Annotated in this window: 101 protein-coding genes (2 of these 101 only partly in view); 59 read left to right on the top strand and 42 right to left on the bottom strand. The window is 35.3% G+C overall.

Features of this window, described 5'->3' with window-relative positions:
- From ACKX2A_RS12600 to ACKX2A_RS12550, 11 genes are all read left to right on the top strand, one after another.
- Positions 1-93: the 3' end of a M15 family metallopeptidase gene (locus tag ACKX2A_RS12600; protein WP_415325089.1), read on the top strand. Its footprint begins 408 nt before the window's first position; 93 of the gene's 501 nt are visible here — the last part of the coding sequence; its start codon lies off the left edge, out of view; its stop codon occupies positions 91-93.
- A gap of 188 nt (positions 94-281) precedes the next feature.
- Positions 282-1,319: a patatin-like phospholipase family protein gene (locus ACKX2A_RS12595; protein ID WP_415325087.1), complete on the top strand. Its 1,038-nt coding sequence runs from the start codon at positions 282-284 to the stop codon at positions 1,317-1,319.
- A gap of 221 nt (positions 1,320-1,540) precedes the next feature.
- Positions 1,541-1,786 (top strand): hypothetical protein, encoded by a 246-nt coding sequence (locus tag ACKX2A_RS12590; RefSeq protein WP_415325085.1) that lies wholly within the window; start codon positions 1,541-1,543, stop codon positions 1,784-1,786.
- 299 nt (positions 1,787-2,085) lie between these two features.
- A complete protein-coding gene (locus ACKX2A_RS12585; protein ID WP_415325084.1) occupies positions 2,086-4,614 on the top strand; it encodes a hypothetical protein in 2,529 nt (842 codons plus the stop codon).
- A gap of 28 nt (positions 4,615-4,642) precedes the next feature.
- Entirely contained in the window at positions 4,643-5,758 is a 1,116-nt protein-coding gene (locus ACKX2A_RS12580; protein ID WP_415325082.1) for a hypothetical protein, read from the top strand.
- Positions 5,759-5,840: 82 nt separating this feature from the next.
- Positions 5,841-7,415 (top strand): hypothetical protein, encoded by a 1,575-nt coding sequence (locus ACKX2A_RS12575; protein WP_415325081.1) that lies wholly within the window; start codon positions 5,841-5,843, stop codon positions 7,413-7,415.
- A gap of 104 nt (positions 7,416-7,519) precedes the next feature.
- Entirely contained in the window at positions 7,520-10,159 is a 2,640-nt protein-coding gene (locus ACKX2A_RS12570) for a hypothetical protein (RefSeq protein WP_415325079.1), read from the top strand.
- A 7-nt stretch (positions 10,160-10,166) separates the two neighbouring features.
- Complete coding sequence (locus tag ACKX2A_RS12565) at positions 10,167-10,460, top strand: hypothetical protein (RefSeq protein WP_415325078.1); 294 nt, start codon at positions 10,167-10,169, stop codon at positions 10,458-10,460.
- An 81-nt stretch (positions 10,461-10,541) separates the two neighbouring features.
- The gene (locus ACKX2A_RS12560) at positions 10,542-11,462 is read left to right on the top strand and encodes a helix-turn-helix transcriptional regulator (RefSeq protein ID WP_415325077.1); all 921 of its coding nucleotides are present in this window, start codon (positions 10,542-10,544) and stop codon (positions 11,460-11,462) included.
- Between the two features lie 52 nt (positions 11,463-11,514).
- Positions 11,515-12,138: an energy transducer TonB gene (locus tag ACKX2A_RS12555; RefSeq protein WP_415325075.1), complete on the top strand. Its 624-nt coding sequence runs from the start codon at positions 11,515-11,517 to the stop codon at positions 12,136-12,138.
- Positions 12,139-12,178: 40 nt separating this feature from the next.
- Positions 12,179-12,610: a nucleoside deaminase gene (locus tag ACKX2A_RS12550; protein WP_415325073.1), complete on the top strand. Its 432-nt coding sequence runs from the start codon at positions 12,179-12,181 to the stop codon at positions 12,608-12,610.
- A gap of 217 nt (positions 12,611-12,827) precedes the next feature.
- Here the strand turns inward: ACKX2A_RS12550 and ACKX2A_RS12545 are convergent, their stop codons facing one another.
- On the bottom strand, positions 12,828-13,586 hold the full coding sequence (locus tag ACKX2A_RS12545) for a type III pantothenate kinase (RefSeq protein ID WP_415325069.1): 759 nt from the start codon (positions 13,584-13,586) through the stop codon (positions 12,828-12,830).
- Between the two features lie 196 nt (positions 13,587-13,782).
- Between ACKX2A_RS12545 and ACKX2A_RS12540 the strand changes: the two genes are divergently transcribed.
- Positions 13,783-14,385, top strand: a complete 603-nt coding sequence (locus ACKX2A_RS12540) for a hypothetical protein (protein ID WP_415325067.1) — start codon at positions 13,783-13,785, stop codon at positions 14,383-14,385.
- A 189-nt stretch (positions 14,386-14,574) separates the two neighbouring features.
- Here the strand turns inward: ACKX2A_RS12540 and ACKX2A_RS12535 are convergent, their stop codons facing one another.
- The 3 genes from ACKX2A_RS12535 to ACKX2A_RS12525 all read right to left on the bottom strand — a co-directional run bounded on the left by ACKX2A_RS12535 (position 14,575) and on the right by ACKX2A_RS12525 (position 19,585).
- Complete coding sequence (locus ACKX2A_RS12535; RefSeq protein WP_415325066.1) at positions 14,575-16,410, bottom strand: M1 family metallopeptidase; 1,836 nt, start codon at positions 16,408-16,410, stop codon at positions 14,575-14,577.
- Positions 16,411-16,599: 189 nt separating this feature from the next.
- Positions 16,600-17,379: a GLPGLI family protein gene (locus tag ACKX2A_RS12530; protein WP_415325065.1), complete on the bottom strand. Its 780-nt coding sequence runs from the start codon at positions 17,377-17,379 to the stop codon at positions 16,600-16,602.
- A gap of 514 nt (positions 17,380-17,893) precedes the next feature.
- Positions 17,894-19,585 carry a DUF6909 family protein gene (locus ACKX2A_RS12525; RefSeq protein ID WP_415325064.1) on the bottom strand — a complete coding sequence of 564 codons (1,692 nt, stop codon included), beginning with the start codon at positions 19,583-19,585 and terminating at the stop codon, positions 17,894-17,896.
- Between the two features lie 680 nt (positions 19,586-20,265).
- Here ACKX2A_RS12525 and ACKX2A_RS12520 point away from each other — a divergent pair.
- From ACKX2A_RS12520 to ACKX2A_RS12490, 7 genes are all read left to right on the top strand, one after another.
- Complete coding sequence (locus ACKX2A_RS12520; protein WP_415325063.1) at positions 20,266-22,461, top strand: glutamine synthetase III; 2,196 nt, start codon at positions 20,266-20,268, stop codon at positions 22,459-22,461.
- 311 nt (positions 22,462-22,772) lie between these two features.
- Positions 22,773-23,465, top strand: coding sequence for a response regulator transcription factor (locus ACKX2A_RS12515; protein ID WP_415325061.1), 693 nt, complete (start codon positions 22,773-22,775; stop codon positions 23,463-23,465).
- A complete protein-coding gene (locus tag ACKX2A_RS12510; RefSeq protein ID WP_415325060.1) occupies positions 23,462-24,811 on the top strand; it encodes a sensor histidine kinase in 1,350 nt (449 codons plus the stop codon). Before ACKX2A_RS12515 ends, ACKX2A_RS12510 begins: the two co-directional genes overlap by 4 nt.
- Positions 24,812-24,891: 80 nt before the next feature.
- Positions 24,892-26,283 carry a TolC family protein gene (locus ACKX2A_RS12505; protein WP_415325058.1) on the top strand — a complete coding sequence of 464 codons (1,392 nt, stop codon included), beginning with the start codon at positions 24,892-24,894 and terminating at the stop codon, positions 26,281-26,283.
- Between the two features lie 32 nt (positions 26,284-26,315).
- On the top strand, positions 26,316-29,585 hold the full coding sequence (locus ACKX2A_RS12500; RefSeq protein ID WP_415325057.1) for an efflux RND transporter permease subunit: 3,270 nt from the start codon (positions 26,316-26,318) through the stop codon (positions 29,583-29,585).
- A gap of 134 nt (positions 29,586-29,719) precedes the next feature.
- Positions 29,720-30,826: an efflux RND transporter periplasmic adaptor subunit gene (locus ACKX2A_RS12495; RefSeq protein ID WP_415325055.1), complete on the top strand. Its 1,107-nt coding sequence runs from the start codon at positions 29,720-29,722 to the stop codon at positions 30,824-30,826.
- 306 nt (positions 30,827-31,132) lie between these two features.
- Entirely contained in the window at positions 31,133-31,846 is a 714-nt protein-coding gene (locus ACKX2A_RS12490; RefSeq protein WP_415325054.1) for a C40 family peptidase, read from the top strand.
- A 371-nt stretch (positions 31,847-32,217) separates the two neighbouring features.
- Here the strand turns inward: ACKX2A_RS12490 and ACKX2A_RS12485 are convergent, their stop codons facing one another.
- From ACKX2A_RS12485 to ACKX2A_RS12460, 6 genes are all read right to left on the bottom strand, one after another.
- Positions 32,218-32,793, bottom strand: a complete 576-nt coding sequence (locus ACKX2A_RS12485; protein WP_415325053.1) for a pentapeptide repeat-containing protein — start codon at positions 32,791-32,793, stop codon at positions 32,218-32,220.
- Positions 32,794-32,903: 110 nt separating this feature from the next.
- Positions 32,904-34,133 carry a rod shape-determining protein RodA gene (rodA, locus tag ACKX2A_RS12480; protein ID WP_415325051.1) on the bottom strand — a complete coding sequence of 410 codons (1,230 nt, stop codon included), beginning with the start codon at positions 34,131-34,133 and terminating at the stop codon, positions 32,904-32,906.
- Complete coding sequence (locus tag ACKX2A_RS12475; RefSeq protein ID WP_415325049.1) at positions 34,130-36,172, bottom strand: peptidoglycan D,D-transpeptidase FtsI family protein; 2,043 nt, start codon at positions 36,170-36,172, stop codon at positions 34,130-34,132. The genes rodA and ACKX2A_RS12475 overlap by 4 nt, the downstream gene beginning before the upstream one ends.
- Positions 36,169-36,675, bottom strand: coding sequence for a rod shape-determining protein MreD (locus tag ACKX2A_RS12470; protein ID WP_415325048.1), 507 nt, complete (start codon positions 36,673-36,675; stop codon positions 36,169-36,171). The genes ACKX2A_RS12475 and ACKX2A_RS12470 overlap by 4 nt, the downstream gene beginning before the upstream one ends.
- Entirely contained in the window at positions 36,668-37,522 is an 855-nt protein-coding gene (mreC, locus tag ACKX2A_RS12465) for a rod shape-determining protein MreC (RefSeq protein ID WP_415325046.1), read from the bottom strand. The genes ACKX2A_RS12470 and mreC overlap by 8 nt, the downstream gene beginning before the upstream one ends.
- 27 nt (positions 37,523-37,549) lie before the next feature.
- Complete coding sequence (locus ACKX2A_RS12460) at positions 37,550-38,575, bottom strand: rod shape-determining protein (protein WP_027381028.1); 1,026 nt, start codon at positions 38,573-38,575, stop codon at positions 37,550-37,552.
- Positions 38,576-38,970: 395 nt separating this feature from the next.
- Here ACKX2A_RS12460 and hemA point away from each other — a divergent pair, with 395 nt between their 5' ends.
- The 4 genes from hemA to hemE are packed head-to-tail and all read left to right on the top strand — an operon-like array spanning position 38,971 to position 42,948.
- The gene (gene hemA / locus ACKX2A_RS12455; protein ID WP_415325043.1) at positions 38,971-40,245 is read left to right on the top strand and encodes a glutamyl-tRNA reductase; all 1,275 of its coding nucleotides are present in this window, start codon (positions 38,971-38,973) and stop codon (positions 40,243-40,245) included.
- The gene (hemC, locus tag ACKX2A_RS12450) at positions 40,232-41,143 is read left to right on the top strand and encodes a hydroxymethylbilane synthase (RefSeq protein WP_415325041.1); all 912 of its coding nucleotides are present in this window, start codon (positions 40,232-40,234) and stop codon (positions 41,141-41,143) included. The genes hemA and hemC overlap by 14 nt, the downstream gene beginning before the upstream one ends.
- 39 nt (positions 41,144-41,182) lie before the next feature.
- The gene (locus ACKX2A_RS12445; RefSeq protein ID WP_415325039.1) at positions 41,183-41,866 is read left to right on the top strand and encodes a uroporphyrinogen-III synthase; all 684 of its coding nucleotides are present in this window, start codon (positions 41,183-41,185) and stop codon (positions 41,864-41,866) included.
- A gap of 44 nt (positions 41,867-41,910) precedes the next feature.
- Positions 41,911-42,948, top strand: a complete 1,038-nt coding sequence (hemE, locus tag ACKX2A_RS12440; protein ID WP_415325037.1) for a uroporphyrinogen decarboxylase — start codon at positions 41,911-41,913, stop codon at positions 42,946-42,948.
- A 105-nt stretch (positions 42,949-43,053) separates the two neighbouring features.
- Here the strand turns inward: hemE and ACKX2A_RS12435 are convergent, their stop codons facing one another.
- From ACKX2A_RS12435 to ACKX2A_RS12405, 7 genes are all read right to left on the bottom strand, one after another.
- On the bottom strand, positions 43,054-43,686 hold the full coding sequence (locus ACKX2A_RS12435) for an NAD(P)H-dependent oxidoreductase (RefSeq protein ID WP_415325035.1): 633 nt from the start codon (positions 43,684-43,686) through the stop codon (positions 43,054-43,056).
- 347 nt (positions 43,687-44,033) lie between these two features.
- A complete protein-coding gene (locus ACKX2A_RS12430; RefSeq protein ID WP_415325033.1) occupies positions 44,034-44,852 on the bottom strand; it encodes a T9SS type A sorting domain-containing protein in 819 nt (272 codons plus the stop codon).
- Positions 44,853-45,010: 158 nt separating this feature from the next.
- Positions 45,011-46,231, bottom strand: coding sequence for an aminotransferase class V-fold PLP-dependent enzyme (locus ACKX2A_RS12425; protein ID WP_415325031.1), 1,221 nt, complete (start codon positions 46,229-46,231; stop codon positions 45,011-45,013).
- A 411-nt stretch (positions 46,232-46,642) separates the two neighbouring features.
- On the bottom strand, positions 46,643-47,290 hold the full coding sequence (locus ACKX2A_RS12420) for a 50S ribosomal protein L25/general stress protein Ctc (RefSeq protein WP_415325029.1): 648 nt from the start codon (positions 47,288-47,290) through the stop codon (positions 46,643-46,645).
- Between the two features lie 56 nt (positions 47,291-47,346).
- On the bottom strand, positions 47,347-48,285 hold the full coding sequence (locus ACKX2A_RS12415; protein ID WP_415325028.1) for a ribose-phosphate pyrophosphokinase: 939 nt from the start codon (positions 48,283-48,285) through the stop codon (positions 47,347-47,349).
- Between the two features lie 84 nt (positions 48,286-48,369).
- The gene (locus tag ACKX2A_RS12410) at positions 48,370-49,932 is read right to left on the bottom strand and encodes a G-D-S-L family lipolytic protein (protein ID WP_415325026.1); all 1,563 of its coding nucleotides are present in this window, start codon (positions 49,930-49,932) and stop codon (positions 48,370-48,372) included.
- Between the two features lie 10 nt (positions 49,933-49,942).
- Positions 49,943-51,172, bottom strand: a complete 1,230-nt coding sequence (locus tag ACKX2A_RS12405; protein ID WP_415325024.1) for an OmpP1/FadL family transporter — start codon at positions 51,170-51,172, stop codon at positions 49,943-49,945.
- Positions 51,173-51,445: 273 nt separating this feature from the next.
- Here ACKX2A_RS12405 and ACKX2A_RS12400 point away from each other — a divergent pair, with 273 nt between their 5' ends.
- The 5 genes from ACKX2A_RS12400 to ACKX2A_RS12380 all read left to right on the top strand — a co-directional run bounded on the left by ACKX2A_RS12400 (position 51,446) and on the right by ACKX2A_RS12380 (position 58,695).
- Positions 51,446-52,876 carry a PSP1 domain-containing protein gene (locus ACKX2A_RS12400; RefSeq protein WP_415325022.1) on the top strand — a complete coding sequence of 477 codons (1,431 nt, stop codon included), beginning with the start codon at positions 51,446-51,448 and terminating at the stop codon, positions 52,874-52,876.
- Positions 52,869-53,333, top strand: a complete 465-nt coding sequence (locus tag ACKX2A_RS12395; protein ID WP_415325020.1) for a gliding motility lipoprotein GldH — start codon at positions 52,869-52,871, stop codon at positions 53,331-53,333. The genes ACKX2A_RS12400 and ACKX2A_RS12395 overlap by 8 nt, the downstream gene beginning before the upstream one ends.
- Before the next feature lie 6 nt (positions 53,334-53,339).
- The gene (locus tag ACKX2A_RS12390) at positions 53,340-55,721 is read left to right on the top strand and encodes a penicillin-binding protein 1A (protein ID WP_415325019.1); all 2,382 of its coding nucleotides are present in this window, start codon (positions 53,340-53,342) and stop codon (positions 55,719-55,721) included.
- 75 nt (positions 55,722-55,796) lie between these two features.
- Entirely contained in the window at positions 55,797-57,338 is a 1,542-nt protein-coding gene (locus tag ACKX2A_RS12385) for a protein adenylyltransferase SelO (protein WP_415325017.1), read from the top strand.
- A gap of 82 nt (positions 57,339-57,420) precedes the next feature.
- A complete protein-coding gene (locus tag ACKX2A_RS12380) occupies positions 57,421-58,695 on the top strand; it encodes a DUF6080 domain-containing protein (protein WP_415325016.1) in 1,275 nt (424 codons plus the stop codon).
- A 191-nt stretch (positions 58,696-58,886) separates the two neighbouring features.
- On the opposite strand, the gene ACKX2A_RS12375 is transcribed toward ACKX2A_RS12380, so the two are convergent.
- Complete coding sequence (locus ACKX2A_RS12375) at positions 58,887-59,426, bottom strand: SPOR domain-containing protein (RefSeq protein WP_415325015.1); 540 nt, start codon at positions 59,424-59,426, stop codon at positions 58,887-58,889.
- A gap of 185 nt (positions 59,427-59,611) precedes the next feature.
- On the opposite strand from ACKX2A_RS12375, the gene ACKX2A_RS12370 reads away from it, so the two are divergent.
- The 12 genes from ACKX2A_RS12370 to ribH all read left to right on the top strand — a co-directional run bounded on the left by ACKX2A_RS12370 (position 59,612) and on the right by ribH (position 73,110).
- Complete coding sequence (locus ACKX2A_RS12370; protein WP_415325013.1) at positions 59,612-60,973, top strand: c-type cytochrome; 1,362 nt, start codon at positions 59,612-59,614, stop codon at positions 60,971-60,973.
- A gap of 22 nt (positions 60,974-60,995) precedes the next feature.
- Complete coding sequence (locus tag ACKX2A_RS12365) at positions 60,996-64,061, top strand: TAT-variant-translocated molybdopterin oxidoreductase (protein WP_415325011.1); 3,066 nt, start codon at positions 60,996-60,998, stop codon at positions 64,059-64,061.
- A 25-nt stretch (positions 64,062-64,086) separates the two neighbouring features.
- Positions 64,087-65,484 carry an NrfD/PsrC family molybdoenzyme membrane anchor subunit gene (nrfD, locus tag ACKX2A_RS12360; RefSeq protein WP_002982402.1) on the top strand — a complete coding sequence of 466 codons (1,398 nt, stop codon included), beginning with the start codon at positions 64,087-64,089 and terminating at the stop codon, positions 65,482-65,484.
- A complete protein-coding gene (locus ACKX2A_RS12355; RefSeq protein ID WP_415325009.1) occupies positions 65,471-65,992 on the top strand; it encodes a DUF3341 domain-containing protein in 522 nt (173 codons plus the stop codon). The genes nrfD and ACKX2A_RS12355 overlap by 14 nt, the downstream gene beginning before the upstream one ends.
- Positions 65,985-66,683 (top strand): c-type cytochrome, encoded by a 699-nt coding sequence (locus ACKX2A_RS12350; RefSeq protein ID WP_415325007.1) that lies wholly within the window; start codon positions 65,985-65,987, stop codon positions 66,681-66,683. Before ACKX2A_RS12355 ends, ACKX2A_RS12350 begins: the two co-directional genes overlap by 8 nt.
- Positions 66,684-66,691: 8 nt before the next feature.
- Complete coding sequence (locus tag ACKX2A_RS12345; protein WP_415325006.1) at positions 66,692-68,023, top strand: quinol:cytochrome C oxidoreductase; 1,332 nt, start codon at positions 66,692-66,694, stop codon at positions 68,021-68,023.
- 156 nt (positions 68,024-68,179) lie between these two features.
- Positions 68,180-69,196 carry a hypothetical protein gene (locus ACKX2A_RS12340; protein WP_415325004.1) on the top strand — a complete coding sequence of 339 codons (1,017 nt, stop codon included), beginning with the start codon at positions 68,180-68,182 and terminating at the stop codon, positions 69,194-69,196.
- Positions 69,197-69,246: 50 nt separating this feature from the next.
- The gene (locus ACKX2A_RS12335; protein ID WP_415325002.1) at positions 69,247-70,458 is read left to right on the top strand and encodes a hypothetical protein; all 1,212 of its coding nucleotides are present in this window, start codon (positions 69,247-69,249) and stop codon (positions 70,456-70,458) included.
- 5 nt (positions 70,459-70,463) lie between these two features.
- The gene (locus ACKX2A_RS12330; protein WP_415325001.1) at positions 70,464-71,000 is read left to right on the top strand and encodes an adenine phosphoribosyltransferase; all 537 of its coding nucleotides are present in this window, start codon (positions 70,464-70,466) and stop codon (positions 70,998-71,000) included.
- Positions 71,001-71,113: 113 nt separating this feature from the next.
- On the top strand, positions 71,114-71,737 hold the full coding sequence (locus ACKX2A_RS12325; protein ID WP_415324999.1) for a hypothetical protein: 624 nt from the start codon (positions 71,114-71,116) through the stop codon (positions 71,735-71,737).
- A gap of 155 nt (positions 71,738-71,892) precedes the next feature.
- Positions 71,893-72,588 (top strand): tetratricopeptide repeat protein, encoded by a 696-nt coding sequence (locus ACKX2A_RS12320; protein WP_415324998.1) that lies wholly within the window; start codon positions 71,893-71,895, stop codon positions 72,586-72,588.
- Positions 72,589-72,591: 3 nt separating this feature from the next.
- Positions 72,592-73,110, top strand: a complete 519-nt coding sequence (ribH, locus tag ACKX2A_RS12315) for a 6,7-dimethyl-8-ribityllumazine synthase (protein ID WP_415324996.1) — start codon at positions 72,592-72,594, stop codon at positions 73,108-73,110.
- Positions 73,111-73,141: 31 nt separating this feature from the next.
- On the opposite strand, the gene ACKX2A_RS12310 is transcribed toward ribH, so the two are convergent.
- The 3 genes from ACKX2A_RS12310 to ACKX2A_RS12300 all read right to left on the bottom strand — a co-directional run bounded on the left by ACKX2A_RS12310 (position 73,142) and on the right by ACKX2A_RS12300 (position 74,963).
- Positions 73,142-74,302 (bottom strand): glutathionylspermidine synthase family protein, encoded by a 1,161-nt coding sequence (locus ACKX2A_RS12310; protein ID WP_415324994.1) that lies wholly within the window; start codon positions 74,300-74,302, stop codon positions 73,142-73,144.
- 3 nt (positions 74,303-74,305) lie between these two features.
- Positions 74,306-74,557, bottom strand: a complete 252-nt coding sequence (locus ACKX2A_RS12305; RefSeq protein ID WP_415324993.1) for a hypothetical protein — start codon at positions 74,555-74,557, stop codon at positions 74,306-74,308.
- Between the two features lie 79 nt (positions 74,558-74,636).
- Positions 74,637-74,963, bottom strand: coding sequence for a hypothetical protein (locus ACKX2A_RS12300; RefSeq protein WP_415324991.1), 327 nt, complete (start codon positions 74,961-74,963; stop codon positions 74,637-74,639).
- Positions 74,964-75,029: 66 nt separating this feature from the next.
- On the opposite strand from ACKX2A_RS12300, the gene ACKX2A_RS12295 reads away from it, so the two are divergent.
- Complete coding sequence (locus tag ACKX2A_RS12295; RefSeq protein WP_415324989.1) at positions 75,030-75,881, top strand: neutral zinc metallopeptidase; 852 nt, start codon at positions 75,030-75,032, stop codon at positions 75,879-75,881.
- A gap of 53 nt (positions 75,882-75,934) precedes the next feature.
- On the opposite strand, the gene ACKX2A_RS12290 is transcribed toward ACKX2A_RS12295, so the two are convergent.
- Together ACKX2A_RS12290 and ACKX2A_RS12285 are read right to left on the bottom strand one after the other, a co-directional pair.
- Positions 75,935-76,798 (bottom strand): GLPGLI family protein, encoded by an 864-nt coding sequence (locus ACKX2A_RS12290; RefSeq protein WP_415324987.1) that lies wholly within the window; start codon positions 76,796-76,798, stop codon positions 75,935-75,937.
- A gap of 13 nt (positions 76,799-76,811) precedes the next feature.
- Complete coding sequence (locus ACKX2A_RS12285) at positions 76,812-77,756, bottom strand: GLPGLI family protein (RefSeq protein WP_415324986.1); 945 nt, start codon at positions 77,754-77,756, stop codon at positions 76,812-76,814.
- A gap of 215 nt (positions 77,757-77,971) precedes the next feature.
- Between ACKX2A_RS12285 and ACKX2A_RS12280 the strand changes: the two genes are divergently transcribed.
- From ACKX2A_RS12280 to sufD, 5 genes are all read left to right on the top strand, one after another.
- A complete protein-coding gene (locus ACKX2A_RS12280) occupies positions 77,972-78,301 on the top strand; it encodes a HesB/IscA family protein (protein ID WP_415324984.1) in 330 nt (109 codons plus the stop codon).
- 73 nt (positions 78,302-78,374) lie between these two features.
- Entirely contained in the window at positions 78,375-79,823 is a 1,449-nt protein-coding gene (gene sufB, locus ACKX2A_RS12275; protein WP_312398257.1) for a Fe-S cluster assembly protein SufB, read from the top strand.
- Positions 79,824-79,971: 148 nt separating this feature from the next.
- On the top strand, positions 79,972-80,352 hold the full coding sequence (locus ACKX2A_RS12270) for a GxxExxY protein (protein ID WP_415324982.1): 381 nt from the start codon (positions 79,972-79,974) through the stop codon (positions 80,350-80,352).
- A 122-nt stretch (positions 80,353-80,474) separates the two neighbouring features.
- Positions 80,475-81,218 (top strand): Fe-S cluster assembly ATPase SufC, encoded by a 744-nt coding sequence (gene sufC, locus ACKX2A_RS12265; protein WP_415324980.1) that lies wholly within the window; start codon positions 80,475-80,477, stop codon positions 81,216-81,218.
- Positions 81,219-81,318: 100 nt separating this feature from the next.
- Positions 81,319-82,626: a Fe-S cluster assembly protein SufD gene (gene sufD / locus ACKX2A_RS12260; protein WP_415329465.1), complete on the top strand. Its 1,308-nt coding sequence runs from the start codon at positions 81,319-81,321 to the stop codon at positions 82,624-82,626.
- 391 nt (positions 82,627-83,017) lie between these two features.
- Here sufD and ACKX2A_RS12255 read toward each other — a convergent pair whose 3' ends face one another.
- Positions 83,018-83,965, bottom strand: coding sequence for a DUF3078 domain-containing protein (locus tag ACKX2A_RS12255; RefSeq protein WP_415324978.1), 948 nt, complete (start codon positions 83,963-83,965; stop codon positions 83,018-83,020).
- A 276-nt stretch (positions 83,966-84,241) separates the two neighbouring features.
- Between ACKX2A_RS12255 and ACKX2A_RS12250 the strand changes: the two genes are divergently transcribed.
- The 3 genes from ACKX2A_RS12250 (at position 84,242) to gdhA (ending at position 87,752) form a co-directional block, all read left to right on the top strand.
- Positions 84,242-85,012, top strand: coding sequence for a rhomboid family intramembrane serine protease (locus ACKX2A_RS12250; RefSeq protein WP_415324977.1), 771 nt, complete (start codon positions 84,242-84,244; stop codon positions 85,010-85,012).
- An 81-nt stretch (positions 85,013-85,093) separates the two neighbouring features.
- The gene (gene dprA / locus ACKX2A_RS12245) at positions 85,094-86,203 is read left to right on the top strand and encodes a DNA-processing protein DprA (protein WP_415324975.1); all 1,110 of its coding nucleotides are present in this window, start codon (positions 85,094-85,096) and stop codon (positions 86,201-86,203) included.
- A 190-nt stretch (positions 86,204-86,393) separates the two neighbouring features.
- A complete protein-coding gene (gene gdhA, locus ACKX2A_RS12240) occupies positions 86,394-87,752 on the top strand; it encodes an NADP-specific glutamate dehydrogenase (RefSeq protein ID WP_415324973.1) in 1,359 nt (452 codons plus the stop codon).
- A 203-nt stretch (positions 87,753-87,955) separates the two neighbouring features.
- Here the strand turns inward: gdhA and ACKX2A_RS12235 are convergent, their stop codons facing one another.
- The 5 genes from ACKX2A_RS12235 to ACKX2A_RS12215 all read right to left on the bottom strand — a co-directional run bounded on the left by ACKX2A_RS12235 (position 87,956) and on the right by ACKX2A_RS12215 (position 91,424).
- Complete coding sequence (locus tag ACKX2A_RS12235; RefSeq protein ID WP_415324972.1) at positions 87,956-88,744, bottom strand: SDR family oxidoreductase; 789 nt, start codon at positions 88,742-88,744, stop codon at positions 87,956-87,958.
- A gap of 68 nt (positions 88,745-88,812) precedes the next feature.
- Positions 88,813-89,391 (bottom strand): TetR/AcrR family transcriptional regulator, encoded by a 579-nt coding sequence (locus ACKX2A_RS12230; RefSeq protein WP_415324971.1) that lies wholly within the window; start codon positions 89,389-89,391, stop codon positions 88,813-88,815.
- Positions 89,392-89,511: 120 nt separating this feature from the next.
- Positions 89,512-89,847 carry a hypothetical protein gene (locus ACKX2A_RS12225; RefSeq protein WP_415324970.1) on the bottom strand — a complete coding sequence of 112 codons (336 nt, stop codon included), beginning with the start codon at positions 89,845-89,847 and terminating at the stop codon, positions 89,512-89,514.
- A gap of 116 nt (positions 89,848-89,963) precedes the next feature.
- Positions 89,964-90,452 (bottom strand): YkgJ family cysteine cluster protein, encoded by a 489-nt coding sequence (locus ACKX2A_RS12220; RefSeq protein WP_415324968.1) that lies wholly within the window; start codon positions 90,450-90,452, stop codon positions 89,964-89,966.
- A complete protein-coding gene (locus ACKX2A_RS12215; RefSeq protein ID WP_415324966.1) occupies positions 90,453-91,424 on the bottom strand; it encodes an ion channel in 972 nt (323 codons plus the stop codon).
- Between the two features lie 121 nt (positions 91,425-91,545).
- Between ACKX2A_RS12215 and ACKX2A_RS12210 the strand changes: the two genes are divergently transcribed.
- Complete coding sequence (locus ACKX2A_RS12210) at positions 91,546-91,926, top strand: group III truncated hemoglobin (RefSeq protein WP_415324964.1); 381 nt, start codon at positions 91,546-91,548, stop codon at positions 91,924-91,926.
- Between the two features lie 38 nt (positions 91,927-91,964).
- Here ACKX2A_RS12210 and ACKX2A_RS12205 read toward each other — a convergent pair whose 3' ends face one another.
- The 10 genes from ACKX2A_RS12205 to hflX form a co-directional block, all read right to left on the bottom strand.
- On the bottom strand, positions 91,965-93,035 hold the full coding sequence (locus tag ACKX2A_RS12205; protein WP_415324963.1) for a calcium:proton antiporter: 1,071 nt from the start codon (positions 93,033-93,035) through the stop codon (positions 91,965-91,967).
- 65 nt (positions 93,036-93,100) lie between these two features.
- Positions 93,101-93,439, bottom strand: coding sequence for a DUF6122 family protein (locus ACKX2A_RS12200; RefSeq protein ID WP_415324962.1), 339 nt, complete (start codon positions 93,437-93,439; stop codon positions 93,101-93,103).
- A 13-nt stretch (positions 93,440-93,452) separates the two neighbouring features.
- Entirely contained in the window at positions 93,453-94,691 is a 1,239-nt protein-coding gene (locus ACKX2A_RS12195; protein ID WP_415324961.1) for a hypothetical protein, read from the bottom strand.
- Positions 94,692-96,740: a hypothetical protein gene (locus ACKX2A_RS12190; protein ID WP_415324960.1), complete on the bottom strand. Its 2,049-nt coding sequence runs from the start codon at positions 96,738-96,740 to the stop codon at positions 94,692-94,694.
- 6 nt (positions 96,741-96,746) lie between these two features.
- Positions 96,747-97,415: a hypothetical protein gene (locus ACKX2A_RS12185; protein WP_415324959.1), complete on the bottom strand. Its 669-nt coding sequence runs from the start codon at positions 97,413-97,415 to the stop codon at positions 96,747-96,749.
- 37 nt (positions 97,416-97,452) lie between these two features.
- Positions 97,453-98,163, bottom strand: a complete 711-nt coding sequence (locus ACKX2A_RS12180) for a DNA alkylation repair protein (protein ID WP_415324958.1) — start codon at positions 98,161-98,163, stop codon at positions 97,453-97,455.
- A 4-nt stretch (positions 98,164-98,167) separates the two neighbouring features.
- A complete protein-coding gene (locus ACKX2A_RS12175) occupies positions 98,168-98,815 on the bottom strand; it encodes a DUF4919 domain-containing protein (protein WP_415324956.1) in 648 nt (215 codons plus the stop codon).
- A 130-nt stretch (positions 98,816-98,945) separates the two neighbouring features.
- Entirely contained in the window at positions 98,946-100,229 is a 1,284-nt protein-coding gene (locus tag ACKX2A_RS12170; protein WP_415324954.1) for a cation:proton antiporter, read from the bottom strand.
- Between the two features lie 23 nt (positions 100,230-100,252).
- Entirely contained in the window at positions 100,253-100,885 is a 633-nt protein-coding gene (locus ACKX2A_RS12165) for a DUF4919 domain-containing protein (RefSeq protein ID WP_415324952.1), read from the bottom strand.
- The gene (gene hflX, locus ACKX2A_RS12160) at positions 100,885-102,117 is read right to left on the bottom strand and encodes a GTPase HflX (RefSeq protein ID WP_415324950.1); all 1,233 of its coding nucleotides are present in this window, start codon (positions 102,115-102,117) and stop codon (positions 100,885-100,887) included. Before hflX ends, ACKX2A_RS12165 begins: the two co-directional genes overlap by 1 nt.
- Before the next feature lie 203 nt (positions 102,118-102,320).
- Here hflX and ACKX2A_RS12155 point away from each other — a divergent pair, with 203 nt between their 5' ends.
- From ACKX2A_RS12155 to ACKX2A_RS12140, 4 genes are all read left to right on the top strand, one after another.
- Complete coding sequence (locus ACKX2A_RS12155; protein WP_415324948.1) at positions 102,321-103,034, top strand: LytR/AlgR family response regulator transcription factor; 714 nt, start codon at positions 102,321-102,323, stop codon at positions 103,032-103,034.
- Between the two features lie 195 nt (positions 103,035-103,229).
- Positions 103,230-103,715: a T9SS type A sorting domain-containing protein gene (locus tag ACKX2A_RS12150; RefSeq protein WP_415324946.1), complete on the top strand. Its 486-nt coding sequence runs from the start codon at positions 103,230-103,232 to the stop codon at positions 103,713-103,715.
- 6 nt (positions 103,716-103,721) lie between these two features.
- Entirely contained in the window at positions 103,722-106,268 is a 2,547-nt protein-coding gene (locus ACKX2A_RS12145; protein WP_415324944.1) for a beta strand repeat-containing protein, read from the top strand.
- Positions 106,269-106,274: 6 nt separating this feature from the next.
- Positions 106,275-106,703, top strand: a complete 429-nt coding sequence (locus tag ACKX2A_RS12140) for a hypothetical protein (protein ID WP_415324942.1) — start codon at positions 106,275-106,277, stop codon at positions 106,701-106,703.
- A 211-nt stretch (positions 106,704-106,914) separates the two neighbouring features.
- On the opposite strand, the gene ACKX2A_RS12135 is transcribed toward ACKX2A_RS12140, so the two are convergent.
- The gene (locus tag ACKX2A_RS12135) at positions 106,915-107,370 is read right to left on the bottom strand and encodes an META domain-containing protein (protein WP_415324940.1); all 456 of its coding nucleotides are present in this window, start codon (positions 107,368-107,370) and stop codon (positions 106,915-106,917) included.
- Positions 107,371-107,457: 87 nt separating this feature from the next.
- On the opposite strand from ACKX2A_RS12135, the gene ACKX2A_RS12130 reads away from it, so the two are divergent.
- The 5 genes from ACKX2A_RS12130 to ACKX2A_RS12110 all read left to right on the top strand — a co-directional run bounded on the left by ACKX2A_RS12130 (position 107,458) and on the right by ACKX2A_RS12110 (position 113,138).
- Positions 107,458-109,662 (top strand): S46 family peptidase, encoded by a 2,205-nt coding sequence (locus tag ACKX2A_RS12130; RefSeq protein ID WP_415324938.1) that lies wholly within the window; start codon positions 107,458-107,460, stop codon positions 109,660-109,662.
- Between the two features lie 225 nt (positions 109,663-109,887).
- Entirely contained in the window at positions 109,888-110,364 is a 477-nt protein-coding gene (locus ACKX2A_RS12125) for a DUF1905 domain-containing protein (protein WP_415324936.1), read from the top strand.
- 2 nt (positions 110,365-110,366) lie between these two features.
- A complete protein-coding gene (locus ACKX2A_RS12120) occupies positions 110,367-111,332 on the top strand; it encodes a hypothetical protein (protein ID WP_415324935.1) in 966 nt (321 codons plus the stop codon).
- A gap of 145 nt (positions 111,333-111,477) precedes the next feature.
- Entirely contained in the window at positions 111,478-112,698 is a 1,221-nt protein-coding gene (locus ACKX2A_RS12115; RefSeq protein WP_415324934.1) for a spondin domain-containing protein, read from the top strand.
- 11 nt (positions 112,699-112,709) lie between these two features.
- A complete protein-coding gene (locus ACKX2A_RS12110) occupies positions 112,710-113,138 on the top strand; it encodes a thioredoxin family protein (RefSeq protein WP_415324932.1) in 429 nt (142 codons plus the stop codon).
- A gap of 86 nt (positions 113,139-113,224) precedes the next feature.
- Here the strand turns inward: ACKX2A_RS12110 and ACKX2A_RS12105 are convergent, their stop codons facing one another.
- Together ACKX2A_RS12105 and ACKX2A_RS12100 are read right to left on the bottom strand one after the other, a co-directional pair.
- A complete protein-coding gene (locus tag ACKX2A_RS12105; RefSeq protein ID WP_415324930.1) occupies positions 113,225-114,760 on the bottom strand; it encodes a YifB family Mg chelatase-like AAA ATPase in 1,536 nt (511 codons plus the stop codon).
- A gap of 344 nt (positions 114,761-115,104) precedes the next feature.
- Positions 115,105-115,343 carry the final stretch of a T9SS type A sorting domain-containing protein gene (locus tag ACKX2A_RS12100; RefSeq protein WP_415324928.1) on the bottom strand. The gene runs 736 nt beyond the window's last position, so the window shows 239 of its 975 coding nt (coding positions 737-975); the start codon falls outside the window, past its right edge; it ends in the stop codon at positions 115,105-115,107.

The following is a 115,343-nucleotide window of genomic DNA, read 5'->3' as shown; positions in this document are numbered from 1 at the left end:
AAGAGTATTTTAACGAAGAAAGGTGTGGTGAAAGCGAGTTGGAGAACGTTGGCTAAAATGCCTAGAGATGAGGACAATTACATTATAATTTAATTCTCTTTTATTTGAAAATTATTTTTAATACGACAAGTTCTGTCGCTTCCCCGTCCTATCTTTACATTAAAGAAAAACACCAAAAGCAATCATTATAAAAGCTAAAACCAATAGTCAATTCTTCGGAAATCTATTGGTTTTACTTGTCTAAAATTGTCACATATTTCTTAAAAAACAAGTATAAAAACATGAAAAAGACAACCATTCTTTCTTTGGACGGGGGCGGAATCAGAGGAATTATTACCTGCATCATTCTGCGCTACATAGAAGAGCAACTGCAGTTTTTTGATAAGCCGAGCGCAAAACTTGGCAATTATTTCGACTTTGTTGCAGGAAGCAGTACAGGAGGGCTGATTGCGTCTATTATTCTATGTCCCGATGAACACCGAAAAGCAAAATATTCGATCCAGAAAGGATTAGAATTATATGCTGAAAAAGGAGGTGACATATTTCAGGTTTCTTTTTGGGAACGTTTAGTAAATCCGTTCGGATTATTAAATGAAAAAATATCTCAAGATGAACTTGAAAAAAACTTGAATGACTTTTTTGGAAATTTAGAATTAAAAGAATTAATAAAACCATGTTTAATAACAAGTTATGACCTCGAAAACAGAAGAGCAAAGCTTTTCAATTCATGGAAAGCAAATTTAAGTGCAGACAATTTTTACGTAAAAGACGTCTGCAGAGCGACCTCAGCAGCTCCGACTTATTTTACCCCGGTTCAGATTAAGTCGATGTACGGACAGATTTTCAGCCTAATCGATGGCGGGATGTTTGCCAACAATCCGGCACTTTGCGCTTATGCCGAAGCAAGAAAAATTCCTTTTGCGGAAGTTTTAAAAAATCATCAGAAAGCCAATCATCCAAGTGTAAACGATATGATTGTCGTTTCGATCGGAACCGGAATTGAGTCGAAACCTTATCCTTTTAAAAAAATGGAAAAAGCAGGAAAAATAGGTTGGGTGAATCCGATTATTGATATTTTGATGTCGGCAAATGCAGAAACAGTTGATTATCAATTAGGACAAATGTTCCAAACATTAGGATTGAGAAATCAGAAAAATTATTATCGACTAAATCCTTCGTTGAAGAATGCTTCTCCCGCAATGGATAATGTAAAAAGATCTAATATTGAGAATTTAATCCAAGCCGGATTGAGCTATATCGATGATAATAGAGAAATTTTGAATCAGATTGTTCAGAAATTAATTAAAAATAAAATATAAGCTTTTAAACTTATAATGATCCAATATAAGTTATTTTGATTATATTTTAAAATCAAAATCTAATTATTTTACATTTCATTCTGATTAGGAAATACTTAAAAAATAAATGACAAATTTTTCTAAAATAAATTAAACACGTCAAGTTTTGTCGCTTACCGCTTCTATCTTTGGTTTATAAATAAAACACAAAATCAATCATTAAAAAACTTTAAAAATAACATTTGAACTCAACATTACTGAAGGCTGAACAGCCAAAATTCTGTTCGATTTTGAACCCAAGCATTAAAGCACAAAAGATGGAAACACCAAATCAAAACTCCGATACAATGTTCGATGAAGAACTCTACACCATAGAATGGAGCGACATCGAAAACGCAGAGATAGACTATGAAAACTATCTCAACGAAATTGAAAACTTCTTCCATGAAGATTTTGAAAACGATAACCTTGAAGAAAACATTTATTAAACTAAGTTTTTAAACACATCAAGTTCTGTCGCTCTCCAACATTATCTTTGAGATATAAATAAACACAGAAACAATCTTCTAAAATTTTTAAAAAACTCCTTTGAATTCACCATTCACAAAATGTTGGACAGCCAGAACTGTGTTTAAAAATCAACACTAAAAAAACATAACAAAATGAAAAAGAAAATTTAAGTCGGGAAGTGGAATTTTTGCAGAACCACTTGAAAAAATGAGCGAAATGAGGCGAATGAAAATGCTTCGAATATTAATTTAAAATTAAACCAAAAACAAATTACAAAATGGCAGAAAATCAAAATCCTGCAGAACCAGTTGCAGAAAACACACCAACACAAACACTTTTTAGATTCGTAAGCTTAAGAAGCCCTGAATTGTCTGATGAAAAAGATCAGAATAAAAGGTTTGTTCTTATGTCTGATGAAGTGAAAACAGACAGTCATTTTTATTACCCTGTGAAAGATGGGTCAGGAACAAAAAGACAGCTTCTTCTGGCTCAGGCATCAACATTTACAGACTTTATTTCTAAGGATAAACCAACAAACAACCTTGATACTTTTAAAGAAAGGTATAAAATTATTTATGATTTTTCAGTATGGTTAGCAAAAAATAAAGGTACTTGTACCTATCAGGAGTTTTTAAATAAAAGGGATGCTGTTTATGCTGAGCATAACGCTGAATATCCTGATCCAGTTACTTTATGGGATAATTTTATCTTTCAGGTTGTAACCCAAAAAGATTTCTATATTAAAGAGGTAATGATGCAGGCAATTTTGGCATTGCACGCTCTTCAAACCATTACAGACGGAGAAGAAGAGACAATGTTATTGCTAAATGCAAGAATCGTTCTTCCTAAAGAAATGATGATGGATAAGGAAACTTCAAACTCTCCTATGGTATCCAGAGCAGCAGGAAACGAGATAAAAGAAACATTCCCTTCTGAGGAAATGAAAAAACAGCAGGAAATTTCTCTAGCTAAAACAAAGCTTAGCAGAATTGAAAGCTTAAAGAAAAACCTTTCCTCGGTAGAAAAACAATACAACAAGGAATACCAAGCCGAATATAAAGTTCAGGACGAAGCATACCAGACCAGAATTGCACCGGATCTTGAGGCATACAATGAGGCTGTTGCCGCAGCAAAAGAAGAATATTGTGGAGTAAGACCTCCAGGAATTGAATATGACCCGAAGGATCCATGTCAGCAACCCAGAACAGTTCCATTTCCAAAGCTTCAGAAATTTGAATTTAATTTTAGAGACGAAGTTGTTGCAGAAAACCTTGTTGCATCTTTGAAACCTGAAAATGTAGAAACACTTCTTGATGTTTTAGGATATAAATTTGATCCTCAAAATGTAGAAGCACGTGCTGCCGAAGATGATGCAAGTGATTTAGAAGATTTATTGGATGGTAGAAATACCTTTCTAGAATTAACAGTGGCCATCAATGAAAATATAGAAAGATTAAATACAGCTATTGTTGAAAATACCCAAGGTAATGAGGAAACCTACACAAGTATCGGCGGTGTAATTATTCCGACAGCAAGAACTATTTCTGTTCCATTTACATATCAGATGTGCCCAAGATTCATTTACAAAGGATGCGTACAGGATTTGGCACTAAATGTACCTGACTCATCATGGGATGTAAATTATATTACTTACAGTCTGACACCAAATAATTCACAAACAAGTATTGATGGAAATTATTTTGTAAAAACAAGAAATGGAAATACAATTTTCCTAAATGATTTATATTCTCCTGAAATAGATTTTAGTATTATTCAGGATGCTACTTTAAGAGTTAAAATTTTCTTTTCTAATGGTAAAACAACAGAAATTGTTATTCCAAGAGTTCAGGCAAGATCATGTAGCTCTGGAAGCTTTGAGCTTGAGGTTGAAGAGGGAGAACCGCCAGTAGTAATTATTGAAGATGAGGATAATTTTATTCCTTCAGGATTTGGCTTTAAAAATATTGGTGTTGCTGATTATTTGAAAGTCGAGCAAAGCACTCATGCTTATGTAGAAGGTGAAGTTGCCCATATCGAAAACGTAATGGCAAGAGAGTATCGCGAAAAATCTACACGAAGACTGAGAAGAAGCGAAAATACAACAACCTCATCTACAGATACAGAAAGAGAGCAGCTTACGGATACAACGACAGCGAATCGTTTTGAAATGCAGAGTGAGATTTCGAAAATTTTACAAGAGTCAAAAGATATCAATTTACAAGCTCATTTTGATGCTACTTGGAAAACTGGAACAGGTCCTATGTCTGCAAATATAAATACAGGTGTAGCTGGTGGTTATTCTAGCCATTCATCCAAAGAAGAAAGTACAAGGCAGGCTGTAACTCAAGCTCAAGATATTACTTCAAGAGCAATGGACAGAATTGTAACTAAAGTTCACGAAGAAAGAATTGAAAAAATTATTGATGAATTTGAAGAAACAAATTCTCATGGTTTAGACAACAGAAAAGGAGACAAGCATGTTGTAGGAGTTTACAGATGGGTTGATAAGCTGATGAAAAATCAGATTTACAACTATGGTAAACGAATGATGTTTGAGTTTATGATCCCTGAGCCTGCTAAGCTGCATTTGCTTGGAATGACAAATATTAAAAGTGCTGATCAAACAGATCTAGTAAAACCTATTGATCCTAGGGCAAAAGGAGATATGCAAATACTCGATTATAGTAAATTTACAGATACTAATTTAAAATATTGGGTAGGAAAATATAATGTTGAATTAGACGAAAAGCAAGCCGATATTTATTATTTAAGCAAATCATTTAGCGATAGAGATCCTGCATTTTAGTGGAACCGATGGTGGCAATATTCAAATTGTGTCTGGTGCTGGTGAACTAGAAATTCCTCAAGGATATGAAGTTCAAGAAGTTGAATATACATTCAATACTTATCCTCATAGCTTTAATGGAAGCCACCAAGCATTTATGACAATTGCTGGAAGAAGTACAAGCTGGATTACTTCTACTCTTAGCACACAAATTGGAGGAACATTAAAAGGTTTTAGCGTTAGAGAAAAACTAGCTTATTCTTTCACAACTGGAGAAAGCCCAATTATAAATGGTAGCATTAATGCTAAGTGTGTCTTAACTCCTGAAGCTAAAGCGGCTTGGTTACAGAAGACTTTTAATGCTATTATTAACGCTTATGAAGAGGCTTTAGTAGAATACAATAATTCTATCTCTGAAGAAAACAACAAAGCTGTAGTCATCAAAGACTCAAATCCTAATTTCTACAGACAAATTGAAAACACGATTTTACGTAAAAACTGTATTTCCTATATGTCGAACAGAGCTGCCGGATCAACTCATGGATATGGCTTATCAGGATTAACACAAGGAAATTCATTTAATGATTACGAAACTGTTCTTTCTAGCAAATTAGATAAATATACAGCTTTCGTAAAATTCATGGAACAGGCATTCGAATGGGAAAACCTTTCTTACTATTTATATCCATACTACTGGGGAAACAAATTGAACTGGACAGATTTATATCAATCTGAAAATACAGATCCTGTATTTAGAGCTTTTTTACAAAGTGGAATGGCAAGAGTGATTGCAACAGTACGCCCAGGCTTTGAAGACGCAGTACAATTCTATTTAGCAACCGGAAAAATCTGGAACGGCGGCGAAGTTCCAGTAATTGGAGACGAGCTTTATTTATCTATTGTTGATGAAATGAAGCAACCAAAAGGTATTAAACAAGGAAAAGCTTGGTTAACAAGACTTCCGACAACATTAAATATTCTTCAGGCAGAAAGCATCGGATTAAAAGTAGCTCATGCATTGCCATTTACAACAGAAAATCCGGATGATTTTGAAGTTCCATCTGAAGTAATTACTGAAGAGAAATTCAATTTTGAGACAAATGAAAATCTTTTGGGAGGCGCAAATAATGGGGATGAGAAAATTATTTCAGGAGACTGGGTTTAATTATAAATAATGCCTAAACAACTGAAGGCAGAGTTCAGGCTCTGTCTTTATTAAAAATTTATTAACACTAAAAAAACAAAATATGTCCGAAATAGGAAAAATTATAAGAGTAAATGCGTTGCCTCCTGCCGGAGCAAGAGAAACGAATGTTATTTATCAAGTAGCTGCAGTTGGCGGAGCTACTTATACAGACTATGCCATTGATGCGAATGGAGATTTAAAGACCCACGCTGTTGTAGACGGATCAATCCCCGTTGAAATTTCAGATGATCATGTACATATTTCTGATCTTGATCTTATTGCAGAGGGAATTTCCACTCAATCAGATTACAATTCTATTACAAAAGAAAAAATAGAAGGAAAGCTAGACAAACCACTTACAGACGGAAACGTTCAGGATTACAACAAAATTATTGGTCTTAATAGCAATGGAGAGGTTGCAAAATTACCCGCAGGAGATTTAGGAAAAAATGTTGCTAATTCAAAATTAACATCAATTGACGGGGCTGGTCTTACATTGGGTGCGGATTGGGAAATGAAAACGTCTGGCAAAAATTATATTGTTTCAGGGTTATCAGATGTTTCAAACGATACTAATTTCAACACATTTATTGCCCAAAATTCAACAGGAAAAATTGGAAAGTCAACAGGAAAACAAGTTTTTTTAACTGTTCCAACATCTTTAACAGAAGCCGAACGGACAGCTTGGAAAACTGCGATGAATGGTGGATGGACCACAAATACCATGAACGTGGGGTTGATTTATCCTCTAATCGTACCCAAATCAACAAATCCCAACAACGTAACATTTATAACCCTAATTGGTTCTAATTTAAATTTAAACCCAAACAGCTTCACTGTTAAGATTATAAATTCATCAGGAACAGTTGTCGAAACTATTAATAATTCAAAAGTTACTTTACTTAATCCTAATATGATTAATTTTTCTCTTAATTCAAAATCTTATGCGTTAGGAGACTATAAAGTTAGATTATGGAATGGCGTAGCAGAATATACTACATCGATTGCATTTACTATTATTAACAGTGGCTCTGCAGCAGAAGTTGATATTAGCGGAAATGTTTGGTCAAGAATAACAGCAGGAAATCTTCCATTTGATAATGAATTGGTAAATACATCAAACGAATTAAATATTGGATATGATGTCGATTTGTATAATTATGCAGGGCAAAATGATAATGCTGTACTGGTAGCCTATTATATGCAGTCGTTTCTTACTGCTACAGATGATTTTGTAATAGAAGGAGCAGTGACAAAAGGTGGACAAAATTACAATCCTTTTGGTGGGTCTACAGGATTTGGAATCACTACTTCTTCAACAGATACTCTATCTGCAGAAAAAATTTCAGGAGCAATGGCGGTTGCAAATAATGGTCCTATTAATGCAACTTTTGTAACAGGAGGATCTGGTAGCGTAAACCTTGGAAATGGTGACAGTATGCGATTTATTATTTCTAAAAGAGCAAACTTTGTTACCACATCTATTTATAAAGATGATGGTTCTGTAAGTATTGTAACAAATGTTATTGATAATAATCAACCCACACCAATTAGATTTAAAGTTTTTGCGACGGCATTTTCATACACTCCACAAGCAACTTTTGGCGTCAAAATCTTAAGTATTAGAAAAATCTAAATCTAATGAATCTATAATGGCAGAGCCTAAAAAACTCTGCCTCTTATTAACACCAAAAAATCACAAAATGAGTTTAGAAACACCAAATCAAAAACATAATAACGATGGCTAATTTTCAAGATATAATCGAATTCCTTCGTATTAATCGAAGAAGCGATGAGGCAAATAAAAATATAAACTTACCAAATAATGTTTTACTAACTCCTTTAGAAGGTGGCGAAAGTTATCATGTGGATAGGAATATTTTTGAAAGTAATTTTATAATCTATAAAAGGCTTTTTTCAATATTAAGTGCTAATAATGTAGATACAATATATTTATGGGAAAATAATTCTGACAAAAAATATCTCTTTCAAAAGAGCAATTTAGAATATTCTAATTTACTAAATGGAGCAACAGAATTTCCAAATCTATCAGAATTAGTTGAGTATAGCATAGAAACAGATAACTACAATATTTATTTTTATGATGTAAGTGAAAATAATATCGTTATAAAATCCCAAGATTTACCCGAAATCATTCTATTTCCCGATTATATTAATTATAACCCAAATGATAGTCTTATTAAAGATATCAGCAATGGAGAATACATTTACTGGTTTAAAAACCATGTTTCTTTTTTTGCCAATGTTGTAAATACAATTTTTGATTTTCCTAGGAAAGTAATATTTGATTCTCAGAGAATGGTGAATATTACAAAATCTCAGAAATCAGGAAAAATGAATTTATTTCCTTTTATACAAACGAACGGCAATTCAAAAGTATTTACATTAAAGTATACTTACTATCAAAAAGAAAAACAATCCATTTTTACTCCTTCTGATGAAGATTGTGCATTAATACTAAACTTTAAAAGTGTCGGAGCTTTTTTATCTTTTTTAAATGACACTATTTTCAGTCAGGGAATCGACTTATCTTCAGGAGGAGGGGCAATGAAAGACTTTTTTAAGCAGCAATTTAAAAAAATCGTATTAGATACTTTAGCATTGAATTTAAAGAAGAATTCCGAACTCTATTATTATGATGCATTAGAAATTCTATACTATTTACCAGATTCTATTTCGGTAGAGATAGATACTGAAATTTTATGGTTACTGGTAAGGGAGGGAGTAAACAGAAATAATCTTACCAATAAATTAAATATTGCAGAAGAAGATATTTATATCAAACTTTTACAAATTCTTTTAGAAAGAAATGGACAGAATGAAATATTTCTGACCTACCTTAATACTGTTTTAGTAAAAAAGAAAATTACGATTCTGGAATTTCTTTATGATAGATTAAATGGCGATAATGGGCTAATTTTCGCAGGTTTAGTAAATAAAGCATGGCAAAAATCAAGATTTGTTGATTACAGTGTAAAAAATAATCCGGAATTTGCTTCAACAACTGGACCTAAACTTTTACCTTATCATTCAGAAAAGATATTTGGCTTTTTTACCAGCAATGCTTCTGCAGAGTTTGTTGAGAAGCCACTTAATAAATCTAATGCTGTAGACCGCGTATTACAAATTAATTTTGAGACGGGCAAAACTCAAACCGTAGTAGATCCTCATATAAAAGGAGGATTAAGAGAAGAGAAAATAGTTGAACATTATATTTATCATCCTTTTTATCCAGTTAAGTTAAAATTTACAGATAAAGATGATTCTCAACAAGAAACAGCGGTAAAATTAGATGCAATTATTCCCGCCTTTATGCTTAAAGTAAATGCCGATAAACAATTTTGGCATAATGTCATAAAATCAGGAGAATATGCACTGGATGTTGCTGCTATTGTAGGAAGCTATGGTACACTTTCTGAAATTGTTGCAGCGGAAGTAATTACTTCATTAGCAGTTGTACGAGGAATTGGAGCTGCAGCGGGAATTACAAGTTCAGTTGCCAATATTGTTTTAAAGCTAACCAATGCCGAGAACTCAGAATTAGGACAAACATTTTGTGAGTATTTGTTTTGGATAGAAATGTTATCTTTGAGTGGAGAACTTACTGTTGCTATAAAAAATGGACTGAGCCGTTCTGCAAGGAAACTTGTAGAAAAAGAAGATGATCTTTCTAAATTAGAAAGACAATTAAATGAAGCTTTAATTGAGGAAAATGGAAAAAAGAGAAAACTTACTAAAGAAGAGCAAGAAGAACTTCTTTCTGAACTTCATGGGAAGACCGGAATGGCAGATAATATTCCCTTGCTTACCACAGAAAAAGCAGTTAAAGAATTTAAAGAAAATTGGAAAAGACTATCTAAAATTAAGATCACACCTGACACTGCAATGGATTATTTTGATGAAGTTAGGGTTTATTTTAATCATATAATAATTACAAAGAATGGTGAGGAAATAATTCATCAAGTTGCAAACAATAATTGTACTGAAGTTGTGAAAGTAATTGATCATTATTTTAGAACAGGAGAAATTAAATTGGCTAAAAGTACAGGAACTCCTCATTATACAACTTTAGTTTCGTGGTTGAAACAAGAACATAAAATTGATAGTAAATTTGTAACTATAGAGAATGCAGCTGTTTTATGGACTGATATGGCTAATAATGAGATGGGAATATTACTTTGTTTATCCAAAACTGTTTATGAATCTCATCATGTAATATACGTTGTGAAAGATGCTAACGGAAAAGTACGATTTTTAGAAGGCCAAAATTTTAGCGGACTTGTAAACCTAAAAAAAGATGCCAAATTCAAAGAATTTAGATATATGAAAGTAACAGAGGTAACAAAAGAAATTAAATAATCAAGCTATGTTAACAGAACAAGAAATTACAAATATTGCCCAAAATCATATTGACAAATATGGTAAAGAATCAGGCATTAGATTATCACTTTTTAAAGAAGTTACTATTAGAAAAACTTACGGAATGATTTTTTTCTATGTAAGCAAGAAATTTTATGAAACAAGAGATGAAAAGTATAATACACTACTTGGTAATGTTCCTTTCTTAGTCAAAAATACGGATGGAGAAATAGTAGAATTCGGCTCCGGAAATACTATCGAATATTATATTCAAGAATATGAAGCTGGAAAATATTCTTAAATTTCAACATATCTTAAAAAAAACAAAACACGACACCTTTTGTCGCATTAAGCCCATATATTTGTTTCAGAAAAATAAATCATGAAAAAAGATTTTTACCTGACAAGATATGCCTTAATTATAAAAAGATTAGAAAGTTCTCCGGCTACCTATTCACAGCTGGAGGACTATCTACTCAACTCTTTCGAATTTCAGGATGCGGATATCAAGAGCTACTCGATCCGTACTTTGCAGAGGGATATTCGTGAGATTTCCGATCTTTTTAACCTTTCCATTCACAATAAAAAGAAGGGAGATAACCGTTATTATATCGAGAGCCGACCTATTATGGAAGTGGATGAATACAATCAAAAATTACTCGAATCTTTTCAGGTAAGCAATGCCATGAATACCCATCCGGATTTTGCAGATTTTATCTTTTTTGAATCCAGAAAACCAACGGGGGTCGAGAATTTTTATGACTTATTTTTCGCGATCCGCAACAGAAGAATCGTTGCTTTCGAGCATTACAATTACAAAAATAAATTGATGACTTCGCGAAAAGTTCATCCGTTAGCATTGAAAGAATCCAAAGACAGATGGTATCTTATCGCGATTGATACAAAAGATAAAATTTTAAAATCTTTCGGTTTAGACCGTATCAATTATCTTGATGTCAACGAAAAACAATTCAGAGAAAAGTATAAATACAACTTTAGAGAACATTTCAAAAATGCTTTCGGAGTGATGAACTTAACGGAGCAAAAACCACAACAGATCGTCCTGAAATGCAGCAGACATCAGGGAGAATACATCCGAAGTTTTCCGCTTCACATGTCACAAAAAGAGACGAAGGAAACGCCGGAAGAGATCTTTTTTGAATTCTTTTTGCACCCGACTTACGACTTTATGCAGGAAATTTTGTCTTACGGAAAAGAAGTTCAGGTCTTGGAACCTAAAAGTTTAGTTGATGATATTCGCAACCATCTTCAGGAGTCTTTGAACCGATATTTGGAAAGCTAAAAAAAGATTGGTTTTCAGATTTTTTGATTACATTTACATAAATATATCAAAAGTGAAAACACTATTTCTTTACCTGTTTTGCCTTATTTCTTCTCTCTGCTTTTCACAGCAGGTAGAGGAATTTAAAAATGTAAAGAACTTTTATAATCATCATCGTGTTTTGCTCAACAACGAGTTTAAAAAGAAATACGACATTGAAACCGATAAATTTACTAAAGCTTCCATCAAAGTAGATTATGTCATTTTCATGAAAAAAATGGACAGTGTAGAAAATGTTGCTTTAATCGGAGCTTTATTAAAAGTGAAAAATTTGGAAGATCTCGGAAAAATTCACACTAAAACAATAAAACCTGAGAACAATACAGAATTACTTCCTATCATCGACAAAGCCGCAGATTACCCGGGTGGAATTAATGCTTTGAGACAGGAAGTTGCCAATCTTTTTTACACAGACGGAGTCTACGCAGAACAGAAAACAGTAAAGGCTAATGTAGCATTTATTGTTGAAAAAGATGGCACCATTAGCAATGTTCAAGCACAGGGCGATAATTTCACTTTCAACAGACAGGCAGAAATTGCATTATATTCGGTTTCAGAAAAATTTTCTCCAGCGATTATTAAAGGTGATCCTGTGAGGTATCGTTTCAAATTACCTTTAACAATGAGTTTTGAATAATTAATTGAAATATTCTTTTTATAATTTAAATTTTAATTAAATGTTTACAGACGAATATTTCATGAAAATGGCGCTCAACGAAGCCGAAATTGCACTGGAAAAAGATGAGGTTCCGATTGGATGTGTTATCGTTTCCAATAATCGTGTCATTGCAAGAGCTCATAATCTTACCGAAACTTTAAACGACGTTACCGCCCATGCCGAAATGCAGGCAATCACTTCTGCTGCTAATTTTTTAGGCGGAAAATACCTGAAAGACTGTACACTCTACGTTACGCTTGAGCCTTGTGTCATGTGTTCCGGAGCACTTTTGTGGTCACAGATTTCAAAGGTTGTGATTGGAGCAAGAGACGCACAACGAGGTTTCATCAACAAAAATTTAACTCTTCATCCGAAAACGGAAATCGTGTCCGGAATTATGGAAAACGAATGTTCTTCGATCGTGAAAGAGTTTTTTAAATCAAAAAGGTAATTTTAATCTTTAGAATAATTTTCCTTTAAAACAGATTATCAAAATAATTCACACCTTTCTTGATGTTTTAATTCTGTTTAAAAGAGTAAAAAATTAAAGCAACCCAAAATTGTCATTCCGTAGGAATTTAGGTGTAGCATTAGTAAATTAATTAAAAAATTAATTGCCGAGATTGCTACAGAATGACAAACTTTGTGATTCTATTTTTAATGATAATTTAAAGATCTTTTCCTAAAAAATACAAACCTTTCAGCGTATGAAGTCTGTCCATCACATGAATTTTCTCCGTCAAAGGTTTGTAAACATGAGAAACTCCTCCCGTTGCAACAACGAAACAATCGTCGTTCACCTCATCGTTTATTCTGTCGATAAAACCTTCTACCATTCCTAAAAATCCGTACACCATTCCGCTTTGCATGCAGGTTACAGTATCTAAACCTAAGACTGTTTTTGGTTTTTTCAATTCAATTTCCGGAAGCTGTGCGGTTTGGCTGATCAAAGAATTTAAAGCCGTAACAATTCCCGGAGCGATAATTACGCCCAAAGTTTCGCCATTTTCGGCAACACAACTTGCGGTAAGCGCAGTTCCGAAATCCAGAACAATTTTCTTTCTGTCCGGATACATATTATGAGCAGCAACAAGATTGGCATAAATATCCGTTCCCATCTGCTTCGATTTTGCAACAACCTCGGAAGGCGTATTTCTATCAACAATTACGGGAAGAATTCCGTGGATTTTCTTGATCGCCGAGCTCATCACTTTGGTAAGCTGAGGTACAACCGAACCGATAATCACTTTGCTTATTTCCTTTGGTTCAACTTTATAAGTCTGATAAAGCATCAACATCTGAACATACAACTCGTCCGCCGTTCTGTAAGGTTTCGTATTAATAACCCACGAAATATCACAATTGTCATCATCAAAAAGCCCAAATCGGATATTGCTGTTTCCTATGTTTATTACGATTGAATTCATTTATTTGATTTTTAAGAAGAAATTTCCACTATTAATTAAATGAAATTTCTTATTAATTTAAAGCTTTAAAATTAATGATTTTAATAAAAAAAACACTTTCAAAACTAATCAAATTAAATTGTTCTTTTAAAATTATTCATTCTTTTAAAACAATTAATTATATTTAAAAACTCAAAAACATTTCAACCTCATCTCCATGAAAAAGCTATTCTTTTTATTTCTGTTATTTATTGGTTTAAATATCTCTGCACAAACAGCGGCAACGGCAAAAGAAGTATTTAAAAAACTAAAAACCGAAGCTAAAATCGATGGAAATGATAAAGAAGTTTACAATCTTCTGGATGAATTTTATAATAAAAGTCTACAAGCTGATAACGATGAAATGACTTCTGAAACAATAGAAAAAATCCAAAGGCTGGCTTCGGATCCTAATACGAAAAACCTTCATATCCTGATGCTTTTTTTGATGTATCAGCAGCATATTACGCAGACTGCAATGGTGGGAAAACCATCTAATCCGGAGCTCCAAATTGAGATCATGAGATTACTGGAAGACGAAACAAAAAATGTATACGGAAAAATTCCTGTTATCGTTTATATCTACAAATATGAAGCGCTGGATAGCGGAAAACAGGAAGATCTTGCGAGAGCAACTGTCGCTCAGGGCTTGAAAGAATATCCTGATTCCATCCCTTTAAAAGTCTACAGCTACCTGAATACAAAAGACGAAAAAATAAAAAATGATTTGATTAAAAACCATCCCAATCATTGGATGGTAAAGCAGTTTGGGATACTGTAAGCTATATTAAGCTATTTTTTAATAATTCATTTTTCAGATATCTCATATAATTTTATTTGTAATAAAACAATATCCACAGAGATTACAAACTGAGTTGTGTGATTAGTGAAAACATTGTGCAATTTGTATAAAAAAAAACAAAAAATCCCACAGAAAACCTGCAGGATTTTAAATTATATTTTAGAATAATCATTTCACTTCAACGAAATTATCATCCATATTCACATCAGCAATTCTTTGGCTGAAATCTATTCCTAAAACAGAAAGCTGATCTTTTGTATAAGGAACTGTAATCGTATATTCCTTCTGAGTCCACGGCCAATAAGGCATTGTTTTAAACTCTCCATATGCATCTTTTTCTTTCCAGGTATGTGTCATATTTAATGGAATTTGATAATTAATTACCTTTTTATCCTTCGTCATCACACTGAAATCAATAGGCATTGGCACTCCCCCATTATTCACCAATGTAATCGTTGTTGATTTTGCTTCGTATTTTACATCTTTAATTCCGTAATCGATCGTTTTTGTCGTGTTGATCCAATAATTCTGGAACCATTTTAAATCCATTCCCGAAACTTTTTGTGCGATGTGCAGAAAATCTCGGTCAGAAGGATGTTTCATCGACCATTGATTGTAATATTGCTTCAATGTTTCCGCTAAGTTCTGCTCTCCCATGATGTAACCCAGCTCCACCAGATACAACTCTCCTTTCACATAAGAAGCATATGTGTAAGAATTTCCGTTATCATGGTGATCTCCCAGCCAAACTGCTGGTTCTTCGATTCCTTTTTTAATGAAATTTCTGTAAGCGTTCAACGTATTTGCAAACGGATTCGGAAGTTCTTCCGGGAACAACTGATACATGACGTAACCTTCTGCATAGCTCGTAAAACCTTCATCCATCCACGGTCGCATCGATTCGTTGGTCGCCAACATTTGCTGATACCAAGAGTGCGCACCTTCGTGAGCCATTAATCCCATCAAACCTTTAATGTCTTTCGCTTCACCTAAAATCATGGTACACATTCCGTATTCCATTCCGCCGTCTCCACCTTGAATGAAAGCATATGTCGGATAAACATACTTTCCGAAGTGAGAATTCATCAATTGGAAATATTTCGTCACGTAAGGTTGAGCCTGTTCCCAAACCTTTGTTTTGTCATTATTTTGATATACTAAAAAAACTTTTGGTCCTTGTGGAACATCAAAACTTTTTACAACATAATCTTTATCTGCACTCCATGCAAAATCCAGCATATTTTTCGCTGTCCATCTCCATGTTGCTTTATTTTTTTCAGCCTTAATTTTTGCATTGGCATCATAACCTTTCACTTCTGTAGGGTTTTCAAGAATTCCTCCTGCTCCTACAACATAATCTTTGTTGATTTTAATGGTAACATCAAAATCCGAAAACGGTGCATGAAATTCTCTTCCTATATAATCAAATGTTGCCCAACCATCATAGTCGTACTCTGCTATTTTCGGATACCACTGCGTCATTGTCATATCGACACCTTCTCTGTTATTTCTACCGCTTCTTCTGATTTGTTGAGGAATTACCGCATCCCAGTCCAATGTAAAAGTTGTAGTTGAGTTTGGCTTAATCGGTTCAGCAAGATAAACCTTCATGATCGTTTCCTGAACTTCAAACTTCAACGTTTTCCCGTTTTGTTTGATCCAGTGAATATTTTGTGCTCCTTCCTGATCTTTCGGAATAGAAGCCAATCTTGAAACTCCATCTTTCTGCAATCTCGAATCACCATTTTTCCCTTGAGAAGCCACTCTTTGATCCATCATAGAGTTTGGCTTAAAAGCATTCCAGTATAAATGGAAATAAACCACATTAAGTTCGTCCGGCGAATTATTAGTGTATTCTAACGTTTGATTTCCCTGATACGTAAATTTTTCAGCGTTCACATCAATATCCATCTTATACTTCGCACTTTGCTGATAGTAAGCTCCCTGCTGAGCCTGAAATTGTGAAATGATAAACGCAAAAATGATTGCAACCGATTTTTTCATTTAAAATTTTTTATTTTTTCTAAAGGTAAGTAATTTTAGAAAGACTCTCAAAATCGGGCATTAGATAAGTTATTCTATCTCAATATTGAAACATTATAGTAAGTTTGAAACTATATTACTTTAAAATAATCCATGCAAATTATTACAAAAAGATGATAATTCAACGAAGAAAAATAAGAGTTGTAATTGTTACTTTAATTCAATAGGATTATTTCTCTTTTTTAGATTTGCTTTTACCAGTTCTACACTTTCGGGAGCTACACTTAAGCCACTTCTCGCAGCTTCGTTAATAATATTATCATTAATATTTTTTAGTGTTTTTAAATAATCTTCTCTAGAGATTTCCTTATGTTTTTTTAAATATACTTCCTGAAAAAGCTGATTATTTGGAAGATTACTTTTTTTTATACTAATGAGTTCATAATCAAAGTTATTTTCAGAATCTGAAACTTTTATGATAAGACCTGGCAGATTATTAAATTTATAAGGACCATCGTTCACAGGAATATCTTTAGTATACCACGCTACCCAAGTTCTACCAGCATATACTGTCTCAGCCTTCGAACAATTCAAATTTCCGATTTTCATCGTTTCATTACTTAATTTCCAATTAAATTCAGGACTTTCAGGATAGCTGAAATAATACTTAAGTATATTATCATATAATACAAGGTTCTTATCTTTTTTGCTTTTAAGCACTATATATTTAAATCTTGTTTTTGGAGCTTTTGTAAAATCTAGGCTTTGAGCTTTTGCAAGTGCTTTTATTGCCGAGTCTCGTTTTAAAAAATTATCACTTAAAAAATAAGATTTTTCATTATTAACAAATAAAGTAAAATCTTCACTTTTAGTATTAAAAATATCTGTAGAATCAGGTTTATAAGTTAACCTATAGCCGAAAGCATAATTATTTTCCTGAGAAAAAAGCATTGACGAAATTAAAATCAACACTAAAACTAATCTATTCATGTTCAAATTTTTCATATTAAAAAAGCACTATGTCGCCATAATGCTTTCTATATTTATTTTCGAAGAAATGCCATCACTTATTCTCCACAAAACAATTCCTCTCCGGCCAAAGCATTTTCTATCATTTCTAATGCGGTTTCTCCACAGGCATAACCTTTAACACCACAACTATATGAGACCGGAGCACACGCATATTTGCCGTTCTGCTTTCTTGTTTCGATTCAGTTTTTACTTCTTCTTCTGTTTCTTCTTTAGAAACAATTTTTGAATTAATTTATAGTATTTTTCAACTAAGCAATATTACAAAAAAATAATTATTCACAAAATATTGAATAATTATTTTTTGAATAATTTAAGGATTTCATAGTAAATTAATATAATATTTGTAGATATTTCCCTTTTTATATTGAGAATATATATATATCTGTCAAATTAGTACATCCGTAACAAAAACAAAAAATCCTTCAAGGTTTTGAAACCTTGAAGGATTAAATTATTAATTGAAATAATCAAATTATTTTTTAGCAGAAACTTCTTTTTTTCCGCTTTGTAAGATCTTTTCTAAGATTCTTAATGTGATAAGATATGTTGGTTTTACACCTGTTAATCCCAAACCACCTGAAGAAAGGGTACTTCCCGTTTCCAATGGATTATCCGAAGCGTAATACGCATACATTACAAACAAATCCGGTGAAATATGATGTCTGATTTTAGACGCCACCTGAATTGCTTTTTGATAATGCGCCCCTTCCATTTCAAGTCCGATTGCTTTCCATGAAGTATTCATAAAATAAGAAAGAATATCTCTATTTTGAAGGGAAGTTCCTAAAACTGTAATCATCGGACCTTCGAAAGCCTTCAATTCATCATCGTGGAAATCTTCCAGTTTTAAAGCATTTTCAAAAGGATAATTATCTGCCGTACCTTCAAAAATATGCGAAGTTGGGATCATGATATCTCCTTTTCCACCTTCAAGAATTCCCGCTTTACCCATGATAGAAACAGATTTTACTTTCATCATGTAGACTTCACCTTTTTGTTCAAAAGGTCTCAGCAATTCATCCATTACTTCAAAAGCCTGTTCGCCAAAAGCATAATCGAAAACCATAATTACATCATCTCCACCAAATTTAATATCGTGAAAAGGTGTATTTTTGAGATTTGTTTTGCTTAAATCTATAATCTGAACATCAATATTACTTCCGCTCTTATCGTTAATATAGATCATTCCTTCCTCCAAAGCATATTTTGAAACCTTGTCGCGAAGTTCTTTCTTATCGGAAATTTCTCCGTAAAGCTTGTAATCTACTTCCTTATGATCCTTTTTCTTTAAAGCATCATTGGCATACAGCATATTTTTCACTGAGTGCATGTTCGCAGAAATAATGTGCAACGGACGCATATGAAGATTGTTTTCAAATAAAACCTCTTTCACTTTGTCTGCCCATTTCTCACCGAAATAATGATGCCCCACTCTTTCCTTTAAAATAGCACTGAAATGAATTTCTCTCTCTCTCGTCTGTTTTGCATCCTCAAGACTTACTTTTCCTAAGTTGTAAATGATTTTAAATAAACGATCCGGATTATTATCATCACCGAAAGTATTGTAAGCGTTTAAGGTCTCTTCAAAAGTTCTTCCTATTAAAGAAGATAAATGAATAAGAGCAACCTCTTTTTCTTTTCTGCTGAATTTTTTTTCGCCTTTTACTACTTCTTCGATTATTTTAAAAGCACGTGTCGGTTTCCAGTTTTCATCCTGGATGAAAGCCAGATTTCTCACTTTATCTGCTTCTATAAATAAAAATGTAAGGTGGGTAAGAATATCATAAATCTCAGAACGCCCCAAAAGAACTTCGATATTCATCTGGTGCTCGTCGATTCTATAGCAATTTCTTCTTCTCTTTTTAGGAACAATAGGTTCGAAACTTCCTTTATCAAAACCCTCATCCGATGTCAGATGAATAAAAGCACATTCTTCAATTCCCTCCGGAAGCCTGTCCAAAACATACATCAAACCATCCAGCTCCAGTTTATTCGGAATATTCATACTTCCGTAAATCTCGGGGTTAATGGTTTTCAACAAACTTCTTATGCTCTCTCCTGAAACACCACCGGGTTTAAAAAAACCTCTGTAAAAGAGGTGTCTCATAGAAATATACAATCTTTCAATTGCTTCCGTCGTTTCTCTTGCTCTAGAATTTGTCATAAAATAAATTTCACACAAATATACAAAATCTCCGCCCAACTTATTTTAAGTATCTTTTAACAAACGATTTAACATAATATATAAATTCAATAAAGTCATTACGATGAGCGAAGCGAAGAAGTAGTTTCAATCCTAAAAAACTTCTAGCACACTTCTTCCAACTTCTTAACTTTTATAGGTAGCTTTATCCCGCTTTCTGCTATATCTTTTTTGCCTTACTTTCCCCCTCTGCAAAAAAGGATGCCGCGGCAATCGGGGCTATGGTTGCTGTGTTTCATTTCAAGATTTGAAAAATACCGACAGAGTTTGTCATGCTGAAAGCATCTAGGCATAGTATTAGAAAATTCTATAGGAAAAATTCGCCTCTAGATGCTTTCAGCATGACAAACTGTATGAAAATTATTTTAATAACAGATTTTTCACTCTGCTACACTTTATTCAGAATGACACCTAAAAAAAATTACACACAAATAATATAAATTCGTAAATTGTTTCTTATAATATATATTCATTATTAAGAAATATTAATAATGCAGACCTTAATCCAACCAACCCCCTCTCAAAATTCAAATCACCGTTTAAAATTTAGTTAAATTTTAAAACACCCCTCAAATTTTTAGGGTAAAAATTTTTTCGATTCATTTTTTTTGTAAATTTGCAGCGTAAAAATTAAATCTAATATGTCAACTTTAAGATTCAAAGCGTTAGAAACTTTACCATTCAAGGACTTTAGAAGAGATAATTCTGTAGAAGTTCCTGTAAAATTGTCAGAATTATTCTGTCAGAATGTTTTCTCAGAAGAAACAATGAGAGAATATTTAACGAAAGAAGCATTCCAATCGATCATGGATGCGGTAAGAAAAGGAACTAAAATCCAAAGACACATCGCAGACCAGGTTGCAGTTGCCATGAAAGACTGGGCAATGAGCAAAGGTGTTACTCACTATACTCACTGGTTTCAGCCATTAACAGGAAGCACTGCAGAAAAGCACGATTCATTCTTCACTCCGATCGAAGGAGGTAGAGCAATCGAAAGATTCAGCGGAAACTTATTGATTCAGCAAGAACCGGATGCATCTTCTTTCCCGAATGGAGGTATCAGAAACACTTTCGAAGCGAGAGGTTATACAGCTTGGGATCCTACATCTCCGGCATTTATCATGGGAACTACATTATGTATTCCTTCAATTTTCATCTCTTATACTGGAGAAACTTTAGATTATAAAGCACCTCTTTTAAGAGCACTGAACGCGGTAGACGAAGCTGCAACAAACGTAATGCAGTATTTCGACAAAAACGTAACAAAAGTAACTCCTACTTTAGGTTGGGAGCAAGAATATTTCTTGGTTGATTCAGCATTATACCAATCTCGTCCGGACCTTGTATTAACAGGAAAAACTTTGCTAGGACACTCTCCTGCAAAAGGGCAGCAATTGGATGATCACTATTTCGGTTCAATTCCTACAAGAGTAATGAACTTCATGAAAGAGTTGGAAATCGAGTGTATGAAATTGGGTATTCCTGTAACAACAAGACACAACGAGGTGGCTCCAAACCAATTCGAGTTAGCTCCAATGTTTGAAGAAGTAAACGTTGCTGTAGACCACAACTCTTTGTTGATGGACGTAATGGCAAGAATTGCTCACAGACACCATTTCCACATTTTATTCCACGAAAAACCATTCGCAGGAGTAAACGGAAGCGGAAAACACAACAACTGGTCTTTAGCAACTGATACAGGTGAAAACCTTCTAAGCCCGGGAAAAAATCCTAAGAAAAACTTACAATTCTTAACATTCTTCGTTAATACAATTAAAGCAGTTCATGAATATGCTGATCTTTTAAGAGCAAGTATTGCTTCTGCAAGTAACGACCACAGACTAGGTGCAAACGAAGCTCCACCGGCAATTATTTCTGTATTTATCGGAAGCCAGTTGTTCAGAGTATTGGAAGAGCTAGAAAAAGTAACGGAAGGAAAACTTTCACCGGACGAAAAAACAGATTTAAAATTAAATGTAGTTGGAAAAATCCCTGAAATCTTGTTGGATAACACCGATAGAAACAGAACTTCTCCGTTTGCATTTACAGGAAATAAATTTGAAATCAGAGCGGTAGGTTCAGCTGCAAACTGTGCAGAGTCTATGACTGTAATGAACACGATTGCTGCAAAACAATTAATGGATTTCAAAAAAGAAGTTGATGCATTAATTGAAACAGGTCTTAAGAAAGACGAAGCGATCTTCAATGTATTGAGAGAATACATCAAGCAGTGTAAAAACATCATGTTTGAAGGTGACGGATATTCTGATGACTGGGCAAAAGAAGCTAAAAAGAGAGGTTTGAATAACCTAAAAACGACTCCGGAAGCTCTTAAGCAGGAAATGGACAAAAAATTCTTAACACTTTACGAAGAAATGGGAATTTTCACGCATAGAGAAGTTGAGGCAAGAAACGAAATCAAATTAGAAAAATATTCTACAGTTATCGATATTGAAGCAAGAGTTTTAAGTGATATTGCGAGAAACCACATCATTCCTTCTGCTTTGAACTATCAAAACAGATTGATCGAGAACGTAAAAGGTCTTAAAGAAATTTTCGGAGATAAAGAATTCAAATCTTTAGCAAAAGAACAAATGAGTTTGATCACAAGCATCTCTGAAAATGTTTCTAAAATTAAATTAGGTGTCGAAGACCTTATTAAAGCAAGAGAAGCTGCAAAAGCAACGTCTGACAGCCAAAAGCAGGCAGAAAACTACTGCAACAAAGTAAAACCTCTATTCGACGTTATCAGAGATGCTTCTGATGATTTGGAAATGATGGTTGATGATGAGCTTTGGCCAATGACAAAATATAGAGAAATGTTATTTACAAAGTAACATCTGTAAAGTTCCATATTAGTGAAACTCCTCGATTGATCGGGGAGTTTTTGTTTTTTTTAATCTGATTTTTTGATGTTGAAGCCTTCCGTCAGTTCGAGTGTTTTCGTAATAAAATGAAGAAAAATGTATCGAGAACCTTTGGTGAAATAAGAACTTCTCGATACAATTTTTTCAAAAATTTACTCGAAATGACGTTGGGTTCTATACAAACTTTTGCTTAAATTAAAGTTTAACTTAAAATACTAATAGACAAAGACTTCCACAACTTCAAAATTCATACAAAATTTAATTTTAATTTTGCTTCAATTATGAAAATCCTGATCGTCGAAGACAACAAAGAACTCGCTCAAAGTATGGAATTTTACCTTGAAGGAGAGAACTATATCTGCGAATGCGCTTACAGTTACAACGAAGCTTTGGAACGCCTTACGTTCAATTCGTATGATTGTATTTTGCTGGATATCATGTTGCCTGACGGAAATGGATTGAATATTTTAAATTACATTAAAACCGAAAAAATCAACAGCGGAATTCTCATTATTTCTGCTAAAAATGCTTTAGACGACAAAATCGACGGACTGGAAAAAGGAGCCGATGATTATATCACAAAACCCTTCCACTTACCGGAGCTGCATGCCAGATTAAGAGCCGTTTACCGAAGAAATAAAATGGACGGTTATAATGAAGTAAGATTCAACGAGATTATTTTAAATACTGATACTTACGAAGTTATTATCAACGAAACAAGGTTGGAAGTCACTCAAAAAGAATTTGAATTGCTTCTTTACTTCCTCGTAAATAAAAACCGCGTTTTATCGAAACAGTCTATTGCTAATCATCTTTGGGGAGATTATACCGATAATTTGGCTAATTTTGACTTTGTTTATCAGCACGTTAAAAATCTCAGAAAAAAGATCGCTTCCGCAAACGGAAACGATTATATTGAAACAATATATGGCTTGGGATATAAGTTTAATGCTTTAAAATATAATGGTTCATGAATTTAGTGAATAAAATATCGATCTGGTTTATCGCCATTATCTTGCTCGTCACTCCGGTGAGCATGTACATTTCGTATACAAGCATTAAAAAGCGACTGGATAATGTTGAAATTGAAAGATTGAAAACCGTCAACAATTATGTAATCAATCAATTAAAAAACGGCGAAGCTCCTGCAAATTCGACACAGGGACTTCCTATTTCCATTAATGTATTAAACGGAAAAAATCTTCCTGCGCAACCGGAAATTATCCATACCTGCCTTGAAGACAATGGCGTCTCTAAGAATGAATGTAAGATCCAGATCAATTCTTTTGCAAATATTGATAACAAGATTTACAAAATCTCTTCCTACACCTACATTACCGCTACCAAAGAAATTATGGGCGGAATGCTGATCGCTCTCTTCTGGAAATTATTATTAATTACAGCCATCGTTTTTATCACCGCAAGAATTTTATCTAAATTCATATTAAAACCTTTCCACCACGCGATCGACGGACTTCAAAAATTCAGTATTCAGAAAAAAGAAAGACTTGAACTTTTACCGACAAGCACAAAAGAGTTTAAAAAATTAAATGAATTCCTAAAAATCATGACCGACAAAGCATTGGAAGACTACGCTTCTGTCAAGGAGTTTTCCGAAAATGCTTCCCATGAAGTTCAGACTCCTTTAGCCATTATTCAAAGTAAGATTGAATTATTAGCGGAAACGGAAATCAATGAAAATCAAGCGATTTTATTAACAGACATTCAGAATTCCATTGATAAATTAAGCAGAATTAACCGATCATTAATTCTTTTAACTAAATTAAACAACAACGAGTTTTTAACGAATAAAGAATTGAAATTCTGCACCGTTGAAAAAGAAGCGCTGTGTGCTTATCACGATCATTTGGCTTTGAAAAATATTACGTTAAACAGAAATAGCGAAAAGAATGTTTATGTTAAAATTCACCCGACTTTAGCAGAAATTTTATTGAGCAACCTTCTTTCCAACGCAATCAGACACAATCTGGAAGGTGGTAAAATTGAAATAAATCTTACCAAAAGTTACTTTCAGATCAGCAATACCGGACTTCCACCCGATGTTTCCACAAATGAATTATTTAAAAGATTTAAAAAAAGTAACCAGTCCCAAGAAAGCATCGGCTTAGGATTGTCTATCGTAAAACAAATCTGCGAAGTGAATAATTTTCTCGTTCAATATGATTTTGCCGACGGATGGCATTCAATTACCGTTTATTTCGACCATAAAGAAATTAATAAACCTTACATTTTACATAAATCCGAAGAAAATAAACTTGAATTTGAAAGCGTAGAGCAAATAGTAAACTTTGCTGAATAAAAGCGGTTTGTATTATTTTTTTCAACTTCAAATTTGCTTCAAAATGTATTTTTTACTTTGAAAAAAGAAAAATACGTTAGATGCTTTCAAGAATTTTTATTCTCGCCTTATCATCCGTTTTTTTTGTCAATACAGCAAAAGCGCAGGAAGTTCTCACGTTACAGTCTGCACTGGAAACCGCTGTTCAAAATTACGGAACCATTAAAGCCAAAGAATCTTACCGATTGTCTTCACAGGAATCGATAGAACTGGCAAAACGGCAATATCTGCCCAACCTCAACATCAGCCTGCAACAGGATTACGGAACAGTAAACGGACAAAACGGGCCACTGTACGGTTTCGGGGGTTACGGAGTAGCTTCTTCGGGACTTCCCCTTCCCGATCAAAACTGGAATGCTTCTTTCGGAGCATTGTATTTAGCCAATATCAACTGGGAATTTTTCTCTTTCGGAAAAGCCAAGCAAAGGGTAAAAGTTGCAGAATCTAAAAACCTGAGGGATACCAAAGATTTGTCTGATGAGATTTTTCAGCATAAAGTAAAAGTGGCAGCTGCTTATTTAAACGTTTTAGCAGCTAAAAAACTAAAGCTTTCTTATGCAAGAAATCTCGGAAGAACAGACACGATCAGAAGGATTGTTGAGGTAAAAGAAAGAAACGGAATCGTGCCCGGAGTTGATTTATCCCTTGCCAAAGCCGATTACGCCAATGCAATGATCACCTATACCAAAGCGAAAGACAACGAGCAAGAACAGGAGAACAAATTAGCTCAATTGTTGGGAATTCCGGCTCAGGAATTTGTGCTGGACAGCGCTTTACTAAAAAGAATTCCAACCGATTTTCCGATTGAAGCCAATTCTTCTTTGGAAAGTCATCCGTTGTTGGCTTTATATAAAAGCCGAATCAATGTAAGCGAACAGGAAAAACAATTCCTGAAAACGCAGTATTATCCGTCATTCTCGATGGTAGGGATTTTTCAGACGAGAGGTTCGGGATTTGGAAATGGTTACGCTCAAAATCAAAATGATTATTCCACCTCTTACTGGGACGGAATTCATCCGACGAGAAGCAATTATTTAGTTGGACTCGGAGTTTCATGGAATTTCACTCAGACCTATCGATTATCAAAAGAAATCAGTGCTCAGGATTATGTGAGTCAAGGTTTAAAACATGAATATGATCTTGCCGAACAACAATTAAAGGCCCAATTGGATTTATCTGAAAACAAATGGAAAAATGCCATCATGGTGTACGACCAGGTTCCTGTTCAGTTAAAATCCGCCAATGACGCTTACATCCAAAGATCGGTTTTATATAAAAACGGATTGACAGATCTTGTTGATTTATCACAAGCCATTTACGCTTTGGTAAGAGCCGAAACCGACAGAGACATCGCCATTAGCAATGTCTGGAATGCTTTATTGTTAAAAGCAGCAGCGACAGGTGATTTCACTGTTTTTGAAAACGAATTGTAAGATTAATATCAATTATAATCAACATTATCTCAATGAATTTAATAAGATTTGCATTAAGAAAACCTATTACGATTTTAGTGATCGTTGCCGGATTGTTTTTCTTCGGAATACGATCTGTAAACTCCATTAAAGTCGATATTTTCCCCAAACTGGATTTACCCGTGATCTATGTTTCCCATCCTTTCAGCGGATATACACCGCAGCAGATGGAAGCATTTTTTGCCAAACAATACATCAATATTTTCCTTTTCGTCAACGGAATTAAAAGTATTGAAACCAAAAATATCCAGGGATTGACTTTGATGAAAATTAATTTCTATCCCGGAACTAACATGGCACAAGCCGCCGCAGAACTGAACTCGTTCTCGACCAGAATTCAGGCTGCATTTCCACCGGGTTCCAACCCGCCGTTTATCATTCGTTTTGATGCTTCAACACTTCCAGTTGGACAATTAGTCTTAAGCAGCGATAAAAGATCCAACAACGAATTGCTCGATCTCGCGAACGTGTATGTGCGATCGACATTTACCTCAATTCCCGGAATTGTTTCGTCTCCGCCTTTTGGAGGAAATATTCGTACGGTGGTCATTAATGCCAATCCGGATTTGCTCCGTCAGCATAATATGACGCCCGATCAGCTTGTAGAAGCTTTACGTTTGAACAACCAGACTGCACCTTCCGGGAACGTAAGAATCGGAGATAAATACTACATCACTCCGACTAATACAATGATTAAAAATGTAAAAGATTTTGAGAATATTCCTTTGTATAAAGGCAGTGTTCAGAATCTTTATTTAAGAGATGTTGCGACTGTTACCGACGGAGCGGATATGACTTCGGGCTATGCTTTGGTGAACGGTCGTCGTTCGGTTTATTTAAGTATTGCTAAAAGTGCCGATGCTTCAACCTGGGACGTGGTTCAAAATCTGAAAAAGCAGTTGCCGCAGATTCAGTCTAATCTTCCGGATGATGTAAAGGTTAGTTTTGAATTTGACCAGTCGACGTATGTAATTAATTCCGTTAAAAGCTTGTTGAGTGAAGGAACAATCGGAGCCGTCCTCACAGGATTAATGGTCATTTTATTCCTCGGCGATATCAGAGGAGCGTTGATTGTAATTCTCACCATTCCGACCTCCATTATTTCGGCGGTTTTATTCTTAAATCTTTTCGGACAGACCATTAATATCATGACGTTGAGCGGACTCGCCCTCGCCATTGGAATTCTCGTCGATGAAAGTACCGTTACCATAGAAAATATTCACCAGCATCTGGACATGGGAAAACCAAAATCTTTAGCTATTTGGGATGCCTGTAAAGAAATTGCCTTTCCAAAATTGCTGATCTTGTTCTGTATTCTGGCGGTTTTTGCACCTGCATTTACAATGGGCGGAATTCCAGGATCATTATTCTTACCATTAGCTTTGGCGATTGGTTTCAGTATGATTGTTTCTTATTTCCTTGCGCAAACTTTTGTTCCGGTAATGGCCAACTGGATCATGAAAGTAAAACATCATAAAGCAAAAGACGGACATACTCTGACAGATTCTGAAGAATTACAGAAAGCCGGATTAAGCGATGAAAACGACACTTGGAGCCAAAAAGAAATTTTACTTCAGAATGAAGACAGCAACCGCGACGGAAAAGTTAGTTTGTTTGAAAAAATAAGATTCCGATATCTGAAATTTTTAGATAGAATCATGCCTTATCGTAAAATGGTGGTTTCGGCTTATATATTATTGATGATAGGAATGATAGCTTTATTTTTAAACAGCATTGGGCGAGATGTTTTACCGCAGGTGAACGGAACACAATTTCAGGTGAGAATGAGAGTTCCCGACGGAACAAGAATTGAAAAAACCGAGCTTCAGACTTTAAAATTATTAGACGGAATCAAAGAAATTGTCGGAAAAGACAATGTTTCCATCACGTCTGCTTACGTAGGAACGCACCCGACGCTTTTCTCGGTAAGTCCGATTTACCTTTGGATGGCAGGTTCTCATGAAACGGTTTTACAGGTTGGCTTAAATGAAGATTATCATACCAATATGGATGATTTAAAAGATAAAATCAGAGAAAAAGCGAAAAGCATTAATCCTGATATGAAATTATCTTTTGAACCGATTGAATTAACGGAAAAAATTCTTAGCCAAGGCTCTCCGACTCCGATTGAAGTGAGACTATCGGGAAGAGATAAAAGTGTAAATGAAAATTATGCTAAAAAAATCGTAGAAGAATTAAAGAAGATTCCATATTTGAGAGACGTTCAGATTGGTCAATCTATTAAATATCCTGCATTGGATATCAATGTAGACCGTGTTCGTGCTGCTCAACTGGGGGTTGATATGTCCGATGTTTCGCGTTCTTTGGTAGCTTCAACATCCTCATCAAGATTTACCGAAAAAAATATCTGGACGGACGAAAAAGGAGGTTACAGCTACAACGTCCAAGTTCAGATTCCTGAAAATAAAATGAACAGCAAAGAAGAAATTGCAGGAATTCCGTTGCAGAAAAACTCCAACAGACCGAATTTGGGTGACGTTGCAACCATTAAAAACAGCTTCACCTACGGAGAAACCGATAATTTAGGAGCAATGCCGACTTTGACAGTGACGGCAAATCTTAATCACACCGATTTAGTAACCGCTTCAAAAGATGTACAAAAAGTAATTGATAATATGGGTGAACTTCCAAGAGGTTTAAATATTCAAATGATTGGTTTAAGTCAGACTTTAAATGAAACATTAAGCAGTTTACAAAGCAGCTTAATCATAGCAATTGTTGTGATTTTCTTGATGTTGGCTGCCAATTTCCAGTCATTCAAAGTTTCTGCGGTTGTATTGGCAACAGCACCTGCAGTTTTGGTGGGATCTTTAGCCTTATTAATGATCAGTGGGTCAACGCTTAACCTACAATCGTACATGGGAATCATCATGTCGGTCGGAGTTTCGATTTCGAATGCCGTATTGTTGATTACGAACGCAGAACAATTAAGAAAACATAACGGAAATGCCTTACTTTCCGCAAGAGAAGCGGCGGCGTTGAGGTTGAGACCAATCGTGATGACCGCATTAGCAATGGTTGTAGGAATGATTCCTATGGCATTGGGATTAGGAGAGGCCGGAGATCAGGTTTCACCGTTGGGAAGAGCCGTGATCGGAGGTTTGGTTGCTTCTACTTTTGCTGCCCTTTTCATTCTTCCATTAGCGTTTGCGTGGGGACAAGGAAAAGCGACCACTCAAAGTGTTTCTCTTGATCCTGAAGATGAGGAAAGTATTCACTTTATGCCTGAAATTGTAAAATAAAATTTAACCACAAAAGAATCAAAAGATTAATACTTTAATGATTAATTTTTACAACAAAATCTTTTGATTCTTTTGCGGTAAAAAATAGATCTAAGCTTAAACAGATTTAATCTAAAACTATTTAAAAATAAAATATGAATCGATTATATAAATTTTTAATTCCGACGATATTGGTTTTCAGTTTGCAAAGTTGCGGACATGAGGAAAAAAAGGAAGTCAAAAAAACAGCAGAACCTTCTGCTCCGGATATCGAAGCTGTGAATCCTTCTCAAGCAGATTTTTCATCATCAACGGCAATTCCGGGAGAATTACAGCCGTATCAGAAAGTTGATGTGTATGCGAAGATCAGCAGTTTCGTTAAAAAACTATACGTTGATGTCGGAAATGAAGTAAAAGCAGGACAATTATTGGCAACACTGGAAGCTCCGGAAATCAATTCTCAGCAAAGTGCAGCTTCATCGGCTTTAAAATCAAAAGAAGCATTGTACATTGCGAGTAAAGCGAAATACGATCGTTTAAAAGAAACCAGCAAAACTCCAGGAACAATTTCTGCACTTGATTTGGAACAGGCTTTGGCGGCACAGAAATCAGATTTAGCACAATTGGAAGCAGCGAGAGCATCGTATCATGAAGTGGCTGATGTTAAAAATTATTTGCAGATCAGAGCGCCATTCAGCGGAAATATTGCAACGAGAAATGTAAGTGCAGGAGCTTATGTAGGACCTTCGGGAAAAGGTTCGGATTTGCCAATGTTCAGTTTGGTTCAGCAGGACAGACTTCGTTTAGTGGTAAATGTTCCGGAATCTTACACCGGATTATTGAATAAAAATGGTGATATTAAATTCTCCATTCAATCGATTCCGGGAGAGACTTTTATGGCAAAAGTTGCGAGATTTGCGGGTGCTTTAGACAACAAACTGCGTTCTCAATGGGTGGAAATGGATGTCTACAACAAAGACAAAAGATTGTTACCCGGAATGGTTGCCAACGTGATTTTACCTTTAAGTGAAAACAATAAATCCTTGTCAGTACCTTCTACTGCGGTATTAAATTCTACTTTGGGAGTTTTTGTTATTAAAGTCGAAAAAAATATCGCACATTGGGTTCCTGTAACTGCCGGAATTGCTAACGGAGAGGTTACAACAATCATCGGAAATGTTTCTACGAACGATGTAATCGTTAAGACTGCTTCAGAAGAAATCCGTGATGGACAGAATATTAGAGTTAAACTGCTTAAATAGGCTAATAATCAAACTTTTATTAACAAAATTTAGGACTCCATTTTCTTTACCATCAATCAGAAAAAATCCTTTGATAGGAATAATCTATAACAATTATGTTAAAGAATCTTAATAAAAAAAACCGCACACTTGCCTAAAATAGCACGTTGCGGTTTGTTTTTTTTTAACATACTTAAAATATATGTTAAAATGTGTTAAAATAAGAACCTGACAATTATCATATCAAGGCTCTTTTACTCGGAATACATACTTTTGTAATGCTTTTGAAAAATACTATTCCTTTTTAACACGGATAATCAAATATATATGAAGAAAAGAGTTTTGTTTTATTTAGTTGCTTTAACCTTTACAGTTTCTATGCAATCGTGTGCTACAAACTACGTAGTTTCAAAACCAGCAACTTACACAAAAGAATACAAAACAGATGCCAAACTAGCTTCAATTGATACTAAAGCAGAACAGGATAAGCAGCAATTAATCAACTCTTTCCTTGCAGAAAAGGCGGCATCTTTAGCAAACGCTAAAAATTCTATTAAAAATTCTGAGATTGCAAAAGCAATCAGACACAATAAAACGATCGACAATATCCTTACAGAAGCTGAAACTTACCTTGGAACTCCTTACAGATACGGAGGAATGACCAGAAACGGTATAGATTGTTCAGCTTTCGTTCTTTCTGTATTCGGTGCTGCAGCAGGTCTTAGCCTACCAAGAGTAGCAGCTTCTCAGTCTCAGGAAGGAGAGAAAATAGAGAAAGAAAACCTTCAGAAAGGAGATTTGATCTTCTTTTCTCACGGAAGAAGAATTTCTCACGTAGGTATTGTAGAAAGTGTAACAGAAGATGGTGAAGTGAAGTTTATTCATGCCGCAACGTCGAGAGGAGTAATGATTTCTTCGTTAAATGATTCTTACTGGGGACCTAAATACAGATTCGGCAAAAGAATTATCAACGAAAACGGAGAAGCAATCAACGGAAACCTTGCAGCAACGACTCCGGCATCAAACGGAACAAGTTTTTAATTTTAAATAATTGATTTAAATAATGAAACCATCAAAATTATTGATGGTTTTTTTATTGTTTATACTTTGTTTAAAATCTATTTCTTAATCTCTTGTTGGCTGAGGCTCTCGAAGCCGACTTATTATTTTTAGCGCTAAAGATTACTAAGAATAAGTCATTAGACTCTAAATATTTTTTGTTCGCAAGGGCGCTTCGCTCAGCAAATGATAGCGTTGCAAAAAAAGTTCAACTCTGAATTTTGAACACAAAGGTCACTAAATTTTTTTATAACTTTTTGTTTTAGTTTCACAAAGCCGTTTCACTTATAAAAGTTAATTAAGTGTTTACAGTCTTATCAATCAACCAGCAACCAGCAACTATCAACTAAAACCTACCCATTTTTATCAATTTCAATATCTAATTTATAAAGAAGACCATAGATTTCAGAAAGGGAGAATTTAGCCTTTTTAAGTTTGTTTTGGGAAGGATCTATTGAATAATTGACCGAAGTCCGAAAATCTGCTTTTTCAAGGTTTGTATTGTCGAAAACTGCGCCTGATAAATCGCAATTGTTGAAGACAGCTCCGGAAAGATCGCATTCGGCAAAATCGACTTCAATTAGCTTAGAATTATTGAATAAAGTTTTTCTGATTGTAGTTTTATAAAAGATGGAATTATTCAAAGAACAGCCATCAAATTTGAAGGACATCCCGAATTCGTTGCAATCGTCGAAGTGAAGTCCAAACATTTTGCATTCTTTAAAAATTACGTCACGAAAAGCTGTAGAAACAAGTTTTGTCATGCTCAGATTACATCCGATAAATTCACAATCATTAAAACTAAAAAACGAAAGATCAGCATATTCAAAATTACAATTCAGGAATGTACAGTTTTCATATTCGCCTTTTTGGATTTCGGAAAAGGCTGTATTTTTGAAAGTTTGATCCAGGGCATATGCTTCTTTCATAAGAGTTTATGATTTAAGTTTTTTTCTCTCGCAGATTTTGCTGATTATTTAAATGAATTTTAGACAGAATGATTGTAAACTTCCATTTCCCAGCCTCCAACTCGTAACTTTTACACTAAACTGTTCTTGTCCGAATAATTTAATTTAAAGAAGATAAAAGTCATCATTGAGAAGGCAAGCAAAGAACTTCCTCCATAACTGAAATAAGGCAACGGAATACCAACGGTCGGAAAAAGTCCCATAACCATCCCTAAATTGATCGTAAAGTGCATCAAAAGAATCGAAGCAAAACAATATCCGAAAACTCGATTAAAAGACGATTTCTGTTGTTCTGCAAGATAATAAATCCTTCCAATGAAAACCATATAAGCCAAAATCAGAACGGCGCTTCCTACGAAGCCCCACTCTTCGCCTACGGTACAGAAAATATAATCGGTTTCCTGCTCCGGCACGAATTTTCCTTGTGTTACAGATCCTTCACGGTAGCCTTTTCCTAAAAGTCCACCCGAACCAATCGCTGTTTTAGAGTACAGTAAGTTGTAACCTGAAGTATCTCTGAAAGCTTTCTCACCTTTGTACAGAACCTCTATTCTCTCTTTCTGGTGCTTCGGCAGCTTTTCTAAAATGAAGGGTGAGCCAAAGGCCAGTCCGCACAACACGAGCACAGAACCAACAATCCCTGAGATGGAAATGACATTCCAGGACATTTTGTAATAATTCAGGGCGATGTATCCACCGATTATTAAAACAATTGCTCCGGCAACGTAAATAGGATTTACAGCCAATGAAATCAGAAAAACACCGGCAAAAAGAAATCCGATTCCGAATAATAAACCACTCAATCCTTCACGATATAAAGCGATAAAAAACGCAATAAAAACGAGCATTGAACCCACATCGGGAATCGCTAAAACGACAGCCGCCGGAATTCCTACGATCGCCAAAGTTGTATAAAGTGATTTTTTATTTTTTAAATTGAATTCAGGTCCGGAAACGTAATTCGCCAACATTAAAGCAGTTCCAATTTTTGCAAACTCAACAGGTTGCATTGTAAAACTTCCGAATTTATACCAGTTTTTCTGTCCGAGGATTTCTTTACCAAAAGGGAAAAGTCCGATCAGAAGAAGAACACCGCCAATGTAAATAATTCCTGACATATTTTCGAAGAACTTAGCTCTTCCTACGAAAATAATTAATCCCACAAAAACAGAAATTCCGAAGAAAATCAATTGTTTTTCTCCTAGTTTCTGGTCAACACTATAAATATTTGCAATCGCAAAAATGCAAAGCAGGAAATATAAGCCAAGACCTAATTTATCTATTCCTTCCGTCCATTTCATTGCTTCGCAGGTTTAGTGTTTGTGGTTTTATTTTTAGTTTCGAGATCAATCTGTTTTTGCAGTTTTGCTTTCTGCTCTTTGATATAATTTAAGCTGTCCTGAATTTTCTTTTGTTTTACAGAATCCAAAGCGGGATCTTTATAAAGACCTTTACGCTTCAAATCGACGATCCATTGTCTTTTATACTCCGGCATGAAACTCGAAGTAATCATTTTTTTGTAAAGATTTTCACGTTTTAGATCGCCGGTAATATATTTTTCGGCAATTACCGTAGAAGCTGGTCCCGCCCAGGTTGCACCGAATCCGGCGTGTTCCATTACGGCAACAACTACGATTTTTGGCTTATCCGCAGGAGCAATCAATACAAAGATTGAGTTATCCTTACCTTGAGGAACCTGTGCTGTACCTGTTTTCGCCAACATCGTAAAATCGTTTGATTTCAAACTGTGAGCTGTACCTCTCAAAACCACGGCTTCCATACCTTTTAAGACAGGTTCAAAATATTTTGGATCTACTAAAGTTTTATGTTTTACTTTAAATCTTTTATCGGGATTAGGTTTTCCATCAATTGCTTTTACAATATGAGGCGTATAATACCATCCTTTATTAGCAATTGCAGAAACATAATTCGCCAACTGTAGCGGTGTCACCATTACATCTCCCTGTCCCATTCCGTTGAAAACAGCTCCGGTAGCTAAAGGATCCCAGTTTTTAGGGTCTTTTGTAGAGCCACTTGCCTTATAAATAGCCTTCATTCTTTTTTCATAAAATTCCCCTGAAGGAATTCGACCTTTAGCCCCAACTGCGAAATCATTATTTAAGAATTCTCCGACACCAAAACTGCTCATGATTTTTTTCCATTCATCAACACCTTTTGATGGATTTCCAGGATATTTATTAACAATAGCTAAGTATGCATAAGAAAAATAACAGTTACTCGAAACCTGAATCGCAGGAATCAACGGATCTGCACCCCCGTGACCTTTAATTCTCAATCCACGATAATTAAATCCGCCACCACAAGGGAAAACCGTATTCTCTGTCATCACTCCCATTTGCATGGCTGATAAAGCTGTCAGCAATTTGAAGGTTGATCCCGGAGGATACGCAGCCTGTAACGAACGGTCGAACGTCGGCTTATTTTCGTAAATCGTGTCTTTTGATAATGCGTAAAGATTTTTCGATTTATTTGGTCCCGTGAAAAGATTCGGATCGATATCCGGTCCTGTTGCTGCAACCAAAACTTCTCCATTATTCGGGTCAATAGCTACAATTGCACCGTGTTTATTCACCATCATTTCTTCAGCAGTTCTCTGAAGGTCGTAATCAATGGTTAAAGTAATATCTTTTCCGGTAATAACGTCTTTATCTAAAGTTCCGTTTTTATAGGAACCTACGTTTCGAAGTTTAATATCTTTTTGGATATACTTCATGCCTTTTACACCACGAAGCTCTTTTTCATAAGATTTTTCGACACCTGTTTTTCCTATGAAATCTCCAGGAAGATAGTAAGTCGAATCTTTTTTAATTTCTCTTTCATTCACCTCACTTGTATATCCCAAAAGGTTTCCGGAAGTTGACACTTCATATTGACGCTGAGGTCTTGAAACAATACTGAACGCAGGATATTTAAAAATAATTTCCTGAACTCTTGCAATATCTTCTCTGCTCAGATCCTTTTGAAAAGTCATCGGAGTGAGTTTAGAATAATATTTTTCTTTTTTGATAGTATTGATCCTGTTGATGAAATCCTGCTTGCTGATTTTCATTAAATTACAGAAAGCCAACGTATCAAAATCAGGTTTCATTAACGCTTGGGTGAAAGAAATTTCATAGGCAGGCTGGTTTCCCACCATAATTTTACCATTTCTGTCGAAAATAACTCCTCTTTGAGGAATTACATATTCAATTTTAATGGAAGTATTCGCTGCGTTTAGAGCATAGCGATCCGTAAATAATTGTAAATACGAAAGCCTCGCCACAAAAATCAAGGCGATGACAACAAGAACCGAAAAAATTTTTAAATAACGTGTGTTCAAACTTTTTGTTTGATTTTAAATATTAATGCGTAAATAACTATAAATATAAACGAAATTACACTAGTTACCAATACATTAAGTAATATTTCAAAAAATCTACTAAACTTAAAGAACTCTATATATTGTACTAAAAGCTGGTGTAAAAAGATACTCGAGAACAAAAACAGCAAAAATTGCGCCCATTGAAGGGACTGGAAAGAAAAAAAGTCTGTGGAAGTATCTGTAGACGTTCTGAAAATCAAGGTTCTGAAATAGGCAATCAAGGTTGTTGCAAATGCATTGATTCCCCAAGAATAGAGGAACGCGTCAACCGAAAGACCGATCAGAAAACTCAAAGCCAAAAACTGAAATTTATTTCTGAAAAATGGATAAAACATGACAAATACAGGATATAGTACCGGAGTGTATTTTCCGAAAATAGTAATCCTGTTCAATACAAAAATTTGTAATGCAACCAAGAAAATCATGATTAATATATCCGTAAATAGAGTCCTGCTAATCATTTTCCTTTTTTATTACAGCTTGCATTGTATCCTGAATCTTCTGTACCTCAGCTTTCTTAAGATTTTTAACCACAAAAACTTTGCTCAAAGATCCCATTTTTTCACTTAATTCCACCGAGATGTCCCAAAAACCAGTCTTATTATCTACGGAATATCCCGCAATCGTACCGATCTGAACACCTTTAGGGAAAATAGCAGATTTACCGTCTGTAACGACCGTATCTCCGATTTTAAGGGCAACATATTTCGGAATATCTGCCAAATGCATTACTCTGGAATTATCTCCATTCCAGGTTAATGTTCCAAAATACCCTGAATTTTTTAAAGCCGCATTAATTCTGATTTTATTCACACTTAAAACCGACTGAACCAATGCATAGCTATCTGTAGAATTGATTACGATTCCTGCAATACCTCTCGGAGCCATAACTCCCATTTGCGGAAACACTCCATCTCTTCTACCTCTGTTTATTGTAAAATAGTTGTTTCTTCTGTTAATACTGTTGAAAACGATCTCTCCATCCACGAATGTATAGATTTGTCCGCCTCCCAAAGTATCATGAACTTTTCTGAATTTTGGATTTGCCGCACCTTGTTTACCGTAAAGCTCTACCATTAAAGCCTTATTTTGAGCAACAAGATCTTCGTTGATCTGCTTGAGCTTAAGATACGAAACTCCTTCATCGATATATCCCGAAACCCAAGAGTTGAACGCAGCCGTCTGACCCGCAATCCAAGATCTTTGCATGGCATTTTTTGAGAATATCAGAACCAGAGCAATGATTTGCAGGAATATAAAGAAGACAAAAAGCGCGTTCTTCGAAAATAATCTCAGCAAAAATCCCATTCAGATGTGTGTCGTAAAAAGTTAGTATTATTTAATTAAGAAATTGAATTTATCCATATTCTTAAGTGCGATACCTGTTCCGCGAACTACAGCTCTCAACGGATCTTCTGCAACAAATACAGGAAGACCGGTTTTCTTGTGTAATCTGTCCGCAAGACCTCTCAATAAGGCACCTCCACCAGCAAGATAAATACCTGTTTTGTAAATATCCGCAGCCAATTCCGGAGGAGTAAGAGAAAGAGTTTCCATTACCGCATCTTCAATTCTAATGATCGATTTGTCCAATGCTCTTGCAATCTCTTTGTACCCAACCATAATTTCTTTTGGCTTACCCGTGATAAGGTCTCTACCTTGTACCGGAATATCTTCAATATCAACATCAAGATCTTCAACAGCAGAACCCACTTCGATTTTGATTCTTTCTGCAGTTCTTTCTCCGATGTAAAGGTTGTGGTGAGTTCTCAGGTAATAAGCGATATCGTTTGTAAATACGTCACCTGCAATTTTTACAGATTTGTCGCAAACAATACCTCCCAAAGCAACCACAGCAATCTCTGTAGTACCACCACCTATGTCGATAATCATGTTACCCTCAGGTTTTTGTACATCGATTCCAACCCCAATTGCGGCAGCCATTGGTTCGTAAATCAAACGAACTTCTTTTGCATTTACTTTCTGAGCAGAATCTCTTACAGCTCTTTTTTCAACCTCAGTAATACCGGAAGGAATACAGATCACGATTCTTAGCGCAGGCTGAATGAATTTACCTTTAATTCCTGGAATTTTTTTGATAAATTCTTTAATCATGTGTTCAGAAGCGTGGAAATCCGCAATTACCCCATCTTTCAACGGACGAATTGTTTTAATATCCTCATGAGTTTTACCCTGCATATGTTTTGCCTGCTCGCCGACGGCAATCGGTCTACCCGTAGAACGCTCAATTGCAACAATTGAAGGCTGATCTATAACAATTTTGTTATTATGGATGATAAGGGTGTTGGCAGTACCAAGGTCTATCGCAATCTCTTGCGTAAACATATCGAATAAACTCATACTTTTTACTTCTGATTTTTTAAAGAGTTACAAAGATATAAATTTAAGGCTACTAAAGAAATTCCGCGAGCAGATAATTTGGTTAAAATTTTATTAAAATTTGCAAGAACTTATTAACTTTTACTTTAAGCATTTACAGGCTGTGATTTCAACCGGAATTAAGATATTTACAGGCTGGAAGCAGTTTCTAGCAAACCGAAACTTTTCGGTCACACCAAAGTGAGATGTTTTTACTTTTATGATATACTAAAAGTGTTAAAATATCATTTAAAATTTTAACTTTTCTTACCGCTTCGAAAGTTATTTAGAACCATCCCAAAATAGTTTTTTACGATAATTATCATATACATTATCAGAAAACGATTTATGAAAAAAAACGTAAATTTGCTCCGCTTATGTTACAGTATTCCAACATCCATCAAACGTCGAATTTTGCGGTACTTTCCATCAGTTTCGAGAAAGCTGATGTGGAGACGAGAGGTAAATTCGCATTTTTTGATGAAAATATCAAAAATTTTGTTAGCCGAATTCATGATGAAGATTTAGGAGATGCTTTCGTGGTTTCTACTTGTAACAGAACCGAAATCTACACCACATCTCCCAATTACCTTTTGGTTGCCGAAGAATATTGTAAAACCATTGGGGTAAATCTGATGGATTTTTTACAGTTTGCTAATATTTTAACGAAAGAAGAAGCTTTAACACATCTTTTCCGAGTAGCAGCAGGTTTGGAAAGCCAGATCATCGGGGATTTTGAAATCATCGGACAGATCAAAAAAGCATACGCCCGCTTTAAAAGAGAAAGAAAAAATTCGAATCCTTTTTTAGAAAGATCCATCAATTCCGCGATTCAGATTTCGAAAAGAATTAAAAACGAAACAGGAATTTCCAACGGTGCAGCTTCTGTTTCTTACGCGGCAGTTCATTATATTTTAAACAATCAAAAAAGAATTACCGAAAAAAATATTCTTTTGCTTGGCGTTGGTGAAATCGGACAAAACACGGTTGAAAATTTGGTAAAACATGTTTATCAGCCAAAAATTAAAATCGCCAACAGAACTCAGGAAACAGCAGCAAAAATTTCGGAGAAATACAATATTCCTCATATCGATTATGCTGATTTTAATAAAGAGCTCAGCGAAACCGATATTTTAATTGTTGCAACCGGGGCAAGACATCCGATCGTGAATAAATCTCATTTCCCAAACGGAAAGGAAACTTTGGTAATCGATCTTTCAATTCCAAATAACGTTGATAAAAACGTAATGGAAAATGAAAACGTAACCCTGATTGATGTTGATGAGCTTTCAAAACAAATTCAGCATACCATTCAGCAAAGAGAAAAAGAAATCCCAAAGGCTGAAATGATCATTAAAGAAATGACGAAAGATTTCATTGAATGGGAGAAAAAAAGAAGGCTAGCACCCAACATTCATCATTTCAAAGCGGTTTTAAAAAACATGGAACGCAACGAAATGCATAATTTTTACAAAAAAAATAAATATATAAACATCACGGATATGGAACTTTCCGATAAAATGATTCAGAAAATTACCAACCGTTTTGCAAAATATATCATCGATAATCCTTTAAAAGCCGAAGAAATTAGTAAATTAATGCACGAAATATTAGTTGAACAACCAAACAACGAATTCAATGAAAAGCATTAGAATCGGAACCAGAAATTCTGCATTGGCACTTTGGCAGGCAAGAGAAGTTGCGAGACACCTTCAAAACAATAATTATTTAACGGAAATCGTTCCGATCGTATCTTCGGGCGATAAAAATCTTACACAACCGCTTTATTCTTTAGGAATTACGGGAGTTTTCACAAGAGATCTTGATACTGCATTATTAAATAACGAAATCGATATCGCTGTACATTCTTTAAAGGATGTACCAACGAAGCTTCCCGAAAATCTTGAGATCGTTTCTTATCTGGAAAGAGATTTTCCTCAAGATGTATTGATCCGAAAAGAATCTGCAAAAAATAAAGAACTTCACGAACTGAAATTGGCGACAAGCAGTTTGAGAAGAAGAGCTTTCTGGCTTAAAAATTTTCCTCACGCCGAATTTTCAGATATTCGTGGAAATATTCAGACACGTCTTCAAAAATTAGAAGAAGGAGATTTTGATGCAACGATTTTGTCTTTGGCAGGAATTAAAAGAATGAAAATGGACATCGATTATGAAATGCTTCCGTTTTTAATTCCGGCTCCGTCGCAAGGTGTGATTGCTGTGGCAGGACATTCTGAAAAAACTGAAATCAACCAGATTTTAAAACAATTTACCAACCACGAAAAAACCCAGATCTGTGTAGAGATGGAAAGAAATTTCCTAAGCACTTTGGAAGGAGGCTGCACAGCACCAATTGGAGCTTTCGCCGAGCTTTTCGAAGATCAGATCCGTTTCAAGGCAGCACTTTGTTCATTGGACGGTAAAAACAGCATTGCAACAGACGAAAGTTTTGTATATAATAATGAAGAAAATTTTGGAGAAAAGTTTGCGAAAGCTGTTCTCGAAAACGGCGGTAAAGAATTGATGGCTGAAATTAAAAATCAGATTTAAAACTTCCATCCCCCAGCTTCTTTCTTCAAGCCTCAAAACATGAAAATCTTATTTACCAAAAATATAGACCGAGCCATTATATCCAAAGAATTAGGAGAGGATATTTTGGTCGATTGTGTTGAGGTAATAAAGACCAATTCTATAAAAACAGCCCCATTTGACCTTAAAAATTATTCTTTGATTTTTACCAGCGTAAATGGAGTGACTTCTTTTTTTCAAAACGGTTTTCAACCCAACGAAGATTTTACGGCGAAAAATTATAATAAAATCTATTGTGTTGGCGAAAAGACAAAACGAGAATTAAGAAAAAATGGTTTCGGAACTTTTAAAGTTTTGAAAAATGCCGAGACTCTTTCCAAATTCATTATTGGAAACTGTCAGCACGAAAATTTCCTACACTTCTGCGGAAACATGGCATTGGACGTGCTTGACAGAAAATTACCCCTCCAAAATATCAGATATAAAAAAATCACGATCTACAACACCGAGGAAATCAATCCTTTGATAACTGAAAAATATCATGTTAGCGTATTTTTTAGTCCGAGCGGAGTTCGTAGTTTTGCAAATCGAAATTCCTTTGAGGATACCACTCTCGTTTCTATTGGTGAAACGACTGCCAATGAACTGAGAAAGTATACTTCACAACCGATTTTAGTTTCAGAAGGGAACAATCTAATGTCTGTTTTGAATTTAATAAAGAAGGAAATTTTAAACAAAAATTGATATATTTTAATTGTCATTCGTGGCAATGCTAGTCTAATAAAGTTATGATTAAAAACGACCTATACTTAAAAGCACTTCGCGGAGAAACCGTAGAAAGACCCCCCGTTTGGATGATGAGACAGGCCGGAAGATATTTACCGGAATTCATTGCGTTACGTGATAAATACGATTTCTTTACAAGATGTCAGACTCCGGAATTGGCTTCTGAGATCACAGTACAGCCAATCAGAAGATTTCCGTTGGATGCAGCAATTCTGTTCTCCGATATTCTGGTGGTTCCACAAGCGATGGGAATTGATTTCAAAATGAAAGAATCTGTTGGTCCGTGGTTGGATAATCCGATCAGAACAATGGAAGATGTTCAGAATGTAATCGTTCCGGATGTGAATGATACTTTAGGATACGTTTTTGATGCGATTGAACTGACTTTACAAAAATTAGACAACGAAATTCCATTGATTGGTTTTGCAGGTTCTCCTTGGACGATTCTTTGCTATTGCGTGGAAGGAAAAGGAAGCAAAGCTTTTGATATTGCTAAATCTTTCTGCTTCACACAACCAGAAGCTGCACATTTGTTATTGCAAAAAATTACCGATACAACAATCGCTTATCTGAAAAGAAAAGTTGAAAAGGGCGTTTCTGCCGTTCAGGTTTTCGATTCCTGGGGAGGAATGCTATCTCCAGCAGATTATCAGGAATTTTCTTGGAAATATATCAACCAAATTGTTGAAGCATTAAGTCCGTTGACTCACGTTGTTGTTTTCGGAAAAGGATGTTGGTTTGCATTGGAAGATATGGCTCAGTCACCAGTTTCGGCTTTGGGAGTTGACTGGACGATCCAACCTGAGTTCGCAAGAACTTTGACGAATCACACCATGACTCTTCAGGGGAATTTTGATCCTGCGAGATTACATTCTACGCCTGAAACGATCAAAAAAATGGTAACGGAAATGATTAACCGTTTTGGAAAAGACAGATATATCGCGAATTTAGGACACGGAATTTTGCCTAATATTCCTGTTGAAAATGCGGAGGCGTTTATTAGAGCGGTTGTTGAGTGGAAACCGACTGTTGAATTTTAATTCTCACAGATTTTGCGGATAACTCAGATTTTTCTGCTTTACATAAAATACAAACACCCTTCCAGAAAATTGAAAGGGTGTTTTTTTGAGTAAAATAATTAATAATTAGTTGATTTCTGTAACGAAATCTTCTTTTGGTTTTCTTACTTTCGTAAGGTTCACCAACCAGTCGTTTGATGCGTCTCTGTAACCAATTGGCAACAATAGAACGCTTTTCAGACCTTTTTCTTTTAAGTTTAAAATTTTATCTACTTCCTCCGGTACGAAACCTTCCATTGGTGTAGAATCTACTTCTTCGAAAGCTGCTGCGATAATTGCCGCCCCGAAAGAAATATAAGCTTGTTTTGCAGCGTGTGTGAAGTTTTCTTCAGCAGATCTTTGAGGATACGTTCCCAACAACATCTGTCTGTAATTTTCCCAACCTTCGTTTTTGAAACCTCTGATATCGTTCGTAAGATCAAACATTTTGTTGATTCTTTCTTCTGTATAGTTATCCCAGGCTGCGAAAACCAAAAGGTGCGAACAATCCGTAATCTGCGGCTGATTCCAAGCATGCGGCTTGATCTGTTCTTTGATTTCCTGATTGGTAATCACAAGGATTTCGAAAGGCTGGAGTCCGCTAGATGTTGGTGCTAATCTAGCTGCTTCCAATATTTTATCCACTTTTTCCTGTGGTACTTTTTGACCATTCATTGCTTTGGTTGCAAATCTCCAGTTCAGTTTTTCTATTAATTCCATAAATTAAATTTTGACCGAACAAAATTAGTCCTTGTACGACAATTCTTTAGTACGGATTTTTAAATTTGATTTATTGTTAATATCTATTTTTAATTCATTCTAATACTTTTTATTTATAATATCACGCTTAGATGCTTCCGGCATGACAAACTTTGCCGATATTTTCCTGATGCTGAATTTTGGACTGCGACCCTAGCCCTGATCGCAGCAACTGTTTGAGCTCATTTTTTAGTTTTCGGGGCGGCGCGGCAAAGCCGCGCCGCCCCGAAAACTAAAAAATAGCGAGTGCGGAGAGCAGGAAATAGCTCCAAATAAAAAAGCTCCTGAAAATTCAGAAGCTTTGTCTATTATTGTTTTATAATTTTTTTTCTAATCGTTTCTTTACCTTCATCAATGAGAATCATGTAAGCTCCTTTTGGAAGGTCTGATAAATTATATGAATCCGATTTTCCAGTGAATGTTTTCACTAATTTTCCAGACATATCGATTACGGAAACTTTTGCGTTTGATCTTAAATCAGATTTAATGTAAAGATTGTCTTTTACAGGATTTGGATATACTTGTAGTTTGTTTTCAAGAGAAACATCTGATGTAGCTAAGACATTGCTTGAGGTAATCACAAGATCATCAATTACTGCCCCGTAAGAATAATCTCCCGCATCGTTATAGATGAATCTAAGCTGAAAATTGGCATTGATATATGGTGTTAAATCTATATTTGTTGCATCATCGTAAGATTCCACTACATACATAAATGTATTAAAATCAATTCCCCATTGCCCGGAATCTCCGGAAGTTGTAAATACCTGAACCCAAGACGTTCCATTGAAAGCCTCAACAGTGATTGAAGAATTCAGATCGTAAATCATATTGGCATATTTAAATGACAACTTCGGACTCGAAACACCGACAAGATTGATAACCGGAGAAATCAACCTCGCATTGGTATTAACGCCAGTTGGTCCTGCATCGTCGTCATCAAAAAACGCCGCACCACTTGGGAAGGTCGCAAAGCCAGATTGGCTACCCACTGCCCAATTGTAAGTTGTATCCGGATTATTTACCGTCCATCCCGTAGGTAACGATCCTCCGTTAAAATTTTCGGAAAACACTTGTGCACCTGCCATTCCGCTGGCAAGCAACAATAATAGTAATTGTTTCTTCATGGTAATATTTTTTGTTTGGTAGTTTAAAATTAGTGAATTATTTTAACTAAAAACACAATAAATCATAATAATATTCATTATCAGTGATTTAGACACTATAAAAAAATCACCTCTGAAATTTCAGAGGTGATTTTCACAAATTATTTATTTAATTCTTTTTAACTTAACATACGTTGTGCTTTTTTTACACCTTCAACCAAAATATCAATTTCTTCAAAAGTATTGTAAACCGCAAAACTTGCTCTTACAGTTCCTGCAATATTGAAGAAGTCCATGATTGGTTGAGTACAGTGATGTCCGGTTCTTACCGCAACACCCAATTTATCTAAGATCATTCCAACATCGGAAGCAATTCCGATTCCTTCAAGATTGAAAGAAACAACACCCGTTCTGTTGGCTTTTTCACCATAAATTTTAATTCCATTCAATTCTAAAAGATGTCTCTGGGCATATTCTAACAAAGCATTTTCATGGTTTTGAATATTCTCCTGACCTACTTTCTGAATGAAATCCACGGCAGCTCCCAAAGCAATATTTCCACCTACGTTTGGTGTTCCAGCTTCATATTTAAAAGGTAAACCTGCGTAAGTTGTTCCATCAAAAGAACATGTTGCAATCATCTCTCCTCCTCCGTGAAATGGAGGTAAATCCTCAAGAATTTCCTGCTTTCCGTATAAAATTCCAGTTCCCATTGGAGCGTACATCTTATGACCTGAGAAAACAAAGAAATCGCAGTCCATTTTTTGAACATCGATTGTGAAATGCGGTGCAGATTGTGCTCCGTCGATTACAATATATGCGTTTGAATTTTTTCTTGTTTTTGAAATAATTTCATCAATAGGATTCACAATTCCTAAGGCATTAGAAACCTGATTTACAGAAACAACCTTTGTCTTTTCACTTAAGAATTCGTCGAATTTATCGAGCTGCAAAATTCCATTTTCGTCGATTGGAATGACTCTTAATTTTGCCCCCGTTCTTTCACAAAGCATTTGCCACGGAACAATATTTGAGTGATGTTCTAGATAAGAAATGATAATTTCATCGTCTTTTTTTAATTTTTGAGTTAAAATATAAGCGATGAGGTTTAAACCTTCTGTAGTTCCTTTTGTAAAAATGACTTCAAAATCATGTTTTGCATTAATGAATTTCTGGATTTTTCTTCTCGAAAGCTCCATTTCTTCTGTTGCAAGCTGACTTAATGTATGAATTCCTCTATGTACGTTGGCGTTTAGCTCTGTATAATATTTGTTCCAAACTTCCAAAACTGAATTTGGTTTTTGAGATGTCGCTGCATTATCTAAGTAAACCAAAGGCTTACCGTTCACCTGCCTGTCTAATATAGAAAACTGACTTCTGATTTCCTGAATGTCAAACATTTATTAAAATTTTAAATTAAAACGTTCTTATTTAGAACTCTTCAAATTTACGGCTTTTTTTCGGATTGTGATGGAGGGTTGATTGTTGTTGACTGATAGAAAGATTCGATGTGAAATATATTTTTACGCTTTTTAACGCTAAAGGTCACTAAGGATGAATAATTTTATTTGACTATTTTTTGCTCGCTAAGGCGTTTCACTCAGCGAATGATAGCTATGAAAATCATTTAAATAAATTTGCTTTTTTTGAACACAAATATCACTAAGCTTTTTTTGATTACTTTATTTTTTTAGGACCACAAAGGCGTTTCACTTATAGAAGGTCGCTAAGATTATTTAACTAATAATTTTTAATCATAAAAAAACCTGCCAAAAAAATTGACAGGTTTCATATTTTTAAATAAGTAATCCTTATTCTGCTGCAGTTGTTTCTTCTGCTGCTGGAGCTGCTCCTTCTTCAGTTGCACCTTCTTCTTCATCCTCATCATCCTGCATTGCTGCACCACCTTTCATTGCATTTCTAGACATCTTAACAGCTACAACAACTGCATTGTCTGGGTGCATGAAAGAATATCCTTCTGTTTTGATAGCTCCGATGTAAAGTTTGTTACCGATTCTTAATGGAGTAACATCTACAACGATCTCATCTGGCAAGTTAGCAGGAATAGCTTTTACTTTTAGTTTTCTGAAAGACTGACGAAGAACACCACCAGCTACAACACCTTTAGAACGTCCAGTAATTCTTACAGGAACTTCCATGATAACTGGCTTATCGTCAGCTAACTGATAGAAATCTGCGTGAAGAATTTTGTCTGTAATCGGGTGAAACTGAATATCCTGAAGAACAGCCGGAATTGTTTGACCATCAACCTCAATAGATACCGTGTGTGCTTCAGGAGTGTATACCAAACCTTTGAATGCTTTCTCTTCTGCAGAGAAGTTCAAAGGAGCTTCACCTCCGTAAACAACACAAGGAACTAATTCAGCATCACGTAAAGCTTTTGTAGACTTTTTGCCCACGCTTTCTCTTTTTGTACCTTGAATTGTAATAGATTTCATTTATAAAAAATTTAAAAAATTGTTTCTTTTTTAATTTGCAAAACTTTAATTATCAATTAAATAACAAACTTACTGCTAATTGATCTGTGCTCGTGAACCATCTTCATAACGTCCGCAAATAATGGGGCGCAAGATAGCACTTTTATTTTAGATGACAAATTATTTTTTACAGGAATTGAGTCAGTTACAATAACTTCCAATAATTTTGAGTTCTCAATATTATCGTAAGCCTTGCCTGAAAGTACTCCGTGAGTTGCCATTGCTCTTACAGACTTTGCTCCTTTTTCCATTAAGATGTCTGCCGCTTTGCAAAGTGTACCTGCAGTATCGATCATATCATCGATAAGAATAACATTCTTTCCTACAACGTCACCGATTAGGAACATCTCTTCCACGACGTTTGCCTTTTTTCTTTCTTTATAAGCAATTACGACGTCTGCACCAAGGTGACCTGCATAGTTTTTCGCTCTTTTTGCACCTCCCATGTCCGGAGAAGCAATGGTAAGATTTTCAAGGTTTAATTCTCTGATGTAATCCACGAAAATTGTAGAAGCATATAAATGATCTACCGGAATTTCGAAGAACCCTTGAATTTGGTCTGCGTGTAGATCCATTGTCATGATTCTCGTAGCCCCCGCTGCTGTTAAAAGATTTGCAACCAATTTCGCTCCGATGGGTGCTCTTGGCTTATCTTTTCTGTCTTGTCTTGCAAGTCCGAAATAAGGAAGTACAACAGTAATGTTTTTAGCAGAAGCTCTTTTTGCAGCATCAATCATTAAAAGAAGCTCTAATAAATTGTCTGCTGGAGGAAATGTAGATCCAATTAAGAAAACTCTTCCACCTCTTACAGATTCGTCCAAAACAGGCTCAAATTCCCCGTCGCTGAATGTCTGAAAGTTGATTTTTCCTAATTCCTGCCCATAATTCTGAGCAATTTTCTCTGCCAAGTCCATACTGGTTCTTGTAGAAAATAGATAAGTTAACTGATCGGCCATTTTTACTTTTTAAAGATTTTGCAAATTTAAAAAAAAACCACAAGAATTACTCTTGTGGTTTCTAAGTTTTTGTTTATACAAATATTAAGGGAATTTTACTCCCGAATATTTATTTACATCTACCCATGGAAGTGTAGATTTGTATTTCGCATTAATTGCCTTAATGTACTCATTCGCAACAATTGCATATCCTCTACCTGTAAGGTGAACTCCGTCCAGAGAGAAAGCTCCTCCGCTTACGAATTTAGCTGTGTATTTTACACCATCATAAGATATTCCGGAAGTTCCGTTTAATTCTAACATTTTAGCCTTCGCATCAACAAATGCCAAACCATACGTATCTGCTAAAGATTTAATTGATGTATTGTACGCATCGATTGCTGTTTTTACATATCCAGCTTCAGTTTTTGTTAAAACATGTTGGTTTTGAAGCGGATAAGAAATTCCATATACATTCACCGGAGATGGTACTGGAGCTGGTGCAACCGTTCCAATTACTGAACTTGATGTAAGAAGAATATAATCTTCTGAAGTAGCCTGTCTTGCCTGTCCAAAGATTTGCCCAAATGCAGCCGCTGTCGGAGCACCCAAAGAAGGCGTCAATGCTGCTGTTAATTGTGCAGAAAGATCTGTAAGCGCCACATCTTTAATTAAAACAGGGTTATTTGAAGTTGCAGAAAGCAGATTAATTCTATCCCCTGCTCCAAAAGCAGTAAGAGCCTGTTTCAACGGTCCGTATAAACTTGTATTAAGTGTCGTTAAATTTGAACCTAAAGCAGCCGGCGTCAAAGGATTATAAGGAACTGTTGTAAAATAAGGAATTGATGTAACATAAGGTACGTTTGCAATAACCCCTTTTGTAGCTCCAACGTTTTTAAGACCATCTAAAACACCCTTAATAGAAGCTGCTACAACGCTTGGATCTGAAATATCATTAGATTTATACGTCGCAGGACTTGCCGTTGCCGGTTGAACTGTTGCAGGAGTATAAGTTGTAACACCTCCTGTAGTTGAAGAGTTTGTTCCTCCACTTGTAGCATATAGTAAAACGTCATTACTTCCAATCCAAAGAGAGAAAAATGTTGGCGCTTGAGACATTGCATCAGCCAAAACAGAAGTTGTTGCAGATGAAGCAAATCTGACAAAATAAGGGTTCGCAGTTCCTGCTGATAGTCCCGCTGCACTTCCGTATCCCGGAGCAACTAAGTGATAAGATTTTGCTCCCGGAACCCCTAGGTTTTGGTAAGGTCTTCCTGCAGATACATTATCTAAAGCAGCCGCCGGAGCACTTGGAACCGGAGTTAAAGAACCTCCTACAACCTGAAGTGTATATTTTCCTGAAAAACCAGGAAGGTTATTGAATCCACCAATATTATTCGGCATTAATGGCTGTTTGAAATCTCCTCCACCTGCAAGTTTCATTTGCCCGGCAATCATGGATGGATAAGATTCATTTTGTCCATCACTGTAAAGAGCACCGTCTCTGTAACCCGAAGTTAATGAGTTACCTAACGCGATATATTTAGAGAAATTCGCTTCTCCGTTTGTTACGACAACGTCTTTTACGTCTGTATCAAAATCATGATTACAACCCGTCGTTACAAGCAACGCAGAAATTGCGATTGTAGAAATTATAATTTTTTTCATAGTCTGTCAATTAAAAAGGATTATAAGATAAACCTAGACCTACATAAAACGCCGTAGCTGTGGATTGTCCGTAGAAACCTAGGTAATCATTTTTCACGTCTCTGGCTTTAGGCATTGCATATCCTCCTGCCAAGTCCACTCCGAATTTTTTAAATTTAATTCCAACACCACCTGTTAATACGAAGGTATCATAAGAAGGAGTTTCCGGAATGAAATCTTTATCGCCATAAGGAGACTCATCGTAGTAAGCACCTAAACGACCATAGATCATATTAGAGAACGCATACTGAGTTCCCAATCTGAATGTTTTTGTATTTTGGAAGTTCTTAGGAGCAACCAAAACTGTAGGATCCGCCTGGTTTCCAACCGGAGCGCTTGCAAAATCCAATGTTAACTGGCTATATCTAGACCATCCGTGATAGTTGAAATCTGCCGAAACCAACCACTTTGGAGTAATTTTATAAGTTAAACCAATTGTATATTCTTCTACCAAAGGCAACATTGCTGAGAAATCATCCTGTCCTGTTGCATTTAGTCCTAATAAAGGATAAACACTGCTTGGTAAGTTGAAAGTAGCTTTTCCTTTTTTAGCTTTCATATCAACAGCAGAACGGTAAGCAATACTTACATCTAATTTCGGATCTGGTCTGAAATAGAAACCGAATCCGTAACCGTGTCCGCTTGCTTTACTGTCAAGATTAAGCTGTCCTCCGAATTGAGTAATGGCTTTATCCCAGTTCACATCTCCTCTTGCATAGATGTAACTTGCTCCAAAAGATAGCCAATCTGCCATTTTCACAGAAATCATAGGCTGGAAATAGAACGCTTTTAATTCAAGTTTCTGAACCATTTCTTTACCTTCCCAATCGTAAGGATATTCAATAGTACTACCAAACGGCGTCGAAACACTTAGACCAATAGATAATTTCTCAATCGGTTTATAAGCAATCGCTGCATAAAAGGGAGTTCCTACAGGGTTATCTGTTTTTGTACTTTGCAGAGTGTTTGTATTCTGAAAAGTTACGCTGTTTCCTGCTGCGAAACCTCCTACTGCTACACTCAGTTTCGAAGGAATGAATGACATACCCGCCGGGTTAAAAAATGTCACACTCGCATCTTCGGCATGAGCACTAGTATGTGCCATTGCCAATTGTTTCACCCCTTGCAAAGAGACTCTGAAACCTCCTGCGTAAGATAAAACGCCTGCCAATAATGCAGTTGATACTAATATTTTTTTCATAGACTATTATTATATAACCCAAATATAAAATTATTTTAGTTACATCTGTTAATAATTCTTAAAATTTTAAACATTCTAAACAAAGAAAATTATGTTTAAAATAACATTTTCAGCAAAATACGTCTTAAAATCATCATTATTAAATATTTAATAAAAATTAAGTTAACGACATAACAATTTGTTTAACATTAAACAAAGCGATTCCCGATTATTTGATTATTTTAGACCACATAAAGATAAAAATCATAAATTTGCAAATTAAACATATAATATATGAGTTGTGGATGTAAAACATCCGGCGATTCTGCACATTCTTGCGGACCCAAGAAGACCGCGAATGGCTGTGAAAATGTAAATACCTGTGGTAATAGTTATAAATTAAGTGTTTTTGACTGGCTTTCTAACATCAACAATCCCGCACCAAACAGGTGTGATTTTGTGGAAGTTAGATTTAAAAATGATAGAAAATCGTTTTTTAAAAATGTAAATAATATCCCATTACACATAGGTAGTGTAGTAACAGTAGAATCGAGTCCCGGACACGATGTAGGTGTGGTAAGTCTCACCGGCGAATTGGTAAAAATTCAGATGAAAAAGAAGAAATTTTCTGAAGAATCTGCCCTAAAAATATACAGACAAGCCAACCAAAAAGACCTTGAGGTATGGCAGGAAGTACGAAAAAAAGAAGATAATGTGAAAATAGAAGCTCGAAAGATAGCTCACAGAATCGGTCTTGAAATGAAGATCACCGATGTTGAGTATCAAGGGGATGCTTCAAAAGTTACATTTTATTACACCGCTGATAATCGCGTGGATTTCAGACAGTTAATCAAAGATTACGCTGGAGCCTTCCGTACAAAAATCGATATGAAACAGATCGGTTTCAGACAGGAAGCTGCAAAAGTAGGCGGTATCGGGTCTTGTGGTAGAGAACTTTGCTGTTCGACCTGGTTGACGGATTTCAGATCTGTGAACACCAACGTTGCAAGATATCAGCAATTGAGTATAAACCCTCAAAAACTGGCTGGACAGTGTGGTAAGCTTAAATGTTGTCTTAATTATGAACTAGACAGCTATTTAGATGCTTTAAGCCACTTCCCTTCTTCTTCAACCACTTTGGATACAGAAAAAGGAAGAGCTTTTTGTATTAAAATCGACGTTTTCAAAAAGAAAATGTGGTTTGCTTATGTCGATAGTTCTATCGCTTGGTATGACTTTGATATTGATTTGGTTAAAAAATTAATCGCAAAAAACAAACGCGGCGAAAAAACGCTCCCTCTTGAAGATTTGAAACAACCAGACACTCCTTTTGCAAGCATCGACTTGATTCAAGAGAATAATGTGGATCGTTTTGAGAAGAAAAGCAGAGGGAATAATAAGAATAGAAATCAGAATCAAAACAGACCGAATAACAACAATCAGCAAGGTTCGAAGAAAAACAGCAACAGACCTGAAAGACAAGATCGTCCTGAGAGAAATGAACGACCTGAAAGATCTGAGAGACCACAAAAGCAGGAAAGACCTCAGAACCAAAACCCAAATGCTAATTCGAACAACCAACCAAGACAGCAAAAGCCTCAACAGCCGAAAGCTCAGTTGGAAAAAGTAGATGCTGCTCCAAGTTCTGATGCTGAGAAAAAACCAAACCCAAACAAAAAGAAATTCAAAAAGAAGTTTCCTCCAAAAAAAGACAACAATGCGTAAAATTTTAGGATTATTTTCACTCATCCTTTTCTTTAGCTGTAATTCTTCCTCTGAAGGAGAAGTTTACATGAATTCCGTTGATAACAAATGGAATAAGAAGAGAGAACAAAAATTTAATCTTGAAATTTCAGACCCTCAAAATCCGAAAAATATTATATTTGTTGTAAGAAATAATAACGATTATCCTTATAGCAATATCAGGTTTATTGTAAATTTCACCGACCTTCAAAGCAAGAAAAAGCAAACAGATACTTTAAACTATGTGCTTGCAAAACCAAACGGAGAATGGCTTGGTACAGGATTTGGTGACACGAAGGAAACTTTGTTCCAATATAAGTTGAATTACAAATTTCCGGCAAAAGGAAAATATGAGATTGGCGTTGCACAAGCAATGAGAAACGACAATCTTCCAGGGATTGAGGATGTTGGAGTAAAAATAGAAACGGCAAAACCGTAATCATAAATGGCAGAAAACAAACAAAACGCAGGAAGTAAAGGAAAAACTTTTCCTCTTCCTCCTAAAAAGAAAAATACAGGCTGGAAAAAATGGGTCTCGTTCATCTGGATCGGGTTCTTTGCCGTAGTTTTAGGAATTTCAGGACTTTTCTTCGCAGTTTCTCAAGGTTTTCTTGGAGAAATGCCCGATGTAAAGGAACTTGAAAATCCGGATATTTATGTGGCTTCCGAAATCTATTCTTCGGACGGAGTTTTATTAGGTAAGTTTGAGAAAGAGAAAACTCAGCCTATTATTTATAAAGATCTTCCACCATTCCTTGTTTATGCTTTACAGGCTAAAGAAGATGAGCGTTTCAAAGAACACTCAGGAATCGACTTACAGTCTGTTGCCAGAGCCGTAGTTTTTGGTGGTGGTCGTGGTGGAGGTTCTACCATTACACAACAGTTAGCAAAATTACTTTTTACAAACGGAGCTTCTCAAAATAAAATTTCGCGAGCTTTCCAAAAGCTGAAAGAATGGGTTGTTGCGGTAAGTCTTGAAAAAAGATACACCAAAGAAGAGATCGTTACTTTATATTTCAACAAGTTTGACTTTTTATACAATGCAAACGGAATTGAAATGGCTTCAAAAATCTATTTCAATAAAAAAACATCTGAACTTACTTTACCGGAAGCAGCAATGTTTGTTGCAATGCTTGAAAATCCAGTAAAGAACAATCCGATGAGAAACCCTGAAAGAGCAAAAACTAGAAGGGATGTTGTATTGGATCAGATGTTAAAAACAGGTTATATCGATCAGGCTACTTTTGATAAAGCAACTGCGACTCCGATTGTTTTGGATTATCATCCTATTAAAAATATTAATGATGATTATTCTGCATATTATAAATTTTATCTAAAAAAGGAAATAGATCAATATTTAGCAGACTACGAAAAAGAAAACGGTAAAAAATTAAACCTTTACAAAGACGGTTTAAAAATATATGTGACTCTTGATTCTAAAATGCAGAAGTATGCAGAAGAAGCTATCAAGGAACACTTAACGGACCTTCAGAAAAGATTTGATGCGGAACAAAGAGGTAGAAAAAACAGACCTTTCTATTATTTGACGGACAAACAAATCAATCAGGTAATGGTCCAGGCAATGAAGAGAACCGGACGTTACAAGCAATTGAAAGCTGCCGGAGTTTCAGAAGATTCAATCATGCTTGAATTCAAAAAGCCGATTAAAACATCCCGTTTCACTTGGTCTGGAGAAGAAGAAGTTGAAATGTCTCCGTGGGATTCTATCAGATACCATAAGCAAATTGCACAAGCAGGTTTGATGTCGATGGTTCCTGGAACAGGTGAAATCAAAGCATGGGTTGGAGGTATCGACTGGCAACACTTCCAGTATGACCACATTAAACAAGGAAAAAGACAGGTGGGTTCAACATTTAAGCCATTCGTATATGCAACTGCCATCATGAAATTGGGAATGACTCCTTGCTCTGCGGTATCCAACGGAACTTACGATCATAAAGGATGGCATGTTCCGGGAAGAGGAGGAATGCTTACATTGAAAGATGCATTAGCACACTCTCAGAACCCTGTGGCAGCGAGATTGATTGAAATGACAGGTGTTGATGCCGTTATCCAGACCGCAAGAGATCTTGGGGTAACAGAAGAAATTCCTAGAAACAATACGATTGCTTTAGGTTCATCAGATATTACGATTTACGAAATGTTGGGTGCTTACAGTACTTTCGCGAACTACGGAAACTACAACAAACCAGAAATGATCTGGAGAATTGAAGATGCAAACGGTAGAGTTATCAAGGAAGTAAATGTAAATCCTAAAGAAGTAATGAACCCAATGTATGCTTACACTATGATTGAACTAATGAAAGGTGTAGCACAATTCGGTACAGCTTCTGGAGAATTGGGTAGAAAAGGAATTTCTAAAGATATTGAAATTGCCGGTAAAACAGGAACAACACAGAATAACTCCGATGGTTGGTTTATGGGAATTACGCCTAAATTAGCAACCGGAGCCTGGGTTGGATGGGAAGACAGAGCGACTCACTTCTTCGGAACAGGAGAAGGTCAGGGTGCAAAAATGGCCTTGCCAATATGGGCAATTTATATGAAGAAAGTTTGGGCAGACAAGAGCCTTGGTGTTTCACCAGATGACAAGTTTGTGAAACCTTCGGAATGGAAAGACGGTTGTTCAAATCTTAAAGGATTAGGTTCAGGATACGGAGACGATGGCGGATTGCAAACCATCGATGAAATTAAAAATCCGAAACCTGTAGAACCAAGCACTCCGAAAAATAATTCAGGCAAAAAAGAGGAGAACGTCAACGAAAACTTGAATACAAGCGACGATATTGATTTTAATAATAAATAAATTCTCTTTTAGAAATACACAAGACCTTTCAATCATTTGGAAGGTCTTTTCTTTTATAATTAATACCTTTGAAGTATGAATATCGAAAACATTAAACAACCCTTTATAAAAATATTTCCCGGAGATTTTTCAGGCAACAACATGCAAAGGAATACTCCTAAAGTTTTATTTTCAACTGTCGATCCTGTTGGTTTCGATCAACCTAAATTAATTGCATTTAATGAAAAACTTGCAGAAGAAATAGGGCTTGGAAGATTTGAAGAAAATGATCTTAATTTTTTAGTAGGAACTAAACTTCCCGAAAATATTAAAACCTATTCCACCGCTTATGCCGGACATCAGTTCGGAAACTGGGCAGGACAATTGGGCGACGGAAGAGCAATTATAGCCGGAGAAATTGAAAACGATAAAGGCGAAAGAAACGAAATCCAATGGAAAGGTGCCGGGGCAACACCATATTCCCGTCACGCAGATGGAAGAGCCGTGTTGAGGTCGTCCGTTCGAGAATATTTGATGAGTGAAGCCATGTTTCATTTGGGAGTTCCGACAACGAGAGCTTTAAGTTTGGCTTTTACGGGAGAAGATGTCGTAAGAGATATGATGTATGACGGAAATCCTCAATTGGAAAAAGGTGCAGTCGTCATCAGAACAGCGGAAAGTTTTCTTCGCTTTGGTCATTTTGAATTGATGTCTGCGCAACAGGAATATAAAACATTGCAGGAACTTGTTGATTACACCATTGAAAATTATTTTAAAGACATACAATCCGAAGGCACACAGAAATACAAAGATTTTTTTGAAAGTGTTGCCAGAAGAACTGCCGACATGATTGTTGAATGGTACAGGGTCGGATTCGTTCATGGAGTAATGAATACTGATAATATGTCGATTTTAGGTTTAACGATCGACTACGGACCTTACTCGATGATGGATGAATATGACTTAAATTTCACACCCAACACAACCGATCTTCCGGGAAGAAGATATGCCTTTGGAAAACAGGGACAGATTTCTCAATGGAATCTTTGGCAATTGGCGAATGCGCTTCATCCCTTAATTAAAGATGAAAAATTTCTAGAGCAAATATTAAATGACTATGGAAGTTACTTCTGGGAAAACCATGACAGAATGCTTTGTAAAAAGTTTGGGTTTGATCAGTTATTGACAAGCGACGAAAAATTTTTCACCAATTGGCAAAGTCTGATGCAGGAGCTTCATTTGGATTATACTTTATTTTTCGCTGAACTGGAAAAATATGATGATCAAAAAGATTTGAGACTTCAGTTTGAAAATGTTTCTTACTCTTTTTTAAATGACGAAAAAATGGTCAAGTTGGAAGAATTCATTACAACATACAAATCCAGATTGGAGAAAAATATTATTTCAAGAGAACAATCTTTGGAGTTGATGCACCAATCGAATCCCAAATTTATCTTGAGAAATTATCTTTTGTATCAATGTATCGAAGAAATCAACGAAGGAAAAACTGAGATGTTGGAAAGATTAATTCACGCACTGGAAAATCCATATCACACCATTTACCCTGAGTTTTCAGCAAAAAGACCTACAGGTTATGATGATATTTCGGGTTGTTCGATGCTTTCTTGTAGTTCGTAATTTTAATTGAATTCAAAATCAATCATAAAACTCATCAAATTTGGTGAGTTTTTTATTTTACTTTTGCATAAACTTTTAGCAGGTGTCAAAGTTCAAAACAAAATTCATTCACTTTTTTAAGCTCATCTTTCCGTCGACAGGCATCGAACTGGTTGTTTTCCTTTTCTTTTTGGTTTGTTACGGATATTTGGGATCATACATTGCGATTCATCACAAGATTATTTTTGATGACAGAATTCCGTGGGATGCCTATTTCAGTTTTGATAATAAGTCGATTGTAATGTCTGGCGGAAGCTTTGAAAGACATCCACTCTCCTATTATTTTTTTAATTGGATAAGAGAAATGGCTTTATTTTTTTCAAATGGAAAAATGGATGGAAATTTTCGTTTTGCTTTGGCTTGGTTCAGCAATATTGCGGTAAGTTTAAGTGTTCTTCAGGTTTTTAAATATTTGAAAAACATTATTGGACTTCCTTTACTTTTTAGTCTTTTATTAATATTATTTTTCGGATCGTTTTCAACAACGATTTTACTTTCATTTACTCCGGAAAACTTCACATACACTTTATTTTTGCTGACTTTATTTAATCATTATTCAGCCATAAAATTGAAGAAAGAAGAGAAAATTCCGACATTAGCATTGGCTTTTTCAGGAATTTCAATCGGAGGTTTAACGGTCACAAATATCTTTAAAGTTTTCGTTCCTGTTGTGTTCGAAAAAGATTTATTTAAAAGTTGGAAAAAATTTGGGAACGCGGCTTTTAAAATTATTTTTACCTGTGTTTGTTTTGTTTTATTATATTTAAACAGAATCGATTTTAAATACAAAATGATTTTCAGCAAAACGAATGAACAGTACGAAAAATTTTCTAATGTAAAATCTACTCCGACTTGGGACATGATTCTTTCTTACTTTTTGGGAGGAAATATTTTGTTCTCTAATTTTCTTGTTCGCGATAAGCACAACATGAAAGGTTATGATTATAAAGGTATCGTAATGGACGTCTACTCATCATGGATTCCCTACATTTTCATTACCCTTTTATTAGGTTTGATTTTTTGGAGTTATTTTAAAAATTTCAAAAATAAACTGGTACAGGTTCTGATGATTTCATTCCTATTTGATGTTGCAATTCACTGTATTCTAAGATTCGGATTACATACATCTTACATCTATGGAGGGCACTTTGCTTTCGTGTATCCTTTACTTTTGGGATGGCTTTTTTACGCGTATAAGGAATCTCCGAAAATGCTGTCTTTTTTGACTGTCACTTTTTGTATTTTGTTTGCTTATTTAATCGTAAACAATTATTTAAGAATGACGGAATTTTTCTGGTTTTTAAATCAATATTATTAAAAAGTTTTTAGGTTTTTGGCTCAAGCCAATTCGCCGTTGAAATCTTGAAAGCAGACTAAGATCCGCTCCTGTTGATGAAGTTGCTCGAAATAATACAATTTCCTTAATCATCAAATATTCGTTGAATTTAAATTAAATAAAAAAGCTGAGAAAATCATTCCTCAGCTTTCATTTTTATATTTAGATAAATCTTATTTTGCCTCTGCACAGAAAATTCTGTATTGTACTGCAATTGCAGATTTAAAGTATTCTCTTACTTTTGAAAGATCGGAAGCTGCACTCTGTTTTGTGAAGTAACTTCCTGCTAAAATTTTGTAATTTGGTCTTAAAGAAGCATCCGTTTCAACCTTTAAATTTGGGAATCTTTTTCTGAAATAAGATTTCACCTCATTGGCTTCCTCATTACTTTTCACCGTTGTAATTTGGATTTTGTATCCTAAAATTCTTGGGTTTTTTCTACAGATTTCAGCATTCGTTAACTCTCTGTTTGGAACAAAAATTTTTGTAGGTTTTGAAGGCGTGTAATCGTTATCATTATCTCTTGAAGATGATGAAACGGCAACTTTTGAGCACTTATCTTCCAGTGCATCCAATGCATTGCTTACCTTAGAATCCATTGTCATGGTAAGTTCTGTACCTGCCAATGTATCCTTTTTTACAACCTGCTGTGCATCAATATTATAAAACCCTAATATTGATAAAATCGAAAATATTTTAATCAAATTTCTCATTTAAACTTGTTTGCGCAAATTTATACAAATTAAAAAATTATACCAAACATGGTTATTTAGAATAATTACAAATTAAACGTAAATGACATTTTCCCCTTTCCATATGCCGTTAAATTCCTGTTAAAAATATTATTTTTGCGGGATTGATTGAATGTTCAATATTTTACTAACATAAGATAATTTAAATGATTAGTTGGAGAAAGCATTATAGACAAACGTTGATCGCAATAGGTTTATTGCTATCAACCAGTGCTTCAATTTACGGGCAAGACGGCGATCCGAAGAATGGTGAGAAACTTTTCAAAGCGAATTGTACTGCATGTCACGCACTAGACAAACAGGTAGTAGGACCACCTTTGAAGGGGATCGTAGCGAAAGTGAAAGAAGAAGCGGGCGTAGGTCCAGATTGGCTTCATAAGTGGATTAAGGATAACAAAGCCTTGAGAGCTTCGGGAGACAAATACGCAAACGAAATTTTCGAAAAATTCAACAAGACTGAGATGCAGGTCTTTCCAAATCTTACAGATAAGGATATCGACGACATCTTAGCATACACAACTAATCCTCCTGAACCAACACCTGCTGCTGACCCTAAAAAGGAGACTACTGCAGAAACAGCTCAGGCTGCTCCTGCCAACAATACTACAACAAGTGTAGTTATCATTTCACTTTTAGCGATTGCAGCTTTACTAGTTTGGATCTTAATTAAACTAAGACAATTAGTAAAATTAGGGCAATCTGAAGATTTGGCGGGTCTTAATGAGACCAGAGTAAAATCTTTCGGTGAAATCTATCAAAAATATCATTTCGTAGGTAAGGGATTAATCGCAATCCTTGCTTTATTGGCAACTTATGGCGTTTGGAACTGGATCATGTGGATCGGGGTTTACAAAGGATATAAGCCAGAGCAACCTATCTATTTCTCTCACAAAATCCACGCTGGAGAACAGAAGATTGACTGTCAGCTTTGTCACTCTAGTGCTAAATACGGTAAAGTGTCTGAGATCCCATCTATGAACGTATGTATGAACTGCCACAGAACAATTTCTGAATACAATGCAGAGCACTACATGGAGCCTGGAAAAGACAAGGCATTCTACGATGGAGAAATCCAGAAAATATATGCTGCTACAGGTTGGGATCCTGCGAAACAACAGTACACAGGAAAAACTCAGCCAGTTGAATGGACAAGAATCCACAACATGCCGGATTTCGTTTACTTCAACCACTCTCAGCACGTTGTAGCAGGTGAACAAGCGATCATCAATTCTTTCAACAAAAAGAATCCTAACAACAAAATTGATGTTGTTTGTAAAGCTTGTCACGGTAAAATCGACACAATGAATGTTGTACAAATGGCGAATGACTTCACAATGGGATGGTGTATCGAGTGTCACAGAACTACAGAAGTTGACATGAACAACGGTTATAATAAAGAATACTTCAAGAATCTACATGACAAGTTGAAAAAACAATACCCTAAAGATGGTGGTAAGATTACTGTAGATGCTATTGGAGGTCTTGAGTGTGGTAAATGTCATTATTAATAACTAAAAATTAGAAGTATAAATGGCTTCAAACAAAATACAATTTAGAAGTATTCATGAACTTAAAGATCCGGCTTTGAACAATAAGCTGGCTCAGAAAGAGTTCCAGGAAGAAATTCCGGTAGAAGATTTCCTTGGAGATGCCGAACAAAACGGATCTAGTACTTCAAGAAGAGATTTCTTAAAATTATTAGGTTTCTCTACAGCAGCAGTAACTTTGGCTGCTTGTGAGGCTCCGGTAATTAAAACGATTCCTTACGTAGTAAAACCTCATGATATTATTCCTGGTATTCCAAATTACTACGCTTCAACATATTTTGATGGATTCGACTTCGCAAGCGTTTTAGTAAAAACCAGAGAAGGTAGACCAATCAAAATTGAACCGAACCCGGCTGCCGGAGATTTAGGTAAAACGAATGCAAGAGCTCAGGCAAGTGTACTTTCTCTTTATGATAATGATAAAGTAAAGCAGCCTAAGTTTGAAGGTAAAGATGATACTTTCGATACTGTTGATACTTTTGTGATCAAAGGATTGGAAGAGGCTAAAGCGGCAGGTAAAAGAATTGTGTTATTATCACATTCTTTTGCTTCACCTACTTTCAAGAAGCTATTCGGAGAATTTAAAGCAAAATATCCTACAGCTGAATTAGTAACTTACGATGCATTCCCTTACGCAGCTGCTTTAGACGCGGCTCAGGAAGTGTTCGGAACAAGAGCATTACCTGTTTATGACCTTAACGGAACTGAATTGGTTGTTTCTTTCCAAGCTGACATCTTAGGAGACTATAATGCTGGAAGTTTAGAAACTTCTTATGCATCTGCAAGAAAACCGGGAGCAAACATGTTGAGACACATTCAAGTGGAATCTAACATGTCTTTAACTGGTGCTAATGCCGATTCAAGATATAGATTAAAACCAAGTGACGTAAACAAAACTTTGGTTGAAGTTTACAACGCTATCGTAACTGGTGCTGCACCTGCAAGCAAAGCTGCTGCTGAAATCGTAAAAGAAATTCAGGCTAAAGGTAACAAAGCTGTAGTTTTTGCAGACGGTTCAAAAGCGGCTCAGGTTTTAGCTCACTTAATTAACCAAAAATTAGGATCTGTTGCTTTCACTGGAAAAGCAAACTTCCTGAGAGATTTCGATAAAGCAAGATTCCAGGAATTCCTTGGATGGGTAAATGCTGGTCAGGTTGGTGTATTGATTACAAACAACGTAGATCCAATTTATTCTTACCATAAAGGAGAAGATTTCAAAAAATCTTTATCTAAAGTTCCTTATGTAATCGCTGTTGCTGATAAGAAAAATGAAATGTACAAAGCAGCTAAGGCTGTAATTCCTGTAGCTAACTGGCTAGAATCTTGGGGTGATATAGAGCCTCAGACAGGTGTATATTCATTAATGCAGCCTACCATCCAGAAAATCTACAAATCTAGACAGATTGAAGAATCTTTATTGGTTTGGAAGAATGGCAAAAACAATGCTGCTAATAATTATTATGAATATTTAAAAGCTAGTGCTTCTTCAATCTTAGGAGGAACTTCTTTCAACAAAGCTTTATATAACGGTATCAATGTTTCTCCAAATACTACGACTTTGTCTTACGCAGGAGGAAACGGTGCTCAGGCTGTTGCTGAATTAGGAGCTTTCAAACCTTCTAAATTAGAATTAGTATTATATACTACAACTGCAATGGGTGACGGTACTCAGGCAAACAACCCTTGGTTGCAGGAATTACCGGATCCAATCACGAGAATGTCTTGGGATAACTACCTTACAATTTCTCCGAAGGATGCAGAAGAATTAGGTATCGAAAACGATCTTAACGCCAGAATGCAGCTAGATGGTTCTATCGTAAACCTTACCGTAAATGGAGTAAAAATTGAAAACGTTCCTGTATTCATTCAACCGGGACAGGCTGACGGATCTTTAGGTCTTGCGCTTGGATATGGTAAGAAAAACTCTGGAGCTACTGCTGAAACGGGAGTAAATGCTTATCCTTTATTTGATGGTTCAAACTTAGTTGTTTCTAATGTTTCTATTGAGAAAACAGGAGAAGATCACCAATTTGCAGGTATCCAGCTTCAAAATACCCTTATGGGACGTTATGAAATCGCTAAGGAAGTTCCTTTACACGATTACTTAAACGTAGCATTCGACGATGAGCACGAAGGATGGAACAAGCCTTTGGAATATCATACGATCAGTGGAGCTCTTCCGGCTAGAAAGATTGACCTTTGGGATGCTTTCGATGATACGGACGGACCACACTTCAACTTATCAATCGACTTGAATTCTTGTACTGGTTGTGGAGCATGTATCATTGCTTGTCAGGCAGAAAACAACGTTCCTGTTGTAGGTAAAGATGAGATCAGAATGTCTAGAGATATGTATTGGTTAAGAATTGACCGTTACTATTCTGCTAAACAAAAAGTGGAGGTTTATGAAGGATTAAAAGAAGGAATGGCTGTACCGGAATTATACGGAACTGCATTCAACAAAGAGGGAGGTGCTTTGAACCACCCAGCTGAGAATCCAGATGTAATCTTCCAGCCGGTAATGTGTCAGCACTGTAACCATGCTCCTTGTGAAACTGTATGTCCGGTAGCGGCAACATCGCACAGTAAGCAAGGTCAGAACCACATGGCTTACAACAGATGTATCGGTACAAGATATTGTGCGAACAACTGTCCTTACAAAGTAAGACGTTTCAACTGGTTTACTTATAACCTAAACGACAAGTTCGATTTCAACATGAATAATGATCTTGGAAGAATGGTTCTAAACCCAGACGTTGTTGTAAGAACTAGAGGGGTTATGGAGAAATGTTCTATGTGTATCCAGATGACTCAAACTTCTATTCTTGAAGCTAAAAAAGAGAATAGAATCGTGAAAGACGAAGAGTTCCAGACAGCTTGTTCAAAAGCTTGTTCTACAGGTTCAATTAAGTTTGGAGACATGAATGACAAAAAGTCTGAAGTTAGAGAATTGTATTCTAGCAACAGAAGATATTATTTACTAGAGGAGATCGGAACAAAACCAAACGTGTTCTATCATACTAAAGTAAGAAACAGAGTAGAAAAATAAAGTTTAAATAATAAATAGGTAAAAAATGTCAGGACATTACGAAGCTCCGATAAGGGAACCTCTAATTATTGGTCACAAAACTTATCACGATATCACAGAAGATATTGCACGACCTATCGAAGAAAGAGCAGGTAAATTATGGTGGATTTCATTGTATGCTGCCTTAGTTCTATTCTTATATGGGTTCGGTTGTATCGCTTATACTATCGGAACAGGTATTGGAGCATGGGGACTTAACAGAACTATTAACTGGGGTTGGGATATCACCAACTTCGTATGGTGGGTAGGTATCGGTCACGCCGGAACACTTATCTCCGCAGTATTATTATTATTTAGACAGAGATGGAGAATGTCTGTAAACAGATCTGCAGAGGCGATGACGATCTTTGCGGTTGTACAGGCAGCAATCTTCCCGGTAATCCACATGGGTAGAGTTTGGGTAGGATATTGGGTATTCCCTTTACCAAACCAGTTCGGTTCTCTTTGGGGGAACTTTAACTCTCCTCTACTTTGGGACGTATTTGCGATCTCTACGTATTTCTCGGTATCAACAGTATTCTGGTTCATGGGACTAATCCCTGACTTTGCAATGATCAGAGACAGAGCTAAAACGCCTTGGACTAAGAAAATTTATACGTTCCTAGCATTCGGTTGGGGTGGTAAAGCAAAACACTGGCAAAGATTCGAAGAACTTTCTTTGGTTCTAGCAGGTTTGGCAACACCACTTGTATTCTCGGTACACACTACCGTATCTTTTGACTTCGCAACTTCGGTTATTAAAGGATGGCACTCTACAATCTACCCTCCTTATTTCGTAGCTGGTGCGATCTTCTCAGGATTCGCGATGGTACAGACTCTATTGCTAGTTGCAAGAAAAGTTTGTCACTTAGAAGAATATATTACAATGTATCATATCGAAATTATGAACATCGTAATCATCCTTACTGGTGGTATGGTAACTGTAGCTTACGCAACTGAATATTTCATCGGATGGTACTCAGGATCTAGATTCGAAGATTTCACATATCTTTCTCCGGGTGCTGCTGTTGGACCTTACTGGTGGGCTTTCTGGTCGCTAATTATCTGTAACCTTGTTGTTCCTGCTTCTTTCTGGTTCAAGAGACTAAGAACGAACATTATCTGGACATTCATTGTTGCATTAATCATCAACATCGGTATGTGGTTTGAGCGTTTTGATATCATCGTTATCAACCTTTCCAGAGACTACTTACCAGGATCTTGGACAATGTTTAAGCCAACGATTATTGATGTGGGTGTATACTTAGGAACTATCGGATTCTTCTCTGTATTATTCTTATTATACGCAAGAACATTCCCTGTAATTGCACAGGCTGAATTAAAATCGATTTTGAAAATCTCAGGTGAAACTTATAAAGCAAAAGAAGGAGATGAGCACCACTAAAATTGTATACGGACTTTATGCTGACGACGACGATTTAATGAACGGCGTTAAAGCATTCAACGATAAAGGAATCGCAATCAACGAAGTTTATACTCCGTTTCCGGTTCACGGGCTAGACAAAGCTTTAGGTTTAAAGAAAACAAGAATTTCTGATGCCGCTTTTATCTACGCTCTTTATGGGGTAACGATCGGTGCTACTCTTACCTGGTATGTGATGAATCACGACTGGCCTCAAAACATCGGTGGTAAACCGGCTTTCGACTGGGGACACAACATGCCTGCATTCGTAGTACCAATGTTCGAGCTTATGGTATTCTGTGCTGCTCACATGATGTCATTAACTTTCTTGGTAAGAAACAAAATGTATCCTGGAGCTCCTGCGCAAAATCCAGATCCTAGAACAACGGATGATAAATTCATGATGGAATTTGTAACTGAAGATGTAGAATCTGTAAAACAGTTGCTAATTGAAACTGGAGTTGAAGAAATAACTGTTAAAGATGCTTAAAATGAAAAAGAATGTTTTAAAAATTACAGCAGTTTTAGGTTTAACAACAGTTTTACTTAACTCTTGCGGACCAAAAGAAAACGTACCATTAGTATATTTCCCTGATATGTACTTCCCGGTAGCTTACGATCCATTGATGAAAGCTCAGGATGCCTATTCAGATCATGAAAACGAAATCCCTGCTTTTGTTAAAAATAATTTTGCAACAGGTCTTTCTCCCGTAGAAGGTTCAGTAGCTCAAAATAAAGACGGTGTTTTTGAAGAAGGATTACTTCCTAAAACTCCGGATGAGTATAACGCAGGTTATGATGCTTCGAAAAAAGTAATGGCTTCTCCTTTGAATCTGGCTAATGCTGAAAAGGATATTGAAAGAGGAAAAATTCTATTCGAAAAAACTTGTGCTGCTTGTCACGGTGTAGGTGGAGATGGACAAGGACCAATCGTTCAGTCAGGAGCTTTCTCTGGTGTACCTAATTACGCTGATAGAGAAATTACTGTAGGATCTGTTCATTATGTATTAACAAACGGTAGAAATGCGATGGGATCATATGCAGGACAACTAAACGCTGGAGACAGATGGAGAGTTGCAATGTATGTGATGAGCGCTTTCAAAAAAGGAGCAGCAGCGCCAGCGGCAGCAGCGGCTACTACTGAAGCAAAACCTGAAACTACTACCGAAACTAAAAAATAAGAAAAGAAATGTATAGTTTTTCACCAAAATTAAAATCAACTTCTTTAATACTTCTTGTTGCAGGTTTAGTGTTATTCGCTATTGGTTTCTTTATGAACAAAGGGATCTCTACGGAGAAGATTGAACAAATGATGGAAGCTGTTCATGCTTCTGGTCATACTGCACCTACTCATTCAAGTGAAATGGTAGGACCTCAGGATCATGCTGCTCACCTTGAGCACGCGACTCTACAGGTTCACAACCAGCCTTTAGCGGCAATACATTTTGTAGCTGTATTTTTCTTTGGAGTTAGCTGCTGCGTATTATTCTTCTATTCTATTCAGCACGCTGCACACGCAGGTTGGCCAATTATTATTACAAGAGTAATGGAAGCTATTGCTTCTTATATTCCATACGGAGGAGCTATTTTGATCGTATTAATGCTTTTAAATATCTTCCACCAAGGACACCTTTTCCACTGGATGGATCCGGATTTGACAGATCCTAACTCTGCTCATTTTGATGTGATCTTATTTGAAAAGAAAAGATTCTTAAACATTCCTTTCTATGCAATCAGAACGTTCATCTATGTTTTAGGGGCTTCTTTCTTCGCATGGAAATTGAAATCTCAGTCTAAAAAAGTAGATGAAACCAAGTCTAGAGTAGAGTATCAATTGCTTTACAGATGGGCAGTAGGTTATATTGCATTCTTCGGATTTGCTTCTGCGGCTTGGGCTTGGGACTGGTTGATGTCTATTGACCCTCACTGGTATTCTACAATGTATATTTGGTATTCAATGGTTAGCTGCCTATCAAGTGGTATTGCGGTAATCATTTTACTAAGTGTTTATTTAAAGAAAAATGGTTTCTTACCTCAGTTCAATGACAACCACTTACACGATTTAGGAGTATTCCTTTTCGCTACAAGTATGCTTTGGACATACACTTGGTTCGCTCAGTTCATGCTTTATTGGTATGCGAACGTTCCGGAAGAGGTAAACTACTTCTTTGGAAGATTCCAGCACTACTCTCCTACTTTCTTACCAATGCTTATTGTTAACTTCTTGTTACCATTATTAGTATTAGTAAGTAGCAGCATCAAGAGAAACTACAAAGTGGTTACAACAATGGCAGTAGTCGTTATCTGTGGTCACATCTTAGATTACTTTAACATGGTAATGCCGGGAACAGTAGGACCATACTGGAAAACTCCGGAAGTATTCATCTTGATCTTAGGAGCTTTATTATTCGTAGTAGGATTATTCATGTTCACAGTGCTTTCAGCATTATCTAAACTTAAATTGATCCCTACAGGTAACCCTTACCTTCACGAATCTGAAATTTATGAGTATCCTTTCTAAGGTACTGTAACAAAATAAATGTATAAAAGACTGATTAATAAAATAATCAGTCTTTTTTTATGCAAAAAATTAAAAATTTTCATTTTCGGTGCAACCTTTTTCAATTTAAATATGTCTTAATAAAAGAGTGATTCAACAACCTTAAAAACAAGTTTTATGAAAAGAAATTATCTATTACAAATCTTTTTTGTTCTGGCATTGCAGTTCTTCAACGCACAAACCATCACCTTTGTTTCAGAAAAAACGAATAAACCTTTACCCAAGGTTTCAGTTCTTGGGAATGACGGAAACATTTTGGCTTACTCGGATATTGATGGAAAGATTGATAAGAAATCATTAGATCAGTCTAAAGAAAAGTTCCAGATAGTTTATGATAATTTCAATGTTGCTTCATTAGCTTATTCAGATTTTGATAATGGAATTATTAAAATTAATGATCGGGTAAAAAACATCGAAACGGTTGTCATTAAAAACAACAAGCCGGCAAAATATATTATCATTAAAGGAAATTTTAATTCATACCTTACGGTCAATAATAAACTGAACAGTTATACCGACGGAATTATAACCTATATCTTCGACAATGAAACTAAAAAACTAAAAAGTAAAAATGTTGAACAATACAGAGTATTCAAATTAGAAAATGTAGAAGTTGAAAGAAAACGGACCATCACATTCGACTTTACAAATTCATTGGAGATTCCTGATCTGAAAGATGTTGGAAATATTCAGGATTATAAAAGAAAAAATTCGGTCATTAAAGAATTGAAAGGAGATCAGAAAGATCAAGTTGAAATTACCGGAGAAGCCCTGCAGAAAAAAGAATTTGCACTATTCGGATACAGATTTTTTGATTTAAAAAGTATCTTGAACGTTTCCTACGAAAGAGAAACCAAAAAAACATTACGCGACTTTTTAGAATTTAATGAAATCTCTTTCCTTAAAGTCAAGCACAAAAGCGAACCAGAATATAATCAATTGATTTTATACAGCAATTTCTACCCCACAGAATTTTCTTTTAGCAACGAAAAAGATGTGGAAAAGGTAAAATTTGATAAAGATGCAAGCAATTACAAAACCAACTATTGGGAAGATCCTTCGTTTCCAAATATGCAAAAGGTTTTCAGCTCATTTTTCAAAGATGATTTAAAAGAACAACAAAATAAAAAATAAAAACGTCTATTAATAAAGGTTTTACTATTTTTGTGGTAAACCGAAAAAAAATGAAAAAGTTTTCTTTTCTACTAATTCTCAGCTTGTTGCTTTTTACAGCCTGCAAGAAAGATCATGTAGATGCTACGAATACTAAAACTTTACAGTCGAGTATCAATGATATGGCGGCTAGTCTTCCAACAATTAAACAAATTAAGTTTAATGAAGCGCTTTATATCCTGAAAACTTTCGGGGTTGAAGCTGAAGGAGACGTTGCAGAGCTGAAAGCTCTTGGACAATTGATCAACGGGAAAAAAGTCCCTGAAATCATGACCATGGCAGATCAGGTTGCACAGAAAAATGGAATCGAATGGGCAAGTACAGCTCCACCATCATTAGGAGAAATGAATATCTTTGGCGACGAGTCGGCTAAAGAAAGTGATGCAAACGACGTAAAAGCAAGTTCATTAAGCATCATCACAAGACCTACGGGAGACGATGGAGCGGGTGCACCAACAGCAATTCAGATTGTACCAAGACTTGTTGACAACGCTGGAAATCCGGTTGCGTTTACAGGTGCTGGTCTGGAAGCTACTCTTGAAGTATTCAGCAATGGTGTGAAACTTTCTACAGCTAAAAACTTAATGCAGGATAATAATTTTAAAGGATTCAATTTAAAATTCTCTTCAATTCCTGCGGCTAAAGTAGTAGATAATAAAATCGACATCACCGTTTCTGTAAAAACGACTGCAAAAACATTCAAAATGTCGAAAATCGGTCTTGATGTAAACCCTTCTTTATTAAAAGTTCCGGTTGCACCAAAAGTAGACTCTACAGCAGTAACTCAAGATCCAGCAGTAATTGATCCGAATAATCCTGGAACAACAACTCCACCGACAACGACAGATCCGAATGCTCCGGCTACAACAACGCCAACAACAACTCCTGCAACGCCAAAACAGCCTGCAGATCCTAAAAATACAGTTAGCAGCTTTTTGAATAACGTAAGTTCTCAGAATTTAAAAGCAGCTTTCAACTCATCGAGCAATCCAAGCTGGGGAAGTTATGAGTCTTTCTCGAATCCGACTTCTGGTTTTGGTTCTGTGAAAAACGTAAGCGTTAAAAACATTACAACTGGTGCAGCAAATGCAAATGTTGCAAGTGTAAATGCAACGTACGATGTTACCGATAAAAGTGGAAAAACAACTTCTCTAAAGGTAACTTTCGGGTTGAAAAACGTAAACGGAGACTGGAAAATTTCAAGCTATAAAATCAATCCATAGAAAAAATGGCTTCACAAGATTTAATTAAGAAATTAGAAGAAACCATTGAAAATATTCCTGATTTTCCGATTCCGGGGATTCAGTTTAAGGATATTTCTCCTATTTTCTTAAATCCTAAACTGTATGAAGATGTTATTGCAGATCTTGTCGAATTCAGTAAAGGAAAAGTTGATGCCGTTTGTGGAATTGAAAGCCGTGGTTATCTGTTCGGAATTGCAATTGCAGTGGCTTTGGAAGTTCCGTTTATTTTAATTAGAAAAGCAGGGAAACTTCCACCACCAGTTATTTCAGAAAAATATGATCTGGAATACGGAAGTGCCATCATCGAAACCCGTGAAGGACAAATAAAACCCGGACAAAGAATTTTGATTCACGATGATCTTTTGGCAACAGGAGGAACAACAGAAGCTGCAGCAAAATTGGTAGAAAAACAAGGTGCAACAGTTTCACAATTTAGTTTTCTGATTGGCTTGAAAGGCTTAAACGGCGATGAGAAATTAAAGAAATTTAAAGCGGAAGTTTATCATATTTTAGAATATTAAACTTTTATAGTTTAAAACAATCTGTTTTTATAATGTGCAATAAGTTCTTCCTGATTTTAATTCTTTTTTTAGTTCCGAAAATTGTTAAGTCTCAGATTGAAGTAACACTTTCAATGGAGTTGGATAGAAAAAGTGCAATTGTTACGATTAAAAATAATTCAACAAAGAATTATGCCTTTCCTATTGAATTGACAAATTTAAAAGCATATTATGAGAATGATATTGTTTGCGAATACTTCAATTCATATCATGCACCATCGCACGGTTTATCATTTTCATTGAAATTAACGGATCCAAAAACAAAACAAATTTTAGAACCACAAAGACCTCACATCCATATTGATTTTGAGGCCTTTGAAAAATATTTAAAAGAAAATAGAGAATGCTTTTCCTTAGATCAGGAAAAAAAGGAATGGCAGGTAAAACACAAAATCAAGGATAAAACAAAAGCAGATTTAAACTATTACATCTATAATAATTTAATTTTCTTAAGACCAAATCAGAAGATGAGTTATAGAATACTAATAGATTTAGAAAACATCTCAAGTGAAATTTATTTTGTTGATAGATACGATACAAAACCTAATACAAAATATTTATTTCAACTTTATACAGAAATCGCTGATTGTATTTATGACCTTCTAACACCTGAACAAAAAGAAGAACTTAAAGATTATACATTATTCACAGGAAAAATTATAAGTAATATAATCGACTGTAATTCAACCCCCGAATAAATGTAAAAACATAAAAAATCCATTGAAGTATCGGTCATTTTTGTAGATAAATCGATTATAACATTCAATAATTAAAATAAAACCAATAATACTCACAAAGTATTTTGTAAATCATTCAGAAACAATTAAATTTGCATTTCAATTTTTAATAATTTATGGCAAAACTTACAAACGAGCAAGAAGGTAAAGAAACAGTGGAGTTTTTTAAAGATCTTGACAGAGAGGCTTTAAACACGGAAAGATTCCTTGAAAAATACTCAAAACCAATCGGTATTGTTTTTGGAGTACTTGTTTTAGGTGTTTTAGGTTTCTTTGGATATAAGCAATTCGTTGTGGCTCCAAAAAATGCTGAAGCTGTAAAAAGTTTCCTGGCTGCTCAGAAAAACCTTACAGAAGGTAAAGACAAAGAAGCTCTGGGAGGAAAATCTGCTGCAAACCCAGGTTTCGTGGGAACTTATAATGATTATTCAAATACAAACATCGGTAAACTTTCTGCTTACAACGCAGGAATTATTAAGTTTAAAGAAGGAAAATTCCAGGAAGCATACAATCTTTTAGATAGCTTTTCTTCTGATAACAAGACGATGATGGCAATGAAATACGGAGCTATGGCAGATGCACAATCTGGTCTTAACAAAAACGATGATGCTTTAGCATTATTAGACAAAGCAGCTTCTGCTTCTGACGATCCTTATACAACGTATTATTTTACAAAAAAAGCAGGTATTTTAGCTTTAGGTTTAAACAAAAAAGCAGAAGCTAAGAAATATTTTGCTACAATTGACGAAAAATATCAGGACTACGACAACGGGATGTCTGATTCTTATATTGAAATGACTAAATATTACTAAACAATGGCAACAGTTAATCTTTCCGATTACAAGCCACTTAATATAACTAATGCCGATGAATTTTCTATCGGCATTGTTTTTTCTGAGTGGAATGATTTTGTAACTTACAATCTTCGTGATGCAGCGCTGGAAATTCTTGAAAAAGAAGGCGTAAAAAAAGAAAATATTAAACTTTTTCCGGTTCCGGGAGCTTTTGAACTGAACTACGCAAGTATGCAGCTTTGCAAGGAGCGTAAATATGACGCGGTAATCTCGATAGGGTGCGTAATCCGTGGAGAAACGCCACATTTCGACTATGTTTGTTCGGCAGTGGCGCAAGGAATCAAGGATTGCAATATACTGACAGATACACCTACAATCTTCTGTGTTCTAACGGATGATACCAAAGAACAATCAATTGCAAGAAGCGGTGATGGAGATCTTGGAAACAAAGGGGTTGAAGCAGCCGTTACGGCTTTAAGAATGATCGATTTTAGAAAGAATCTTTCAGGAAAAAAAGGAAGCATTGGTTTCGGACACTAATTTCCGATCATTGAAATAAAAAAGGAGCTTTTTACAGCTCCTTTTCTTTTATATAAATTTTGTTTTCATCGATTAAATGGGGAATAAATCGGCTTTGGTTATTCGTTATCAGATGAACACTTTCCCTGATTCCGATTCCCGCAGATTCTTGTCCGATCACCCAGCTTCCAATCACGGGATAATTTCCGTCGAAATTAGGTAAATCAAACAACTGCTGATAAATGAAGCCTTCTTTTCCGTAAGCACCATCATTTTCTTCAATTACTAAATTATTTTTATGCAAAGTAACGTTTGCTCCTTCTCTTGAATAAATTGGTTTTTTTACGAAGTCTTTTAAATGTTTCGGTTCAAAATAAGATTCCAGCAAATACGGATGATTGGGATACATTTCCCAAAGAATCGGCAAAATAGCTTTTGAAGAAAGAAGAATTTTCCAAGCCGGTTCGATCCATTGAGATCTGAAATTATTCTGAATTAATTTATCTCCAAAACCATCCTCCAGAATCCATTCATAAGGATATAATTTAAAAATATATTCCATGATCGTTCTGTCTCCTGCAATGAATTCCTCAATATCTTCTGCCCAGCCAATGTCCTGAATTGGAATAAATTCAGTTTCAAAACCGCCTTGTGTTGCACAATCTCGCATATATTCTACATTCGTAACGTCTTCAATATTCGTTAGAGAAGCAAAATAAATGTAATGCGGATTCATATAATTTTTAAGATATTTCCAGTAATCAACCAGCTTTTCATGAATTGAATTAAACTGATCTTTGTACGGAAACATTTCCTGAAGCCAATACCATTGAATAACAGAAGCTTCATACAAAGAAGTCGGCGTATCTGCATTGAATTCAAGCAATTTTAAATTTTCGCCATCGAAACCAAAATCAAATCTTCCGTAAATCGAAGGATGGTCTTCTTCCCAGCTTGTAATGATGTAATTTCTAAACCATGCAGGAATATTGAACCTATCCCAGAGGTTTTTTTCAATAATATAATCAACCGCAGCAAGACACATTTGCCATAATTCGGCAGTTGCGCTTTCAATTTTGTTGATTTCATCCATTGAAAATTCGTAATAATGACTTTCGTCCCAGTAAAGTCCTTCCAGAGAATGATAGCCAAAACCAAGATTTTCAAGTTTATGCTCCCAGTTTTTTCGGAATTGTGATGATATTCTTTTCATAATTTAAGATGATGCTCTGAAACCACTTCTGCCCAATCCTCCTCTCACAACATTTCCTTTGTAAGAGCTTCTCCCGATATTCGATTTTGAACTGATCGCATCGCTGTAATATCCCGTTCTGTGGTAAGCACCATTGCTATAAGCTCCGTACGGTCGAAATGCATGATACCAAAAGAAACCCGGCATAAAACCATGCGATCTTGAATATGATGCTGTTGTATCGGATCTCATGTACACTTTTTTTCTCCTTTCCATTGATCTTTGGGCTTTTCCTGAGAACAGGCCGCTAAAATTCCGGTAACAAAAAGTAATTTTATAAAGCTGGATTTTTTCATTACTGAACGGTTATATAAAATTCGTAATCTTTTTTCACGTTTGCATTGTGCTCATTCCCACTTTCATCTTCCACAACCTGCAAGGTATCTCCCAAACTTGGAATAGTATCTCTTTTAATGATTTCTTTAAAAAGCTTGTTGTTTTTCCAGATTTTGTGTTTCGTAATTAAAACATCTGCCGTATCGATATGTTGCACAGAAAGTTCTGTTTCAATCGATGATTTTTTATCGACGCTGTTTACTTCATCTTCTTTAGTTTCTTTATCATTGCAGGCTGTAACACTCATTAAGCCTAATAATAAAAAAGCAATTTGAATTTTTCTCACTTTAGTTATAATTTTTGACAAAAATATTATTTAAAATTTTAAATTTACATATAAAAATAACAAACTATGAAATGGACAGACGATAGAAGTGACAACGTAGACGACAGGCGAGGTTCCGGAAGTGGCGGTGCAATTGTTGGCGGCGGTTTAGGAACTTTAATTATAGCAGCAATTGTTTTTTTCTTGGGAGGTGATCCTTCCGCAATACTTTCTTCTGGTGGAAGTGCTCCACAACAAACTGAACAAAGACAATTAAATGAAGGTGAAAGACAAACCGGAGAATTTATTAAGATGATTACTGCCGAGAATGAAGAAACTTGGGCAAAAATTTTCGCAGAAAACGGAAGGCAATATACTCCCGCAAAAGTTGTTTTATTTGAAAATAATACACAGTCGGGATGTGGGACAGCACAATCTGCAATGGGACCTTTTTATTGTCCTGTAGATCACACCGTTTATATGGATATGAGCTTTTTCCAGGAACTTCAACAAAAATTTGGAGCAAAAGTTACAGAGTTTACCGTTGCTTATGTAATGGCTCACGAAATGGGACACCATATTCAAAATCTTATGGGAACATTGGATGAAACCAACAAAGCAAGAACAAGCGGAAGATTCTCAGAATCACAGCTTAATAGAGTTTCTGTTGCAACTGAGTTACAAGCCGATTTCTACGCCGGAGTTTGGGCAAGAAGAACAGATTCCAGAGAGCATATTTTGGAGCCGGGAGATATTCAGTCGGCGATTGATGCGGCAGAAGCTGTTGGAGACGATAATATTCAGAAAAGATCGCAAGGGTATGTTAATCAGGAAAGTTTTACGCACGGCTCGTCCGCACAGCGTAAAGAGTGGTTCATGAAAGGATACAATTCCGGAGATATTCGACAAGGTGATACTTTCAACCAGCTTTTGAAATAATTTAAACTATTATAAAAAGAACCCCCGAAAAACATTTTTCAGGGGTTTTATTTTTATTGTAATTCTATCGGATTGCTATTTTTCTGTGCCTCTTCTTTTATTCTTTCTTCCATTCTTTTTCTGAAATCGCCATTATCTCCTCCACGGCCACCGCCGCCACTTCGAGGAGGAGCGATTCCTCCTCCGCCGCCAATTCTGGTTTGAGCAAATCCACCCCCACCTTGAGCCATGAACGACATCGGGTCTTTTTTAAATTTCTCCTGTTGCTTTACGAAATCAGCTCTTTTTACTTTAATTGTATTTCCAAATTGATTTAAAGTAGGGATTTCAACGATTTTATAATTTTTCATTAAATCAAATGAATATTCGCCTTTATCGTCTTCAACTTTTACAATTAATCCCGGAAGTCCGTTAAATTTATACGGTCCATCTTGATATGGTAAATCTGTGGTAAACCAAGCCGTCCATTTTCTTCCGCCAAAATCAGTTTCGGCTTTCTGAACTTTGTACTCCCCAATTTTTGTTGTTTCAGAAGAAATTTTCCAGTTCAAAGGGCGATCTTCTTCGTAAGTGTAAACATCTCTTCCTATTCGATCTTTAAACGTTGTTTTCTGATTTTTTTTGTCCTTTTCAATGGAATAATTGATGTTTGATCTTAAATTTTCCATTTGATCTCTGTTAAAACCTCTCGCCCCGCCACTCTGGAACATTGCCTGCATAATTGAATCTCTCTTCGCTCTGTTTTCAGAATAGAAAAGCGATTTTTCCTGAGAAATATCTAAATATGCGTTTTCTGTTTTAACATCATTTTTATTGGAAGCATCTGGTTTCATGGTCACTTGATACACAAATCTGTTCGTTTGTGCAAAAGCAGTCTGCATGAATAATGCTAAAGCTATGATCCCTAACTTTTTCATTTATTTATATTTTTTATCTTAATTCAATTGGATTTTGTCCTGTTGTGTTCATGTTCATTACCGAAGTTCCTCCTCCATCTGTACTCATACTTGGCATTTGCATATCGCCTCCCATTTCGCCTCGTCTTCCCATTCCGCCACCACCTCCATGATGACCGCCACTCTGCATTCCACCCATACCGCCGTGTCTTCCGCCACCGCCAAAGTTCTGCATTCCGGCTCCGCTTCCTGCCATACTTTTTCTGTTTTTTACAAATTCTAATTCCAATGCAGCTTTATCTCCATTAAAATTAATTCTTGTGCTTTGTTTTGCATCCGAGCTTAGTGGTTCTTCAAAAGCATTCTGAACGATTATTTTTTTAACTAAATCAAATTTATAGTCGCCCTTATCATCTTCCAGTTTCACGATAAGTCCCGGTAATCCTGAAAATTTATATGGTCCGTCTGAAATATTGATATCTTTTGTAAACCAAGCTGTCCAGATCCTTCCGCCAAAATTAGCCGTTGCTTTCTGAGATTGATATCCATTTTGTTTTTGAACATCATTGGTAATTTCCCATTTTATCGGACGGTCTTCCTGATAATAAATTTGTTTTGCACCTACTCTGTCATAATAGTAAACTTTTTGCTCAGGAATATTTTTTGAGATAAAATATTCAAAAAAAGTACCTTCAGGTCTTTTTATTTTTCCGGATTTTGAAAAATTTTTATCCTCTTTTTTACGATTTTCTTTTTCTTCAGGTTTAAAATTCGCAAATAAAGAGTCTCGGATTAATTTATTTTCACTGATAAACAAAGATCGACTGGCCTTAATATCCAAGAAAGTTCGTTCCGTTTTCATCGTCACCAAGTTGATGGAATCTGGGTTTACGGAAGTTTCATAAATATATCGCGTTGTCTGTCCGTAGAACATTATGAATGAAAACAATACAAAAAAAAGAAGCAATTTCTGTTTCATTGTTATTTTTTTAATAGATAAAAAATACTGCTCAAAGTTAAATCAAAAACGGAATCTGCAGTTTTCTAAGCGAAAGTTTATACATTTTTTAACATAGCCTAATGCATTAATAATAATCTTATTAATAACAGAATCATTAAAATAGATATCTTCAATTTGAGATTGTGGAAATTAGTTCGTATTTTTGCATCATTAAATCATTCTAAATAAATACAATGATAAAAGTATCAGATCAAGCAAAAGCAAAAGCCATCCAGCTGATGACAGAAGATGGGTTTAAGCCTTTTGAAGACTATATAAGAGTTGGGGTGAAAAGCGGAGGATGCTCTGGTTTAGAATATGTTTTGAAGTTTGACAACGAAAAAACAGATACAGACCAGATTTTTGAAGACAATGAGATCAAAATTATTGTAGATAAAAAGTCTATCCTTTACTTGGCAGGAACAGTTCTTGAGTATTCAGGAGGTTTGAATGGAAAAGGATTTGTTTTCAACAATCCAAACGTGTCCAGAACATGCGGATGTGGTGAAAGTTTTTCTTTATAAGAAAAAGACATTAGAAGCTGAATATCAAACTTTAAAACCTGACATTCAGCTTCTGAAATCTTAAAAAAAAATAATGAGTAAATATACAGAAGACGATCTAAGAGTCGATCTAGAAAATAAAAAATACGAATTCGGTTGGGAAACAAAAATCGACTACGAAGATTTCCCGACGGGTTTAAATGAAGACATTGTCCGTGCGATTTCAGCTAAAAAAGAGGAACCGGAATGGATGACAGAATGGCGTTTGGAATCTTTCAGAATTTGGTTGAAAATGGTGGAGCCTGAATGGGCAAACATTAAATACGAAAAACCAGATTTTCAAGCGATTAAATATTATGCAGCTCCAAAAGCAAAGCCAGAATTGGAAAGCTTAGACGAAGTAGATCCTGAATTATTGAAGACTTTTGAAAAATTAGGAATCAATATTGAGGAGCAAAAAAGACTTTCTGGAGTTGCTGTGGATATTGTAATAGATTCAGTTTCTGTAAAAACAACTTTCCAGGAAACTTTGATGGAAAAAGGAATTATCTTCTGTTCTATCTCTGAAGCGATTAAAAATCATCCTGATTTGGTAAGAAAATACCTTGGAAAAGTAGTTCCGAGAGGAGATAATTTCTATGCCGCTTTGAATTCCGCAGTATTTTCTGACGGAAGTTTCTGCTATATTCCAAAAGGGGTAAAATGTCCGATGGAATTATCTACCTATTTCCGTATCAATCAGGCAGGAACAGGTCAGTTTGAAAGAACACTTGTAATTGCAGATGAAGGAAGTTATGTATCTTATTTGGAAGGTTGTACAGCACCATCAAGAGACGAAAACCAGCTTCACGCTGCAGTTGTTGAATTGATTGCGATGGATAATGCTGAAATTAAATATTCAACAGTACAAAACTGGTATCCGGGGAATGAAGAAGGAAAAGGTGGGGTTTTCAATTTCGTAACAAAAAGAGGACTTTGCGAAAAGAATGCAAAAATTTCTTGGACTCAGGTTGAAACGGGTTCTGCCGTAACTTGGAAATACCCTTCTTGTATTTTGAAAGGTGACAACTCAATCGGTGAGTTCTACTCTATTGCCGTGACAAACAATCACCAATATGCAGATACAGGAACAAAAATGATCCACATCGGAAAGAATACAAAATCTACGATTATTTCTAAAGGTATTTCTGCAGGAAAATCTCAGAATTCTTACAGAGGTTTGGTAAAAGTAATGCCAACTGCAAAAGGAGCGAGAAACTTCTCTCAGTGTGATTCTTTGTTGATGGGTAACGAATGTGGGGCTCACACTTTCCCTTACATAGAAATTAAAGATCCGACAGCTCAATTGGAGCACGAAGCTACGACTTCAAAAATTGGAGAAGATCAGATTTTTTATTGCAACCAAAGAGGAATCGATACGGAAAGAGCCATCGCTTTGATCGTAAATGGTTTCAGTAAAGAAGTTTTAAATAAATTACCAATGGAATTTGCTATTGAAGCTCAGAAATTACTTGAGATTTCTTTGGAGGGTTCTGTAGGATAATCTTTTTATCGCAAAGTAAAACTAAGTTTTTCAATCGCTAGCTATTTATTTTAAAGATAAACAAAGGTGCTAGCGCTTAGAAAAGTAATACAAGTTTTAAATTGAGTTCCTACAATTAACTTGCGTATCTTTGCGAAAAATTACACAAATGACCGAAAATGAGATTTCAAAGATTGTCTTTGAAAGTGGATTAAAGATTCATAGAAAATTAGGAATTGGCTTATATGAAAGCATTTATGAAGAGTGCCTTTTCTATGAATTAAAAAAAGCAGATGTAAAAGTTGAAAGACAAAAACCTCTGCACATCCAATATGAAGAACTGTTGTTGGAAAATGCTTTTAAAATGGATTTGTTGATTGAAAACAAGGTAGTTTTGGAAATTAAATCCGTTGAAAGTTTAAACAATTTTCACGCATCACAATTAAAAAATTATTTAAGACTTGGAAATTATAAGTTAGGCATGCTTATTAATTTCAATTCTCAGTTGTTTAAAAACGGTATTATGAGAATCGCAAATTGTCTTGACTAATTTTAGATATAAATTTAATTAAGAAATAGTATTTCATTGATAAGCGTTAGCGCCTTTGTTTATCTTAAAAAAGCAAAGGAGATTAAAAAATCTTAGTCTAGCCTTGCGATAAATTTAAACGTATGTTAGAGATAAAAAACTTGCACGCCAAAATTGAAGACGGCGCAGAAATTTTAAAAGGTATAAATCTTGAAATAAAACCGGGTGAAGTTCACGCGATCATGGGACCAAACGGAGCCGGTAAATCTACTCTTTCTTCTGTTATCGCAGGAAAAGAAGATTATGAAGTTACTGATGGAGAAATTATTTTCAGAGGTGAGGATATCATCGAAGATGCTCCTGAAGAAAGAGCGCATAAAGGGATTTTCCTTTCTTTCCAATATCCGGTAGAAATTCCGGGGGTTTCCGTGACAAATTTCATTAAAGCTGCGATGAACGAAAACAGAAAAGCAAACGGCTTGGAAGACATGCCTGCCAAAGAAATGTTAGCATTAATTCGTGAGAAATCTGAAAAGCTTGGAATTAAAAAAGATTTTCTTTCCAGATCATTGAACGAAGGTTTTTCGGGAGGTGAAAAGAAAAGAAATGAAATTTTCCAAATGATGATGCTGAATCCGAAATTGGCTATTCTTGATGAAACAGATTCAGGATTGGACATTGATGCATTAAGAATCGTTGCAGACGGTGTAAATGCTTTCAAAAATGAAGGAAATGCAGTTCTTTTGATTACTCACTATCAGAGATTGCTTAATTATATTCAACCTGACTTCGTTCACGTTTTAGCAAACGGAAAAATCATCAAGACTGGTGACAAATCTCTTGCTTTAGAGCTTGAAGAAAAGGGGTACGACTGGCTTTTAAATTAATTAAAAGATTAAGAAATTCAGAGATTCAGAAATCTCTTAGTTTAACAATTTCAGCCAAACAAAAAAAGAAAAAATGGTGCAAACCACAGATATACCAGTAATGGCATTAAAAGAACAGATTATAGAAAACCATAATGAATTTTTGGAGAGTCTTCGTCACAGATTTCTGGATGAAGATCGTAAAGTGGCTCTTCAAAGATTCGAAAAAGTTGGTTTTCCGACGAAAAAAGACGAAGAATATAAATATACCAACCTAAAGGAGATTACTGAAAAAGGATATAACTTTTTCCCGAAAGAAAGCCATAATATCACCAAAGAGCAGTTGGATGAATTGCATTTGGGTGAAGAAAATTTTGACTGGATTACTTTCGTAAATGGTAAGCTTCGCAAAGAATTATCAAAAGTTTCGATTGAAAATGTTGAATTTCTTTCATTTAATTATGCATTGAATGATGAGAAACATAGAGATGTTTTTGATAAATATTTCAACACAATTGCAGCGGATAAATCAGCTTTCACGAATTTGAATCAAGCTTATTGCAAGTATGGTTTTTTCCTTAAAGTTCCGAAAAATGTTGTGATTGAAAAGCCAATTCATGTTTTCTATATTTCTCAGAATCAGGAAGAAAACACTTTTTACAATACGAGAAATTTATTAATCGTAGAAGAAGGTGCAAAAGTGGAAATCATTGAAAGTCACCACAACTTTGATAATACTTATGTGTTGACAAATTCAGTGACAGAAATTTTCACCTATCCAAATGCAAAAGCAGATTGGCATAAATTACAGAATGATAACGATACTTCTTATTTAATTGATAACACTTTCGCGAAGCAGGAAAAAGACAGCTTAACGACCGTAAATACGTTCTCTTTCGGAGGTAAATTGGTAAGAAATAACTTATATTTCATTCAAAACGGATCGAATATCAATTCATTCATGAACGGAATTACGATTATCGGGAAAGATCAGCTGGTAGATCACCACACGGCGGTTCACCACAATCAGCCTAACTGTGAAAGTTATCAGAACTACAAAGGTATTTTCAGCGGAAAATCTCACGGAGTTTTCAACGGAAAAGTATTTGTTGATAAAATTGCTCAAAAAACTAATGCTTATCAGCAAAATAACAACGTTTTATTAAGCGAAGGTGCAACAATTGATACAAAACCTCAGTTGGAGATTTTTGCAGATGATGTGAAGTGTTCTCATGGTTGTACGGTTGGACAGCTTAATGAAGATGCATTATTCTATTTGAGAGCAAGAGGTATTTCTAAAAAAGAAGCTCAGGCGTTATTGCTATATGCTTTCGCAAACGATGCGATGCAGAATATTGATATTGAGCCTTTGAAAGAAAAAATTTCAAAGCTTTTGGCTGAGAAATTAGAAGTTGATATAGAGTTCTAACAATATATAATTGATAAATATAAAGCACTCCAATTTTGGGGTGCTTTTGTTTTTTTGATGTTTTTTATCACTAAGATCGCAAGGATTTGGTAAAATGATTGATTATTTTTTGTTCGCAAAGGTGTTTCACTCAGCGAATGATAGCAATACTTTACAAAACTTAAATTTTGAACACAAAGCTCACTGAGTTTTTTCATTAAATATTCTATTTCTACAAAGCCGTTTCACTTATAAAAGCATGATAGAGGATTGTGAAATTTGTGAAAAATATTTCTGGTTTGTATTTAAGTTTTGGCTAAAGCCAATCTTGATTATGCTCATTAAAAAAGTGGGCTAAAGCCCACTCCTATTGATATTTGTAATAATTTATTTCAAATTAATGATGATTAGATTACTTTTTCAGCCACCATTGACTGTCTTTTCTGTCAGACCGTTTTCCTCCATTATTTAAAGTATATGCTAAACCAATTCCTAAAGTCTGTTTAAGCTGAGTTTTTTCAATCTGATTGTGGTCGTATAATACATCAACAGTAATATTAGAAGAAATGAATTTATTTACCTTTAAATTCAGACCCATTCCATAAGCTAAAACCAGTCTTTCCGGATGATCCAGATAATTGGAGAAAACAGAAGCGGTGTTGGTCATATTTACGTTTTCCATGATTTTTAATTTATAAGAAGCCGTTCCCAAGAAACCGAATTGCAGCAATGAAGAATCTCCGTCTGCCTTTAAACCATAATTTCCTGCAATTTGCAGATCCTTATCCAATACAAAAGCCCATCTGGCGTTACTTGGTCTTAGAGTGACATTCAAATTATCGTTCGGTCTGTACGTAATACCCATCCCGACGTTCAAATATCCCGGAGCCATAAAATTAGAAATTTTCTTCGCCTCAGGATTGTTTCCATCTTCATAACCAACGGAGAACTGCGATTGAAGGCCTGCTCCTACAGACAGATACCAGCTTTTTGAAACTTTTCTTCCGTAATTTGTAGAAACATTAATTACGTCCTGAGTTTTTCTTACGCCAATTCCCTGTGTATCGTTTTGACCATAATTTAGAAGGATAATATTTTCCCAAAGATCTTTCTCTTTTTCATAAGTAATGTTGTAATCAACAGCAGCCAGCCAGCCCACATTATTAGCTCCACCACCGACCCAGTTTGAGAAAGCCGCTTGATTGATCATTAATGATTGTTTTCCTAAAACCGACCAGTGCTTAACGGTATCATCCACTACTTTTAAAGGTTGCTTTACAGCCGGAGTGTCTACAATTACGACCTGTGCACTACTAAAAATCCCGAAAGAAAGGGAAAGAAATAAAAGAAACTTCTTCATTATTCAAAAATTTTCATTTACAAAAATATTAAATATAATTTTTTTGACTAAAAACAAGAAATAGTCTCGTCCTGAATATTTTCAACAATGTATTTTTTTTGCATTTGAATACTAAAACCAAGCCACTTTAATTAATTCAGTGACAAAATATTATGTGTAAAATCTGAAAACTGATGAAAATCATTACTTTTTGTCTTAAATAAAAATCAACCTATTAAATTCATCGCCAAATTTTCCGAAATTTATACTTGGCGTTTCATTTGACGTAGAACCTTCATGCTAAAAAACAATGTAATTTCCAAAAAAGCGATTATATATCCTTTGCTGATGCTTTCAGCCATGTGGTTTTTCTATTTTCTGCAACAGCAAGGTCTTTTTGGAAGTTGCTTTGGCGCCATCATTCCGCTTCTGCCGGAAGGTTTGCTGGGAATCCTCACCTCTCCCCTTTTACATGGAAATATGGATCACATCATAGGAAATTCGATTCCTATTGCGGTGCTGATGTTTCTGCTGTATCAGTTTTATCCGTTGGTTGCCAATAAAGTCTTTATCATTGGTTGGTTGGCTACAGGTTTTTTAGTTTGGCTGCTTCCTCCAATCGACATTATGACAGGTGATTATCTTTACACTTGTACAATCGGAGCAAGTGGAGTTGTTTACGTTCTAGCTTTTTTTCTTTTCTTTAGTGGGGTTTTTAAATGGAACATGAAGCTCTTGACCATTTCTTTATTGGTCGTTTTATACTATGGAAGTTTGGTTTGGGGAATGTTACCGGAAGAATTATTTTCAAATTTAGAAGAACCAAGCAAAATTTCTTGGCAGGCTCACCTTGCGGGTGCAGTTGTTGGAATTATTTTAGCATTAATGTTTAAAAAAATCGGTGAGAAAAAGAAAAAGTTCATTTGGGAATTTCCGAATTATTATAGCGAAAAAGACGATAAACTTTGGCAGCAATATAAAGAAAATCACCCTGATGATTTTTTAGAATTACCATATAAAAAGAAGGATGATATTTGGGATCGGCTAGATGAGTTGAGAGGAAAATAATTTTTTAAATTTATAATTAAAACATCTGAATTAAAATCAAAATCAAATTAAAAATTCTCTACATTTGTCAAAACAACACAAATGTACTCTGAAGAACATCTCTACTCCATCGCTTTGCGCGAATGCAACCTGATTGGTGATATCAATTTCTACAAACTTGTCCGAATTTTTGGCGGTGCAAAAAACGCTTGGGAAAATGCAAAGAAAAACTATTCCAACGTAGATGGTATCGGCAGAAAAATAGTTTCCGACATCGGAAATCCCGAACATCTGAAATTTGCAGAAAAAGAATTGAAATTTTGCGAAAAGAATAATATTAAAATTAATCTCAGACATCTTCAGAATCTTCCGAAATTGCTGCGCGAATGTGAAGATGCTCCCGCAATTCTTTATCAAAAAGGAAACTTTGAAAGGGAAAAGCAAAAAATAAGCATCGTCGGAACACGAAATATGACTTCTTATGGAAAGCAGTTTATCCACGATTTTTTTGAAGAAACACAATCTGAAAATTACGTTTCGGTGAGTGGTTTAGCTTTAGGTGTTGACAAGGAAGTTCATGAACAATCGATTCATTTTCAAATTCCTACCATTGCAGTTTTGGCACATGGCTTCCATACATTATACCCTTCCAAAAACAAAAAGTTATCCGAAAAAATCCTTGAAGAAAATGGAACACTCTTTACGGAATTTAATTCTTCCAGAAAACCGGATCGGGAAAATTTTATTCAGCGAAACAGAATCGTAGCCGGAATTTCTCCTGCAACCATTGTAGTGGAAACAGCTTTCGGAGGAGGCTCGATAAGTACAGCAACTTTTGCGAATAATTATAATCGTGAAGTTTATGCATTGCCCGGAAAGATTACTGATAGGCAAAGCCAGGGATGCAATAATCTAATTTTTCAGAACAAAGCAACAGCAATTTCTACGATGAAAGACCTGATCGATTCTTTAGGCTTAAACCCAACAAAAGAGAAAATAGAAGAATTGTTTCCTCGAATCGAAGAAAGCATTCAATTAACTGAAAATCAAGAATTAATCTACAATAAAATTATTCATCATCCTCAAATTACTTTAGACGATCTTGCAGAGAAGATAGAGCTGTCTTCACACAAAATTTTACCAATAATTTTGGAGTTGGAACTTTTGGGGAAAGTAAAATCATTTTCCGGGAGACAATTTCTTGCAATTTGACAATTAACGATTTCTTAATATTGCATTATTTAAGACATAACATTTAATTTTTAATAAAATTTATATTAAAATTATTAATTTAATAATATTTCGAAACATTATTATTAAATTTTTAACAATCTTTAAATAAGGTATTGTGAATTTTGAAAAAAAAATTAAATTTGTTGACAATAATATTCAACCCTAATATATGGAACAATATAATATTGACCAGAAAATCCAAGAGTTTATTGCAAAAATTGAGGCAAAAAACCCTAATGAACCGGAATTTTTACAGGCTGTAAAAGAAGTAGCTGTAACGGTAATTCCGTTTATCATGACGAAAAAGGAATATACAGGAATGAAGCTTCTTGAAAGAATGGCAGAAGCTGAGAGAATTATTATTTTCAGAGTTCCGTGGGTTGACGATAAAGGAGAAATCCAGGTAAACAGAGGTTTCAGAATCCAGATGAACTCTGCGATCGGACCTTACAAAGGAGGTATCCGTTTCCACCCTACTGTAAACCTTTCAGTTCTTAAATTCTTAGCTTTCGAGCAGGTATTCAAAAACTCATTAACGACGCTTCCGATGGGAGGTGGTAAAGGAGGTTCAGACTTCGATCCACAAGGTAAATCTGATATGGAAGTAATGCGTTTTTGCCAGGCTTTCATGACAGAATTATGCAAGCATGTTGGTCCTGAAACTGACGTTCCTGCGGGAGATATCGGTGTAGGAGCAAGAGAAATCGGATATTTATTCGGACAGTATAAGAAAATCAGAAATGAATTTACAGGTGTATTGACTGGTAAAGGTCTTGCATACGGAGGTTCATTAATCCGTCCTGAAGCTACAGGATATGGTGTTGTATACTTCGCTGAACAAATGCTAAAAACGATTGGACAAACTTTCAAAGATAAAACGGTAACAGTTTCAGGTTTCGGAAACGTAGCCTGGGGGGTTATTAAAAAGGTATCTGAACTTGGAGGAAAAGTAGTAACTATTTCCGGACCAGACGGATATATCTATGACAAAGACGGAATCGATGGAGAAAAGATCGATTATTTGCTAGAGCTTAGAAATTCCGGGAATAACAGAGCTGAAGATTATGCTAAAAAATATCCTTCTGCTGAATTTTTCGCTGGAAAACGTCCTTGGGAAGTAAAATGTGATGTTGCTATCCCTTCTGCAACGCAAAACGAACTGGATCTTGAAGATGCTAAAGTTTTGGTAGAAAACGGATGCGTTTGTGTGACTGAAGCTGCAAATATGCCTTCAACGCTTGATGCAATCAATTATTTCCTAGACAATAAAGTATTATTCTCTCCAGGAAAAGCGTCTAACGCGGGTGGTGTTGCGACTTCAGGTCTTGAAATGACGCAAAACTCTATTCGTCTAAACTGGACTTCTGAGGAGGTTGATGCTAGATTGAAAGAAATTATGATCGGAATCCACAAAGCTTGTAGAGACTACGGAAAAGAGGAAGATGGCTATGTAAACTACGTAAAAGGCGCAAATATCGCTGGTTTCGTGAAAGTTGCAGAAGCAATGTTGGCTCAAGGAGTTGTATAAAAATATAAAGGTTGGGAAAATTTCCCGACCTTTTTTGATATAGCCTGTTCCCGGGATTACAAATGGGAAAAAAGTAAAAAGTGAAAGGAGAAAGCGTTGATTTATTCAGCGCTTTTTTTATTTGCCGTTTAGAATATCAATATTATTAAATAAAAAATCCCGGAAAATTATTCCAGGATTTTTTCAAATATTTTTTGAGATTTTTATATTGTCGGCATTGCTCCGCCATCAACAGCATACGTTGAGCCCGTTAAATAAGATGCTGCTGGAGAAGCGAGAAAATTTACCAGTTCTGCAACTTCTTCCGGCTCGGCCATTCTACCCATAGGAACACCTCCAATCTTATTAAACAAGCCTTGTGTAGCTTCTTCTACAGTAATTCCTGCAGTTTTTGCAATTCCTTTAATAAATTCTACCATCATTGGTGTTTTTACAGCTCCGGGAAGTACCGTTAATACGCGAATTCCATGAGTCGCAACTTCAGAAGCCAATGCCTTACTGTAAGAGTTTAAAGCAGCTTTTGAAACTGCATATGCCATATTTATGTCCCAAAGTGGCTGTTTGCTGCTTCCAGTGGAAATATGGATAATTACACCGTTTTTATTCTCTATCATTTGAGGAAGTAAAGCTCTATCTATACGAATTGCCGACAAAAGATTGAGTTGAAGTTCATTTTCCCAATGTTCATCTGTTAAATTACTAAAACCTCCTCCGGGAGTCGAAAGTCCGCCAATATTATCGATAAGAATATCCACAGAACCAAATTTTTCGCTGATTTCGGTAACTAAATGCGAAACATCTTCTGAATTCGTAAGATCAGATGCAATAAAATGATGATGAAGTTCTTCTTTCGGCTGATTTCTGGCGGTAACAATTACCGTCGCTCCAGATTCTGATAATCTATCCGCAATTGCTTTCCCTATTCCTTTGGTTCCTCCCGTTACAAGAGCTATTTTGCTCGTAAGATCTAAGTTTTTGTTTTGTCTGTTCATTTTGAAATGATTGTTTTAAAATTATTGAAAAAATATGAAACGTTTGTTTCAGAAAAGATTAAATTTTTCTATTTTATTATTTGCTTGATGAAAAAATCTGCCATTCTCCTTATCTGTTGAGGATCTTTGTTAATGATATACATTTCATACCACCCCGAATATGTACTAACTATAAAATCTGCTAAGACATCAGGAGAAACGTCTTTATCCAGTGCTTCGGAATCTATAGCTTTTGTAATTAAATCAATTAAAAAATTACGGGTAAATTGGCTGTCTTCCTTTAAAATATACTGAACAGCTTTATCATCAGGATCAATTTCGAAAGCAGTTTTTACAGCCATGCAGGCATTAGGATCAGTAACAATAGATTTTACAGCATCATTTAAGAAATCTAGCAGAATGTTTATCGGTAGATCTTTTTTTTCAGTTCGTCTTTGAAAATCTTTTTTTCTTAAATCTGTATAATGAGACAGACATTTCAAAAACAATTGATGCTTGTCTCCGATGGTGTTGTAAAGACTGCTGCTGTTAATTTTCATGGCATCTGTTAAATCTCGCATTGAAGTAGCATTATAACCTTTCTTCCAAAAAACTTGCATTGCTTTTTGAATTGCTTCAGCTTCGTTGAATTCAACATTTCTAGCCATTAATAATTTTATTCAGCAAATGTATGTATAAATTCTGAAACAATCGTTTTATTATTAAATAAAAAAATCCTGAAACATTACATTTCAGGATTCCATTTCTACTTTGCTTGAAAATTAATACTACTTAGACTTTTTCTTTTTATTCTTCTTTTCTTCTTTGGTAGCGTCTGTTGGTTTGGTTGCATCTACCGCTGTATCTGCACTTATGCTTGCTGTAGCATCAGTTGCAGATGTTGCTGGAGTTGCCTCCACAGTCGCTGTTGCTGTTGTATTTTGGTTTTGCGATGCTGTTCCTGAAGTTGTCCCCCAGTTTGATGTCGCCTGAGAACTTTGTTGTGTTTGAGTTGTCGTCTGGTTATTAGAATTTTGTGACGAACTTTTTGTTGTGTCCGTCTGAGCCGATACCGCGATTACTCCGACTAATGTAAACGCTGCTGTTAAAACTAACTTTTTCATTATACTAATATTTTAAATGGTTGTTTAAATTAAACGCCACTCATTTATGAAATAGTATATGTAAAGTATTTATTTAACGGACTTTATAATTATTTAAGATGAATTTGGATTATAGCTTATTTTCCTAAATTTTTCATAATTCTTTCCACAAACTCGTAGGCTGCAGGGCAAATCACCGTATTTTTTATCATTAAATTATTGATCTGATAGATCTTTTTTCTATCGGTATGAGGATACTCACGACAAGCTTTCGGGCGTACATCATAGATCGAGCAGGTATTGTCATAGTTAAGAAAAAAACAAGGAAGATTTTGCAAAACTTTATCATTATCTTCATCTACACGAAGAAATTTTGCTTCGAAATCCGCGGGTTTCATGCGAAGATGCTTAGAAATTCTTTCTATATCTTTTTCGGTATAAAGCGGACCCGTTGTTTTACAGCAATTAGCACATTGAAGACAGTCGATATGCTCAAATACATCTTCATGAATTTCTTCGACAATGTAATCGAGATTTTTAGGCGGTTTCTTCTTCAGTCCGTCCAGAAATTTTTTATGCTCTTTTTGTTTTTGTAAAGCCTGTTTTTTGTAAAAATCTAAATCCATTTATTCTCGCTCTTCCGCAAAAACGGGAAGATCTGCTTTTTGATAATCATTAATTTTATCCAAATCCAAAATCGTAGAAAGATTTTCTTTATCCGGATAATACATCGGAACAAATTTTGCTCCGTACACAATTTCCTTAGAAACATATGAAGATCTCTGAACTACTGTATTAGAAAATACTTCATCAAATGCACGAAGATGAACAATAATTTCAATATCCGTATTTTTAAAATCTTCCTCGGAAAACCCATAAAATGGCGAATCTTCATCTATTTTATGAACAACCGTCCAGTTCAGCGCCAAAGTATTAATCTTGCTTAATTGAGTTTTCAGCTGATAAAAATTCGTTTTCGGAACACTTTCCTCGATTACTTCTATTGCTGTTGAAACAATAACATCAGCGTCTGTTAAAGCATTATTTTTATAAGGTGCCAATCTGAACATTAAAGCCGTTTCATCTTTAAAAGGAGCAATCACTGCAATATCAGAAAACTTTAAATACGCCCTCGGTCTGGAAAATCTTCCGTAAAAAAGTCCTGTTGCAATGGCAAAGGTAAGCAATCCTAAAAAAGCTTCAAAAGTTGCCACCAAACTTGCCATAAAACCAACCGGCGCAATTCTTCCATAACCTACCGTCGTAAAGGTTTGCGAACTGAAGAAAAAAACGTCAATAAATTCGTTCACTGGGTCACTTTTATCAATTCCGGTTAAGTGTTCTACTCCAATCAGATAATAAATTAAAGCAAAAAAGAGATTTACCAAAATATAAGCAATCACTAAATACGATAAAAACTGGAACGTAGAAAGATCCAACATTGTGTGATACCAACTGAAACGGTTGAAAATATTAACCCCTTTTCTATTAACATTCGGAAGTCCGTCTTTATTGATAAATCTTCCCGAAGCATTGTCTCCAAAGCCGCTGTTTTCGGTGTTTTTCTGGTGAATTTTTTGTCTGAATCCTCTTGCCATTTTTTATATCATTTGTTTGATTTCATATCCAAAATAACATACAAAGATAAAATATTGTTTTCATGAAATTTATCAAGTTGAAGATTGATTTTAACAATTGATTTTAAATTAACTTTGATGTATGAAAAAATTGGAATCAAGAGAAGATATCGAACATCTTGTGAATTCATTTTATGCCAAAGTCATTAAAGATGAAACGATTGGATTTTTCTTTAATGATATTGCCAAAGTAGACTGGGATAAACATTTGCCAAAGATGTACTCGTTTTGGGAATCGGTTTTGTTTGGGCAGATGTCTTACAAAGGAAATCCAATGGGTGTTCATTTTCCGATCAATGAAATTCAGGCAATGGAACAGAAACATTTTGATCGTTGGCTGAAACTTTGGAGCACAACCATTGAAGAAAATTATGTTGGAGAAAATGCAGATTTAGCCATTTACAAATCTGAAAATATTGCCAAATTGATGGCTTTTAAAATGGATTTAGCGAGAAGACTTTAATGGTTTACAATTTTTTGTTTTGAGTTTTGAGTTTCAAATTAAGGAACAATTACGGTAAAAATATACGCCGCAAGATTTACTAACAGAACTGTTCCGTACAAAATATTGGTTTTTCCCCGGCTTAAGGAAAGCATCACGATGAATACAGACAAGGAGAGCAAAATGATATCTTTTTTATCTAAACCTAAAACCAAAGGAATATCGTACAAAATACAAACGACAGAAACCGCGGGAATGGTAAGTCCAATACTTGCCAAGGCAGATCCTAAAGCCAAATTCAAACTTGATTGAATCTGATTACTTCGAGCCGCTCTGATCGCAGCAACACCTTCCGGAAGAAGGACAACAGCCGCAATAATAACCCCAACCAAAGATTTTGGAGCGCCTAAACTTCTCACCATATCTTCAATTGTAGCTGAAAGACCTTTTGCCATCATCACAACAATTCCCAAACAAATCACCAAGAAAACAAAGCTTATAATTGTTTTTGATGTTGAGGGAATATAATGTTCATCCGGATGCTCGTCTGGAACGATGAAATAATTTCTGTGTCTTACCGTCTGAACCATCAAAAATACGCCGTAAATCACCAAACAGGCTATGGAAACGAAGATTAATTGTGCCTGATTATAAAATGGCCCGTTGACGCTTGATGTAAAATTAGGAAGAACTAAAGTTAATATTAAGATCGAAACGATACAAATTAAATAGGTTGTAGCCGACGTTCTGGCGAAAAACTGTTCGTAATATTTTACTCCTCCCACCAAAATACAGATTCCTAAGATTCCGTTTAAAATAAGCATTACGGCTGCAAAAACCGTATCTCTTGCCAGTGTGATTGCCTGATCGCCACCTGCAACCATCAGCGAGATAATTAAGGCAACTTCAATAATCGTGATACATAGCGCCAAAATGATGGTACCGAAAGGTTCACCAACTTTATGGGCAACAACTTCTGCATGATGAACTGCCGATAAAACACTTCCCGTTAATAAAATTCCTGCTACAACATCATAAATAATCCCACCTCCCATTAATCCGGAAAAATAGTAAACTACCGCCAGAACAGGAAAAATATAAGTATAGTGTAATAATTCTTTTAATTTCATAAGCGTTTACAAAATACAAAAAATCTATGAAAATTAAAATCTTAAAAGAAAATATTAATAATATTTTAATGATTCCAGAAATAAAAATCCTGAAAATCTGTCAACATATGAAGCAAAAGTCCAATGCCGATAATTCTGATATTTCCTTTAAAAAACAGCAGCAAAAAATACACCGCAATGGCATAATAAGAATGTAAAAAATGAAAGCCTATACTTCCTCTGTCCGGATCGAAAATAGGGTTTGCAAAAAGATGATCCAAATCTACAAGCATTGTCGCCAACAGAATAAGATACACTTTTTTCCAGTTTTCGCGGTAAAAAATTAACGCAATAAAAACAGGAAAAACAAAATGCAGAAAGTAATGCGTAAATGTTTTGAGCAAAGCAATGTGTGAAGAATCCATTAAAATTTATTTTTTACCACCTTAAAATTAAAGGAAGTTCACTCTTTTTAAATTGTAATTTTATGTAATAATCACTGTTATTATTTCCATAAAAAACATAATCAAGATCGGAAAGTATTTTCTTTTCTTTAGTTGATAACGTTTTTAATGAGGAAGACAATAACTGATTATTTCTTACAAAAATATAGTTTTCGTTCAACTTTAGAGATAATCCAATAGATTTTCGGGTTGATTTTATTTGAAATCCCATTCCTGTTTTTTCAATTAAATTAGGTTGAAACGGGATCGCGGTGAATTGTTTTTGAGCATTAATCCACTTTTTATTCAGAAAATATTTTTCTGTTTTTTCATTATTTAAACTTGTAAAATCTATCACATAGTCTGGCTGAGTATTTTTTTGAACAGATTTCTTTTCAATTTCATTAAAATTATCATCATAACCATACGTGATGATTGTGTCGCTCACCTGTTCTAATTCAATGGAAGATTTAACAAAATTAATCTGAGAAGAATCTGCAAAAGTTTTATCCCAAAAAGAAGTCAGCTTTTTGATATTTTTCTGATCCAGCTCCACTTCTGCAAAAGATTTTGTTTTTTCTAATTTTGAAAGAATTGATGAAAATTTTTCTGCGTATTTATTGTTTTTAATTTGAATATTATCTTCATTTAAATTAATAGAAAAATTCTGTATTTTCCCTTTCGAAACAAATGAAATACTTCCCAAAGAATTATCGATAAAATCTTCTGAACTAAAATTTGTTCTATCGGGAAAGGCTAAAAATAAATGAATTATATTCTCAAAAGCCGCGCTGGAAGTTCCTAAAATACAGTTTTCGTATTCAATTTTAATAAAAAAATTATCCTTTTGAAATAAGTCTTTGCCTTTATTAATAAACTTTTCTTGTTTTAAATACTCTAAAAACTTTTGTTTGTTATCAAGTTCCACGACCGAATACCATTCCGAAGTTTTCGTATTCTCAAGATGAAAAATTTGCAAAAAATCGGGAATTTTCACTCCCGATTCTTGTATAGAAATCGTATTTTCTTTTTTGCCTTTACCTTTAAACCATTCCGATGGATGGCTTAAAAAACTTAACAGATATTGTCTGGTCGCGTTTTTTGTATCCAATAAAATCACAGCATCTGCATTTCTTGGAATAAATTTCAATTCTTTATCCTTGTGATACAATGTAAAATATCCTCCAAGAATGATGATCAAAAAAATAGTGAAAACAATAATTTTCTTTTTCATTTATAAAATAGGCTGTTTCTTTTCAGATTCCTTTATTTTGTAAATCTCATCAAACAAATCGAAGAAATACATCAAGCTATTTTCCGACGAACTCTTTTTGATGTTATAGTTAATTTCCGTTTCTATTCTGTCCCTTTTTGGTTCAGATTTAAAATACATTTCGCCTACATTTTTCTTTACAAAATCAAGCATTTTCCTATCTGAAGTACTTGTAAATTCTTTATCCAAACCAATCAAAAGTCTTTGAATATCAAACCTTCCCGAAGCAGAATATTTGGAAGATTCTTTTGCCCAATTTTTAGAAATATCCGACTGATTTTTAGGAAGAATATTGTCTTTAGAAGTTGTTACATACACAATTCCGTCTTTGATAGTGAACAATAACTGGTCTAAATATCCATCACTTTTTTCCTCTTTAAAAATGTAAAAATCTCCATCTTTTGAGAACTTTTTCGATGTATTCTTGCTGGTTGTAAGAACATTAAATATGCGGTTCCAATATCCTTCATTTTCCGTTGCAAAAGCAAACGTGAAATCCGGTGATGCCACATCTTTCGTTTTCTTTATTTCTTTTTCGTTGTAATCGTCGTCGTACTCATAATCTGTGTATTCTACTGTTTTAGATTTCAATTCGTTTAAAACAAAAATTCCATTCCCTGGTGCTATTTTAGAAATAGCTTCTTCATCCAAAATAATTTTCATGGTTTCCATCATCAGTTCCATCTCCTTCTGATAATTTTCGTCGCCACTGTTTTTCAGCAAGCTGTACATTAAATCAAAATACTTGCTTCCATCTACATTTATTGCATAATAACCAATGCTCTTGTCATTAATTAAAGACATTAGTTTTTTGTTTTTCTTGCCTTTGTAAACAGCAGAAAACCCTTTTTGAACTTCCGGATTCTTATGTTGATAGCTATTGATCAATTTTACTTTATCCTTATCAAAAAATAAGTTGTAAGACGAATTGGAATTATAAATTTTATTAATTAGCTGTCCGTACTGGAAATTTTTCATCATCTTTCCATAAATGCCGTCATTGACGATTTTACCATAATCTGTGTACACAAAAACATCTGAACTCGCATCCCGGAAAGATAGAATTTCTTTGGAAACATCCAAATCCAAATTGGAATTAAAATACTCATTAAAAGCATCTTCCGCAACTTTTTTCACGATCTTAAACTCTTGAATTTTAATAGAATCCAACGCTTTTTGGTAAGCAAGATCCTCTTCTTCTATTTTTTCTTTAGTGTCGGGAAGTATATAATCTTCGCTTTCCTTGTCAGAATAATTTTCGTCTGTCGTTCCTTTCTTCTCCTTTGGATATTGATGATGTTTTTCCAAATACTTGATATCCTTTTCTTTTTTTGCAATTTCAGCAGTATTTTCTCGTATGCTTTCTTTCAAATATCGAATATCCTCTTTCAGATAATCAATCTCTTCCTTATAATCAAAAGGTTCTTCTGGTTTATCCGCATAAGCACTGTCTACAGCAACTGCCGTACTATCTGCCACTGCAGCTACACTATCAGCAACTGCTTCATCATCCCAATCGTACTTATATGGTTTTGTGTAGCTTATCATTTTTAAAACGGCGCGATCTCCATTCCATGCAACGAAAACATCATCGTCGAGGCTCACATAAGAATATTTATTTTTCTTAGAAATTTCCAGTCCTTTTTTCTTGGTTGAATTAATAAATTCCTGAAACTTATCTTTATTATCCAAAATAAAATGAGCGGTATAAATCTTCAGAGAATCATTGAAAGTTGCATAATGATACTGCGTCGCATCGTATTTGATCCCTGTTTTGGAATAATCCGTCCAAGTTGGTTTATCCTTATCTTTTTCTTTTTCACCTTTTGTGATATCCAATAAAAAAGGATTTAATTTTTGCCAGTTTACTTTTTGGTTTAATTGCTTTCCGTTGATTTCCATGTAAAAAGAAGCATCCTTGGGAAGTTTCATTTTTTGTTGAGCAAAAGTAAGCACAACACCGAAAATCAGGAAGAATATGGTTTTTGTTTTGTTTAAAATAGATTTCATGGTATATTATTGAAAGAGAATATTATTTTGAATTTGTTTTTTCTGAAGAATAAAGTCTAAAATATTAGATTCCAGCTTCAGTGCTTTTCTATTGGGTGAAAGCAGATAAGAAGTGTTGGACTGAGATTTTATCGTATTTTCGAACTGCAAAACAGACGTGTATTTAGCATCATTAAAGATTTCTTTGTCTGCCTTACTCAGTTTGTCATAATCGTTTTTAAATGTATTGATTTCGTTTCTTGTAAAAGATTTATTCGCCAGATTGTGAGTGTAAATCTGCGTCGGAATCATTTTTCCGACAATATTTTTAGCTTTAAGCTGCTCTAACCCGGCATTAATATTTTCAATCTTTTTGAAACTACAGCTTAATTTGATGATGTAATTATCAAGATCCATTGAAGTTTTTACATTGGAAATTCCCGGAGTTGCCTTGAAAATTCTTGCTGCTTCATTGATTTTATTCTCAATTTCGGATTTTTTAGGAACCTTTTTTCCGTTGATCGTTTCCATTTTGGAAATTGAAGCCAATCGTGTTTTGCTTTTACTGGCGTTGAGAATCACGGTGTATTCTCCACTCCCATCGGCTTTTATGTTTACTTTGTCTAAAATATCGAAACAACTCGTCAGAAATAATAGTGGTAAAATCATGACGAATTGCCTAAGAAATAATTTCATAGTTGAGTTTTTAAACTACAAAAATACGATCTTATTTTTAAATTCGTCCTTTCAGATAATCCTGCCGCAGTTCTTCGTCCAGTTTTTCGATGGCATATCGAAGACAGGTTCTTGGCATTTCTTTATAATATTGGTTAAGATAATCGATAAGTTCCGTCTCATTTTTCTGTCCCATTTCGCGCAAAAGCCAGCCATTTGCTTTGTGCATCAAGTCGTGAGTATGTTTTAAATTTTTCGTAACAAATTCTTTCGTAAGATCAAACGAGCCTTTTTTCACATAATGCATTGTTCCGACAACAGCAATTCTTTTATGCCACATTTCATCGGAATCGGAAAGTTCTTTCAACAAGTCTTCTCTCTGATTTTCAAAGGCATATCGACCCAAAATCTTATAACAGCTTGAATCCACCAAATCCCAATTGTTGACGTACGGTAAATGATTTAAATAAAACTCAACAATTTCATCTTTCACGGCTTTATCTTTCGTTTTTTCAAATTTTGAAATCAACATAAAAAGCGCTGTCAATCGATGCTCGTGATATTTTGAGGATAATAATTCGCTTAATTCATCCAAAGAAATTTTAGCATAATATTCTTTCGCCACCGATCTTTGATCCGGAACTTTTACACCTAAAAACAGATCGCCTTCACCATATTCTCCTTTTCCTGTTTTGAAAAATTTCGGAAAGAATTCGGCTTTTTCGGGGATGGAAAGAATCGCTAGTGCTTCTTGGATTTCTTTGATCATAGCACTAAAAATTAAAACAGCCTATACATTTAACAAATAAACTCACTCCATTGTTAGAATATTCAGTCATCATAGAGCTTTTATCTGTTTTTATGTCCTTTTGTTTAAAGGTATTTCCCATCATCATTATAGGTTTTGCAAAGGTCATCATATCACCGGGGGTAATTACACAGATTGGCGAACTTTCTGTTTTTCCAGTTCCGCTCTCATCAATCGTTTTAATTATCCTATTATTTTGCAATACACATATCTCTGCTTTCTTTTTTTCTCCAATTGCATTGTATATATTGACCATTGAAGCTAAAATCTCTCTATTCAATGGAGCCTTATTATACGCAGCTTCTGTTCTTTCCAATATTTTTTGAGCCTTGGTTTTTGAAATTCCTCGTCTGGAAGCAATTTTCCAAACTTCTTCGTAATCTTTATTATAATCAGCCATACTATAATCTGATTTTATAAATCTACTTCCATAATATAACTGATTCATTTCTTCCTGAATCAGTTTCGAAGGATCTTTTTTAAAGTTTTCTAAATATTCGAAGTAGTATTGTTGAGGGTTTTCCGTTACTTTCTTTTTTATTTCATCTACATTTATTTGAGAAAAACAGATTCCAAAAATAAAAAGAAAGGAGAACTTTAAAATTTTAATCATTGTATTTTTATTATTTGGCAATAATACAATTAAAACAAATAAAAGCAAAACCTTTAATAATAAAATAAAAAGAGCCGATAAAATTCATTACCGACTCTTTGATTTATATATTTTACTATAAGTCAACCCATTAATGAGTTTCATTTGCAGTAATACTTTCCTGCTCTTCTTCTTTTGCAATCATATTAGGATTTGCAACTTTTGCAATCGTAAGTCCCTGAACAATAATTGAAAATACAACCACACAATAAGTAATACTTAAAATAATTTCGCTGTATTCACTTTTGGGAATCGACATCGCCAATGCAATAGAAACACCTCCACGAATTCCACCCCAAATCAGGACTTTCATCGTTTGTGGATTGAACCGTGCTTTCATGGGCATAAATTTCGTTGGTCCCCAAATCGAAATTACTCTCGCCAATAAAACCACCACGATCGCCAATAATCCCGGAATCATGTAATTTTTTAAATCTTTAATCATTAATAATTCAAAACCGATGAAAAGGAATAAAACGGCATTTAGAATTTCATCAATCAGTTCCCAAAATTTAATTAAATAATCCTGCGTGATGGATTTCATTTTAAATTTAACATTAAAATTACCCATAAACAATCCCGCTGCAACCATCGTCAAAGGACCTGAAATATGCATTTGTCGAGCAATTAAATATCCTCCCATAACTACAGAAAGCGTCACCAAAACCGAAATGATATAATCATCGACTTCACGCATTAATCTTGAAGTTACATATCCTAAAACAACACCTAGGAAAAGTCCGCCACCAGCTTCTTTTAACAATAATAAACCGATGCTTTCGATTCCTAAATCAACCTCATTTCCAATCGCCAACTGTAAAACAACGGTGAAAACCACAACCGCCATACCATCGTTGAATAGCGATTCTCCGGCAACTTTTGTTTCTAACGCTTTGGATACTTTTGCCTGTTTTAAAATACTTAAAACAGCTACAGGATCGGTTGGAGAAATCAATGCTCCGAAAACCAGACAGTAAATGAATGGTAGTTGTACTCCCACAAAAGGAAGTAAATAAAACATCACAAAGCCCACAACGAACGTCGAAATCACCACTCCTGCTGTCGAAAATATAACGACAGGTCGAAATTGTTCTTTTAAATCGTCGATGTTGATGTGAATTCCTCCTGCAAAGAGTAAGAAATTAAGCATGGCTCCCATCAGAACTTCTGTAAAATCAATACTTCCCATTAATTTATTTAAGTGTCCGAAGGTTCTTGGTAGAAAATTTTCGCCAAACAATACCAATATAATTGATACCATAATGGCAATCACCATAATTCCGATTGTGCTCGGAAGTTTAAGAAATCTATAATTGAGATATGCGAATATTGATGCTAAAACTATTAAAGCTGAAAATGAATAATATAACTCCACTAAGCTGTTTTTTTGAAATTTATTTAATTGTTATCGATATAAAGTACTTTAATATAAACTTTGTAGTCTTCTTTTTCCCAAATGTCCAGCATACCGTCTTTCTGCGGCTTGGATCCTCGTGTAAAATCATCGCCAATCTGCAGGATATTAAGTAAAATATACTCATCTCCAACAGAATTTACCAAATAAGCTGTTTTCTCTGCTTTCCCGTCTCCGGATTTCTTGATGGCATCTGTCAACAGTCGAAACTGACTCACATGATGTGTAAAATTACTCGCATCTTTTTTCGAATCATAAGCACGAAGTAAGATGAGTAAAATATCCAGATTGGTAGGATCTTTTTGGTACAAAGCAGTTCCCAGTTTGATGCATTCGTCGGCATTTTGCTCTTTGAAAGCAGCCGCCAATGTTTTGAAATCTTCATCCAGTGTCGAAACTTTATCTTTCTGGAAGTTTCTTCCGTAATATAGATATTGAGCTTCAAGGCTGTCCAAAGACTTTGGATATGCTTTATACTTAAAAATCAGCTTTTCATAATTGTATGGAGACTGCTTGTTGACGAGATTTTTCTCTATGCTTTTAAAATCCGGTTTAAGTTTCTGACCAAACCCAAAAACCGAAATAAAAAGCAATAAAAGGAAAAAGTGATGTTTCATTAATCTTTGTCGTTGTTTTCGTCTTCCTCGTCGTTGTCGAAATATTCGAAAAGGAAATCGTTGTAAGGAAATCTCGAAATATGAATTTTCATGACCTCATCGTAGATCATTTTCTTCATTTCCGGAAAGTTTTCTTTCGTTAAGGCAGAAATGAAAACCGTTGGATATTTCGATTTTGCCATCCAAGTATTTTTCCATTCTTCCAGAGAGATATTTTTCTTCGTAGATGGTGTTAAATCATCCTCGTCCTTTTTCTCATAACTGAAATCATCAATTTTATTGAAAACCATAATCATCGGTTTTTGATGCGCATTGATTTCCATTAAAATCTGATTAACAGAATCGATATGATCCTCAAAACTTTCGTGAGAAATATCCACAACGTGAATCAAAAGATCCGCTTCACGAACCTCATCCAAGGTAGACTTGAAAGATTCTACCAACTGTGTCGGCAATTTTCTGATGAATCCAACCGTATCCGTCAGCAAAAACGGAAGATTTCCGATCACCACTTTTCTTACCGTCGTGTCAAGCGTTGCGAATAACTTGTTTTCAGCAAAAACTTCCGATTTCGAAAGGGCATTCATCAAAGTAGATTTCCCAACATTGGTATATCCTACCAAAGCAGCTCTCACAACCTTTCCGCGATTATTTCTTTGCGTTGCCATTTGCTTATCGATCGTTTTCAGCTTGTCTTTCAATAATGAAATTCTGTCACGAATGATACGTCTGTCGGTTTCAATCTCCGTCTCACCGGGACCTCTCATCCCGATTCCTCCTTTCTGACGCTCCAAGTGAGTCCACATTCTCGTCAATCGAGGTAAAAGATATTGATATTGAGCCAATTCCACTTGAGTTCTTGCATAAGAAGTTGTTGCTCTTTGTGCAAAAATATCAAGGATAAGGTTGGTTCTGTCCAAAATTTTCACTTCCATTTCTCTTTCTAAGTTTTTAAGCTGAGAAGGAGACAATTCGTCGTCGAAAATGACCGTTCCTATATTGTTTTCCTTTACGTATTCTTTGATTTCCTGAGCTTTACCACTTCCAATAAAGGTTTTGGAGTCAGGCTGAGTTAATTTTTGAGTGAAACGTTTATCAACTGAAGCTCCGGCTGTGTACGCCAAAAACTCCAGTTCATCCATATATTCTTGAAGTTTATCCTCATCCTGATGCTGTGTGATAACACCTACCAAAACTACCTTTTCGTAATTATGTTCTTTCTTTTCTAGCATTAAGTTCTATCTATGTTTGTGAGATTTACAAGATACCATTTTTCAGGAAAAAATCCAAAATGAATTTTTGTGGTATCTAAATTTCACATTAATTTAAATTCATAATGTAATTGATTTATAGAATTTTAATAACTTTATGAAGCAAATTTTTGAATTTTAATTATTAAAAATTAAAATATTATTAAAAATAACTCCAGAATATCATGATTAGCAACATAAGATGTATTGTGATTGATGATGATGAACTGGACAGGCTGGTTCTTCTTCGTCACCTTAAGCAATACGAAAGTATAGAAATCGTTGCGTCTTTTGATTCGGCAGAAAAAGCTATACCTTATATCGATCTTCCGATTGATCTCCTTATTACCGAAGCCAATTTAAAAGGAATGAACGGTTTGGAATTCAGAAAACTAGCTCATAAAATTCCGGCTTGTATTTTCATCAGTTCGCATTCCGAATTTGCAATTGAATCTTTTGAAATTGATACCTTAGATTTTATTCCTAAACCTTTAAAGTCAGAACGTTTTCATTTTTCTATGCAAAAACTCTTCGATTTCTTTGAAATGAAGGAAAAAAGTGAGTGTTTTGATACTTTACTGGGCGAAAACAGCATTAAAATAAAAGAAGGTGGAAATATTTATCAAGTTAAAATCACTGATATTCTTTATCTCGAAGCCTTAAAAGATTACACCCGAATTGTCACTTCTGAAAAAAAGCATTGCATTTTAGACTCCATTGGAAATATTTTACATAAAAGTCATTTTGATTCTTTCGTGAGAATTCATAAAAGCTTTGCCGTTCCGCGACACCTCATCCGTAGTAAAAATCATCATGAAGTAGAGCTTGTACATCAGATAAAACTTCCCATCGGGAGAGCCTATAAAGACAATTTATCCTTTTTTGACCCTCATCATTAATTTTTCTTAAATCACGGTAAATAGTGACTTTGCAACCGTAAAAACCCCATATATTTCCACTTTTTGTCGTTTGTCGATTATTCGTGTCGTTTGTCTATTTTGTAAATATCCGAGTTGGTATTGTGGTAATTTAGTGATCCAAAATTCTCTTTAAAATTTTGACAAAACCAATTAATAACCACAAAACTATTTTCTATGAAAAGAACATCTATTCCATGCTTCTTTCTCGTTTTGCTCACCGTCCCCATCGGCCTTTTAAAAGCACAATCGGCAGTGATGACAACAGGAGCAAATGCTACAGGAGGCAACGGCTCGGTTTCTTACAGTGTAGGACAGGTCGCCTATCTCATAAAAGGCACCAACCGGGAAGTTTCTGAAGGAGTACAACAAGCCTACGAAATCACGACACTGGCAACCCATGAACTCTCAAATTCAACTGAAGAAGGCATTTTACTTTATCCTAATCCTTTTAAAGATTATTTATACCTAGACTTTACGACAAATAATTACAAAGGTTCTGAGTTTTATCTCTACGACGCTCAGGGAAAACTGGTAAAAACGGACAAAATTACTCAGTCTAAATCTGAGTTCAACTTTTCTTCTCTTCCATCCGCAATGTATATCATTAGGATTACTCAAGAAGGTAAAAACATAAAAACATTTAAAATCATTAAAAAATAACTAACCATGAAAAAAATATTATTCACAATGGCACTTGTGTTGGGTTCACACCTAGCCTTTGCGCAAGTACCTGAAAAAATGAGCTATCAGGCGATTGTTCGCAATGCAGGAGGACAAATTTTATCCAATCAAAGTATCGGAGTAAGAGTAAGCGTTTTACAAGGTTCTCCGGCAGGAACAGTCGTTTATTCCGAAAGATTAACGGGAAATACCAACGTAAACGGTCTTATAACGATGGAAATTGGTACAGGAACAGTACTTTCAGGAACATTCAATACCATCAACTGGTCAACAGGAAGCTATTATTTAAAAACAGAAACTGATCCAACAGGAGGAACAACGTATACGATTACAGGAACAAGTCAATTATTAAGTGTTCCTTATGCGATGTATGCTAAAACTGCTGGCGGAGGCGGGGGAAGTTTCACGATTCCATATACAAATTCTGTAAGTAATGCAGGAACTTTATTCTCTTTAACCAATACCGGCGACGGAACTTCTCTTGAAGGAATTAACGGTACAACAACGTCTAGTATTGCAGCTGTGAGAGGTATGGTTACCAGTACAGCTCCGGGAGGATTTTCTTCAGCGCTTCGCGGGATCAACAGCGGAACAGGAGGTTTAGGAATAGGAACTTGGGGAAGCCAAGACGGAAGTGGATGGGGAGTTTATGGCGTTACTCCTGCAGGTCTTGGAGTTTACGGAAATTCATCTGCTGCAGGATATGGAGTTTATGCTAACAGTAATACAGGAACAGGTTTGAATGCAACCAGTAACAATGGTATTCCTGCTTCAATAAGTATATTTAATAATGCTAATAACAATAATGTTCTAAATGCCAATACAGTTGGAAACGGAACCGTAATTAATGTATCGACAACAGGAAGTGGAGCCGGAGTTTTCAGTTCTACAGGTGCAGGATTTGGGGTACAAGGTATAACAAGCTCACAATCTTCTGCCGGAATTGTTGGGGATAATAACGGAGCAGGTGAAGCAATCGTAGGTAGAAATACAAGTGATATTGCCGGAGCTGTTGTAGGGAGAAACGATGGTGGAGGGTACGGTGTAAGAGGCTTTGTTGCAACAAACACCACAGGAACAAGTGTAGGGGTTTTAGGCCAGGTCGGCATCAACAGCAGTAAAGGTAGAGCCGGACGTTTTGAAAACTTAAATGCATCCAATGACAGAAATACTTTCGAAGTAGAATCCAATGGAAATGGAAATATTCCTGATAATACTTTAGGAAACGTTTCATCTTTCCTTTCAAATAATACAAACAGTGTAAGCGCTGCAGTAAGAGGTGAAGTAAAAACAATCTTCGGAAACTTCGGTGCGGCGGGTATTTTCGGGGTATCTTCCGGAACGGGTGGTTTTGGCGGATTATTCTATTCATCCAATACAACCGGAAATGGACGAGCTTTAGTTGCCTTAACTGATGGTAACGGCGATGCTATTGTTGCCAATGCAGGGAAAGATGGCGATGCCGTTGAAGCCAATGTTGATGGTGCCGGTCGTGCAATTTATGGCTGGACACCTTCATTTAGTTTAGGAAAAGCTGCTGAATTTCAAAATTTTAATACATCAAATACCAATACGGTCGTCACTGCAAAAACAGTCGGAAACGGTATGGCAGGAGATTTCTTTGTAGATAATACCAACGGAACATCTGCTGCAGTACATGGTAAAGTGAATTCCATATTTGCAAACTTCGGAACGGCAGGTATCTACGGTGAATCTACAGGAACCGGAGGTTATGGCGGCTTATTTTATGCAAGCAATGCCAGTGGTAATGGTCCTGCCTTAATTGCCCTTACAGAGGGAAATGGAAATGCAATAACAGCCAATGCAGGAGGAACAGGAGACGGTGTAGAGGCAACAGTAGACGGATCGGGTTCTGCTATTTACGGTTGGGTTCCGAATTTTGGGACTGGTAAAGCCGGATATTTCAGAAATTTTAATAATGCTAATGGTCAGCCGGTAGTTCATATTACAACAACAGGTACAGGTTCTACTCTATTGGTTAATCACCAAGGACCGTCAGGGAATATTGCAGTTTACCAAAGTGCAAGTGCAAATGTGGCAAGAATTAATAAATCCGGAACAGGATTCTTCAACGGAGGAACTCAAAATAGTGGTGCTGACGTTGCAGAAGCATTCGACGTAGAAGGAAATACTTCAGAATATGAGCCGGGTGATATCTTAATAATTTCAACTGATTCTGATAGAACCGTAGAAAAATCATCAAAACCATATTCAAATTTAGTAGCCGGAGTTTACGCTACAAAACCAGGAGTGCTTTTAACAGAGGAAAACATCGATTCTGAATTGCTTGGAAAAGTTCCAATGGGAGTAATCGGGGTAATTCCTACAAAAGTTTGTCTGGAAGGAGGAAAAATTAAGAGAGGTGATCTTTTAGTGACTTCATCAAAATCCGGAGTTGCGATGAAAGCCAACATCAAGAAGGTGAAAATTGGTCAGGTTATTGGAAAAGCTCTTCAGGATTATGATCAAAACGAAATCGGTAAAATAAAAGTATTAGTAAACATTAAATAAACCATCATGAAATCACTATATATCATCGCTTTTCTGGCATTAAGTTTAAATATTTATGCTCAGCAGGACAAAAAGGTTTCCGAGACAAAAGATGTTCAGGAAGCTGCAAATTATAAAGAATCTAAAGAATTTGAAGCTAAAATGATGAAGGAAGCTCAGGACAGAGCAGCTCAAAAACCATCAACGGTAACTTTAGCTTCGGAACAAGGTCTTGAAGTAAAAAAACAAGCCCCAAAGGAAACAACAAACAGTAACAATTCAGGGAAATTGCTTCCTAATACGGCAAGCTTAGATGAAATCCGTTCATCAATTCCTGGAAGAAAATCGGCATCAAGAGCAACTGCTGTTTCAAATAACAGAGCCAACACACAAGGATTAGTGGCAACCCCAGATTTAACAATACAAGACATTAAAAAAACAATACCCAAAAACTAATAACCAACTAGATTTTTCAACAACAAAGAAGTCCGCATCGAGGTGCGGACTTTTGTTTTATATGAAAGAGCAAAGATAAATCAACAAGTTGATTTGATGAAGCTTTATTTTCAAGCATCGCGAAGCAAATTTTACTTGCCTTTGCTTACTAAAATAATACGGAATGTAAAATAATCTTTGCGTCAAAAAATTGAACGTTTTTGTTTTAAATTTAATCCCAATCCGCAGCAACAAATTTCATTTGATTTCCCTGATCGTCGGATAATGTTAAAAAATGACCTTCCACAGAATATTTCGTCATATTCTTAAAACTTTTAGAAAAATCATCTTCCAGTTTCATATCCTGACAAGCCATCATTGTTGACCCGACCCCTGAGATTTTTACTTTACCATCATTTTTAAATTCGGATGAGAAAAACATTTTGTTGCAACCCATGTAGGCTTCTCCTTTTATTTTTCCTTCTTCGATATTGGCTGTTAAATCTATCTTAGCTTTGTTTTTAACCAAATCAGATTTAGCATAATTTCCAAAAGCAACCAGCATCCATTCTCGTTGAATTTTATAATCGCGAGTAGCCGTCTGATTATTCTGATTCTTTGTTGATGCACAATTAATGAGCATTCCCAAAAATAAAACCGCAAAAAAGGAAAGTAATATTTTTTTCATAACTCTCTATAATCCATTTTCATACCATTTCCGGACAGAATAGCATAAAAATTAGTAAATTAGCGACACAAAAATTAATTTTATAAAATGAAAAGACTATTTCTACTTTTCACATTCTTACTAAGTTTTGCTCAAATGAGAGCGGACGAAGGAATGTGGCTATTAATGCTCGTAAAAAGACTTAATGGTGTAGATATGCAAAAAGAAGGTTTGCATCTGACACCTGAAGAAATTTATTCCGTAAACAATTCCAGCTTAAAAGATGCAATCGTAAGTTTCGGAGGGTTTTGTACCGGAGAAATTGTTTCAAACCAAGGTCTTATTTTTACCAACCACCACTGTGGTTACGGAGCAGTAGCTGCGGCTTCTACTCCTGAAAAAGATTATCTGAAGAACGGGTTCTGGGCAATGAAGCAAAAAGACGAATTCAATGCTAAGGATCTTTATGTAAGATTTTTGGTAAGAATGGATGATGCTACCCAAAGAATCAACTCTAAGCTAAACAACAATATGTCTGCTGCAGAGAGAAAAGCTGTGATTGATGCTGAAACTAAAGCGATCCAGTCGGAAAACTCTGAAAACGGAAAATACACAGTAGTTGTAAGAGATTTCTTCAACGGAAATGAATTCTACTATTTTGTTTACCAAGATTATAAAGATATCAGATTAGTAGGTGCTCCACCTTCAGCATTAGGAAAATTCGGTGGTGATACAGACAACTGGGAATGGCCAAGACACACAGCAGATTTCACTGTTTTCAGAGTGTATGCTGATGCTGCTGGAAATCCTGCTGAATATGCTCCGACAAACGTTCCTTTAAAACCTAAACATTTCTTACCTGTTTCTCTTAAAGGAGTGAAACCTGGTGATTTCTCAATGATTTTAGGTTACCCGGGAAGAACAAACCGTTATTTGACTTCATATGGAATTCAGCAAATGGTAAATAAAGATTACCCAGCTTGGGTTGAGGCTTCTAAATTGGCAATGGACATCATGAAGAAGTACATGGATAAAGACAAAGGAACTCAACTTAACTATGCTTCTCAGTATGCTTCTGTGGCAAACTACTGGAAAAACAGACAAGGAACTATCGATGCTGTTCTTAAAAACGGAACTATTACAGACAAGCAAGGTGTTGAAGAAAAATTCAAAACTTGGGCTGTACAACCGGCAAATATCTCTGAATACGAAACTGTTTTAGACGATATCGGTATCTATTATAAACAAACTTCAGAAAGAAACGTTGAGAGAATGTACATGACTCAGCTTTCCAGAAATGCTAAATATTTCACTATTGCTTTACAGGTAGGAAGCGTTCTTCAGGCTTATGCTAAACAAGATATGGCTGGAAGATTAGCAATGAAGCCAAAAGTAGACGCTGCTATAAAATCTGCTTACGAAAACATCAACACAAATCTTGAAGGTGAAATGTTGAATTCTATGGTAAATCTTTATAAAACAAGAGTAAACAAAGATGTTGCTTCTGAAACAATCATGGGATTGGATGCCAACAATCTTTCAAATGTTGCTTACTCTTCAATTTTTGCCAACAAAACTTCCGCAACAAACTTCATTTTAAATCCGGATGCTTTGAAATTAGATGCAGATCCACTTTGGAAAATCGCAAACGGATTGATCGCAGATCAAAAAGCTTCTGCTGAAAGATTCGTAAAAATTGATGATAATTTTGCTAAAAACAACAGATTATTCTTAGCAGGATTAATGAAGGCTATGCCTGAGAAAAAATTCTATCCGGATGCAAACTCTACAATGAGACTTACTTACGGAACAGTTGATAAATTGCCAATCAGACAAGATAGAAACTATTTCGGAGTTACGGATAACTATTATACTGACATGACAGGTCTTGTAGGAAAATACAAGAAAGGTGATGAGGAATTCGACCTTCCGCAAAGAGTAATCGACCTTTACAACATGAAAGACTTCGGACAGTATGCAGATGCTAAAGGTTACATGCCGGTAAACTTCTTATCAAACAATGATATTACAGGTGGTAACTCTGGTTCTCCGGTAATCGACGGAGACGGAAACCTGATCGGTATCGCATTCGACGGAAACAGTGAAGCTTTAAGCGGTGACATCGTTTTCGAGCCGGAATGGCAAAAAACAATCAACGTAGATGTTCGTTTCGTTCTTTGGACAATCGACAAATACGCTGGTGCAAGAAGACTGATCGACGAATTACAATTGGTAAGAGACGAGAACACTCCTGCAGATACAAAAACAAAAATGCCTAAAGCAGCTACACCTGCAAAAGGAAAGAAAAAATAATCTTTATTGATATATTTTAAGAACCGTGAAAGTTTTCTTTCGCGGTTTTTTTATTTTTGAACAAATAATTAAATGTAAGTTTTTCCATGCAGTTTGTCATTCCGTAGGACTCTAGATTTATTTATTAGAGATTAAATATTTAAAATTCTGCCCAGATTCCTACGGAATAACCAACTAGATGCTGATTTTTTTAATGTTAAAATTTAAATTAAATAAAAAAAACAAATGAAGCCTCAACCGATTCAATTTAAAGCAGTCATTAAGCAAAGCGGAGAAATGAACGCCGCTTTTGTAGAATTTCCCTTTTCTGTGGAAGAATTATTTGATAAGAAGGGTCAGGTAAAAATCAAAGCTATATTTGATGGTAAGGTTGAATATCGTGGAAGTTTAGCCAAAATGAAATCCGATTGCCATATTTTAGGTTTAACACAAGACATTCGGAAGCAATTGGGCAAAACTTTTGGAGATGAGGTTTCTGTAAATTTAATCGAAGACAAAGAAGAGCGGATTGTCGACATTGCGGATGACATTCAATTAATTTTTAATGAAAATCAGGAAGCAAAATCGTTGTTTGATAAGATGAGCTACACGCACAGAAAAGAATATATTCGTTGGATTGAAGAGGCTAAAAAATCAGAAACGCGGGAGAACAGAAAAATTAAAATGATTCAGATGATTTTGGATGGGAAAAAGGGAATTTGAGAATGAATGAATTTAATCACTTATCAGATGAAAATCTTATCGATATCTATTTAGTTTATCAGTATCGATATTCTGAAGAATACAATCAACAGCTTTTTGAAGAATTGCAAAATCGAAATATCAATATTAAAGAATTTAATAATGACATTGGCTATATCACATCATTTATCAGAAGCTTTCCTGAGGGATGGAGCTATGAAATAAAAAATATGTTTGATGAGCTCATTTCTTTGGGATGGAATAAATCGATGCATATTGAAGCCAAAGAAAAATGGGGCCGCTTTACTTTTTCGGGAGGAAACTTATCCGAAGAATTCTGCGATCTGATCGAACAACACGCAACATTAATTAACGAAAGCTGTTCAAGATGCGGAAGCAAAGATCATGTACAGGAAAATGGCGCAGGATGGATTGAAATATTGTGCAGAAAATGTCAGCAAAATGATCTTATGAAGTTGGCTATTCTTGATATTTCGGACAAAGGATTCACTTATTGTAATGTTCGAAGTTCAAGTACAGAATTTCTATGGAAAGATATTGAAAGCGTGGAACTCAACTTTTCAGAAAACGAACAATCCATCAATATCGAAATGAATAGAACGGTCGAAATATTTTGTGATGTTGAATATAAAGATCTGCATTTTTACCTTTTTCATAATCTTAATTTTTTTAAACTTTTAAAAAATATTCCGGAAAATCTTCTTTCTTCTTCTAATTTAGAAAAAAGAAATACTTTTTTTAATGATCTTAAAAAATGTCATTTTTGCGACAAAAAAACGCTTTATTTGGGCACTTGTCTCCTCTGTCGTGAGAGCTTAGATAGAATTTTAGCCAGTAGATATGGCAGATACATGCAATACTACAACAACATTCCTCAACTTATTGAAAATGAAAGAAAAAATGCTTTATATCTTTTAGAGCACATAAACGAAAAACATTTCTTTTTTAATCATGATTATTTTTTATAATTGAATTTAAAACAAAATCAAATACACTGATTTTAAATTACTTAAATTAAATTTCAAATAAAATAAATAAATTTTCTGTCAGGATTCTGAAAAGCCTCCGACTGTAGTTATGTAACGAATAATTATAACTATCAAAAATTTATTTATGAAAAAGAACTTACTAAAAATCACAGCACTTGCAGCAGGAATCTTGGCAACCCTCTCTCTTACATCTTGTGACGACAGAGATAATATGATGGAAAACTCTTCAAAACAAAGAACCATCACGTTTGAAAATGTGGTAACTCCGAAAGATTTTGTGCAAAGCGGCAAATTTGCGGGAACGTCCAATCCTGAGATTTTACCCGGACAATCTATTACGATTAAATTCAGTGCAGGAAAAGCTCAATCTTTAATGTTTGCAACGATGTATGGTGCTTCGAAAGACTGGTTTTTTGCTTCAAAACAACCCGGAATTAAACTTTTTAATGAAAACGGAAGCGCTATTACCGGTGATGTTTCTTCGGAGGTTTTGCTGTGGGATAACGGCACAAAAAACAACACAACAGGAAATGCTGAAAGTAACCCGATTGCACAAGTTCCGGGTGTAATCGCTTCCCAATTGATGAAATTGAATTTAAACTATGATGATGTAAAATCTGAATTTACTTTAACCATCACCAATACTTCCGGAGGTACGGCCAACGAAACACCTTTTTCTCCCGGAGTTTGGGCAGTTTCTAACTACAACGGGTCGCAGCTTCTAAGTCCTACTCCATTTTTCACGCCGAATGCTTTATCAAATCCTGAAATTACAGACATCGCACAATTGGGAAACCCTGACAAAATGGTCGCAAAACTGAATGCAAATACCGGAATTATGACGGGACTTTCTCCGGCTTTGGTTGTTGTGTATTCAGGAGATAAAAACCCTATTTATGAATTAGGGCAATTGGATTCAGGTAAAGGATTGAAAGAGATTTCGCAGTTTGGAAATGTTTCTGTGCTTCAAAATAGCTTAAAGTCATTACCAAATGTAAAAGGTGTTTATGTTGCGGGAAGTGCTCCTGTAACTCCGGGACAAAAAGTTTCGGCGAATTTTGAAGCCAATTCGGGAGATAAAATTGCATACGTGACGATGTTCGGATTCTCTAATGATTGGTTTTACGCCAATGAACAGTCTATTGATGCTAATTCTTTGGGAGATATCAGTTCAAAAACATCTTTATTCGATTCGGGAACGGGTATCAATCAATATCCGGGAGCGGGAAATCATCAGGCTTTATTTGGAGGAATGCCACAGGCTGAAAATATTGTTATTTCAAAAGTTGGAAATGCTTACCCTATTCCGGCAGTTCAAAATGTTATTAAAGTGACAATCAATTAAATTTAATTTTAATGAAAAAAATATTATTAATCCTAAGTGTATTTGTTGTTTTCGCTTCATTATATTCTTTTAAAACAAATGAAAAAGCAACAAACAATGAAGTTAGCTTCTACGATGGTTCATTAAAAAAAGCCATGACGAAAGCTAAAAAAGAAAAGAAAATGATTTTTCTTGATGTATATGCAACTTGGTGCGGGCCATGTAAATTATTAAAGAAAACAACTTTCAAAGATCCTGAACTGAGCGATTATTTCAATAAAAATTTCGTAAGCCTTGAAGTTGATGGTGAAAAAGGCGAAGGTATTGAAATTGTAAAAAAATATCAATTAAAAGGCTATCCTTCTTTAGTTTTTATTGATAGTAATGGAAATGTGGTGAATAAAACTTTGGGGTATTATGATGGAAAAGAGTTGCTGGAAATTGTGAAAGGCATAAAATAAATCACTTTTAATAAGTAAAATGTTTCGGGGCGACTTTGTCGCCCCGAAACTGTTAAAAATCAAACAAATAAAATAAATTTCAAAATCTAGACATTCCAAAATTCTCTGTCTAGACTTCGATATTGTATCGCTTCCGAAACATGATGCGACAAAATCTTTTCAGATTCTTCAAGATCAGCGATAGTTCGGGCAACTTTTAAAATTCGGTCATAAGCTCTTGCAGAAAGATTAAGTTTTTCCATTGCCATTTTGATGAGGTTAAAAGACGTTTCTTCCAATTCACAAAACCTTTCAATTTCTTTGGGTCCAATTTGAGCATTATAGCTGATTTTTAAATCCTTATATCGTTCCTGTTGAATCTCACGAGCAATCAAAACGCGCTTTCTGATGTCTTCACTTCTTTCTCCTTTTCTTCTTTCCGCCAATTGTTCAAACTCAACTTTCTGAACTTCAACATGAATATCAATTCGGTCCAAAAGTGGCCCCGAAAGCTTGTTCATATAGCGTTGCATTTCGTAGGTAGAAGAAGTATTATTAGGATCATCAGGAAAAAACCCGCTCGGACTCGGATTCATCGAAGCGACCAACATGAAACTTGAAGGATAATTTACGGTAAATCGAGCTCTGGAAATGGTAACTTCACGGTCTTCCAAAGGCTGTCGCATCACCTCCAAAACAGTCCGTTTGAATTCAGGCATTTCATCCAGAAAAAGGACGCCGTTATGCGCTAAAGAAATTTCGCCAGGCTGTGGATAGCTTCCGCCTCCAACCAGCGCTATATCGGAGATTGTGTGATGAGGTGACCTAAAAGGACGCACCGTCATAAGAGACGTTTCTGCACCCATTTTCCCGGCAACAGAATGTATTTTTGTAGTTTCTAAAGCTTCTTTCAATGTTAAAGGCGGCAGAATACTCGGAACTCTTTTTGCCAACATGGTTTTCCCACTTCCGGGAGGACCAATTAGGATAATATTGTGACCTCCTGCTGCTGCAACTTCCATTGCTCTTTTTGCCGTTTCCTGTCCTTTGACTTCAGAAAAATCGAATGGAAAATCATTGATCTTTTCCTGAAATTCTTTTCGCGTATCGATCTCATATTTTTGAAGTGGTTTTCCTTCATTAAAAAAATCAATTACTTCTTTGATATTTTCAACCCCGTAAACATCAAGATTGTTTACAATTGCAGCTTCACGGGTGTTTTGTCTTGGTAAAATAATTCCTTTAAAACCTTCTTCCCTAGCTTGAATTGCAATCGGCAAAACACCTCTGATGGGTTGTAAAGTTCCGTCCAGAGAAAGTTCACCCATGATAATATAATCTCCTACATTTTCGGCTAAAATCTGGTCGGATGCGGCGAGAATGCCAATGGCGATGCTCAAATCATAAGCCGCTCCTTCTTTTCGAAGATCTGCAGGAGCCATATTGATCGTGATTTTTTTTCCAGGGATTTTATAGCCAACATTTTTTAAAGCAGCGGAAATTCGGTAACTGCTTTCTTTGATGGCATTATCGGCAAGTCCAACCAAATGATAGCCGACTCCGCCCGTATCGATATTAACTTCAATAGTGATTGTTTGTGCGGCAACTCCATGAATTGCGCTTCCAAAAATTTTAATCAGCATTTGTTGTGTTTTGGGGATAAAAATAATTAATATTTCATTTTAGATTATTTTCGTTTTGATTGATAAAATTCTTTGAATTTATAATTTTTAAACACAAATTTCACAAATGTTTTTTCACTAATAATAACAATTGATATAACTCAAACATCTGTGTGATCTGCAAAATCTTTTTAACGTAAAGATTTTTAATTTAAAATGTATCATTTAGTGCGTAAAGAGGAATCAACAAGTTGATTTGATGAAGCTCTAGCTTAAATCATTCAAACAAAAACTGGCGCAAAGAAAACTTCACGCCAATTGAGAATTATTGAAAAAACTAAAATCCACTGAGGACTTTCTATATCCTATTTCTTGATAAATTTATTTTTAAACACTTTTCCGTCAGCACTTTTAGAATAGATCATATACGTTCCCGGAATCAAACTGCTTACATCGATAGCTTCAGAATATTTGTGATCTTTTTTCTGCTTAATCAGCTTTCCGGACATATCGATAATCGTAACCTCACTGTATTTTTTATCCGATTCTTTTCCGATGTACAAAAATTGCGTCGTCGGATTTGGGTAAATGCTTAAATTATTTT

This window comes from Chryseobacterium sp. MMS23-Vi53 (genome assembly GCF_047651245.1).
Classification (GTDB): Bacteria; Bacteroidota; Bacteroidia; order Flavobacteriales; family Weeksellaceae; genus Chryseobacterium.
Note: the sequence above shows the minus strand (reverse complement) of the source record. Positions and strands in the feature narration are given on the sequence as shown.

Coding starts and splice junctions, on each gene's coding strand:
- hemE (WP_415325037.1), top strand. CDS start 41,911: ATGATTAAAAACGACCTATACTTAAAAGCACTTCGCGGAGAAACCGTA.
- ACKX2A_RS12335 (WP_415325002.1), top strand. CDS start 69,247: ATGAAAAAGTTTTCTTTTCTACTAATTCTCAGCTTGTTGCTTTTTACA.
- ACKX2A_RS12435 (WP_415325035.1), bottom strand. CDS start 43,686: ATGGAATTAATAGAAAAACTGAACTGGAGATTTGCAACCAAAGCAATG.
- ACKX2A_RS12340 (WP_415325004.1), top strand. CDS start 68,180: ATGAAAAGAAATTATCTATTACAAATCTTTTTTGTTCTGGCATTGCAG.
- ACKX2A_RS12280 (WP_415324984.1), top strand. CDS start 77,972: ATGATAAAAGTATCAGATCAAGCAAAAGCAAAAGCCATCCAGCTGATG.
- ribH (WP_415324996.1), top strand. CDS start 72,592: ATGGCAACAGTTAATCTTTCCGATTACAAGCCACTTAATATAACTAAT.
- ACKX2A_RS12585 (WP_415325084.1), top strand. CDS start 2,086: ATGGCAGAAAATCAAAATCCTGCAGAACCAGTTGCAGAAAACACACCA.
- ACKX2A_RS12195 (WP_415324961.1), bottom strand. CDS start 94,691: ATGAAAAAGAAAATTATTGTTTTCACTATTTTTTTGATCATCATTCTT.
- sufB (WP_312398257.1), top strand. CDS start 78,375: ATGAGTAAATATACAGAAGACGATCTAAGAGTCGATCTAGAAAATAAA.
- ACKX2A_RS12595 (WP_415325087.1), top strand. CDS start 282: ATGAAAAAGACAACCATTCTTTCTTTGGACGGGGGCGGAATCAGAGGA.
- nrfD (WP_002982402.1), top strand. CDS start 64,087: ATGTCAGGACATTACGAAGCTCCGATAAGGGAACCTCTAATTATTGGT.
- ACKX2A_RS12130 (WP_415324938.1), top strand. CDS start 107,458: ATGAAAAGACTATTTCTACTTTTCACATTCTTACTAAGTTTTGCTCAA.
- ACKX2A_RS12370 (WP_415325013.1), top strand. CDS start 59,612: ATGATTAGTTGGAGAAAGCATTATAGACAAACGTTGATCGCAATAGGT.
- ACKX2A_RS12175 (WP_415324956.1), bottom strand. CDS start 98,815: ATGATTAAAATTTTAAAGTTCTCCTTTCTTTTTATTTTTGGAATCTGT.
- ACKX2A_RS12510 (WP_415325060.1), top strand. CDS start 23,462: ATGAATTTAGTGAATAAAATATCGATCTGGTTTATCGCCATTATCTTG.
- ACKX2A_RS12270 (WP_415324982.1), top strand. CDS start 79,972: ATGACCGAAAATGAGATTTCAAAGATTGTCTTTGAAAGTGGATTAAAG.
- ACKX2A_RS12215 (WP_415324966.1), bottom strand. CDS start 91,424: ATGGCAAGAGGATTCAGACAAAAAATTCACCAGAAAAACACCGAAAAC.
- ACKX2A_RS12105 (WP_415324930.1), bottom strand. CDS start 114,760: ATGCTGATTAAAATTTTTGGAAGCGCAATTCATGGAGTTGCCGCACAA.
- ACKX2A_RS12415 (WP_415325028.1), bottom strand. CDS start 48,285: ATGGCCGATCAGTTAACTTATCTATTTTCTACAAGAACCAGTATGGAC.
- ACKX2A_RS12530 (WP_415325065.1), bottom strand. CDS start 17,379: ATGAATAGATTAGTTTTAGTGTTGATTTTAATTTCGTCAATGCTTTTT.
- ACKX2A_RS12405 (WP_415325024.1), bottom strand. CDS start 51,172: ATGAAAAAAATATTAGTATCAACTGCATTATTGGCAGGCGTTTTATCT.
- ACKX2A_RS12190 (WP_415324960.1), bottom strand. CDS start 96,740: ATGAAATCTATTTTAAACAAAACAAAAACCATATTCTTCCTGATTTTC.
- ACKX2A_RS12310 (WP_415324994.1), bottom strand. CDS start 74,302: ATGAAAAGAATATCATCACAATTCCGAAAAAACTGGGAGCATAAACTT.
- ACKX2A_RS12140 (WP_415324942.1), top strand. CDS start 106,275: ATGAAATCACTATATATCATCGCTTTTCTGGCATTAAGTTTAAATATT.
- ACKX2A_RS12155 (WP_415324948.1), top strand. CDS start 102,321: ATGATTAGCAACATAAGATGTATTGTGATTGATGATGATGAACTGGAC.
- ACKX2A_RS12445 (WP_415325039.1), top strand. CDS start 41,183: ATGAAAATCTTATTTACCAAAAATATAGACCGAGCCATTATATCCAAA.
- sufD (WP_415329465.1), top strand. CDS start 81,319: ATGGCATTAAAAGAACAGATTATAGAAAACCATAATGAATTTTTGGAG.
- ACKX2A_RS12570 (WP_415325079.1), top strand. CDS start 7,520: ATGGCTAATTTTCAAGATATAATCGAATTCCTTCGTATTAATCGAAGA.
- ACKX2A_RS12285 (WP_415324986.1), bottom strand. CDS start 77,756: ATGAAACAGAAATTGCTTCTTTTTTTTGTATTGTTTTCATTCATAATG.
- ACKX2A_RS12535 (WP_415325066.1), bottom strand. CDS start 16,410: ATGAAAAAATCGGTTGCAATCATTTTTGCGTTTATCATTTCACAATTT.
- ACKX2A_RS12145 (WP_415324944.1), top strand. CDS start 103,722: ATGAAAAAAATATTATTCACAATGGCACTTGTGTTGGGTTCACACCTA.
- ACKX2A_RS12545 (WP_415325069.1), bottom strand. CDS start 13,586: ATGAATTCAATCGTAATAAACATAGGAAACAGCAATATCCGATTTGGG.
- ACKX2A_RS12165 (WP_415324952.1), bottom strand. CDS start 100,885: ATGAAACATCACTTTTTCCTTTTATTGCTTTTTATTTCGGTTTTTGGG.
- ACKX2A_RS12400 (WP_415325022.1), top strand. CDS start 51,446: ATGAGTTGTGGATGTAAAACATCCGGCGATTCTGCACATTCTTGCGGA.
- ACKX2A_RS12115 (WP_415324934.1), top strand. CDS start 111,478: ATGAAAAAGAACTTACTAAAAATCACAGCACTTGCAGCAGGAATCTTG.
- ACKX2A_RS12470 (WP_415325048.1), bottom strand. CDS start 36,675: ATGATTAGCAGGACTCTATTTACGGATATATTAATCATGATTTTCTTG.
- ACKX2A_RS12575 (WP_415325081.1), top strand. CDS start 5,841: ATGTCCGAAATAGGAAAAATTATAAGAGTAAATGCGTTGCCTCCTGCC.
- ACKX2A_RS12540 (WP_415325067.1), top strand. CDS start 13,783: ATGAAAAAGCTATTCTTTTTATTTCTGTTATTTATTGGTTTAAATATC.
- ACKX2A_RS12225 (WP_415324970.1), bottom strand. CDS start 89,847: ATGAAAAAGTTAGTTTTAACAGCAGCGTTTACATTAGTCGGAGTAATC.
- ACKX2A_RS12460 (WP_027381028.1), bottom strand. CDS start 38,575: ATGAGTTTATTCGATATGTTTACGCAAGAGATTGCGATAGACCTTGGT.
- ACKX2A_RS12365 (WP_415325011.1), top strand. CDS start 60,996: ATGGCTTCAAACAAAATACAATTTAGAAGTATTCATGAACTTAAAGAT.
- ACKX2A_RS12210 (WP_415324964.1), top strand. CDS start 91,546: ATGAAAAAATTGGAATCAAGAGAAGATATCGAACATCTTGTGAATTCA.
- dprA (WP_415324975.1), top strand. CDS start 85,094: ATGTACTCTGAAGAACATCTCTACTCCATCGCTTTGCGCGAATGCAAC.
- ACKX2A_RS12355 (WP_415325009.1), top strand. CDS start 65,471: ATGAGCACCACTAAAATTGTATACGGACTTTATGCTGACGACGACGAT.
- ACKX2A_RS12520 (WP_415325063.1), top strand. CDS start 20,266: ATGTCAACTTTAAGATTCAAAGCGTTAGAAACTTTACCATTCAAGGAC.
- ACKX2A_RS12255 (WP_415324978.1), bottom strand. CDS start 83,965: ATGAAGAAGTTTCTTTTATTTCTTTCCCTTTCTTTCGGGATTTTTAGT.
- ACKX2A_RS12385 (WP_415325017.1), top strand. CDS start 55,797: ATGAATATCGAAAACATTAAACAACCCTTTATAAAAATATTTCCCGGA.
- ACKX2A_RS12290 (WP_415324987.1), bottom strand. CDS start 76,798: ATGAAAAAGTTAGGGATCATAGCTTTAGCATTATTCATGCAGACTGCT.
- ACKX2A_RS12305 (WP_415324993.1), bottom strand. CDS start 74,557: ATGGAAAGGAGAAAAAAAGTGTACATGAGATCCGATACAACAGCATCA.
- ACKX2A_RS12135 (WP_415324940.1), bottom strand. CDS start 107,370: ATGAAAAAAATATTACTTTCCTTTTTTGCGGTTTTATTTTTGGGAATG.
- ACKX2A_RS12495 (WP_415325055.1), top strand. CDS start 29,720: ATGAATCGATTATATAAATTTTTAATTCCGACGATATTGGTTTTCAGT.
- ACKX2A_RS12205 (WP_415324963.1), bottom strand. CDS start 93,035: ATGAAATTAAAAGAATTATTACACTATACTTATATTTTTCCTGTTCTG.
- ACKX2A_RS12320 (WP_415324998.1), top strand. CDS start 71,893: ATGGCAAAACTTACAAACGAGCAAGAAGGTAAAGAAACAGTGGAGTTT.
- sufC (WP_415324980.1), top strand. CDS start 80,475: ATGTTAGAGATAAAAAACTTGCACGCCAAAATTGAAGACGGCGCAGAA.
- ACKX2A_RS12200 (WP_415324962.1), bottom strand. CDS start 93,439: ATGGATTCTTCACACATTGCTTTGCTCAAAACATTTACGCATTACTTT.
- ACKX2A_RS12230 (WP_415324971.1), bottom strand. CDS start 89,391: ATGGCTAGAAATGTTGAATTCAACGAAGCTGAAGCAATTCAAAAAGCA.
- ACKX2A_RS12410 (WP_415325026.1), bottom strand. CDS start 49,932: ATGAAAAAAATTATAATTTCTACAATCGCAATTTCTGCGTTGCTTGTA.
- ACKX2A_RS12425 (WP_415325031.1), bottom strand. CDS start 46,231: ATGTTTGACATTCAGGAAATCAGAAGTCAGTTTTCTATATTAGACAGG.
- ACKX2A_RS12330 (WP_415325001.1), top strand. CDS start 70,464: ATGGCTTCACAAGATTTAATTAAGAAATTAGAAGAAACCATTGAAAAT.
- ACKX2A_RS12565 (WP_415325078.1), top strand. CDS start 10,167: ATGTTAACAGAACAAGAAATTACAAATATTGCCCAAAATCATATTGAC.
- ACKX2A_RS12125 (WP_415324936.1), top strand. CDS start 109,888: ATGAAGCCTCAACCGATTCAATTTAAAGCAGTCATTAAGCAAAGCGGA.
- ACKX2A_RS12150 (WP_415324946.1), top strand. CDS start 103,230: ATGAAAAGAACATCTATTCCATGCTTCTTTCTCGTTTTGCTCACCGTC.
- ACKX2A_RS12485 (WP_415325053.1), bottom strand. CDS start 32,793: ATGAAAGAAGCATATGCCCTGGATCAAACTTTCAAAAATACAGCCTTT.
- hemC (WP_415325041.1), top strand. CDS start 40,232: ATGAAAAGCATTAGAATCGGAACCAGAAATTCTGCATTGGCACTTTGG.
- ACKX2A_RS12350 (WP_415325007.1), top strand. CDS start 65,985: ATGCTTAAAATGAAAAAGAATGTTTTAAAAATTACAGCAGTTTTAGGT.
- ACKX2A_RS12490 (WP_415325054.1), top strand. CDS start 31,133: ATGAAGAAAAGAGTTTTGTTTTATTTAGTTGCTTTAACCTTTACAGTT.
- ACKX2A_RS12375 (WP_415325015.1), bottom strand. CDS start 59,426: ATGAGAAATTTGATTAAAATATTTTCGATTTTATCAATATTAGGGTTT.
- ACKX2A_RS12220 (WP_415324968.1), bottom strand. CDS start 90,452: ATGGATTTAGATTTTTACAAAAAACAGGCTTTACAAAAACAAAAAGAG.
- ACKX2A_RS12120 (WP_415324935.1), top strand. CDS start 110,367: ATGAATGAATTTAATCACTTATCAGATGAAAATCTTATCGATATCTAT.
- hflX (WP_415324950.1), bottom strand. CDS start 102,117: ATGCTAGAAAAGAAAGAACATAATTACGAAAAGGTAGTTTTGGTAGGT.
- ACKX2A_RS12325 (WP_415324999.1), top strand. CDS start 71,114: ATGGAGTTGGATAGAAAAAGTGCAATTGTTACGATTAAAAATAATTCA.
- hemA (WP_415325043.1), top strand. CDS start 38,971: ATGTTACAGTATTCCAACATCCATCAAACGTCGAATTTTGCGGTACTT.
- ACKX2A_RS12515 (WP_415325061.1), top strand. CDS start 22,773: ATGAAAATCCTGATCGTCGAAGACAACAAAGAACTCGCTCAAAGTATG.
- ACKX2A_RS12185 (WP_415324959.1), bottom strand. CDS start 97,415: ATGAAATTATTTCTTAGGCAATTCGTCATGATTTTACCACTATTATTT.
- ACKX2A_RS12420 (WP_415325029.1), bottom strand. CDS start 47,290: ATGAAATCTATTACAATTCAAGGTACAAAAAGAGAAAGCGTGGGCAAA.
- gdhA (WP_415324973.1), top strand. CDS start 86,394: ATGGAACAATATAATATTGACCAGAAAATCCAAGAGTTTATTGCAAAA.
- ACKX2A_RS12345 (WP_415325006.1), top strand. CDS start 66,692: ATGTATAGTTTTTCACCAAAATTAAAATCAACTTCTTTAATACTTCTT.
- ACKX2A_RS12180 (WP_415324958.1), bottom strand. CDS start 98,163: ATGATCAAAGAAATCCAAGAAGCACTAGCGATTCTTTCCATCCCCGAA.
- ACKX2A_RS12250 (WP_415324977.1), top strand. CDS start 84,242: ATGCTAAAAAACAATGTAATTTCCAAAAAAGCGATTATATATCCTTTG.
- ACKX2A_RS12505 (WP_415325058.1), top strand. CDS start 24,892: ATGCTTTCAAGAATTTTTATTCTCGCCTTATCATCCGTTTTTTTTGTC.
- ACKX2A_RS12500 (WP_415325057.1), top strand. CDS start 26,316: ATGAATTTAATAAGATTTGCATTAAGAAAACCTATTACGATTTTAGTG.
- ACKX2A_RS12235 (WP_415324972.1), bottom strand. CDS start 88,744: ATGAACAGACAAAACAAAAACTTAGATCTTACGAGCAAAATAGCTCTT.
- ACKX2A_RS12550 (WP_415325073.1), top strand. CDS start 12,179: ATGTTTACAGACGAATATTTCATGAAAATGGCGCTCAACGAAGCCGAA.
- mreC (WP_415325046.1), bottom strand. CDS start 37,522: ATGGGATTTTTGCTGAGATTATTTTCGAAGAACGCGCTTTTTGTCTTC.
- ACKX2A_RS12390 (WP_415325019.1), top strand. CDS start 53,340: ATGGCAGAAAACAAACAAAACGCAGGAAGTAAAGGAAAAACTTTTCCT.
- ACKX2A_RS12295 (WP_415324989.1), top strand. CDS start 75,030: ATGAAATGGACAGACGATAGAAGTGACAACGTAGACGACAGGCGAGGT.
- ACKX2A_RS12560 (WP_415325077.1), top strand. CDS start 10,542: ATGAAAAAAGATTTTTACCTGACAAGATATGCCTTAATTATAAAAAGA.
- ACKX2A_RS12110 (WP_415324932.1), top strand. CDS start 112,710: ATGAAAAAAATATTATTAATCCTAAGTGTATTTGTTGTTTTCGCTTCA.
- rodA (WP_415325051.1), bottom strand. CDS start 34,133: ATGAAATGGACGGAAGGAATAGATAAATTAGGTCTTGGCTTATATTTC.
- ACKX2A_RS12430 (WP_415325033.1), bottom strand. CDS start 44,852: ATGAAGAAACAATTACTATTATTGTTGCTTGCCAGCGGAATGGCAGGT.
- ACKX2A_RS12395 (WP_415325020.1), top strand. CDS start 52,869: ATGCGTAAAATTTTAGGATTATTTTCACTCATCCTTTTCTTTAGCTGT.
- ACKX2A_RS12525 (WP_415325064.1), bottom strand. CDS start 19,585: ATGACAAATTCTAGAGCAAGAGAAACGACGGAAGCAATTGAAAGATTG.